This is a genomic window from Streptomyces javensis (genome assembly GCF_039525925.1).
Taxonomy (GTDB): Bacteria; Actinomycetota; Actinomycetes; order Streptomycetales; family Streptomycetaceae; genus Streptomyces; species Streptomyces asiaticus.
Genome location: NZ_BAAAIF010000024.1, coordinates 1 through 114,768, shown reverse-complemented (window position 1 = coordinate 114,768; position 114,768 = coordinate 1). Strand labels below are relative to the sequence as shown.

The following is a 114,768-nucleotide window of genomic DNA, read 5'->3' as shown; positions in this document are numbered from 1 at the left end:
GCCGCCCGCTCCGCGCTGCGCGCGCTGGGGCGCCCGACCCCAGGGGATCGGGCGCCCTCCGTGCGGACCCGGGCCCGCACCCGCCCTTTCGGGGCCTAGAAGAAGCCGAGCTTCTTCGGCGAGTACGACACCAGCAGGTTCTTCGTCTGCTGGTAGTGGTCCAGCATCATCTTGTGGGTCTCGCGGCCGATTCCGGACTGCTTGTAGCCGCCGAAGGCGGCGTGCGCCGGGTAGGCGTGGTAGCAGTTGGTCCACACCCGGCCCGCCTGGATGGCACGCCCGGCCCGGTACGCGGTCGAGCCGTCCCGGGTCCAGACTCCCGCGCCCAGCCCGTAGAGGGTGTCGTTGGCGATCCCGATCGCGTCGTCGAAGTCGCCGAACCGCGTCACCGCGACCACCGGCCCGAAGATCTCCTCCTGGAAGACCCGCATGCGGTTGTCGCCCTCGAAGATCGTGGGCTCGACGTAGTAGCCGCCCTCCAGCTCACCGCCGAGCTCGGCACGGCTGCCGCCGGTGAGGACGCGGGCGCCCTCCTGCCGGCCGATGTCCAGGTACGACAGGATCTTCTCGAGCTGGTCGTTGGACGCCTGGGCGCCGATCATGGTGTCGGTGTCCAGCGGATGGCCCTGCGTGATCTTCTCCGTACGGGCCACGGCGGCGTCCATGAACGCCTGGTAGTGGCCGCCCTGGACCAGGGCGCGCGAGGGACAGGTGCACACCTCGCCCTGGTTGAGGGCGAACATGGTGAACCCTTCCAGGGCCTTGTCCATGAAGTCGTCGTCGGTGGCCGAGACATCGTCGAAGAAGATGTTCGGGCTCTTGCCGCCGAGTTCCAGGGTGACCGGGATCAGGTTCTCGCTCGCGTACTGCATGATCAGACGGCCGGTGGTGGTCTCCCCGGTGAAGGCGACCTTGGCCACCCGGGAGTTGGACGCCAGCGGCTTGCCGGCCTCCACACCGAAGCCGTTGACGATGTTGACCACGCCCGGCGGCAGCAGATCGGCCACCAGGTTCATCCAGACGTGGACCGAGGCGGGCGTCTGTTCGGCCGGCTTCAGCACCACCGCGTTGCCCGCGGCCAGCGCCGGGGCCAGCTTCCACGTGGCCATCAGGATGGGGAAGTTCCACGGGATGATCTGGGCGACCACGCCCAGCGGCTCATGGAAGTGGTACGCGACCGTGTCGTGGTCGATCTCGGAGAGGCTGCCCTCCTGCGCCCGGATGGCCCCCGCGAAGTAGCGGAAGTGGTCGATGGCGAGCGGGATGTCGGCGGCCAGGGTCTCCCGTACCGGCTTGCCGTTCTCCCAGCTCTCGGCGACCGCGAGGGCCTCCAGGTTCTGCTCCATCCGATCGGCGATCCTCAGCAGCACCGAGGCGCGCTCGGCGGGGGCCGTACGGCCCCAGGCGGGCGCCGCCGCGTGGGCGGCGTCCAGGGCCCGCTCGACGTCCTCGGCGGTGCCCCGGGCGATCTCGGTGAAGGGCTGCCCGTTGACGGGGGTGGGGTTCTCGAAGTAGCGGCCCTGGGCCGGCGGTACGTACTCCCCGCCGATCCAGTGGTCATAGCGCGGCTGATAGGTGACGACCGAGCCCTCGGAGCCGGGGCTTGCGAAACGCGTCATGGGGCGGCCTCCCTGGTGTACGCGTGGTGGGTCCCGTTGTCGGACGCGTCGTCCGTGTGCGCGTCCAGGCTCCGCCCGCGCCGACACGGGCGGAGCCGACGGGGAGGCTAGGCCCGGCCACGTTGCGCCGACGTTGCGTCCCGGTGGCCGCCCCCTTGCCGCAGGGCTCCGTGCTCATGGCCGCCTTGGTGGCGCGAGGCGCCCTCATGGCCGCTTTGGTGGCGCGATGCTTCGCCCTCGTGGCCGCCTTGGTGGGTGCCGCCCGGCAGCCCGTACAGCTCCCGCAGCCGCCGCACCCGCGCCGCCGGCGCCGCCCGCCCCGGCGCATGCGCCGGAAGCGTGGTCAGCAGCGCCTCCGCGACCTCCAGATCGTCCTCGCCCCACGGCGTCTGCCCCCAGCGGCGCAGCAGCTCGGGGTCGCCGTGGGAGAGCACGGCGCGCCGCAGCCCGTCCTCCAGCACCCGCCGCATCCGGCACACCCCCGGCGCCTCCGACAGCGGCAGCAGCGGCCCGGTGTACGCCCGCAGCGCCGTGTAGGCGTCACCGGAGGCCAACGCCTCGGCGGCGTCCGCCAGATCGGTGCGCACGGGTGTGCAGAGCCGGTACGGGCGCGAGCCGAGCAGCGGACCCACCAGCCGGCGCAGCCGGGACAGCTCGGCCCGCAGCGTCACCGGAGAGCGGTCGTCGGCCAGTGGTCCGTACAGCTCGAGCGCGAGCCGGTCGCCCGAAAGACCCTCGGGATGGCCGGCCAGCAGCACCATGATCTCGCTGTGCCGCCGCCCGAGCCGCAGCCGCCGCCCGTCGACGACCAGCAGCGCCTCGTCCCGCCCCAGCGCCGTCAGCGAGATCCGCGGTGTGCGCGTCCGCGGCAGCTCGGCGCCCAGCTGGGCCTCGGCGGCGCGGGCGGTCGCCTGGACCAGGGCGAGGCTGTGCGGGGCGGCCAGATGGTCCCCGCCGGTGATGTCCACCGCGCCCAGCAGCCGACCGGTGTGCGGATCGTGGAGCGGGGCGGCGGCGCAGGTCCACGGCTGCACGCTGCGGTTGAAGTGTTCGGCGGCGAAGATCTGCACCGCGTGGTCGACGGTGAGCGCGGTCCCGGGCGCGTTGGTGCCCGCGTGGCGCTCGTCCCAGCGCGCTCCGGCCACGAAGTTCATCCCCTCGGCCCGGTTCCGTACCCCCGCGTGCCCCTCCACCCACAGCAGCCGGCCCTGTTCGTCGCAGACCGCGAGCAGATGGGCCCCGTCGTAGGCGATGGTGCCCAGCAACTCCCGGAACAGCGGCATCACCCGGGCCAGCGGATGGTCCGCGCGATAGGTGTCCAGCGCGTCGTCCGCCAGGTCGATCGGCGCCTTGCACTCCTGGGTGACCCGGGCGTCGGCCGAGCGCCGCCAGGACTCCGCCACCACCGGCCGTACGGCCGGACCCACCGCCCCCTCGGTCAGAAACGCCTCATGGGCGCGGCGCACATCGCGGGTGCGCTCAGCGGGGTCGGTGCCTGACGCCATCGCCAGCCAGGGATTGACCATGGTGCCTCGCTCAGCGGTACGGAGGGGGCGGAACGGGGGGTGCGGAGTCTCAGGCTTTCACGGATCGGGCGGCGGGAGGAGTCGGCAGGTCAGGTATGCGCGGGCAGGGAGGGGGCGGGCACGACCCCGGGCGGGGAGGCATAGCCGCAGGAGTGGCAGATCTTCCACCCGTCCTGGTTCACGGCGAGTTGGCCGCCACAGCTCGGGCACTGCTCGGAGCTCATGATCGTTCCTTTTGTTCACGCGCGCGGAGCGGAGCGGGCCACCCGTGCGCTCAGATTTCCTTGTGGGGCGGATGCCCCGCAATAGCCAGAACAAGCCGCGTTGAGGTACGAGCCCCGGAAGGAGCGCGTTCACGGAGGGGGTACGCGGCGTTACCGGGGGGTCTTCTCCACATACGCTCCTCGCGCCCCCTCGTGCGCCGCTTGAACGCTTGACGCCGATGGGCCGATTGTGCGCGGGCGCACACGACGAAGCGGGCGGGGAGCCGGTGATGGCTCCCCGCCCGCGTCGATCAGGGTCGTTGCTGTGGGGTCAGCTGATGGACTTGATCAGCTCACCGTTCGAGGTGTCGCCGCTGAGCTCCCAGAAGAAGGTGCCGCCCAGGCCCTGCTGCTGCTTGTAGTTCATCTTCCCGGCGATGGTGGCGGGGGTGTCATAGCTCCACCACTGGTTGCCGCAGTGCGCGTAGGCCGTGCCCGCGACCGTGCCGGTCGCCGGGCAGGAGCCCTTGAGCACCTTGTAGTCCTCGATGCCCGCCTCGTAGGTGCCGGGCGCGGCGCCGGTCGCCGTGCCACCGGGGGCGTCCTGGGTGACGCCGCTCCAGCCGCGTCCGTAGAAGCCGATGCCCAGCAGGAGCTTCGAGGCCGGGATGCCGAGGCCCTTGAGCTTTTGGATGGCGGCGTCGGTGTTGAAGCCCTGCTGCGGAATGCCGTTGTAGGAGTTGAGCGGGGAGTGCGGGGCGGTGGGGCCCTGTGCGGCCCACGCACCGAAGAAGTCGTACGTCATCGGGTTGTACCAGTCGACGTACTGCGCGGCGCCCGCGTAGTCGGCGGCCTCGATCTTGCCGCCGGAGGAGGCGTCGGCCGTGATCGCCGCGGTCACCAGGTTGGACGAACCGAACTTGGCGCGCACGGCGGACATCAGGTTCTTGAAGGCGTTCTTACCGCTGGTGTCGCAGGAGAGGCCGCAGGCGTTGGGGTACTCCCAGTCGATGTCGATGCCGTCGAAGACATCCGCCCAGCGCGGGTCCTCGACCAGGTCGTAGCAGGACTGGGCGAAGGCCGCGGGGTTCTTGGCGGCCTCGGTGAACCCGGAGGACCAGGTCCAGCCGCCGAAGGACCACAGCACCTTCAGGCCGGGGTGGAGCTTCTTGAGCTTGCGCAGCTGGTTGAAGTTGCCGCGCAGGGCGCCCGCGTCCCAGGTGTCGGCCTGGCCGTCGACGCTGCTCGCCGCGTCGTACGCCTTGTCGTAGTCGGCGTAGGAGTCACCGATGGCGCACTTGCCGCCGGTGACATTGCCGAAGGCGTAGTTGATGTGGGTGAGCTTGGCGGCCGAGCCCGAGGTCTCGACGTTCTTGACGTGGTAGTTGCGCTGGTAGATGCCCCATTCGGTGAAGTAGCCGACCACCTTGTTCCCGGCGGCCTTCGTCGTGGGGGTCTGGGCGGCCTTGGACGTGGCCTGGGGTATATCGGCGCTCCGGGGTTCACCGGCCGCTGCCGAGCCCGCGAGCAGAGTGGCGGTCAGCACCGCCGTACAGATCGCCGCGAGCGCGGCGGACAGTCTGCCTGGTCTGAGCATGGAATCTCCTCGGTGGGGGGTGAGGGGAGAGTGAACTGCCCGACGACCTGCCCATAGCTTGACATGAACGCGCAGGGCAGGGTGGGGAAAAGGTAGAAGGACTAGACCAGTGGGGTCAATGGTCTGGGCCAATTTGCTCCATGCGTGCGACGTTGGTGGGAGTGCGTGGAGGAAGGTGGTGGGTGCCCATGTGCGAATTTGGTTGAAGATCGGGCGACCGGTACCGGAAGGCTCCGGATCGGGCATACTCCAACCGCCGCGGTGCAGGTCATCACCGTTCGCGATCCGACGGGTGGACCGGCCGGCGGCAGCAACACCGGTGGCGCCGCCTCACCCCGGCGCACGCCGCCGCAGCGCCTGACCAGGGGAGAGGAGAGCGCCGCCATGACCGATCACGGCCCGCAGCCGGTGGAGCGTGAGCTGCCCACCGAAGAGGCCCGCGACCTGATCTCGCTCGTCCGCGAGCTGATCGAACGGGAGATCAAGCCCCGGGCCGCCGAGGAGGAGGCCGCCGGGCGCTTCCCCCGCGAGCTGTTCACCCTGCTGTCCGAGTCCGGGCTGCTGGGGCTGGTCCACCCCGAGGAGTTCGGCGGCGGCGACCAGCCGTACGAGGTCTACCTCCAGGTCCTCGAGGAGCTCGCCGCGGCCCGGCTGACCGTCGGCCTCGGCGTCAGCGTCCACACCCTGGCCTGCCACGCCCTCGCCGGCTACGGCAGCAAGGAGCAGCTGGCCGAGCACCTGCCCGCGATGCTGGGCGGCGGGCTGCTCGGCGCGTACTGCCTCTCCGAGCCCTCCTCCGGCTCCGACGCGGCCGGGCTCACCACCCGCGCCACCCGCGACGGGGGCACCTGGATCCTCGAGGGCACCAAGGCGTGGATCACCCACGGCGGCATCGCCGACTTCTACACCGTGCTCGCCCGCACCGGCCCCGAGCGCACCCGCGGCATCAGCGCCTTCCTCGTGCCCGCCGACGCCCCCGGGCTCTCGGCGGCCGCGCCCGAGCACAAGATGGGCATGGCCGGTTCGCCGACCGCCCAGATCCACCTCGACGGGGTGCGGGTGCCTGACGCGCGCCGCATCGGCGAGGAGGGGCAGGGGTTCGCGATCGCCCTGTCCGCCCTCGACGCGGGCCGTCTCGGCATCGCGGCCTGTGCCGTCGGCGTCGCCCAGGCGGCGCTGGACGAGGCGCTCGCGTACACCGCGCAGCGGCGGCAGTTCGGCCGGCCGATAGCCGACTTCCAGGGCTTGCGCTTCATGCTCGCCGACATGGCCACGCAGATCGAGGCCGGGCGCGCCCTGTACCTGACGGCGGCACGGCTGCGGGACGCGGGGCGGCCGTTCTCCAAGCAGGCGGCGATGGCCAAGCTGTTCTGCACGGACGCGGCGATGCGGATCACCACCGATGCCGTCCAACTGCTGGGCGGATACGGCTACACGGTGGACTTCCCGGTCGAGCGCTATATGCGCGAGGCGAAGGTCCTCCAGATCGTGGAGGGCACCAACCAGATCCAGCGGGTGGTGATCGCCCGCGCTCTCGCGGGGCCTGAGGTCGGCTGAGACCGGTGTGTCGGTAGGGGGCGCGGCCTGCGCCCCCGCCGTTTCGGGTACGCCCCGGCGAGTGAGCCGAAGGGGCGCGTCGCTGTCGAAAGGGAGAGCGCGCGCAGGCCCCGAGGAACGAGGGGCCGAGCACGGTCGACCGTCGACAGGGGGCACCTCCCGGCGGTAGCTGGGGGAGGCTGAAGCGCCCCGGAGGCGAACCGAGCCCTAGAAAAGGCGCACCGGCCGGGAGCCGGGGCCGCCGAGGTGGGAGAACGGCTGCGTCCGCCAGTCCAGGCCCGCCGGAAGCGTCAGCAGCAGCGCGGCGTCCCGCTCGAACGCGTCCAGCGACGCGTCGGCGGGCTCGGCGTCGGCCACCCGGCGACCGGTGCCGGCGCAGACCGTGAGCCCGAACGGGTCCCACGGGGACGAGCACAGCGCGTGCTCGGGAAGGACGTCCTCGTCGGCGAGGAGCGCGATGGGGCGCGCGCAGTCCGGGCAGATCACCCGGAACATCTCATAGGTGTCGTGGATCTCGTCGGTATCGATGTCGCCTGCGTCGAGGCGCTCGAGATGAGGCATGAGTTTCCCCCTCGGGTGGGCTGGCCAGGCGCGTCGGCCTCGACCACAGCAAGCATTTCCCTCGCGGCCGCATAGGTAATCGCCACATCTCATAGGACGCCCACGAGGACATGTGGCGTTCGTCACATGCCCGGTGCAGGTGCGGCGTAGCGGCGCCTATGTCCGCTGTGCCCACCCGGTGCCCACCCGTTGTGCCGGAGCCCTCCCGACCACATAAGGTGATCGGCTGTGGAGGAGTTGGACAGACAGATCGTGGAGCTGCTCGTCAAGGACGGCCGGATGAGCTACACGGACCTGGGCAAGGCCACCGGCCTGTCCACATCGGCCGTGCACCAGCGGGTTCGCCGTCTCGAACAGCGGGGCGTGATCCGCGGCTATGCCGCCGTCGTGGACCCCGAGGCCGTCGGGCTTCCCCTTACCGCGTTCATCTCGGTCAAACCCTTCGACCCCAGCGCGCCCGACGACATCTCCGAGCGGCTCGCCGAGGTGCCCGAGATCGAGGCGTGCCACAGCGTCGCGGGAGACGAGAACTACATCCTCAAGGTGCGCGTCGCGACCCCGCTGGAGCTGGAGCACCTGCTCAGCCGGATCCGCTCGCTCGCGGGTGTCTCCACCCGCACCACCGTGGTCCTCTCCACGCCCTACGAGGCGCGCCCGCCGCGCGTCTGAACGCCCTTCCGACACCCCTCACCCGATACCCGCATCGAGGCAGCCCGCCGTGAACGACCCCACCCCCGCCCAGGCCCCCGAAGGCCGTACCGTCCTGCTGCGCGGAGGTGAGGTCCACAGCCCAGCCGATCCGTTCGCGACCGCGATGGTCGCCGAGCGCGGCACCATCGCCTGGGTCGGCTCCGAAGGGGCCGCGGACGGCTTCGCGGACGGTGTGGACGAGGTCGTCCAGCTGGACGGGGCGCTGGTGACGCCCGCCTTCACCGATGCGCATGTGCACACCACCGCGACCGGGCTCGCCCTCACCGGACTCGATCTCACCGGCGCCCGTACGCTCGCCGACGCGCTGGAGCGGGTGCGCGCCCACGCCGCCGCCCACCCCGCCGACCGGGTGCTGCTCGGGCACGGCTGGGACGCCGCCCGCTGGCCCGAGGGACGACCGCCTTCCCGGGCCGAACTCGACCAGGCGACCGGCGGCCGCCCCCTCTATCTCACCCGCATCGATGTGCACTCCGCCGTCGTCACCACCGCCCTCCTCGACCTCGTGCCCGGCGTGTCGGACCTGGCCGGGTACCGCCCCGACACGCCGCTGACCGGCGCCGCCCACCACGCCGTACGCGCCGCGGCCCACGCGGTCATCACCGAGCGGCAGCGCGCCGACGCCCAGCGGGCCGCCCGCGCCCGCGCCGCCTCGCTGGGCATCGGCACCCTCCACGAGTGCGCCGGGCCCGACATCTCCTCCGAGGACGACCTCACCGGGCTGCTCCGGCTCGCCGCCGAAGAGCCGGGGCCGCGGGTGTACGGCTACTGGGCCGAGGCCGCCCGCAGCGCCTCCGACCTGGACAAGGTGCGCGAACTCGGCGCCATCGGCGCGGCGGGCGACCTCTTCGTCGACGGGGCGCTCGGCTCGCACACGGCGTGTCTCCACCAGACGTACGCCGACACGCCGCACACCGGCACCGCCTACCTGGACGCGGCGGCCGTCGCCGCCCATGTCACCGCCTGCACCGAGGCCGGGATCCAGGCCGGTTTCCACGCCATCGGCGACGCCGCGGTCACGGCCGTCGTGGAGGGCGTACGGGCCGCCGCCGAAACGGTCGGGCTCGCCCGGGTGCGCGCCGCCCGGCACCGCGTCGAACACGCCGAGATGCTCACCCCCGAGACCGTCGCGGCCTTCGCCGACCTCGGCCTCACCGCCTCCGTCCAGCCCGCCTTCGACGCCCTGTGGGGCGGCGAGGACGGCATGTACGCCCAGCGGCTCGGCCCCGAGCGGGCCCGCACCCTCAACCCCTACGCGGCGCTGCTGCGCGCCGGGGTGCCCCTGGCGCTCGGCTCCGACAGCCCCGTCACCCCGCTCGACCCCTGGGGCACCGTGCGCGCCGCCGCCTTCCACCGCACCCCGGAGCACCGGATCTCGGTCCGCGCCGCCTTCACCGCCCACACCCGCGGCGGCTGGCGGGCCATCGGACGGGACGACGCGGGCGTCCTGGCGCCCGGCGCGCCCGCCGACTACGCGATCTGGCGGACCGGTGAGCTCATCGTGCAGGTGCCCGACACGCGGGTCGCCGGGTGGTCCACCGACCCCCGTTCCGGCACCCCCGGTCTGCCCGACCTCACTCCGGGCGGTCAACTGCCCGTCTGTGTCCGCACGGTGGTGGGCGGACGCACCGTCCACCTCCGGCCGGACGAGTGACGCGCGGGCGCCCCGTACCGCCGAACGATGAGCCCCCGGCCTGTCGTGGCATCTGAACACCGTCCGTACTGACCTGGTCATTTGAGGAAACGGCGCAGGTCATGTGGCTGTTGACAGGGTGCGGTCGGTGGCCGGTAGGTTCGGGCTCGTCCACCAAAGGACGCCCGACCGGGGAATCTTCACGAAGTCGTCGAACGCCGCTGGGCCAGAGGGAGACGCGCCGCCGTGGTGCGCCACCACTGGGAGCCAGGTCCAGTGCACGGGGGCGAGGGAGGGATCGCCGGGTCGGCAGGTGCGACCCGGGAGGGGCCCGGACGCTCAGTAGACAACGGCTCTCGGTCGATCCGCAGCCAGCGGGTCCCAGGTCGGCCCGAAGGGCGTCGGGCCCCCACTCCGCACGCGCACACCGGCGGACCGCCCCCCGACGCGGGGGCGGGGCCGCCGCCGGGCGGGGAACCCCCGCCATGGCCGAAGCGTTTCTCCACCCCGAGGTCACAATCCGCACCTCGGGACCACTACCGCGCGCCCGCGTTATACGGTCACCTCACCACAGCACGACCTGTAGGAAGGCCGCACCGTGCCATCGGGTTCCGACACCACCGCCGAAGCCGCCCCCACCGGGCCGGACGCAGACCGACCGGGTCAGCGGACGACCGGCTCCGCCGCCACGCCGCCCACGGAGGGCGCCGAGGGCGCCGAGGGCGGTGACGCCGTGGGGGGCCGTAAGCCCGTCGGGGGCGGCGACGCCGCCGAGGGCCGTAAGCCCGGGGAGGGCGGTGACGCCGTGGGGGGCCCTGTCCCCGTCGAGGATCGTGACGCCGCCGAGGGCGGCGCATCCGGCGCGACCGGGGCCGCCGCGCCTGGGACTGCCGCATCCGGTGCCGCGTCTGCCGTGCCCGCGTCCGCCGCGTCCGGGGCCGCAGCCGATGCGTCCGAGACCGCCTCCGACGCCTCCGGGTCCGTGCCCGCCGCGTCCGAGACCGCCTCCGCCGCCTCCGCCGCCTCCGGATCCGCCTCCGCGCCGTCCCCGGGAGGACGGCGGCTCGGCCGGCTGCGCCACCTCGGCCCCCTCGCCCGCCGGGAGGCGCGGCGCAGCGCGCTCGCGGCGGTCAGCGGGCTCGCGCTCGGCCTCGCCTTCCCGCCGTTCGGGGTGTGGCCGCTGTCCCTGGTGGCCGTCGCCGCCCTGGCCCTGCTCACCCACGGCCGGACCGCCCGCCAGGGCGCCTGGACGGGCTTCGCCTTCGGGGTGCCGTTCTTCCTGCTGCTGCTGAAGTGGCTCAGCGTGGTGGGCTGGGACGCGGTGGTGGGCCTGTCCATCATCGAGGCGGCCTTCCTCGCCCTGATGGGGGCGGGGCTGGCCCTGGTCTCCCGGCTGCCCGTGCCGGCCCTGTGGCCGCTGTGGACGGCCTGTCTGTGGGTCGCCGAGGAGTGGGCCCGCGACCGGGTGCCCTTCGGCGGCTTCCCCTGGGGCCGGCTGGCCTTCGCCAACACCGGCTCGCCCTACACCCCGCTCGCCGCGCTCGGCGGCGCCCCGCTGGTCACCTTCGGCGTCGCCCTGACGGGCGGAGCGCTCGCCGGTGCCGCGCTCACCCTGTGGCGGCTGCGCGGCGCCGGGGGCTTCTCACCGCGCCGCGCCCTGCCCGCCGCCGGGGCCGTGGCCGTCGCGGCCGCCGTGACGGCCGCCGGATTCGCGGTGCCCGTCCCCACCGCCGCCGACGACTCGGTCGACATCGCGGTCGTCCAGGGCAATGTGCAGCAGGCCGGGATGGACTTCCTGGGCCGCCCGATGAAGATCCTCAACAACCATGTGAACGCGACCCTGGACCTGGCGAAGGACATCAGGGCGGGCCGGATCGCCAAGCCCGATCTCGTCATATGGCCGGAAAACGCCTCCGACCTCGATCCCTTCCAGTATCGGGAGGCATACGCCCGGATCGACGAGGCCGTGAAGTCGATCGGCGTTCCGGTGCTGGTCGGCGCCCTGGTCGACCATCCGACCAAACAGGGCTATGTGGAGAACCAGGGCATCGTCTGGGACCCGAAGAGCGGTCCCGGCGCCTCGTACACCAAGCAGCACCCGGTGCCCTTCGGCGAGTACGTGCCGTTCCGCCAGGAGCTCAGCAAGGTCATCACCCGGCTCCAGCGGGTGCCCCGCGACTTCTACCCCGGTGACCACACCGGTGTGCTGAACGTCGGCCCGGCCCGGCTCGGTGATGTGATCTGCTTCGAGGTCGCCTACGACGAGATCGTGCGCGACACGGTCAACGCGGGCGCCCGGGCGATCGTCGTCCAGACCAACAACGCCACCTATGGACGCAGCGGCCAGCCCGAGCAGCAGCTGGTCATGTCCAGGCTGCGGGCGATCGAACACGGTCGTCCGGTGATCACCGCGGCCACGAGCGGGATCAGCGCCGTGGTCTCCCCGGATGGCACGATCGAGCAGCGGACGAAAGAATTCACGCAAGATGTGCTCACCGCGCGCATCCCGCTGCGTGACGGCAAGACCCTGGCCGACCGCGTCGGTGCGATCCCCGAGTGGGTGCTCGCTATGGTGGGCGTTCTGTCCTGCGCGGCCGCGATCATGATCGGCCGTCGGGGACGTACGGACGAGAAGGGGCAGTAGCCGTGAGCGACGCACGCGAGGCCGAGGAGCCTGGCACCAAGGCCGACGAGCCGAGCGCGAAGGCCGGGGAGGCCGGCGCCGAGGCCGAGGAGCCGCGCCGTAGCAACGAGGGCCAGGACGACGGTGGCCGGCGGAAGTACGGTCCGCTCGGCACGACCTTGGTGATCATCCCGACCTACAACGAGGCGGAGAACATCAAGCCGATCGTCGCGCGGGTCCGGGAGTCGGTTCCGGACGCGCACATCCTCGTCGCGGACGACAACAGCCCGGACGGCACGGGCAAGGTCGCCGATGAGCTGGCTGCCGAGGACGACCACGTCAAGGTCCTGCACCGCAAGGGCAAGGAGGGCCTCGGCGCCGCCTATCTGGCCGGGTTCCGCTGGGGCATCGAGCACGGCTACGGCGTGCTGGTGGAGATGGACGCCGACGGCTCCCACCAGCCCGAGGAGCTGCCCCGGCTGCTCACCGCGCTCAAGGGCGCGGATCTGGTGATCGGCTCCCGCTGGGTGCCCGGCGGCCGCATCGTCAACTGGCCCAAGTCCCGCGAATTCATCTCCCGGGGCGGCAGCACCTACTCCCGTCTGCTCCTCGACGTCCCGATCCGCGACATGACGGCGGGCTACCGGGCGTTCCGGAAGGAGACGCTCGAGGGCATCGGCATGGACGAGGTCGCCTCCCAGGGCTACTGCTTCCAGATCGACCTGGCCTGGCGGGCCATCAAGGCGGGCTTCCACGTCATCGAGGTCCCGGTCACCTTCATCGAACGCGAGCGCGGCGAGAGCAAGATGAGCCGCGACATCGTCACGGAGGCGGCCTGGCGGGTGATGTCCTGGGGCGTGGGCTCGCGGGTCAACAAGGTGCTGGGCCGCAAGGATGCCAAGGATTCCTAGAACTCCGGGGAGTCCAGGGCCCTCCGATCCCCGGCCGCAGGGCCGCCCTCCGCGCTCGGAGTAGTCCCGCGGGCGATGTTCCGCCCCGTACCGGACACTTGAGGCGGAAGGAGGCGGACATGGCCAAAGCGACCGCCAAGAGCGGAAAGACGTCGGGGCGCCGCATGGCGGCCCGTGGGGGCGCCAAGTCGGGCGGCATGGAGACGCGGACGAAGGAGGACCTGTACCGCGAGGCCCAGAAGGCGGGCATCGAGGGCAGGTCCCAGATGTCCAAGAGCCAGTTGATCTCGGCTCTGCGCCACCGCTGACCGCTGACCCATGGGACCGGGCGCGCCCCGGTCCCGGCGGCTCAGCGGACCCCCGGGACGGTCAACACCGTGAGCAGCGCCGTCCCGGCGATCAGCCAGGCGACGTAGTCGCCGATATGCCCGGACTGCAATCGTCGTACGGGCGCGAGGAGCGCGGCCGTCCCGGTGCGTACCGGCCGCCGCACCGCCAGTGTGGCCAGGGTGATGGCGAGGGCCGCGGAGAGCAGCCCGAGCAGGATCCCGGTCAGCTGCCAGTGCGGTGGCAGATGCGCCGGGGCGGCCGCGGCGTGTCCGTCGAGGACCGTCCGGCGGTAGCCCCCGGTGTCGGTGAACAACGCCCCGGCCCGGCCCACCGCGGACCCGACGGCCGGGATCACCCCGAGGGCCAGCGACGCGGCCAGCAGCGCCGCGGGCACCGCCAGCAGCGGCACCGGGATCCGCAAGAGACGGCCACCGGTCTCGGGCTCCTCCTCGCCGGTGGTCTCCGGGCCGCCCTCCTTCCCCTCCCGGGGCCGCCGGCCCACTCCGGCGAAGATCCGCAGCCCGGCGCGCAGCACCGCGCCCCCGGTCACCGCCGACACCAGGACGTAGAGCGCGGGCAGCCATCCGGCGGTGTGCCCCGCGGCCTCCTCCGCGGCGGCCTTGCCGAGCCCGGAGCCGAACGGCGGCAGCCCGCTCAGGCCCAGCCCGCCCACCGCGAACAGCACGCCGACCGCCGGCAGTTCCCGGGCCCGGCCGAACAGCTCGTGCTCGTCCACGGTCGCGTACCGGTCCAGCAGCACCCCGGCGCAGGCGAAGAGGGCCGCCTTCACCCCTGCGTGGCCCAGTACGTACAGCGCCGTGCCGGAGATCCCCTCGGGGGTGAGCACGGCGACGCCGATCAGGAACAGCCCGGTGTGGGCCACGGTCGAGAACGCCAGCAGCCGTTTGAGATGGCGCTGCTGCCAGCACATCACCGCGCCCAGCAGCGCCGTGAGGACGCCCAGCACCAGCAGCGCGCGGGTGAAGTCGGGGTGGGAGAGCCCTCCGGGCCCGGAGAAGACCGTCCAGTAGACCCGGGCGACCCCGTAGACACCGAGCTCCACCATCACCCCGGACAGCAGCATGCACACCGGCGTCGGGGCGACCGCGTGTGCGTCGGGCAGCCAGAAGTGGAACGGCACGGCGGCCGCCTTCACCAGTAGCCCCGTGGTCACCAGGACGAACGCGGCGAGCACCAGCCCGTCCGGCCCGTCCGTGTCCAGCCGCCGCCCGATCTGGGCGAACCCCAGCTCCCCGGTGCGCGCGTACAGCAGCGTGATGCCCAGCAGGGTGACGTAGGCGCCGAGGGAGTTCACCACCCCGAAGGCCAGCGCGCCTTGCAGCGGTTTGGGCTCCTCGACGCGGAAGCCGGTCAGCGCGTAGGCGGCCACGCCCATCAGCTCGAAGAAGACGAACGCGTTGAACAGGTCGCCGGTCAGCGCGAAACCGCACATGCCCGCCTGGAACACCAGGATCAGCGCGGGGAAGGAGCCGGTGTGACGGCGCGGCGGCTCCTCGAAGTAGCGCCAGGAGTAGACCAGGACGGCGACGACGAGCAGCGAGACCAGCGCCGCGAGCCCGGCCCCCAGCGGATCGCCGACCAGCACGATGCCCACCCGCCGCCAGCCGCCCACCCACTCCACCGGATATGTCCCCGGCCCGGGGTGACCGGCCCGGAACAGCACCAGGAGCACCACCGCGGCGGTGGCGGCGGCGAAGGCGCAGCCCAGGATGTCGGAGACGAGCCGGGGCAGCCGCCGTGCGGTGGCCACCAGCACCGCCGCGCCCAGCAGCGGCACCGCCACCACCAGCGGCAGCAGCCGCGCGGTGTCCACCCGATCAGCCCTTCAGCTCGGACAGGGCGTCCGGGTCGACCGTGCCATGGCGCTTGCGGAGCTGGACGACGAGCGCGAGCAGCAGCGCGGTCACGGTCGCGCCGACCACGATGTCGGTGAGGGCGAGCGCCTGGACGACCGGATCGACCACCCGGCTGTTCGTGGGCGCGTCGGCGAAGACCGGGGCGGTGCCGCCGTTCCGGTAGCCGACGGTGAGCAGCAGCACATATGTGGAGGACTGGGTGACGGCCAGGCACCCCACGGCATGGATCAGGTCCCGGCTGGTCACCAGCCCGTACACACCGATCAGAAAGATCCATCCGGCGACCAGATACGGCAGGACCGTCACGCTCGCTCCCTCTCGTCGTCTCCGTTGCCCCCGCTGTCTCCTGTGTCCCGTGGGCTCCCGTCGTCTTCCCCGGGTTCCTCGATCTCCACCGCCTGGTCCAGGAATCGGGCCAGCAGGACCACGATCCCGCTGGTGACCTCCAGGCCGACGGCCGCGTTGAGCACCATCGCCGTGCCGCCGGAGGAGAGGGTCGCGCGGGTGCCGAAGGGCAGGACGTTGGTGAGGAACGCCGACCCCGCGAGGACGGCCGCGAGCCCGGTGATCACGTACGCCGCCTCCCCGGCGGCCTCCCCGATCTCGTAGAGGGTCAGCGGGCGGACCCGCTCCAGGGCCCGGTAGTCGGCGGCGATGTAGAGCAGATGCAGCGCGGTGGCCGCGACCACCCCGCCCTGGAAGCCGCCGCCCGGGCTGATCTGGCCGTGCGCGATCACATAGAGGCCCACCAGCAGCGCGAACGGCAGCGTCAGCAGCGCGAACCGGCGCACCTGGGGACTGACCGTGGCGGGCTCGGGATCCTTGCGGTGCTCGTCCCGGGCCTGGCGGAGCAGCACCACGGTGCCGATGACGGCCGAGAAGAGGATGGTCTCCTCGCCGAGCGTGTCGAAGGCGCGCAGATCGAAGTTGACGGACGCGATGACATTGGCCGTGTGATGGCTCAGTGCGGCGTGCACGGCCCGGGCGCCGTACGGGTGCGGGACGGTGCCGAACGCCGGGAGGTCGAAGCAGGCCGCGGCGAACAGCGCGGCGAACCCGGCGGCGCCCACCAGGAAGACCCACAGCCGGACCCGGGGGCTCATCGCTTCCGGCCCGCCGGCTTGTCCACGCCGTCCCCGCTCCCCGGGCGGCGCCGCACCTTGCGCACGGTCAGCAGGATCATCAGGGGCGTCACCGCGGAGCCGACGGCGAGCTGCGAGAGCGCGACGTCCGGCGCCTGGAGGAAGGTGAACAGCAGGGCCAGCGTCAGTCCGAGGAAGGACAGCACCAGCGCCTGCCGCACCGGGTCCCGGTTGAGCACGGCGGCGGTCGCGGCGCCCGCGACCAGCAGCAGCGCCACGACGATCAGCACATCGGTCATGCCGTGACGCCCCCCTTGCCGCCGCGGCCGCTGGTCACCACGCTGCCAGCGATCAGCAGCGCGCCGATCAGCAGCAGCTTCACCATGGCCCGGCCGGGCCCGGTCGCCACGCACAGCGGAAGCACCGTGGCGGGCACTCCGGCCAGCGCCGTCCAGCGCACCAGCCGGGAGTCGGGCAGGACGTCCAGGAAGCGGGCGTAGATCAGGGTTCCGGTGGGGCCGAGCACGCTGACCACCAGCGCCACATCGTTGTACGAGCTCCGGTGGAAGCCCTGCGCGGCCAGCAGCAGCACCAGACCGGCCAGCAGCGAGGTGAGGTTCTGGCCGATCAGCCGGTCCTTGGGCGAGCCGCAGGCGATCCGCCACAGCACCGGTACGAGCGCGAGCAGCGGCACCAGCGCCGCCGCCAGCCAGCCGTCGGAGGTGCTCACCGGTCGGCCACCGCCCGGCGCCCGGCGCGCGCGAGCACGGCGGCGGCCAGCGCGGCGGCCGACCCGACCAGGAGCTCCAGCGGGTCCACGGTGCTGATCAGCACCAGCCAGATCCCGGTCAGCGCCGCCCACCACACGAGGACCTCCAGCACAGCCGTCATTCGACACCTCCGTCGGCGGCGGGTACCCGGCCCGCCGCCGCCGATACCTCGCCCTTTCCGTGGCTTCCGCCCGGTCTCCTCCGCCGCTCCAGGACCCTCTGGGACCCCTCGTGCGTTGGAATCCATGAGATCCCCTCGATCCCCTTGGCCGTGCGACCCGCGCTCCGTATCGGTCACGGGCCCGGGCACACTTGGAGGCATGATGACCGGCGCATCGCAGCAGAGCGACCCGACCCGCCCGAAGCGCTCACGCGCCCGCACCTTCGTACCGCTGGGGATCGCCGCCTGGCTGGTGCTGGAGATCTGGCTGCTGACCCTGGTGGCGGACGCAGCCGGAGGGCTGACCGTCTTCCTGCTGCTGGTCGCGGGCGTGGTGGTGGGCGGGGCCGTGGTCAAGCGCGGCGGTCGCCGGGCGTGGCAGAGCCTGGCCGGGTCGATGCGGCCGGGCGCCGAGGAGCCCGCCGCGCGGCCGGGAAGCTCCTTCACGATGCTCGGCGGGCTGCTGCTCATGGTGCCGGGGCTGATCTCGGACGTGGCCGCGCTGGTGTGCCTGTTCCCGCCGACCCGGGCGCTGCTGCGGCGCCGCGCGGAGAGCGCGCTGTCGCGCCGGATGGGCTTCGTCCCCGGATCCCCGTCCGACCCCTTCCAGCAGGCCCGTGAGCAGTGGGAGCGCCGGGACGGGCGGGAGCGCCCGGAGCAGGGCACGGTCATCCAGGGCGAGGTGATACGGGACGGGGACGACCGGGACCGGGACGGCGACGGAGAGCCGGGACCCGGGCTGCGGCCGCGCGACCGGGGCTGAGCCACGGCTCGGCCGACGCGAAGGGGCGCAAGGGCGCACAAGGGCCGGGGCCACTGCTGAGCAGTGGCCCCGGCCCTTGTACTTCAGTTGTTACCGCAGTGCTGCCGCTCGGTTCAGGCAGACTTACGGGTGTCCCGCGGATGCACGGCGATGTTCATGGCACCGGAGCGCAGAACCGCCAGCCGCTCGGCCAGCACCTCCTCCAGCTCCTCGCGGGTGCGCCGCTCCATGAGCATGTCCCAGTGCGTGCGCGCGGGCTTGCCCTTCTTCTCCTCTGGACCGTCGCCGTCGACAAGGAGTGCCATGGCGCCGCACGCCTTGCACTCCCACTCCGGCGGGATCTCCGCCTCTACCGAGAACGGCATCTCGAATCGATGGCCGTTCTGGCATGCGTACTCCACCGCCTGGCGCGGGGCCAGATCGATGCCGCGGTCGGTCTCGTAGCTGGTCACCACGAGTCGCGTGCCGCGAAGAGCTCGCTCACTCATGAATCGTGCCTCCCGGGCTTGTCGCCCACAGGACAGGTGTCGCTGTCGTCGTCATCCGGTCAACGTCCGGTCGGCGGTGAAGATTCCCGTATAGGGACATGCGTCGCCCGTCGTGCCGCCCCGTTGTTCTACCCACAGGCGCCCGGTTTGTCACATCTGGCAGCAGATGTCACCCAGCGTTTCTGGTACTTTAGCGCGCAGTAACGGTCCGCCTGGTAGGCCAAGGGCGTACACTACCGCCCCGACGGCCCCAGCCCTAAATCAGGTCCCGGACCGGGGTCTCGGCGCCGCCGCGCGCCACGATCCCAGGGCCCGTCCCGCCGGGTGCGGGAATCGCGAAGACGCGCAGGAAGAACTGCGAAAGCGGCCCGATGGTCAGCGCGAACAGCACCGTTCCCACCCCCACCGAGCCGCCCAGCGCGAAGCCCGTGGCCAGCACCGCCAGCTCGATCCCGGTCCGCACCAGCCGGATCGACCACCCGGTGCGCCGGTGCAGCCCCGTCATCAGCCCGTCCCGCGGACCCGCCCCGAACCGCGCCGAGATGTAGAGCCCGGTGGCCGCTCCGCACAGCACGATCGCGAAGAGCAGCAGCGGAATCCGTACCGCCAGCGCCTCCGGCTCCGGTACCAGCCACAGTGTGCCGTCCATCACAGGCCCGATCACCAGCACGTTCGACACCGTGCCCAGCCCCGGTCGCTGGCGCAGCGGGATCCACAGCAGCAGCGCGGCGACGCCGACGACGACCGTCACCGTGCCGATCGACAGCGAGATGTGCTCGGAGACGCCCTGGTGGAAGGCGTCCCACGGGTCGAGACCGAGCATGGCGCGCAACTGGAGTCCCATGGACACCCCGTAGAGCACCAGCCCCACGTAGAGCTGGGCGAGACGGCGTGGAAGGCGGCGGCGTGGAAGGTCGGACAACGCGTGCTCCTGGTGTGAGTGGCCTGCGGCATGTCACTCTGTGGCCCGGAACCAGTCCAGTTCCACGGCCAATCTCCGAAAGGTGGACCGCATCCGATGAGTCCATGGACGTCCGCTGTCGGGGCACCCCAACTGGCCCGGCTGCTCGGGTCACAGCACACCCGCGACGGCGTGGCCGCCGGGGCCGCGGCCTCACTGACCGGGGGCCGCCGCGTCCCCGCCTACCGCTCGCTCGCCGACGGCGTACGGCTGCTCATCCTGGAGGGCAGGGTTCCGGTCGCGGCCCGCCTCCCCGCCGAGCGCGAACTCGCCGCGGCGCTCGCGGTCAGCCGCACCACCGTCGCCGCCGCCTACGAGGCGCTGCGCGGCGAGGGGTTCCTGGAGTCCCGGCGCGGCGCCGGGAGCTGGACCGCCATGCCCGCCGGAAGTCCGCTGCCCACCCGGGGGCTCGATCCGCTCCCGCCCGAGGCCGCGGCCTCCGTGATCGACCTCGGCTGTGCCGCGCTGCCCGCCCCCGAGCCCTGGCTCACCCGCGCGATGCGCGGCGCGCTGGACGAACTGCCGCCCTACGCCCACACCCACGGCGACTACCCCGCCGGGCTGCCCGCCCTGCGCCAGGCGCTCGCCGACCGCTACACCGCCCGTGGCATACCGACCATGCCCGAGCAGATCATGGTCACCACCGGCGCCATGGGGGCCGTCGCCGCCGCCTGCCGGCTGATGGTCCGGCCCGGGGAGCGGGTCGCCGTCGAATCGCCCAGCTACGCCAACATCCTCCAGCTGATGCGCGAGGCGGGCGCCCGGCTCGTCCCCGTCGCCATGGCCGACCGGCTGGCGGGCTGGGACATCCCGTCCTGGCGCCAGGTGCTCAGCGCCGCCGCGCCCCGGCTGGCCTACGTCATCGCCGACTTCCACAACCCCACCGGCGCCCTCGCCACCGAGGACCAGCGCCGCCAGCTCGTCGACGCCGCCCGCTCCGCCGGAACGGTCCTGATCGCCGACGAGACCATGGCCGAGCTGCGGCTGGACGACGAGGTGGAGCTGGTCCGGCCGGTCTGCGCCTTCGACCCGGCGGGCAGCACCGTGATCACCGTCGGCTCGGCGAGCAAGACCTTCTGGGCGGGGCTGCGGATCGGCTGGGTGCGCGCCGCGCCCGATGTCATCCGCAGCCTGGTCGCCGCCCGCGCCTACGCCGACCTGGGCACCCCCGTCATCGAACAGCTCGCCGTCGCCTGGCTGCTGAACACCGGCGGCTGGGAGGAGGCCATCGGGATCCGCCGGGAGCTCGCGCGCGGCAACCGGGACGCGCTCGTCGAGGCACTGCGGCGCCATCTGCCCGACTGGGAGTTCACCGTTCCGCACGGCGGGCTCACCCTCTGGGCCCGCACCGGCGGCCTCTCCGGGTCCCGCATCGCCGAGGCGGGCGCCCGGCTGGGGGTCCGGGTGCCGTCGGGGCCGCGCTTCGGGGTGGACGGCGCGTTCGAGGGGTACGTACGGCTGCCGTTCACGGTCGGGGGAGCGGTCGCGGAGAAGGCCGCCACCCGGCTGGCCTCGGCCGCCGACCTGGTGGCCACGGGTGCCACGGTCGAGGCGGAGGTGCCGCGCACGTATGTGGCCTGACCCGCCGTAAGGCGATGTGGCGGCGACCGGCCCCGGTGGCTAACCCCCGACGGGTGCCGGGGCCTGGGGCGCCGCCGGGTCCGGGGCCGGGAGCAGCCGGAGCACCGCCTGCCGCTCGGCCTCGCCGGCCGCCTCGTCGTACGGATCGGGCGTGGCCGGCACCTGGATGCGGTGCACCGGGCCCGCGCCGAGGCGGGCATAGCCACGGCCTGGGGGCACCTCGGGCGTCGGGGTGGTGTGCGGCGGCGCCCCGAGGACGGCCGTGACCTGCTCGGACGAGACCGGACCCAGTACCACCCGGGCCCGGGTGTGGCTCCGTACGGCCTCGCTCAGCGCCTCCGCGGCGTCCAGCTGATCGGCCACCACCACCCGTACGTTCGCCGCCCGTCCGTGCCGCAGCGGCACGGACAGCAGCTCCTGCGGATCGGTGCGGCCGTCCGCCGCCGCGAGATGGCTCATCACCGACGGCCGGTCCAGCAGGATCCACAGCGGGCGCCGGATGTCCTCCGGCGGCGGGTGCCGCAGCTGGCGGGCGCGGTTGGCGGCGATCAGCCGGCGCTCGGTCTCATGGCCCGCCCACTCCAGCGTGGCCAGCATCCCGGCCGGTCCGCACTCCACGGCCAGCACCCCCGTGCGTCCGCTCAGACACGCGTACTCGCCGGTGCCGCCGCCGTCCACCACCAGCACCTCGCCCTGGGACAGCGCCTGGAGCGCGATGGAGCGCAGCAGGGTCGTGGTGCCGCTTCCGGGCTGGCCGAGCGCGAGCAGATGCGGTTCGGTCGAACGGGGGCCGGTGCGCCAGACCACCGGCGGTACGTCCTGGGTCTCCGGCCCGTCCCCTGCCGCCTTCGTGAGGCCGACCTCCCTCGTGCCCTCCGCGCTCTCCTCGTCCTCCTCGTCCTCCCCGCACGTCTCCGGCCCCGCCAGCACCGGCAGCGTCCGCTGCACCGACGAGGGGTCGGTGAAGCCCAGCACGGTCTCACCGGGCGCGGTGACGAAGCGCTGGGCGTGGATCGCGGTGGACAGGGCGGGCAGCACGGTCAGGGTGAGGTTGTTCGCCTCCTCGTCCCACTCGAACAGGTATTCACGGCCGCGCCCCGACTTCGCGTACAGCAGTTGCTCGATCCGGGTGCGGGCCGCGGGCTCGCCGTCGGTGAAGTACGCCGGGTAGTGGAGGCGCAGCCGGGTGAGCCGTCCGTTCTCGTCGAAGGCGAAGGAGTCGAACGCCTCGGACCAGTCGCCGCCGTGGCTGTAGAGCGGGCTGGGGTCCTCGGAGGCGGAGAAGTACGGCACCAGCGCCTCGTAGAGCGTGCGCAGCCGCTCGGTCCCGTCGGCGGGCGTCTCGGAGGCGGCTCCGGCACGCCCCCGCCCGGCCCAGCCCGCCGCGCCGATCAGGCTGATCGCCGCCGCCAGGGGCCCGTACGGCAGCAGGTAGAGGACGAAGCCGCAGGCGACCGCGAGGGTGAACACCGGTCCGCGGCGGTCGCCCGGCAGCTCCGTCCACTTGCGCCGCCCGACGGCGGCGAGCACGCGCAATCCGCGCGAGAGCGCGACCAGCGGCTGGAGCACATCGGCGACGCCGTCGGCCGTGCTGCGGGCGAAGGCCCGGCCGCGGCCGGGCGGGACGAGCGGGGTGCCCCCGGCGCTGCCGAGGCGGAGGCGGGGGAGCGGTCTCCGTCCCACGTCAGATCTTGATCCCACCCAAGAGGCTGGCGAGGCTCGCGCCGCCCGCCTTGATGCTCGGGGCGATCGCGGTGGACGCGAGATAGAAGCCGAAGAGCGCACAGATGACCGCGTGCGACCCCTTCAGGCCGTCCTTGCGGAAGAAGATGAAGACGATGATGCCGAGCAGTACGACGCCGGAAATGGAAAGGATCATCACGGTCTCCTGGCTGATGGGGGACGGTCAGTCACCATGAGTGGTTCCAGGATCACAGCATGTATCCATCGGGCGAAAGGTGCAATTGGGTGGATTATCGGTGTAATCATCACCATGGAGGCGTGGCGCTACGGGCCGACCGCCTGCCGGGCGGGGTGCCCGCTGCCGGGCGGGGTGCCCGCCTGCCCGGGTGGGTCGTCCGCCGTCCTTAGGGTGGATGATCACATACCCAGGTAGCGAAGCCGGAGGCGACAGGCCATGACCGAATCGAACCCCGAGAGCGAGCCCGCCCACGACCCGGAGGTGCTCCAGCTGGCGGCCAAGGTCTTCGACCTGGCCCGGCAGGGTGACACCGATACGCTCGCCGCCTATGTGGACGCGGGCGTCCCGGCCAACCTCACCAACGACAAGGGCGATTCCCTGCTCATGCTCGCGGCCTACTACGGCCATCCCGCGACGGTTTCGGCCCTGCTGGAGCGCGGCGCCGACCCCAATCGGGTGAACGAGCGGGGTCAGACCCCCATCGCGGGCGCCGCGTTCAAGGGTGATGCGGAGGTGCTGAGGGTGCTGCTGGCCAAGGGTGCCGACCCGCGCGCCGGATCGCCCTCGGCCGTCGAGACGGCGCGGATGTTCGGGCGGGAGGATCTGCTGGCGCTGTTCCAGGCCCCCGGTCCGGAGCGGTGATGAACCGTGCGGCGGCATAAGACGGCGCCACTCGGCCGCCGTTGGCCGTCAACCCACCCTTGACCGTTCAAAAAGTGAAGCGCGAGACTTCATTCAGACCGTGAGTTAAGCGATGAAACCAGTCGGCGTCAAGAGCGGCCGCGTCCGGTAGGTTCGGGCAGGGGGAAGGAGCCCGATGGGTCAGATGAACCGACGGACCGTCCGCGACCTGCGGCGCGGCAACCGCTCGACGCTGCTGCGCCAGCTGTACTTCCGGGGCCCGGTGAGCCGTCAGGAACTGGGGACGCTCACCGGGCTCAGCTCCGGTTCGGTCAGCAATGTCGTCGGCGAACTGCTCGCCGACGAACTCGTGGAGGAGGCCGGGTCCGTCGAGTCCGACGGCGGCCGCCCCCGCACGCTGCTGCGGGTCGCGCCGGGCGGCGGCCATCTCATCGGCGTCGACGTCGGCGAAACCCATGTCCGCGTGGAGCTGTTCGACCTCGCGCTGACCGAACTGGCCCGGTGGGAGCACCCGCTGACGCCCGGAGGGCTGGAGCGGGACCCGGAGCCGGTCGTCGGCCACATCCTGACCGGCCTGAACGCGGTCGTCGACAAGAGCGGCGCCTCTCCGGAGGCGGTCATCGGCGTCGGGGTCGGCGTCCCCGGCGTCGTCGAACAGGGGGACGAGATCCTCGTCCACGGCCCGTCCGCCGGGCGGGACGCGGTGCCGCTCGAGCGGCTGCTGCGCACCGGCACCGATCTGCCGCTGTTCATCGACAACGGCGCCACCGCGCAGGGACAGGCCGAGATGTGGTTCGGCGCGGGGCGCGGCGCGGACAACGCGGTGATCGCGCTGATCGGCTCAGGCGTCGGCGCGGCCATCGTGACCGCCGGGGTGCCGTACCGGGGCGCGACCAGCAGCGCGGGGGAGTGGGGGCACACGGTCGTCCAGGTCGGCGGGCGCGCCTGCCGATGCGGTGCGGTCGGCTGTCTGGAGGCGTACGTCGGGGCGCAGGCGGTGCTCGACCGCTACGGGCAGGGCGGGCGCGGAGCCGGTGAGGGCGACGCGGATGGTGTGGGCGGTGGCGGTGAGGGCGACGCGGGTGGTGCCGCCGAGGACGGCGCGGACGGTGCCGGTGAGGACCAGCAGGCCGCGTTCGCCGCGATCGTGGGGGCCGCCGGGAGCGAGGCGCGGGCGCGCGAGGTGCTGGAGGAGACCGCCGCCTACCTCGGCGCGGGCATCGCCGATCTGATCAACCTCTTCAACCCCGAGCGGATCATCCTCGGCGGCTGGGCCGGACTGCTCCTCGGCGGCCGCGTCCTCCCCAGGATCCGGGCCGCCACCGCCTCCTACGCGCTGCGCAGGCCGTACGCCCGGACCGAGATCGGGCTGGCCGAACTGGGGCCCGACGCCGTGGCGCTGGGCGCGGCCACGCTTCCGCTGGCGCACTTCCTCGCCACCGGTGGAGCGCGCTGAGGGTTCGACTTCTGTCGGTTCAGGGGGAGTTGGGGTGGACCTCGCCTCAAATTCTTTGATGCAAGAAGGTCCAGACCTATTGACATGCATCGAACAGGGCTGGACATTGTGTCTCCCCGGAGGTGACCGATGACGGCCAAGGCGCGGACAGCCCAGCCCTCGCTGCGCACCACCGTGCGCGATCCGCGGCGCGGCAGCCGCTCCTCGCTGCTGTGGACGCTGTATCTGCACGCGCCGCTCAGCCGCCAGGAGCTCGTGAGCCGTACGGGGCTCGGCGCCACCACCGTGAAGACGGTCATCGGCGAACTGATCGCCGAAGGCGTCGTCACGGAAGAGGCGGAATCGCACCGGCTGCGGCCGGCCGCCGAGCACCGGTACGTCATCGGCGCCGAGGTCGCCGATACCCGGGTCCGCGTCGGGCTGTTCGACCTCGCACTCACCCAACGGGCCGGGGCCGTCCACCCGTTACCCTCCGGTCCCTCCCCCGAGCACGGCGCCGCGACCGCCGTCCGCCACATCCTGACCTTCCTGGACGCCGTCATCGAGGAAGCCGGAATTCCCCACGGGCACATCCTCGGCGTCGGCATCGGCGTTTCGGCCACCGGCTGGGACGGCGTCCCCCTGGAGCGGATGCTGCGCACCGGCACCGCGCTGCCCCTGCACATCGACAACGGCGCGGCGGCCCTGGGCCGGGCCGAGATGTGGTTCGGCGCGGGCCGCGGCGTCCAGCACGGCGTCGTCGCGCTCATCGGCTCCGGCGTCTCCGCGAGCGTCATCACCCACGGCTCCCCCTACCGGGGTGCCACCGACAGCGCGGGCGAGTGGGGCCACACCACCGTCCAGGCCGGGGGCCGCCGCTGCCGGTGCGGCGCCCGCGGCTGCCTGGAGGCGTACGTCGGGGCCGAGGCGGTCCTGGAGCGCTACCGCCAGGCCCGGCGCGGCCGTGTCACCCCCGGCGCCGACCAGGAGTCCGCGTTCGCCGCGCTGCTCTCGGCCGCCGACACCTCGTCCGCCGCACAGCGCGTCCTGGAGGAGGCGGCGGTGTACTTGGGCGCCGGAATCGCCAATCTCGTCAACCTCTTCAACCCCCAGCGGATCATCCTCGGTGGCTGGGCCGGGCTGATGTTCGGCGCCCGTATGCTGCCGCGGATCCGCGAGACGGTGGCCGCGCAAGCGCTGCGCAGACCCTATGCGCAGACCGACATCGGGCTGTGCGGGCTCGGTCCCCACGCCGTGGCACTCGGCGCCGCCGCCCTGCCCGTCCGCCACTTCCTGACCGAGGGCGCCCACCGTCCCGCCCGCCGCCCGGCCACCAACCCTCAAGGAGCGCTGACGCGCCCTCCCCCCGTCTGTGGCCCGGCCACCACCACTCCGCGAGGAGCGCTGACGCGCGCGGCCCCCACCGCCCGTATGCCCGTGCCTTAAGCCCGCGGACCCCGGCCCCCAACCGCCGGACACACACCTTCCCCCACCGGACCGGCACCCACCGGTCCCATCCCCCACACAGGAAGGCACCACCGTTCCATGAGAAGTACGTTGCGCAATACCGTGATCGGCCTGCTCTCCGCGACCGCGCTCGCCGCCACTCCCTGGCTCACCGCACCGGCCACGGCCTCCACGGACACCCCCCGGGCCAAGGCCGCCGCGGCCGAGTTCACCGACAACTTCGACGGCGCCGCGGGCAGCGCGGTCGACGGCTCCAAGTGGGGCCTGGAGACCGGCGACAACGTCAACAACCACGAGCGGCAGTACTACACCGACGGCAACAAGAACGCGGCGCTGGACGGCAACGGCAACCTCGTCATCACCGCCCGCAAGGAGAACCCGGCCAACTACAACTGTTGGTACGGCCGGTGTGAGTACACCTCCGCCCGCCTCAACACCTCCCAGAAGTTCACCACGGCCTCCGGCCACGTCGAGGCCCGGATGAAGCTGCCGCAGGGCCAGGGCATGTGGCCCGCCTTCTGGATGCTCGGCAACGACATCGGCAGCGCGGGCTGGCCCAACTGCGGCGAGATAGACATCATGGAGAACGTGGGCTTCGAGCCCAGCACCGTCCACGGCACCATCCACGGCCCCGGCTACTCCGGCTCGGGCGGCATCGGCGCCGGCTACACCCTGCCCAATGGCGGCAAGTTCTCCGACGGCTTCCACACCTTCGCCATCGACTGGTCGCCGAACAAGATCACCTGGTCCGTCGACGGCAACGTCTACCAGACCCGCACGCCCTCCGACCTGAACGGCAACCGCTGGGTCTTCGACCACCCCTTCTACATCATCCTCAACCTGGCCGTCGGCGGTTACTGGCCGGGCGACCCGGACGGCAACACCTCCTTCCCGCAGCAGCTGGTCGTCGACTACGTCAAGGTGACGGGCGGCAGCTGACGCCCGCGGCCGATGTGGAAGCCCGCTTCAGCGGTGTGCTCGCTGGTGTCATCAGCAGGGGCGGACCGCCTCCGAGACCGCCGCGACGAGGGCTTCCACATCGGCACCCCAGCGTGAGACGAGGGTGAGGTCACGGGCCGGGTCCACCCACAGGAGGTGATTGCCGCCGTTGCCCCGGGCACAGCGCCCGGTCGACGGGGCCTGTGGCCACACCACTCGGCCGTCGTTGAGCCACCACGACAGCCCGTACTCCGGTTTGACCGCACACGGTGTCCACAACGCCTCGATCCAGCGCCGTGACACGATCCGGCGCCCGGCCCACTCCCCACCGCTCAGGCAGAGTTCGCCGATACGGGCCAGGTCGAGCGCGCTGATCCACAGTCCGCCGCCCCAGTGGGCGCCGCCGGACACCACGGGAACGCGGACCCCGTCGACGTCCACGAACGAGTTGTCGTAGCCGTGCCACGACCATGAGCCGGAGGCCCCGATGGGCTCCATCACCCGGGTGCGCAGCACCTCCGGCAGCGGCCGCCGCACCAGGACGGTGAGCGCGAGCGCCGTCAGATTCACCCGCACATCGTTGTAGGCCCACCCTTCACCGGGCGGCCCACCCGCCGACTCCGTCCCCTCGCGGACGCTCTGGGCGTCCACCCCCGTCGGCTTCCCCCACAGCTCGCCCTCCCACTGGCTCGTCTGGTCCAGCAGCTGCCGCCAGCTGATCCGGCGCCCGTGCGCATCCGCGAACTGGGGCAACTCCACGGAGCCGCAGACGGGTTCGTCCAGCCGTAGCAGTCCGTCGTCGAAGGCGATGCCCGCGACGAGGGCCAGCACGCTCTTGGTCGCGCTGAAGGCCATCTCCACCCGGCCCGGATCGCCCCAGTGGGCGAGCACCTCGCCGCGCCGCACGACGACGCCACCGGGCCCGCCCCCGTCCAGCAGCGGCCCGATCACCTCGCGGTGCGAGGCATCCGCCACCTGCGCCGCGAGGTAGCTCTCCATGTCCTCGACCCCGGCCACGGGCCGTCCCGCCCGCTCCCGCACGGCCCGCTCCAGCGCGACCGTGTCGACTCCCGCCCAGGCATCACTCACCGGCCCATCGTCCAGTCGCCCTCCCGCTCGTGGCAACACACCCTCCGTCCGTCCTGTAGTGCGCAGGCACCAGGACACGTGGGTGGCTGGTCCGGGTGCACCAGGGGAAGACGGCGGCGGGAGACGATGCCCGGCGGGGCGCCGGACGGGAGTGTTGGAGGCGCGTGAATCCCGCGCATCGCGCACACATCGAGCAAGTTCACGCACTCGCTCGCCACCAACGATCTCGCTCGCAACCAACGAGGAAAAGGACGCCATGTCCCAAGCTGTGGTTTCCCCGTCCCCGCCCCGGCCCCCGGTCCGCATCGGGAGGCTGTCGATCGGTGCCCTCGGCATCCTGGCACTGGCCCTCGGCACCCTACAGACAGTGGTGGATCCCGCGCTCCCGCTGCTCCAACGTGAGCTGGGCGTCAGCTCCGGCGAAGGGGCGCTGGTCTCCAACGCGGTGCTCATCACCGGCGCCGCCGTCGCACCCGTCGCAGGCAAACTCGGCGACCGCTACGGCGGGAAGCGGGTGCTGGTCCGGCTGATGGCCGTGGTCTCGGCCGGTGGTCTGTTGGCCGCTCTGGCACCGAATCTGCCGGTGTTGTTGCTCGGTCAGGTGTTGCAGGGCGCCATGGTGGGCGCGCTGCCCCTTTCCTTCATCCTGGTGCGCAAACACCTCCCGGCAGGAGAGTCACAGCTGGGGATGGGTGTGGTCATGGCGCTGTTCACGGGCGGCGGCATGGTGGGAACGCTGACCGCCGGGCCGATCGCGGAAGGGCTCTCCTGGCATTGGATGTTCGCGCTGCCGACGATCGCGATCATCGCGATGACGTTGGCCGTGGCCCGGTTGATGCCGCATGATCCGCCGATCGAATCGGAGTACAGGTTCGACTGGCCGGGCGTGGTTCTGCTGAGCGGCACACTGCTCGCGTTCATGCTCGGGCTCGTGAGGGTGACGGGCGAGGACGGTCTGCCGCCGCTCGCGATCGGGGCTCTCGCGGTGGTCGTGGCGGCCCTCGCGACCGGATGGGTCGTCGTCGAGCGCCGGGCCGCCTCGCCGATGGTCGATCTGCGCATGCTGGCGAAGCCCGCGATGTGGCACGCGTGCATGCTCACCATCGTCATCACCACCAGTTTCGGAATGGTGAGCTTTCTGCTCCCACAGCTGTTCGGGGTGGCGGGCGACGGGTACGGCTTCGGAGCCGACACCACCGACATCGGACTGTTCCTGCTCCCCGGCGCCATCGCAGGGGCGGTGAGCGATTCGGTCGGCGGGATCACGGCGCGGCGTTTCGGGCTCCGGGCCGTGGTGATCGTGGGTGCCGTCGTCACGGCGGCCACGATGCTCGCCCTGGTGTCGCTGCACACGGCGGAATGGCAGCTCGTCCTCGCGAAGGCGCTGGCCGCGATGGCCGCGGGCGCCGGTACCACGGCGCTGCTCACCAGCGCCGTCGGCGCCGTCGAGACCAAGGACACCGGCATCGCCACCAGCGTGCTCGTGGTGACACGCGTGGTCGGCATCGCCCTGGGCGTCCAGATCGCCGCCGCGATCCTCGACGCCGGGGCCGCCCCGACGACGGGCCTGCCCGCCGAATCGGCCTTCGTCACCGGTTTCGCCGTCGCCGGTCTCGTTGCCGCGCTGTCCGTGCTCGTTGTCCGTATCACGAAGAAAGAAGCCCAGGCATGACACCTACCGGCAAAGTCCTGATCTCCGGCGCCAGCATCGCCGGACCCGCGCTGGCGTACTGGCTGCACCGGTCCGGATTCGCGGTCACAGTGGTGGAGAAGGCAGCCGCGCTGCGCGGCGGTGGCTACCCGATCGACATCCGCGGTACCGCGACGGAGGTGGTCCGGCGGATGGGGATACTGCCGCGGCTGCGGGACGCGCACGTCGACTCGCGCCGCTGCACCTTCCTCGACGCCGATGGCAGTGAAGTGGCCTCGCTCAGCCCGTCGACCGTGGCCGGCGGTGTCGAGGGACAGGACCTCGAGGTGCGGCGTGGCGACCTGGCCACGGCCCTGTACGGAAAAGTCCGCGACGACGTGGAGTTCCTGTTCGGCGACTCCATCGACACCCTCGACCAGTCAGGACACGGGGTCGACATCACGTTCCACAGCGGGCGACGGCGCACGTTCGACCTGGTGGTCGGCGCCGACGGTATGCACTCACACACCCGGGAGTCCGTGTTCGGCCCCGAAGAACGGTTCCACCGCTACCTCGGCTACTGCTTCGCCATATTCACCATGCCGAACACCTTCGGGCTCTCCCGTGAGGTGATGATGTGGAACACCCCGGGGAAGGCCGCGGCCCTCTACGCCGTCGGGGACAACGACGAGCTGCACGCCTTCCTGACCTTTCACCAACCGGAACCGCCGGGCGCTGCCCTCCGGAACCCCGACGCCCAGCGGGACCTGGTCGCCACGGTCTTCGCGGGCGCGGGGTGGGAGGTCCCCGGCATGGTCAACGCCATGCGCGACGCGAATGACCTGTTCTTCGACACGGCCGGTCAGATCCGCATGCCCCACTGGTCCAGCGGCCGCGTGGCGCTCGCCGGCGACGCCGCGTACGCACCCTCGTTCCTCACCGGACAGGGCTCGAGCCTCGCGCTGGTCGGCGCGTACATGCTCGCCAACGCCCTGGCCACGAACCGGGACCACACCGCTGCCTTCGCCGCCTACGAACGCGACGTCCGTGAGTTCGTCGCCATGAATCAGGCACTGGTCGACAACGGTGGGGCCAGGCTCTTCCCCACCACGGCGCGGGCCCTGGAGCAACGCAACACCATGCTGCGTGGCCTCGTCACCATGCCCTCCGGGACACCACGACCGGCCCACTCAGCCCTTACGCTGCCCGAGTTCGCCCCGATGCCGTGACCTGACGGGTCCATTCGGAGAGGGCGTCGGCACCGCGCTAACTGGAGGCGGTGCCGCCGCCCGGGGCGGCCTGGGCCAGACCCGTCTGGTAGGCGATGACGACGAGTTGCGCCCGGTCGCGGGCCTCCAGCTTCGTCATGGCGCGCTGCACATGGGCGCGGACGGTGAAGGGGCTGAGGAACATCTGCTCGGCGATCTCCTGGTTGGACAGGCCGGTCGCGACCAGGGCCACCATCTCGCGTTCACGCGGGGTGAGCACGGCGAGCCGTTCGGGGTGGTGCGGCGGGTCGTCCGGTGTGGCCAGGAAGCGGGCGACCAGGGAGCGGGTCGCGGCCGGGGACAGAAGGGTGTCGCCGTCGGCGATCGTACGCACGGCGTCCAGCAGGTCCTCCGCCCCGATGCCCTTGCCGATGAAGCCGCCGGCCCCCGCGCGCAGCGCCTGCGCCACGTACTCGTCGGTCTCGTACGTGGTGAGGATCAGGATGCGGCTGGCACGCAGTTCCGGGTCCGCGCAGATCTCCGACGTGGCGGTGAGACCGTCCACCTCGGGCATCCGGATGTCCATGATCACCACGTCCGGGCGCAGCTCCCGGCTGAGTCTCACCGCCTCCCTGCCGTCGGCGGCCTCACCGACCACGGTGATGTCGTCGGCGGAGTCGAGAAGCAGCCGGAAGGCCCCGCGCAGCAGGGCCTGATCGTCGGCGAGCAGCACCCGGAGCGTCATGGCGCATCCCCGGCCTCTCTGTCCTTGGCGGGCGGGAGGGGCAGCTCGGTGGAGACGAGGAAGCCGCCCTCCGGGCGTCTGCCCGCGGAGAGGTGTCCCCCGACCGCGGTGGCACGTTCACGCATTCCGATCAGACCGTAACCGGATGGACGGTCCGGCACGGTGGACGCGTTCGGTCCCGTGGCGGTCGGCGCCGTACGGGCGCCCCTTCCGTCGTCGGCGACGGTGATGGTCAAGCGATCGCGGTTCCAGGCGAGGTGCACCAGGGCGCTGCCGGTACCGGCGTGCTTGGTCACGTTGGTCAGGGCCTCCTGGATGATGCGGTAGGCGGTGAGGTCCACTCCCGGCGGCAGCGGCCTGGCCGTGCCCTCCTGTCGCACCGACACCTCCAGACCGGCGCGGCGGAACGACTCGAGGAGCGTGGGAAGCTGGGACAGCCCGGGCGCCGGTTCGGCGGGCGCGTCCGCGTCCCCGGACTGACGCAGCAGACCGACCGTGGCCCGCAGCTCGTCGAGCGCGTCGCTGGTGGTCTCGACGAGTTCCTTGAGGCTCTTGCGGGTCTGCTCCGGGCGGGCGTCGAAGAGGTGGGCGGCGACCGTGGCCTGCGCGTTGGCCAGGGTGATCTGACTGGCCACGAGGTCGTGCAGTTCCCGGGCGATGCGCACCCGTTCCTCGCCCACTCTCCGGCGCGCCTCGATGTCCCGGCTCTTCTCGGCCTGCCGGGCCCGCTCCTCCACGGCCGCCAGGTAGGCCCGTCGGTTCCGCACCGAGTGCCCGAGCACCCCGGCCGCCAGCGGGAACGCCGCCACCGCGCCCACCCTGCTCGCGTCCTTCCCCGAGAGGGCCCCGAACAAGGGGGTGGAGGCGACCAGCAGCGCCGCGGAGATGAGCGACACCGCGCCCACCGCGTGCCGTTCGGTGCGCGCGGTGAGCGAGTAGGAGTAGGCGGTGATCCCGGCGGGGGCAACGATGAGCGGGCTGAGCAGGAGGCCCAAGGGCGGCACCAGCACGCCGCTCGCGGTGGTGACCGCCATGGCGATCAGGGGCGCCCGGTGCCGCACCGGCAGCACGGCACAGGACACCACCGCGATGAAGTAGGCGGCGGCAGGCGGCGGTTGCAGCGTGCTGCCGTCGTCCCCCACCACGCCGCCGACCAGACAGAGCGCGAACGCCGTCGCCGTGAGCGCACCCTCCCGCCACCACGTGCCGCGTGATCGCGGACCACCGCCGGCCCTATGCGTCATGGCCGCCTCAGTACCGGTCGACGGGGAGCCGTGGCACCGCAGCGTCCGGCGCGGTCACGGAGGCCGGGACACGCCCGCTCAGTGCCTCACCCTCGATGTCGACGTTCGGCAGCACACGGTTCAGGATACTGGGCAGCCACCAGGCCCGGTGGCCGAGCAGCGCCAGGACCGCGGGTGCGATCGCCATCCGGACCACGAAGGCGTCGAAGGCGACGGCGGCGGCCAGGCCGACGCCCATCGTCTGGATGGTCGGGCTGCTCATCCCGATGAATCCGGCGAACACGCTGATCATGATGATCGCCGCCGCGGCCACCACACGTCCGCTGTGCCGGAAGCCGTTGACGACCGCCTCGCCGGGCGACGCGCCGTGGACATGGGCCTCCCGCACCCGGGTGAAGAGGAAGACCTCGTAATCCATGGCGAGGCCGAACACGATTCCGATGATGAGGATCGGCATCAGCGACATGACCGGTCCGGTCTGCTCGATGCCGACTAGGTCCGCCCCCCAGCCCCACTGGAAGACGGCGACGAGGACGCCGAAGGCGGCACCCACCGACAGCAGGAAGCCGAGCGCGGCCTTGACCGGGACCAGGACCGAGCGGAAGACCACCAACAGCAGGAGCACCGCCAGGCCGATGACCACGGTCAGATAGGGGATGAGGGCGTCGGACATGGCTTCGGAGATGTCGATGTTCATCGCGGTGGTGCCGGTCACCAGGATGGCGGCGCCCGTGTCGGCCTCGACGCCGGAGACCGCGCCCCGGATCGCGTGCACCAGGTCCTTGGTCTCGCCGCTGTTCGGCGCGGTCCGCGGGACCGCGGTGAGGACGGCCGTGTCCTTGGTCCGGCTGAGCACCGGGTCACCGACCGACGCGACCCCGTCCACTCCCCGTACGGTCTTGACGACCAGGTTCGTGGTGGCCCGGGTGTTCCCGGACTCCGAGGTGTCCACGACCACGGTCAACGGGCCGTTGAAGCCGGGGCCGAAGCCATCCGACAGCAGGTCATAGGCGCGGCGCTGGGTGGTCTCCACCGACTTGGACTCGTCTCCGGGCAGCCCGAGTTCGAGGCTGAGCGCCGGTAGGGCGACGGCGCCGAGACCGAGCCCGGCGGTCAGCAGCACGGCCACCGGCCGGCGCAGCACGAACCGCGCCCACCGGGTACCTATGCGCTTCGCTGGCTTTGCCGCGATGGGGTGTCGGTCGCCTGCGGGTTCGGCGTGGCTGGTCGCGCAGTTCCCCGCGCCCCTTCGGGGCGCTCCCACGGCCTTGCGCGCGGCGCGGGACAGTACCCGGCGGCCGAAGAAGCCGAACAGCGCGGGGACCAGGGTCAGCGCGACGAGTACGGCGAGGGCCACGGCGCCCGCGCCGCCCATGCCCATCTTGGTGAGTTCGGGGATTCCGACGACCCCCAGCCCGACCAGGGCGATGAAGACGGTCGCACCGGCGAAGACGACGGCGGATCCGGCCGTGCCCACCGCCCGGCCGGCGGCCTCCTCCGGCTCGCTGCCCCGGGCGCGCTCGTCGCGGAAGCGGGAGGTGATGAAGAGCGCGTAGTCGATGCCGACGGCCAGCCCCAGCATCAGCGCCAGGATGGCGACGGTGGACGTCAGACCCAGCGGCACGGCCAGCGCGGAGACCAGGCCGAAGGCGATGGCCACGCCCACGAAGGCGGTCAGCAGCGACAGTCCGGCCGCGACCAGCGACCCGAGGGCGAGGACCAGCACCACCGCGGCCACCGCCACGCCGATGATCTCCGTCGTACCGCCCGGCTCCTCTTCCGCGTCCAGGGCCGAGCCGCCGATCTCCACGGTCAGCCCGGCGTTCCGGGCCCGGCTCGCGGCGTCCTCGAGGGCGTTCTTCGTCGACTGGGTCAGATCGACGGCACCCGCCGTGTAGGTGATCGTGGAGTAGGCGATGGTGCCGTCCTCGCTGACGGCGTCGTCCTCATAGGGGTCCGCGATCGACTCGACCTGATCGCCCCCGTCCAGCGAGCGGAGCGTGTCCTCGACGGCCGCCCTGTGCTCCCCGGCCGTCACCCGCTGCCCGTCCGGGGCCTGGAACACCAAACGGGCCTCGGCCCCCTGGGAGTTGCTCTGGGGGAAGCGCTCGTCCAGCAGGTCGAACGCCTTCTGCGACTCGGTGCCGGGCATGGAGAGGTCCTCCTCCTTCCCCTCCGGCGCCATGGCGGCCGCGGCGATGGCCAGCACCAGGACGCCCAGCCACAGACCACCCACGAGTCGGCGCCGCCGGAAGGCCCACCGTCCGATCCGGTAAAGAAAAGTCGCCACCTTCTGATCACTCCAGACACCGCTAGGCAAGGGGAACGCGCGAGATTCGCGCGGCTCCAACACTTCCCTCCGGCGCCCCGCCGGGCATCGTCTCCCGCCGCCGTCTTCCCCTGGTGCGCCCGGACCAGCCACTCGGGTGTCCTGGTGCCTACGCACTACGGGCCGGCTCGGACCGGGGGTTCGCCGACCGGATCGGTTCGCCGGGCCGTACCCGAGCGCGGTGCCCCGCGTAGCCTCGGTTCATGGAGACCACTTGCGCCGGCGCGGCCGTGCGGACCTGCGACCGGATCGAGGCCGCGGACGGGGAGATCCAGGCCTTCGTGCCCGAGCCCGGGCGGCGGGAGCGGTTGGCGGGTGCGGCGCGGGCGGCGGATGAGCGGTGGGGGGAGGTGGACGGGCGGCCGCCGCTGTTCGGGGTCATGGTGGGCGTGAAGGACGTCGTGCATGTCGACGGGATGCCCACACGTGCCGGGTCGGACGTTCCCGCCGAGGTGCTGGCCGGGGCTGAGGCGTCGGTCGTCGGACGGCTGCGGGAGGCGGGGGCGTTGGTGGCGGGCAAGACCGTCACCGCCGAGTTCGCCGTGACCGCTCCCGGGCCCACCCGCAATCCGCGCCATCTGGGCCACACCCCGGGCGGCTCCAGCAGTGGTTCGGCGGCGGCCGTGGCGGCGGGGATGGTGCCGTTGGCCGTCGGGACCCAGACGATCGGTTCGATGATCCGCCCGGCGGCCTACTGCGGGGTCGTCGGCTTCAAGCCGACCCACGGGCGCATCCCCTCCGACGGTGTGATCCCCAACGCCCCGACCTTCGACACCGTGGGCCTCTTCGCTCCCGATGTGGTGACCCTCGCCCCGGCCGCGGCCGTGCTGTGCCACGGATGGCGGGCGTCCGGCGAGGGCGGGGAGACGGCGGGACGGCGGCCGGTGCTCGCCGTGCCGCTCGGGCCGTACCTCGACCGCGCCGACGCCGAGGCCAGGAGCTCCTTCGAGGAGCGGGCGGGGCACTTGGCGGCCGCCGGGTTCACGGTCCGCCGGGTGCCCTTCCCGGACGACTTCGAACGGGTGGTGGCGGAGCAGCGGGTGATCAACCGTTATGAGCTGGCGAGGTCTCACGCCGTATGGTTCCCGCGCCATGGCGAGCGGTACCGCGAGCAGACGGTCGCGGCGATCCGGGAGGGGCAGCGGATGAGCCACGACGCGTACGCCGCGGCCCTGCGCGCCCGTGCCGACTTCCGCGAGCGGCTGGTGGCGGCCATGGACCGGGACGGCATCGATCTGTGGATCACCCCGGCGGCCACCGGTCCCGCGCCGTACGGCCTGAAGAGCACCGGCAACTCCGTGATGAGCCTCCCCTGGAGCTACGCGGGAGCCCCCGCTCTGGCGCTGCCCGCGGGCCGGGCGGCCAACTCGCTGCCGCTGGGCGTGCAGTGCGTGGCCCGGCCGGGAGCGGACGAGCGGCTGCTGGGATGGGCCCCTGATGTGGAGTCGGTCCTCGTTGGGGCGTCCGCACCCGTATGATGGGTATCCACTCCCGTGTACGGAGTTGGGGACGAGATGAGTGCCACATGGTGGCTTATGCAAGGTGAGGCCGCAGTCGGCGAGTTACGCCAGTACGGGGTCGACCAGCCGGTTTTTCTGTGTCACTTCACGCCGGGCCCGGCCTGGGAGACGGTCCGGGCGCAGTTCGAGGCGTGGTCCGCGCTGCGCGGACAGGATCCCGACGGAAGCCGTACCGCCCAGGTCATCCGGTCCATCATGGACCTAGGACTGCGGCTGGTCCCCACGGACGACAGCCCGTCGATGGCGCTGTTCACCGAATGCATCCTGCGCATCGACGGCCACACCGCCCGTTTGCGCTACTGACGCCCCGCCGGGGGCGCGGCCGGTAGCGTGCCCTCATGGACATCGGTGATGTGGTCGAGGACTTCGAGCTGCCGGATGAGAGCGGCACGGTCCGTTCGCTCAGCGGGCTGCTGGCGGACGGCCCGGTGGTGCTGTTCTTCTATCCGGCGGCCTTCGCCCCCGGCTGTACCAAACAGGCGTGTCACTTCCGGGACATCGCGGCGGAGTTCAAGGAGCTCGGTGCCCAGCCGGTCGGGGTCAGCGCCGATTCGGTCGAGAAGCAGGCGGAGTTCGCCCATGCGTACTCCTTCGGCTATCCGCTGCTGTCGGATCCGGAGGGGACCGTGCGGGAGCGGTTCGGGGTGAAGCGCGGGATCGCGGCGGTGCCGACCAAGCGGGTCACCTTCGTGATCGACACCGATCGCAAGGTGCTGGAGATCGTCAAGAGCGAGTTCCGGATGGGCGTGCACGCCGACCGGGCGCTCGACGCCCTGAAGGCGCGGCACGGGTAAGTCCCGTACGACCGTCCGCGTCCGGCGGAAAACACTTGCGGGGGCTGCCTCTTGGGCGGCCCCCCGCCGACGTTCGTGCCCTCTGGCAAGCGCTTGCCGACACGGCGTATGGTCAGGCGGCCGACCGTAGCTTCCCCCGCCATCGGCGAACCTCCGTCGCCGAACTGAGCCGAGCCGAGGAGCCTCCATGAGACGCGCCGGTACCGCACTGCTGGCCGCCACCGCCTGCCTCGCCGCCCTGCCGTGCGCCCCGGCCTGGGCCGGAACCCCCGGGCCCGCCGAAGGCCCGGCCGCCGCCGGCCAGCGGCTCATCCGCTCCTTCACCGTGAACGTACGGGAGCCGGAGGGCGAGCCCACCGGGCCCACCGAGCCCATCGGGCCCATCGGCGAGCTGCGCGCCCAGCACCTCGTCCCCGCCGGGGTGCTCCGATGAGCGACCGCGCACCGGGCCCCGCACCCCACCGCGCGCCGCATCTCGCGCTGCCCCCGGAGGACCGCGACCTCAGCCCCCGCACCGGCTGGACCCGTGCCCACTGGGAGGCCGTCGCCGACGGACTGCTCGCCGCCGTCGCCCCGTACGCGACCCCCGGCGGCGCCCTCTACCCGCTCCCGGGCGACCGCCCGAGCTGGTCCGGCCCGCGCTCCGACGGCCTGGAGGGCTTCGCCCGGACGTTTCTGCTGGCCGCCTTCCGCGTCGCGGGCGCACGCGGCGCCGACCCCGGCGGGCTGCTGGAGCGGTACGCGGACGGGCTCGCGACCGGCACCGCACACCTCGGCACCGCGCGCCCCGGCACCGCGCGCCCCGGCACCGCGCGCCCCGGCGGCGACGGGCCCGAGGACTGGCCCCGGATCACCGACCGCGGCCAGCCGCTGGTCGAGTCCGCCTCCATCGCCCTCGGGCTGCGGCTCACCCGCCCCTGGCTGTGGGACCGGCTCGACGACGGCGTCCGGGAGCGCATAGGAGCCTGGCTGCTGGACGCGCTCACCGCCGAACCTGTGTCCAGCAACTGGGAGCTGTTCCCCGTCGCCGTCGGCGGCTTCCTCGCCGAGGCGGGCATCGAGCCGGAGGCCGCCCGCGCCGCCGTGGCCCGCGGGCTGGACCGCATCGAGCCCTGGTACACCGGCGACGGCTGGTACAGCGACGGCGCGGGCCGCGCCTTCGACTACTACAACGGCTGGGCCCTGCACCTCTATCCGGCGCTCGAGGCATGGCTGTCCCAGGACGCCGAGCGGCTCACCCGCTACGGGCACCGGCTGGCCACCCATCTCGCCGACTACGCCCACCTCTTCGGCGCCGACGGCGCCCCGCTGCACCAGGGCCGCTCCCTGACGTACCGCTTCGCCGCCGCCGCGCCCCTGTGGCTGGGCGCCCTCACCGGCCACACCCCGCTCGACCCCGGGACCACCCGCCGCCTCGCCTCCGGCGCCCTGCGCCACTTCCTCGACCGGGGCGCGACGACGGACCGCGGGCTGCTCCCGCTCGGCTGGTACGGCCCGTACGACGGCGTCCTCCAGCCGTACTCCGGCCCCGCCTCCCCGTACTGGGCCGCCAAGGGCTTCCTGGGGCTGCTGCTCCCGGCCGACCACGAGGTGTGGACGGCGCGCGAGGAGCCGGGGCCCGCCGAGCGCGCGGACGCGACACGCGCCGTCCCCGGCCCCAACTGGCTGCTCCAGTCGACCGCGGGCGACGGTCTGGTGCGGCTGCACAACCACGGCAGCGAACACCTGCCACCGCCCGGCGACCCCGACCAGGACGACCCCCACTACGCCCGCCTCGCCTACTCCACGGCCACCGGCCCCTTCCCGTACGGCGTCGCCCCAGACAACCACTTCGGCCTGGTCCAGGGGAGCGGCCGGATCTCCCTGCGCACCGCGCTGGAGCCGCTGGGCGCGGGCGAGGGCTGGGCCGCCTCGCGCCATCGGGCGCGACTCGCGGGGGAGGAGGGTGAGAAGGTGTGCGTCACCTCGCTGGTGCTGGTGCGTGGCGCCGTGGAGGTCCGGATCCACCTGGTGGCCGGCGCCGCGCCGGGCCGGGCCGTCCGCCAGACGGGCTGGGCGGTGCCCGATCCCCCGGCGGAGGAGGGGCCGTGGTCCGAACTGCTGCCGCTCCACGGCCTGATGAAGGACGGTGCCCTGCCCGCCGCCCCCACGGCCTTCGCCCGGCGCGCCGTCTCACCCGCGCTGGCCGGTGAGACGACGGGCCGCGCCGGCGGCGACCTCTTCCTCTGCCTCGCCCGCCTCACGGCCGACCCCGACGCGCCCCCGCTGGCCGGCCTGGTGCGCGCGGCGGCGGGCCCGGCGGACGACGGGACCCATCTGGTGACGGTCACCTGGTGGGACGGCGAGGTGCGGCGGGCGCGAGTGGGCCGCCGCGCGGTCACCGTCGGTGGTCTGGCCGAGAACGCCGGTTGACGATGGACGTCAAGCTATGAGGCGGGGGCGGGCGGCAACGTCCCGGCCAGACGGCCGGACAGGGTCTTGGTGGAGGCGAGGAGGAGCTCCCCGATCTCGGTTACGCGGCCCCGGGTGACGCGGGAGGCGGGCCCGGAGACGCTGATCGCCGTGGCGACCGCCCCGCTGTGGTCGAAGACCGGCGCGGCGACGCAGCGGATCTCCTCCTCGTTCTCCACGTCGTCGATCGCGTACCCCCGCTCCCGGACGGCCGTCAGTTCGGCGTGCAGTCGCTCGGCGGTGGTGATGGTGGCCGGGGTGCGGGGTGGCATGCCCCGCGCTATCACCTGGTCCACCAGGGCGTCGGAGGAGTGGGCGAGGAACGCCTTGCCGACGGCGGTGCAATACGCGGGCTGGCGGCTGCCGATGCGTGAATGCATGCGCACCGGCTGGGGGCTTTCGACCTTGTCGATATAAACGATCTCCGGTGGATCGAAGACCACCAAGTGGACCGTCTCCCCTATGCTTTCGACGAGTTCGTGCAGATGCGGGGCAGCGGCTTCACGGAAGTCCAGCCGCTCCAAATAGACTTGGCCGAGGAAGGCATTCTGAGGGCCCAGTCGATAGCGCCCGTTCTCGGCGTCCTGATCCACCAGGCGCAGTTCCCGCAGCGGTGCCAGCAGCCGCAGCACGGTGCTCTTGCTCAGTCCCAGGCCCTTCGCCAGGTCGGTGAGGGTCGGCCCCCGCGGATGCCCGCCGTCCTCGGCCAGGAACATCACGATGGACAGGGCGCGGCGCAGCGACGACGAGGTGTTGCGCCCAGGTACGGACCCGGCGGGCCGGTCGTCCTGGCCGCCGTGAGCGGTGTCCGGCCGAGAAGTCATGCCGGGACGGTAGCCGACCTCGATGATTTTGCATAGCAGCATCGGATGCCGGAATTCGAAACCAACCATTGACGGCCGTGACCGGCTCGATTAGCTTGTGCGCACCCATTACGGAATTCGATTCTGCATTGCAGAATTCCCAGAGCCCGACGGTCATCGTCGATCGCGGCCTCGATGATCCTTCCCGCTCTTCACCCCCGATTGGAGTCCCGCCGTGGGACGACGACGCCTTCATGTCCGCAGAATGGCCGCGATCTCCGTGAGCGCTCTCGCCGCCACCTCCCTGCTCGCCGCCTGCTCCTCCAGCCAGACCTCGGCCAACCGGGCGCAGAACTCCACCCTCCAGAAGGTGACCCGCGGCGGCACGCTGCGGGTGGCCAGCTGTCTGACGTTCCCGCCCTTCGGCTCGACGGACAAGGCCAACAAGCCCCAGGGCTTCGACGTCGATGTCGCCAAGGCCATGGCCAAGGCGCTGGGCGTCAAGGCGAAGATCGTCGACACCACCTCCGCCAACCGCATCCCCAATCTGCGCACGCACAAGGTGGACGCCGTGATCTGCAACTTCACCACCACGGCCGAGCGTGCGAAGCAGGTCGCCTTCAGTGATCCGTACATCGTCGCCGGCGAGGTACTGATGGTGAAGAAGTCCAGCGACATATCCGGCATAAAGGACCTTTCGGGCAAGAAGGTGGCGGTCACCAAGGGCTCCACCAACGGCGCCGCGGTGAAGGAGGGCAACCCGAAGGCGCAGATCCAGGAGTACGACACTTCGGCGGCGGCCGTGCTCGCGGTCAAGCAGGGCCAGGCCGACGCCATGGTCGAGGACTCCAACTTCCTCAACTCCCAGGCCAAGGCCGACCCCGCCCTCAAGGTCACCAAGGAATCGGTCGTACCGCTGGAGTACAACGCGATCGGGGTGAGCCAGGGCGACCCCGACTGGTCGCAGTGGATCAACACCTGGCTGCGGGAGTTCAACACCTCCGGCCAGAGCGCGGCCCTCTACAAGAAGTGGTTCGGCGTCAAGCCCGTCTACCCGCTCAACCCGTCCTACTGAGCCCTGCCGGGCGGCGGCACCTCGGCCGCCGCCCCCCGTGGAGGAATCCCATGTTCGCCGACTGGACCTACGCCCTCCAGGACTGGCCCACCTACCTCGGAGCGGCCTGGCTCTCCCTGAAGCTGTCCCTCGCCGCCTTCGTCCTCGCCTGTTCCCTCGGGCTGCTGGGCGCCCTGGCCCGCCGGTCGCGCCATGCCCTCGTCCGTGCCCCGGCCGCCGTGTACGTCGAGGTCATCCGCAACACCCCGGTGCTGCTCCAGATGTTCGTCGCCTACTTCGCCCTGCCCTCGGCCGGGTTGCGGCTCAGCCCCGTACAGGCGGGCATCGCGGCGCTCGGCGTCAACGTCGGCGCGTACCTCACCGAGATTTTCCGGGCCGGCATCCAGGCCGTCCCGCGCGGCCAGAGCGAGGCCTCCCGCGTGCTGGCCCTCAGCCCCTTCCGGACCTTCCTGCACGTCGTGCTCCCGCAGGCGCTGCGCAACGTCTATCCGGCCGTGATCAACCAGCTCGTCCAGATCATCCTGGGCTCGTCGCTGCTGTCGGCCATCTCCGTCCCCGAACTCACCGGCACCGCCATGGTGATCAACGCCCGCAACCTGCTCACCATCCAGGTGTTCGGCATCGCCGCCGTGCTCTACCTGGTGCTCACCAACCTGGTCGTGCTGGTGGCCGAGCTGATCGGCCGCGCGGCCTTCAAGCCGCCGCTGCGCCCGATCCGCGCCCGTCAGTCGGTCCTGGCGGGCCTGCGGACCGCGGTCCGCCGCCTCGTCCTGATCCGCAAGGAGGCGTGATGGACTGGTCCGTCCTGTGGTCCAACCGGGATCTGTACGGCTCCGGGCTGTGGTCCACCGTCGAGCTCTCCGTCGCGGCCATCGCCGCCTGCACCCTGCTCGGCCTGGTCATCGCGGCGATCCGCACCAGCCGCATCCCGGTCCTGGCCCAGCTCGCCCGCTGCTACCTGGAGGTCTTCCGGGGCACCCCGCTGCTGGTGCAGATGCTCTTCATCTACTTCGGCGCCGCCTACCTGGGCATCGGGAACATCTCCGTCTTCGGCGCCGCCCTTCTCGCGCTCACCCTCTTCCAGGGCGCCTACGTCGCGGAGATCTTCCGCTCCGGCATCGAGGCCGTCCCGCGCGGCCAGTGGGAGGCGGCGCGGGTCCTGGGCCTGACCCGCATCCAGACCTTTGGGTCCGTGATCCTGCCCCAGACCCGGGCCATCGTGCTGCCCCCGCTGGTGGGGCAGTACCTCTCGCTCGTCAAGGACACCTCGATCGCCGTCGTCATCGGCTACGCCGAACTCCTCCGCGAGGGCCAGGCCATCGTGGACCGGGACGGCCACCCGGGCATGGCGTACCTGGCCATCGCCGTCCTGTACTTCGTCATCTGTTCCCCGCTGTCGGTCGTCGTCCGGCGCATGGAGAGAAAGGCCGTGACCGCCTGATGATCACCAAGTCCCCCATGGAGCGGACCCCCGCCACCACCGCCCAAGTCGCCCTGTCAGGCGTGCACAAGCGCTTCGGCGACCTGGAGGTCCTCAAGGGCGTCGACATCGACGTCGGTGCGGGCGAGGTCGTGGTGCTCATCGGAGCCAGCGGCTCCGGCAAGAGCACTCTGCTGCGCATCATGTGCGACCTGGAACGCGCCGACCGTGGAGAGGTCTGGGTCAACGGTGTGCCCCTGCACGACCGCAAGCGCGCACCCGAGATCTTCGGCCACGTCGGCATGGTCTTCCAGCAGTTCAACCTGTTCCCGCACCGCACGGCGCTGGGCAATGTGACCCTCGCGCTGCGCAAGGTGCGGAAGACCAGCCGCAAGGAGGCCGATGAGCGCGGCCGGGAGGCGCTGGCCCGGGTCGGGCTGGCCGACAAGGCGGACGCCTACCCGGCCCAGCTGTCCGGTGGCCAGCAACAGCGGGTGGCGATCGCCCGCGCGCTGGCCATGGACCCCGCCATCATGTTCTTCGACGAACCCACCTCGGCCCTCGACCCGGAGCTGGTGGGTGAGGTCACCGGGGTCATGCGGTCCCTGGCCGACGAGGGCATGACCATGGTGGTCGTCACTCACGAGATGCGGTTCGCCCGCGACACCGCCGACCGCGTGGTCTTCATGGACGGCGGTGTCGTACTCGAACAGGGCACGCCCCAGCGGGTCTTCGGCAGCCCGGCCGAGGCCCGCACCCAGCAGTTCCTGCACCGCGTCCTGGACACCTGACGCCTGACGCATACCCCGGGCCCCGCCGGGCCGTGGTTGCGTGGCGTGGGTGCCACCGACGCCCGCACACCACGGCTCCACCGGTCATTCCAGCCGTGTGAACGTGAAGGAGAACTCGGCGGGGGCCGCGTCCAGGCGGTGCTCGTCCAGCACCCCCGGACCGCAGGACTGGCTGCCGATGCCCTGCTGGCCGTGGTCCAGGTTCACCCACACCGTCTCGTTCGACGGTTCGAGGTCCGGTGTGTGCTCGGCCGCGTCGAGCTGCTCGGTGGTCCAGCGGCGCGCGGTGAACCAGAAGGCGGGCTCGCCCTCGATCCGCACCCCCGACCCGTCCGGCGTGGTCAGCCGCACCCAGCGGACGTCGATCCGGGCGCCGTTCTCCTGCGGGCGGACGTACGGCGTCTGGAGCTCGTCCACCGACAGCGCCCACCGCCCCACGCGCGCGGCGGCCCGGGTGTCCGGGTACGCCTCGCCCGGGCCGCCGCCGAACCACTCGGCGTCGCCCAGCGCGGCCGGGACCCCGAGCCGCAGGCCCAGGCGCGGCAGCGGGAAGGTCCACTCGCCCAGCGGGGTGACGGAGACCGCCAGGCTCAGCCGTCCGTCCCCGTCGGCGGTCCAGCGGTAGACCGTCTCCAGGCCGATGTCCACGGCTGCGGGCGCGACGCGGGTACGGACGGTCAGCGCACCGTCCGGCTCCGTCTCCACCGCGTCGGTCCGGTGCCGCATCCGGTGCAGTCCGAACCGGCGCCAGATCAGGCCCCACCGCTCGTCCGGCTGCCACGACGCGCCGTTGTCGTTGTCGGTGGGCGCGCGCCAGATGTCCAGCCGGGGCGGTTCGGTGAGGGGGAGCCCGCCGAGCGAGGTCAGGGCGCCGGTGGCCGCGTCGAAGACGCCGGGGCCGAGCACGATCCGGCCGCCGTCGCGGCGCGGCGCCGCTCCCGAGGCGAGTGTGCGGGCCCGGGTGGCGGCGGGGAGCTGGGCCCAGGCGATCGGATGGCCCGCCTCGGCCCAGGCCGTCGCGGCCGCGAGCCGAGCCTCGACCGTCCACCAGGTCTCCGCCCCGGCCTCGGCCTCGGGCGGCGCCGGGAGCTTCAGTACGGCGGACTCGCCCGGGGGCAGCGGCTCCACCGCCAGCTCACCCGAGCCGATCGCCTCGCCCTCGGCCTCATAGGTCCAGGAGAAGACGAGGTGGGACAGATCGGCGAAGTCATGGCCGTTGGTGATCCGGACCGTGCCGTCGGCCCCGTCGCCCTCGATCCGCACCGGCTCGATGACCTTCTTGTACTCGATCAGGCCGGGGGAGGGGGTGCGGTCGGGGAAGAGCAGCCCGTCGCACACGAAGTTCCCGTCGTGCAGCTCCTCGCCGAAGTCCCCGCCGTACACGTGGTAGAAGCGGCCGTCGGGGGCGCGCCGGGTGAAGCCGTGGTCGATCCACTCCCAGACGAAACCGCCCTGGCAGCGCTCATGCTCCTGGAACAGCCGCTGGTACTCGCTCAGCCCGCCGGGACCGTTACCCATGGCGTGCGCGTACTCGCACTCGATGAACGGCAGCGCCCGGCGCTTCGCGTCCAGCTCCGGATCGCCCCACGGCGGCTCGGTGCGCCGGCCGATCTGGTCGACCTCCTCGTGCGGTGCGTACATCCGCGAGTAGACGTCCGTGTCGGCGCAGGACAGATCGCCCTCGTAGTGGATCACCCGGGACGGGTCGCGCTCCCGGATCCAGTCGGCCATGGCGGACAGCCCGCGCCCGGTGCCGCACTCGTTGCCCAGCGACCACATCACCACGGCCGGGTGGTTCTTGTCCCGCTCGACCATCCGCTCGGCCCGGTCGAGCAGCGCCGGGGTCCAGCGGTCGTCGTCCACCGGATTGTTCCGCCAGTCCAGGTCGACGAAGCCATGGGTCTCCAGATCGCATTCGTCGATGACCCAGAGACCCAGCTCGTCGCAGAGCCCGAGGAAGGCCGGATGCGGCGGATAGTGGCTGGTGCGCACGGCGTTGATGTTGTGCTGCTTCATCAGCACCAGATCGCGGCGCATGGTCGCGAGGTCCACCGCCCGCCCGTTCTCCGGGTGGAACTCATGGCGGTTGACGCCGCGGAAGAGCACCCGCCGGCCGTTGACCTTGAGCAGCCCGTCCTCGACCACCACGGTACGGAAGCCCACCCGCAGCGGGACGCTCTCGCCCACGGTGGTCAGCCGCGCCTCGTACAGCCGGGGCGTCTCCGCCGTCCACGGCTCGACGGGGACGCTGGCGCTCTCCCCGGTGGCCAGGTCGAGACCCAGCTCGGGCACGGTGACCCGGCCGCCGGGGTCGGCGTCGATCCGCAGTGTGCCCTCGCCCGAGGTGTGGTCGTACGAAGCGTGGACGAAGTAGTCGTCGAGCGAGCCCTCGGGGCGGTGCTCGAGCGTCACCTCACGGAAGATCCCGGGCAGCCACCACTGGTCCTGGTCCTCGAGATAGCTTCCGGAGGACCACTGGTGGACGCGTACGGCCAGTACGTTGCCCGACGGCTGGAGCAGACCGCCGACCGCGAACTCGTGCGGCAGCCGGCTGCCCTTGAAGGTGCCCAGCTCCTCACCGTTGAGCCAGACCCGGGCGCAGGACTCGACGCCCTCGAAGCGCAGGACCGCGTCCCCGCCGGCCGGCCAGTCGCCGGGCAGGTCGAAGACGCGCAGATGGTCGCCGGTCGGGTTCTCGTCGGGCACGCGCGGCGGATCCACCGGGAAGGGGTAGCGCACATTGGTGTAGATCGGTGCCCCGTGACCGTGCAGCACCCAGTGGCCGGGCACCGGGAGCTCGTCCCAGCCACGGGCGTCGTAGCCCGGGCGGGCGAAGGAGTCGTCCTCGGCGGTGGCGGTCGGCGACAGCCGGAACGACCACGTCCCGTTCAGGCTCAGCCGCGCGGCGTCGGAGGATGGGGTCCAGGGGCGGGGTGGCAGCGCTCCCGCGCCGGGGGAGACGTCCTCGTAGTAGGGCAGTGGCGTGTGCTGCGTGGAGCTCATCGTTCTCCTCGGTCAGCCCTTGATACCGGTCTGTGCGACACCTTGCACCAGCCAGCGCTGGAGGAACACGAAGACCAGGACAAGTGGCAGAATCGATACGGCCGTTGCCATGAAGATCAGGTGGATGTTGATGGTCTGTGCGGTCATATAGGAGGACAGCGCGACCTGCACGGTCCACGAGCTCTGATCCTGGCCGATGACCAGGGGCCACAGGAAGGCGTTCCAGCCGCTGATGAAGGTGATGACCGAGATCGCGGCGAAGAAGTTCAGCGAATTGGGCACCACGATGCGCCAGTACGCGCCCCAGTAGCCGAGCCCGTCCACCCGGGCCGCCTCCTCCAGCTCCTTGGGGAAGCCCAGGAAGTACTGACGGAAGAGGAACGCGGTGAATCCGCTGAACAGCCCCGGGATGATCAGACCGCGCAGCGAGGAGACCCAGCCGAGCGAGGACACCAGCACATAGCTCGGCACGAAGGTCACGGCCGCCGGGACCATCAGGGTGAACAGCACCGCGTACAGCACCTTGTTCGCGTGGGCGTACGGGATGCGGGCCAGGCCGTACCCGGCCAGGGAGCAGACCAGCAGGGTGCCCAGGGTGTGCAGCACGGCCACCACCGTGGAGTTCCACAGGGCCTTCGCGAACGGCACCGAGGGGTCGTCGAACAGCTCCTTGACGTTCCCCCACTGGAGGTCGGTGGGGAAGAACCGCCAGCTCTCGCCGGTGATGTCCGCGTCGGTGGACAGGGCGTTGCGGACGATCAGATAGAAGGGCACCAGGAACAGCACCGTCGCCACGCCGAGGGCGAGGTACAGCCCGGTGCCGCTCATGACCGAGCGCGGGGTGCGCTTGCGGGCCCCCGCGGGCCCGGGCGTCGTGACGGTCACTTCTCATCGCCCCTTCCGAAGCCGAGGAACCGGCCCTGGGCCAGGGTCACCAGGGCGATCAGCAGGGCGAGGATCAGTGCGCCCGCGCTGGCGTGGCCGTAGTCCTGGTTGGCGCCGAGGGCCTGGAGGTAGAGGTCGACCAGGGGCGGCCGGCCCCAGGTGGCCCGGCCCTCGTCGAGGATGTTGTAGAACTCGTCGAACGCCTGGTACGCCGCGATGAGCAGCAGCAGGACGACCGCGACCGAGGTGGCGCGCAGCTGCGGCAGGGTGATGTGGCGGAACGTCTGCCAGCCCGGTTTCGCGCCGTCCACGGCCGCCGCCTCGTACAGCTCACGCGGGATGTTCTGGAGCGCCGCCAGGAAGAGGATCATGTAGAAGCCGCATTGCAGCCACAGCCGGGCGGAGCAGATCACCAGCCAGTACCAGGGTGGATGCGGGGAGGCGAGCCAGGCGATGGAGTCGATACCGAACCAGCCCAGCACGGTGTTCAGCATCCCGTAGCGCAAGCCGTTGAACAGCGACATCTTCCACACCAGCGAGGCCACGACGAAGCTGCACGCGGTGGGGAGGAAGAAGACCGACCGGAAGAACGCCTTCATGAAGCGGATGCGGTGGACCAGCAGCGCGAGGGTGAGGGAGAGGGCGTAGGTGATCGGCACGATGATCGCGGCGAAGATCGTGAAGTTGACGAGACTGTCCACGAAATCGCCGTCGCCGAGCATATCGGCGTAGTTGCCGAGACCGACGAACTCGGTGGGGGTGACGGTGCCCTGGGCGTTGTGCAGGCTCAGCCAGAGGCTCCAGCCGATCGGCACATAGACGAAGACGATCAGCCCGATCAGGAACGGGCCGGTGAAGAGCCAGAAGTTGAGGGCGCGGCCGCGGGAGCCGCCGAGACCGCGCGGCCGTCGCCGGGCGGGGGCCGCTCCTCGGGGCGCTCGGCCCTTGGCGGCACTGGGGGTGGGTGTGGTGGTCGCCATGACGGTTCCGGTCGCCGGACCTATCCGAGCTTCTTCAGCGCGCGCTCGATCTTCTTGTCGGCGCTGTCGAGTTCGGCTTCGGGACTCTTGCTGTCGCGCACCGAATTGACCACCGCGTCGAGCAGGATGTTGAACATCCCCTCGGTCCAGTACGGGTCGTCGAAGACACCGTGGGTGTTGAACAGTTCGACCGCCTCGGCCGCCACTCCGCTCTTGAGCTTGTCCGCCCCGGCGGCGATGCTCCTGCGCGCCGGGATGTGGAATCCGTAGTCCAGCGCCCACTCCTGCTGGTACTTCTTCTGGTCGATCCACAGCCATTTGACGAATGCCTTGGCCGCGTCGACGTCCTTGGCCTTGGCGGACACATAGGTGGACCAGCCGCCGTTGTAGACCACTTGGCGCCCCTTGGCGCCGGACCTGGGGAAGGGGAAGATCCCGAAGTCGTCGCCGAACGCCTTCTGGATCGCCGGTATCGCCCATATGCCGCACCACTGGATGGCGCACAGACCCTGGAGGAAACTGGCCGGGTCCCAGACCTCGGTCGGGGCGCCCAGGAGCAGTGACTTGCTCCTGTAGAGCTCCCGTGCCTTGGTGAGGGTCTCCACGAGATTGTCGGTGTGGTAGGCGATTCTGTGGTCCGCGTCCAGATAGTGCGGTCCCGTCGACCACACCAGCGGTTTGCTGATGGTCTTGAGGTTCTGGCCGATGTACAGCCCCTTGACCTTGCCGCTGGTGAGTTTGTGCGCGGCGTCGATCAGCTCGTCGAAGGTGGCCGGAGGCTTGACCCCGGCCTTTTCGAAGAGGGACTTGCGGTAGAAGAAGAACTGCGGATCGTCGATCATACGGATGCCGTAGATCTTCCCGTCCACGGAATTCGCCGTGATGTCCTCCGGCAGGAAGTCGTCCTTGACATCGGCGATGATGTCGTCGAGGGGGACGATCTGCCGGGAGCGCACCAGCTGGAGATCGGGGTGGTATTCGAAGACGTCCGGTGCCCCGGAGCCCAGCAGGGTGGTCGCCAGTTTCGACTCGTATTCGCCCGGCACCCATTCGATGGTGACCTTGGCCTTGCCGTAGGCGTCGGCGAACTTCTTCGCGGCCTGCTGGGTGCCCTGCTCTCCATAGGCGTGGTACATCTGCTTGATCGACTTACCGCCGCCGCCCGAGCGGCCGGTGTTCGAACCGCAGGCGGCGAGTCCGCCGAGGGCCGCCGCCCCGCCCATCGCGCGCAGCACGCCGCGGCGGTCCCAGTCCCTGCCTCTGCTGATGTTCGACATATGACGTCCTCGTCTCCGTCGCCGCCAGGTTCCGTCACGTTCCTTGGTGCAGCGGGACGTTAGCCATAGACGAAGACTTCGGCAAGGGGTTGGACGAAGTGGGAGCGGTAAGGGAGGTGACGTCGCGTCAGGGCGGCGCCGGGTGGTTCGAGGCGTCGAACGAAAGGGGTGCGGAAGCCGCTATGGGAACGCTCCCATGGCAGACTTGCGCACCCCGCGCGGGGACGGGAATCAGCCGCGCCGACCGGGCACGAAAGTGGTGACCGCGGTCTCTCAGGGCGTGCTGCGGTTCCTCGGTGCGGTGCGGCGGTTCTTCAGGCCCACCGACGCGAGCGAGCCCTCCAGGGCGAAGGTCGCCGCGCCGAGGCTCACGGGGTTGGACGGGATCGGGCACAGCACGATCTCGGTGTTCGCCAGCGGGCGGCGCAGCGCGCGCACCGCCACCGCCTCGCGCACCTCGATGAGCAGCGGCTCACCGAGGGCGGCCGCCACCCAGCTGCTGAGCACGATCACTTCCGGGTTGAGCAGGTTGATCAGATCGGCGAGCGCGGCGCCGAGATAGCGCGCGGTGGCCTGTACGACCTTCGCGGCCACCGGATCGCCCTCCGCCAGGCCCCGGCCGAGCGCTTCGATGGTGGCCGTCTGGTCGTCCGGGTGCAGCAGCGGGCTGTCCGGGCTCAGCTCGCGCAGGTTCCGCATGATGCCGGGGGCGCCGACGTAGGTCTCCACACACCCCTGGTTGCCGCAGTGGCACTGTCGTCCGTCCAGGATGAGGGTGGTGTGCCCCCACTCCCCGGCGCTGTTGCTGACCCCTCGGTGCAGGGTGCCGCCGAGCGCCAGCCCGGCCCCCACGCCCGTACCGAGGTTGACCACCACGGCGTCGTTCCGCCCCCGCGCCGCCCCGAACCACTGCTCGGCCACCGTGCAGGCGCGCAGTGGATTGTCGAGGTGGAGGGGGTGGGGAATGTGCTCGGCCAGCAGCCGCAGCAGCGGGACGTCATGCCAGTCCCAGTTGGGGGCGAAGACCGAGACCCCGCCCTCGCGGTCCACCTGGCCCGGCATGCTGACGCCGACGCCCAGCACCCGGTCCGCGGCCACGTCCGCCTGCTCGACCACCGAGGACACGGCGGCGGCGATATGCGCCACCACCTTGGCCGGGTCGTTCTCCTCCGGGCGCAACTCCTCGTCCGCGCGGGCCAGGACGGTCAGCGCCAGGTCGAACAGCTCGACATGGATGTACGTCTCCGCCACATCCACCCCGATCAGCGCGCCGCCCGAGGAGTTGACCGCGAGCAGTCCGCGCGGCCGGCCGCCGTCGGAGTCCTCGTAGCCGACCTCCACCAGCATCCCGAGGTCGAGCAGCTCCCCGACGAGATTCGCCACGGTGGCCAGGCTCAGCTCGGTGGCGGCGGCCACCTCCTGCCGGGAGACGGGGGATTGGGCGACGATATGGCGCAGCACCCCGTAGCGGTTGGCGGTGCGGATGTCGCGGGACGTGCGCTTCACGCCAGAATCCCCTCTGCGCGGGCAGGTGCTGCTGTGTCGCGGGTGCCGCGCCAGGCTAGAGCGTGGGCCAGACCATAGACAACCCCTTCGACCAACCCTTGTACGAAGCGTCGGGGCAGCTGGGGAAATGCTGTCGACCGCACCCGTGGTGCGCCCATAGCCTTGGCGACCATGAGCGATGTGCAGACGATCCACGGTGTCCCCGTCCTGATGTGTGCCGCCGAGGGCGAGACCATCGGCGGTGAGCGCGACGCGCTGGATCTCATCGGCAACGCCGGGTACCAGGGCGCCCAGTGGGTCGTCCTCCCGGTCGAGCGGTTCGACGAGGCGTTCTTCCGGCTGAGCACGCGGGTGGCCGGGGACATCATCCAGAAGTTCGTGCAGTACGCCATGGGGCTGGTGGTCCTCGGCGACATCTCCCGTCATACGGAGGGCAGTTCGGCGCTGCGGGACTTCGTCCGCGAGTGCAATCGGGGACGGCAGACGTGGTTCCTGGCCGACGCCGAGGAGCTGCGTGAGCGGCTGAAGAGCTGAGGGGCCGGGCGTCTCAGCCCGCCTCGAGCACCGCGCGGACGACGGGCCCGGCGGCGTCCCCGCCGTGCCCGCCGCCGGTGACCACGGCGGCCGCCGCCACATCGTTCCGGTAGGCGGTGAACCAGGCGTTGGTCTTGGGCTGGCCGTCGATCTCGGCCGAACCCGTCTTGGCGCCGATGTCGCCGGTGAGCCCGGACATCGCCCGGGCGGCGGTGCCGCTGGTGGCGGTCAGCCGCATCATGGCCTTGAGCTGCGTGACGGTGGCCGGGCTGAGGCCGCGGTCGCTGGTGGCGATCTCCCGGTGGTCGACGGAGCGCGGTACGAGGACGGGCTGCTTGAAGGTGCCCGTCTGGGCCGTGGCCGCGACCGAGGCGATGGTGAGCGGATTCATCTGGACCGTGCCCTGGCCGATCATGGCCGCGGCCTTGTCGTCGCCGCTTCCGCCCGGCACCTCGCCGTCGAAGGTGGTGACCCCGACCCGCCAGTCCAGCCCGAGCCCGAACACCGCCCGCGCCTCCTGGGCCAACGCGCCATCGGGCACGGCCCCGGCGAGCGATACGAACGCGGTGTTGCAGGACGCCGCGAAGTCCTGGGCGAAGGTGGCGGCGGGGTTCTCGCTGTCCTCGACGTTGTGGAACATCATGCCTTGTGCGTACGCCGCCGTCTTCGGACACGGCACCGGGCGGCTCGGGCTGACCTTGCCCGCCTCCAGCAGAGTGGCCGCGGTGACTATCTTGAACGTGGACCCCGGCGCCGTCTGCCCCTGCAACGCGGCGTTGAACTCGGCCTGGTCGGAGTTGGCCACCGCCAGGATCTCCCCGGTGCTGGGCTTGAGCGCCACCACGGAGGCCCCGTCGCGCGTGGCCACCGCCTTCTCCGCGCTCTGCTGTGCCCCCGCGTCCAGAGTCGTGCGCAGCGTGCCCGGGGTGCCCTTCGTCACCACATGCAGCGTGGCCCCGGCGGTCCCGTCGGGCTTGACCGCGGAGACCTCCACCCGGGCCCGGCCGCCCGCGTCGGCCCCGTATCTCGCGCGCAGCGCGATCAGCACCGGGTCGAGCGAGGGATAGCGGCCCTGCCGCAGCTCCTTGCCGTCCCGGTCCAGCACCCGGACCGGCGGATTGTCCGCCAGATCCGTCCGTACGGACTGATCGGCGCCCAGCTTGGGGTGGAGGACCGAGGGCCTCCAGTCGACCAGCGGCTTCTTGGTCGTCCGGCCGCGCACCACGGTCAGCCGCGATGTGTAGGTCCAGCTGGATCGGGCCTTGCCGAAGACCACTTCGGCCTTGACGGTGAACGGGACCGTGGTGCCCCGCGCCGTGCCCGGGGTGGTCGTCACCTTCTTCACATGCCCGTCGTCGCGGTAGCCGCTGAGGGCGCCGATGGCCGACTCGGCGTCGTTGGTGAGCCCGGCGGCGAGCATGTCATTGCCGTCCGCCCACGCGTCCAGGAACTCCCGCGCGGTCTGCCGGGCCTCGTCCCCGGTCACCGGACCGTCATGGGCCGCGGTGGTGTCGCCGCCGGTGACGCCCGAGTAGAGGTTGTATCCGCCGTAACCGGCGACCCCCAGGAGCCCCACCGACAGTGCCCCTAAGACGATCTTCCCCACGGCCCGCATGGCGTCCCCCCGATGTTCACCTGTGGTCGGCCGCTCTCACCTTCGTGGGTGGCGCGGGCCGTTGCGCGCATCGCCCCCGTGCCGCTCAGGCGGCCTTTTCCACCTCGCCGCGCAACGCCCGTGTGTAGACCTTCAGCAACCGGCTGTACTCGGCCCGCTCGGAGGGCCGCAGTGCCCGGCCTGCCCGGGCCCGCAGAAAGACGCGTATCGCCTCGTTGGCCTGGTCGGTGGCGGGGCTGGTCAGTAAGGCAGGTTGGTGAGTAGGAGTCGGACGCATGACCATAAGAGTAGAGGCCCCTACCGACAATGGCATCGGCGTAAACCGCCCAACAGGGGTGTTACCGGCGGTATGTGAGGAAGACCGCATCCCCCGCGCAGGTGTTCCCCTCTATGTCCCCATGGCATATGCCCCGCCACGGCGGAGGTATGCCTCCGGGCTCCCCTGTCGATCCATCAGCTCTGACCTGCGGATTCCGGCCCGGTGAGGATCACTTCGAGGGTGCGGGGGCCATGGACGCCTTCGACGCGGTCGAGTTCGATGTCGCTGGTCGCGGACGGTCCCGAGATCCAGGTCAACGGGCGGGCCGGGTCGAGGCGTTCGAGCGCCTCGGGGACGGAGCTCACGACCTGGTCGGTGACGCGGATCACGCAGATGTGGTGGTCGGGCACCAGGGTGATGCGGCGACGGCCCTGGTCGGGCCCGGCGTCCAGGACCACGGTGCCCGTCTCGGCGATGGCCACGGCGCAGCCCGTCACCACGCTGGAGACCGCGTCCAGGTCGTGCGGGGTCAGCTCCGCCGTATCCGGAACCCGGCGCACCGAGTCGGGGACGGCGGACAGCCACGAGTCCGGGAGGCCCGCGGGTACGGCCACGCTGGTCGCGCCGCGGTCGGCGAGGAGGCGGGCGATCAGGGCCGGGAGGGAGGACGGAGTGTCGGGGGGCGACGGGGTGTCGGCGCGGTGGACGATCGCCCGGTAGTCGGCGAGGTTCTCCGCGAGGAGGTCCGCGGTCCGGTCGGCGGTGCGGTCACCGTGGACGCGGTGGTACGTGCGCTCGACCGGCACCTCGCCGGGTGTCTCGGCGCGCGGCACATCGGCCAGGGCGCGACGGATGCGGGCCATGACCAGGGCGCGCGAGTCCGGGCCCGGGGCGCCGGGGTTCTGGGTGCCAGGGTTCTGGGCGGCGGGGCTTTGGGCGGCGGGACGGTGCGCGCCGGGGTTCTGGGGGCCAGGGTTCTGGGAGCCGGAGTCTCGCGGGGTCATGTGGTGTTCTTCCTTCCCTCTGTGCGGCTCCCGGCGTCGCTCCCGCCCCGGGTGCGTTGCCACCAGTCGCGGAACGACTCCTCCGGCACCTTCGGCAGCTCCCGCGTCTCGCTCCACGCCCGCCCGGGACCGGGCAGCCGCCGCGGATGGAAGCGGCGGGTGCGGGAGGCCAGCCGCTGGCCGGTGCGCAGCAGCCGGGGGTGGTCCAGGGCCCAGCGGGCGGCGCGCATCGCGGCGCGCTCGGCGGCGTGGCCCTTGGCGGGCTTGATGACCGTACGGGTGCCGCGGACGGAGACGGGGCCGCCCTCGACCACCCGCTCGCGCAGATGGACCAGGATCTCCGGGATGTCGATCGCGACCGGGCACACCTCGTAGCACGCCCCGCACAGGGACGAGGCGTACGGGAGCGAGGCGTCCAGTTCGCTCTGGGTGCCGCGCAGTTGGGGGGTGAGGATCGCGCCGATCGGGCCCGGGTACGCCGATCCGTACGCATGGCCGCCCGCCCGCTCGTACACCGGGCACACATTGAGACACGCCGAGCACCGGATGCAGCGCAGCGCCTGCCGGCCCACGGTGTCGGCGAGGGTGTCGGTGCGGCCGTTGTCGAGCAGGACGAGGTGGAAGGTGCGCGGACCGTCGGCGTCCGTGGTGCCGGTCCAGGTGGAGGTGTACGGGTTCATCCGCTCGGCGGTCGAGGAGCGCGGCAGGAGCTGGAGGAAGACCTCCAGGTCCTGGAAGGTGGGCACCACCTTCTCGATGCCGACGACGGAGATCAGCGTCTCGGGCAGGGTCAGACACATCCGGCCGTTGCCCTCGGACTCCACGACCACGAGCGTGCCGGTCTCCGCGACCATGAAGTTGGCCCCGGAGATCCCCACCTTGGCGTTCAGGAACTTCTCGCGGAGGTGGAGCCGCGCGGCCTCGGCGAGGTCGGCGGGCGCGTCGGTCAGCCCCTCCGGGGCCGGGCGGCCCCACTGGGACATCTTCTCCGTGAAGATGTCCCGGATCTCGCCCCGGTTGCGGTGGATCGCCGGGACCAGGATGTGCGACGGGAGGTCGTCCCCGAGCTGCACGATCAGCTCGGCGAGATCGGTCTCGTACGCGGTGATCCCGGCCGTGGCGAGCGCGCCGTTCAGACCGATCTCCTGCGTGGCCATCGACTTGACCTTGACGACCTCGCGCTCGCCCGTGGCCCGCACCAGCTCGGTGACGATCCGGTTCGCCTCGTCCGCGTCCGCCGCCCAGTGGACCTGGCCGCCGGCCGCCGTGACCGCGCTCTCCAGCTGCTCCAGATAGTGGTCGAGATGGCGCAGCGTACGGTCCTTGATGGCCGCGCCCGCGGCGCGCAGCCGCGACCAGTCGTCCAGTTCCGCCACGGCCGTGGCGCGCTTGGCGCGGATGGTGTGGGTGGCGTGGCGGAGGTTGGCACGCAGCTGGGTGTTCCGGGTCGAGGCGTCGGCCGCCTGGGGGAAGGCGGGCATACCCAGGTAGGTGGCCTGGTGGGTTCCGCTCACCAGACGTCTCCTTCCGTGCTGGCCAGGATCTCGGCGAGGTGGACGGGGCGGACCGTGGAGCCCTGGCGGGCGAGTGTGCCGCCGATGTGCAGCTGGCAGGAGTTGTCGAGGGTGCACACCGCTTCGGCCCCGGTCGCCGTGATGTTGCGCGCCTTGTCCGCCCCCATGGCCGCCGAGACCGCCGCGTTCTTGACGGCGAACGTCCCGCCGAAGCCACAGCACTCCTCGGCGCCCGGCAGCTCCACCAGGTTCAGCCCCTTCACGGCGGCGAGGAGCGAGCGCGGGCGGTCGCCGAGCTTCAGCATCCGCAGGCCGTGGCAGGTGGGGTGGTAGGTCACGGTGTGCGGGTAGTAAGCGCCGACATCCGTGACCTTCAGGACATCCGTGAGGAATTCGGTGAGCTCGTAGGTCTTGGGCACGGCCTCGGCCGCCGCGTCCGCGAGCTCCTGGCCACGCCCCTCGGCGGCGGCCTTCGCGCCCATCCGGGGGTAGTTGTCCCGCACCATCGCCGCGCATGACCCCGAGGGGGTCACCACGTATTCGTAGTCGCGGAACGCCGTGGCGTAGCGGCGCATCAGCGGTTCGGTCTCGTGCCGGTAGCCGGTGTTGAACTGCGGCTGGCCGCAGCAGCTCTGCGCCTCCGGGAAGCCGACTTCCACGCCGAGGCGCCTCAGGAGCGTGACCACGGCTTGGCCGGTGCGCGGATAGAGGGTGTCGTTGACGCAGGTGATGAAGAGCGCTACGCGCACGGTTCCTCCTCGTCGCCCTGGCCGGTGGCGGCCTTTGCCCGGCCGCTGGTGGCCGTTGTGACCTGTGCGTCCCCGAGCCGGGCGGCTGCCCGGTCCCACGCCGAATGATCACCTGTGGGCTCATACTGCCTCAGTGGCTGGGTGCTGTGAAGCAGGGCGCGCAACTCGGGCAGCCCACCGGTGATCACTCCGGCCGTCCGCGCCTGGACCAGTACGTTTCCGAGGGCCGCCGCCTCGGCCGGGCCCGCGATCACGGGGAGGCCGCAGGCGTCGGCGGTGAGCTGGCACAACAGTGTGTTGTGCACACCGCCACCGACGATGTGCACGGCGCTGACCGTACGGCCGGACAGCCGGGTGGCGTCCTCGATCGCGCGGCGGTGGGCCAGGGCGAGGGAGTCCAGGACGCAGCGAGTGGTCTCGGCGGGGGTGCGGGGGACGGGCTGGCCCGTGCGGCGGCAGGCGTCGGCGATGCGGTCGGGCATGTGGTGGGGGGCGATGAAGGCGGGGTCGCCGGCGTCCACGACGGAGCGGAGGGGGGTGGCTTGGGCCGCGGCCCGGATCAGGGCGGTGAGGTCCGCGCTGGTGGCTCGGGTGGTCCGGGCGTTCTCGGTGTCCCAGGTGCGGACGCACTCCTGGAGCATCCACAGGCCCATGATGTTGCGCAGATAGCGGACCGTGCCGTCCACACCCAGCTCATTGGTGAAGTTGGCCGCGCGGCTCTCCTCGGTGAGCACCGGCGCGTCCAACTCGAGCCCGGCGAGGGACCAGGTGCCGGTGGCGATGTACGCGAAGTCGGGTGTGGTGGCCGGTACGCCGACTACGGCGGACGCGGTGTCGTGCGAGCCGACGGCGGTCACGGGGAGGGGGTGGGTGAGGCCGGTCTCGGTGAGAACGTCCTGGCGCAGGGTTCCGGCGGGGTCGCCCGGGCGGCGCAGGGGCGGGAAGAGCGACAGGTCGATGCCCAGCGCCCTTGCCACCGGGGCGGCCCAGTCGCGGGTGCGGGGGTCGATCAGCTGGGTGGTGGAGGCGTTGGTCAGTTCGGTGCCGGGCTCGCCGGTCAGCCAGTACGAGATGAGGTCGGGGATGAGGAGGAGGCGGTGGGCGGCGCTGAGGGTGGGGGTGCCCTGGGCCGCTGTGAGCTGGTAGATGGTGTTGAAGGGGAGGTGCTGGATGCCGGTGGCGGCGTACAGGGCTTGGGGCGGGAGCGCGGCAGCGACCTTTTCGGCGGCGCCGGTGGTGCGGGTGTCGCGGTAGTGGACGGGGTTGGCCAGCAGGGTGCCGTCGGCGGCGAGCAGGCCGTAGTCGACGGCCCAGGTGTCGATGCCGATGCTGGTCAGGCCGTCGCCCGTATGCACGGCAGCTGCCTTGAGGCCGTTCAGGACGCCCTGGTACAGGGACAGGACGTCCCAGTGCAGGGTGCCCAGGACGCGGGTCGGCCGGTTGGGGAAGCGGTGCGCCTCGTGGAGGGTCAGCCGTTCGGGGGTGACCTCCCCGACGATGACGCGGCCGCTGGACGCACCGAGGTCCACGGCGGCGAAGCGGTGTTCTGTGGTGGGCACGTGGACCTCGTGGTGGGTGGTGGGGTGCGTGGTGGTTGCTGTGGTTCGTACGGGGCGGGGGCCGGGGCCTCCGGACCCCGCCCCCGCACGCGCGTGTCAGCGCAGGAACGCCGCCGCGACGCCGGCGTCGACCGGGACGTGCAGACCCGTGGTGTGCGTGAGGTCGCCGCCGACGAGGGCGAAGACCGCGTTCGCCACGTGGGAGGGGAGCACTTCGCGCTTGAGCAGGGTGCGTTGGGCGTAGAACTCGCCCAGCTTCTCCTCGGGGACGCCGTACACGGCCGCCCGTTGTGCGCCCCAGCCGCCCGCGAAGATACCGGAGCCTTGGACGACGCCGTCGGGGTTCACGCCGTTGACGCGGATGCCGTGCTCGCCCAATTCCGCGGCCAGGAGCCGGACCTGGTGGGCCTGGTCGGCCTTGGTCGCGGAGTAGGCGATGTTGTTCGGGCCCGCGAACACGGCGTTCTTGGACGTGATGTACACGATGTCGCCGCCCGTGTTCTGGGCGATGAAGGTCCTCGCTGCCTCGCGGGAGGCCAGGAAGCTGCCTCGCGCCATGATGGTGTGCTGGAGGTCCCAGTCGGCGGTGGTCGTCTCGAGCAGGGGCTTGGAGATGCTGATCCCGGCGTTGTTGATGAGGATGTCCACGCCGCCGAAGTCCAGCGCCGCCTGGTGGAACGCTTCCTTGATCTGCTCTTCCGAGGTGACGTCGGCGGTGGCCGCCGTGGCCTTGTCCGGGCCGCCGAGCTCCTGGGCCACGGCCACGGCTGATTCGGCGTCGATGTCCGCGACCACGACGCACGCGCCCTCGGCCGCGAGGCGGTGGGCGATCGCCCTGCCGATGCCGGACCCCGCGCCGGTCACCAGGGCGACGCGGCTGGCGAGGGGCTTCGGCTCGGGCATGCGCTGGAGCTTGGCCTCTTCGAGCGCCCAGTACTCGATGCGGAACTTCTCCGACTCCTCGATGGGGGAGTAGGTGGAGACGGCTTCCGCGCCGCGCATGACGTTGATCGCGTTGACGTAGAACTCGCCTGCCACGCGGGCCGTTTGCTTGTCCTTGCCGTAGCTGAACATCCCGACTCCGGGGATCAGCACGATGGCGGGATCCGCGCCCCGCATGGGCGGGGAGTCGGGGGTGGCGTGGCGTTCGTAGTAGGCCGCGTAGTCGGTGCGGTACGCGGTGTGGAGTTCCTTGAGCCGGGTGATCGTGTCGTCGAGGGACGTGTCCGGGGGGAGGTCCAGGACCAGGGGGCGGACCTTGGTGCGGAGGAAGTGGTCCGGGCAGGAGGTGCCGAGGGCCGCCAGGCGGGGGTGTTCGGCGCGGGAGACGAAGTCCAGGACGGTGTCGCTGTCCGTGAAGTGGCCCACCTGGGGGCGGTCCGTGGCGGCCAGGCCCCGGATCACGGGGGCCAGGGCGGCCGCGCGGGCGCGGCGCTCGGCCTCGGGGAGGGTGGGGTGGATGACGGGGCCGAACGGGTCCGCCTTGCCGCGTGCGGTGAGGAACTCCTCGGCGGTGCGGATCATGCGGAGCGAGTTCGCCTCGCACGCGTCGGAGGTGTCGCCCCAGGCGGTGATGCCGTGGCCGCCGAGGACGCAGCCGATGGCCTGGGGGTTGGCCTTCTTGATGGCGGCGATGTCCAGACCCAGCTGGAAGCCGGGGCGGCGCCAGGGCACCCAGACGACCTGGTTGCCGAAACACTCTTTGGTGAGCGCCTCGCCGTCGGCCGCGCAGGCGAGGGCGATACCGGAGTCGGGGTGGAGGTGGTCGACGTGGGCTGCGTCCACCAGGCCGTGCATGGCGGTGTCGATGGACGGCGCGGCCCCGCCCTTGCCGTGCAGGCAGTAGTCGAACGCCGTGACCATCTCATCCTCGCGGTCCACCCCGGGGTAGACACCGGTGAGCGCACGAAGGCGGTCCAGCCGGAGCGCGGCGAGCCCGGAGTGGGTGAGAGTGCCCAGATCGCCCCCGGAGCCCTTGACCCACATCAGCTCGACGTCCTGGCCCGTGACGGGATCGGTCGCGGTGCCCTTGGCGGAGGTGTTTCCCCCCGCGTAGTTGGTATTGCGGGGGTCGGCACCGAGACGATGCGAGCGCTCCAGGAGCGCGGCCGCCTCGGGATGCGGTTCTGCGGTCATGTCTTCCTCTGGGTGTGGACCGGTCTCAGCGAATGCGGTGACGAGAAGCGGGCCCGGCGTGGGCGCGCCCGATGGGATCAGGGGCTTGCGCTGAAGCCCCGGGGCTGACGGCAGGGCCCGGGACCGAGCCTCGGGACCCCGGGCGGGCCTTGGGAGCGTGTGGCGGAGCCTCGGGGTGCCGGGACAGGACCGGGGGTCGGGGGCGGAGCCCCAGCGGGTCCGGGGCGGAGCGCCGGAGGGGGTCCGGGGGCTTGCCCCCGGGTTCGGGAAGGGGCGGGGTGGGGAAGGGCCCGCCGCAGGCGTTACGCACCCCAGCCCGCCTGCTCTCCCCCCACCCGCTCCGCCACGATCCGCTCCGCCCACCCCGAGGCCCGGTACGCCCCCATCGGGTCCGGGGCGATGCCCAGTTCCTCCCGGACCTCGGCCAGCAGCGGCCGTACGTCGGTGTTGTACGCGTCCATCAGGACCGCGTTGGCGCCGAGCACATCGCCCTCGCGCTGGGCCGTGGCGAGGGCGTCGCGGTCGACCAGGAGGGCCTTGGCCGTGGCCTCCTGGACGTTCATCACCGAGCGGATGATCGCCGGGATCTTGGGCTCGATGTTGTGGCACTGGTCGAGCATGAAGGCGACCCCCGAGGTCAGCCCGCCGCCCCGGACCACCTCGTACATGATCCGGAAGAGCTGGAAGGGGTCGGCGGCACCGACCATGAGGTCGTCGTCCGCGTAGAAGCGGGAGTTGAAGTCGAAGGCGCCGAGCTTCTTCTCGCGCAGGAGGAGCGCGACGATGAACTCGATGTTGGTGCCGGGCGCGTGGTGGCCGGTGTCCACGCAGACCTGGGCCTTGGGGCCCAGCTTGAGGCAGTGGGCGTAGGCGGTGCCCCAGTCCGGGACGTCCGTGGTGTAGAAGGCGGGCTCGAAGAACTTGTACTCCAGCAGCATCCGCTGGTCCTCGCCGAGGCGCTCGTAGACCGCGCTCAGCGCCTCGGCGAGGCGGTCCTGACGGGCCGCGATGTCGTCCTGGCCGGGGTAGTTGGTGCCGTCGGAGAACCACAGCTTGAGGTCGCGGGAGCCCGTGGCGTCCATGATGTCGACGCACTCCAGCAGGTGGCCCAGCGCCTTGCGACGGACCGCCGGGTCGGGGTGGGTGACCGAGCCCAGCTTGTAGTCGTCGTCCTGGAAGACGTTGGAGTTGATGGCGCCCAGCTTCAGGCCGCGTTCCTCCGCGTACTTGGCGAGCGCCCCGTAGTCCTCGACCCGGTCCCAGGGGATGTGCAGGGCGACCGTGGGGGCGACCCCGGTGGCGGCGTGCACCTGGGCGGCGTCGTCCAGCTTCTCCTGGGGGGTGCGCGGGACACCGGGCTGGGCGAAGACCTTGAAGCGGGTTCCGGAGTTGCCGTACGCCCATGACGGCGTCTCGACCGCCTGGCTCTTGAGGGCCGCCTTCACGGCTGGAACGTCAGACATGAATCTCCTTCATGAAACGATTCAAGAAACCTAGCCGCGCGGTCGGCCACGCGTCAAGAAGTGGTGGGTCCCCGACCCCACGGCGAACACCGCGCACCCGTCCGCCATGCGCAGCAGGCGGGCGCCGCGAGCGGTCACATCGGCCGCGCGGCGCGCCGGGACCCAGATCTGGGCCGTGGTGTTGACGGGGATGGACACCGTGAGGGTGAAGTCCCCGCCGTTGTCCCCGCCCTGCGACCAGCGGGTGGTGACCGGGCCGTGGAGGGAGTCGTAGCGGCCCTCGGCGGAGCGCACCTCGCCACCGGGGCGGGGCCGGATGAGGATCTCGCGGAAGCCGGGGGCGGCGGGGGCGATCCCGGTGATGTTCTGGTACATCCACTCGCCGACCGAGCCGTAGGCGTAGTGGTTGAACGAGTTCATCCCGACGTCCTGGAAGCTCCCGTCCGGCTTGATCGAGTCCCAGCGCTCCCACATCGTGGTCGCGCCCCGGTCGATCTGGTAGCCCCAGGAGGGGAAGGTGCGCTGGTGGAGCAGGCGGTAGGCGACGTCGGTGTGACCGGTCTCGGTGAGGGTCGGAAGCAGCCGCGGGGTGCCGAGGAAACCGGTGGACAGATGCCAGTCGCGGTCCTCGATGAGGGCGACGAGGCGATCGGCCGCGGGTGTGCGGAGGTTCGCCGGGAGCAGGTCCATGGAGAGCGCCAGGACGTACACGGTCTGGGTGTCGCCCTTGATCCTGCCGTCGGCGGAGACGTACGCGCGGTTGAAGGCCGCCTTGACGCGGGTCAGGAGGTCTTCGTACGGGGCCGGGTCCTCGCCCAGGACGTGTGCGGTGCGGGCGACGAGGTCGGTGACGTGGGCGAAGTAGGCGGTGGCGATGACGTCCTTGGGGGTGTCCGCCTCGACGCTGAGCCAGTCGCCGTAGCCCTCGGCGGGCCGCAGCAGGTCGGTGCTGTGCCGCTCCAGGTAGCTGATCCAGCGCCGCATGGCCGGCCAGTTCTCGCGCAGCACCCGGGTGTCGCCGTACGCCTGGTAGAGGTTCCAGGGCACGGTCACCCCGGCGTCGCCCCAGCCCGCCACGCCGTTGCCGACGTCGCCGAGGTGCGGTGCCACATCGGGGAAGGAGCCCTCGTCGGTCTGGCCGTCCCGCAGGTCCTGGAGCCACTTGGTGAGGAAGCGGGCGGACTCCATGGTGTACGCGGCGGTGCTGGAGAACACGTTGATGTCGCCGGTCCAGCCGAGCCGTTCGTCCCGTGCCGGGGTGTCGGTGGGGATGGACAGGAAGTTGCCGCGCAGCCCCCAGGTGATGTTGGAGTGCAGCTGGTTGAGCATCGCCGAGTCGGTGTGGAACGACAGGGTGAACGGGGCGTCGGTGTGCATCACCCGGCCGGTGATCGCGTCGCGGGAGGGCGTTCCCGGATAGCCCGTGACCTCGACGTAGCGGAAGCCGTGGAAGGTGAAGCGCGGCTCGTAGGTCTCCCGGCCGCCGCCCTTGAGGGTGTAGGTGTCGACGGGGCGGGCGGTGCGCAGATTGGCCGTGTAGGCGGTGCCATCCGGGCCCAGCACCTCGGCGTGGCGGATCCGGACCTTGTGGCCGGCCGGGCCGGAGACCGTGAGGCGGACGCTGCCGACCATGTTCTGTCCCAGGTCGAAGAGGTGGACACCGGGCGCGGGTTGGGTGACCTTGACCGGCTTGATCTCGCGTTCCACCCGGGTCGGGGCGTCGGTCTGGGCCACCACCTCGGCCGTGATGTCGGTGGCCGTGACGGCGGGCTGCCAGCCGGTGTCGTCGAAGCCCGGTGAGGTCCAGCCGGGGGTCTCCGCGCGGGCGTCGTACTCCTCGCCCATCAGCAGGTCGGCGGTGAGCAGCGGGCCGGTGGCCGCGCGCCACTGCTGGTCGGTGGTGATGCGCTCGGTGCTGCCGTCGGTGTACGTGACCTCCAGCTGGGCGAGCAGGGCGGGGTGGTCGCCGTACTGGGTCTGGCCGAACCAGGCGATGTTCCCCGCGTACCAGCCGGTGGCGAGGGTCACCCCGAGGGCGTTCGTGCCACGGCGGAGGGCGTCGGTGACGTCGTAGGTCTGGTACGCCACCCGCTTGCGGTAGTCGGTCCAGCCGGGCGCGAGCTGGTCGCGGCCGACGCGGACGCCGTTGAGGTGGGCTTCGTAGAGGCCAAGGGCCGTGGAGTAGAGCCGGGCGCGCGCCACGGGCTTGGTCAGCCGGAAGGTGCGGCGCAGCTGGGCGGGGGACTGGAGGGGGAGCACTTTGCCCCAGGGCCCGCCGCCCCAGGCCGCCAGCTCCTTGGCGGTGGCCCAGCCGCTGTCGTCGTGGTCCGGGTCCGCCCAGCCGGCGGGGGGTTCGGCGTCGGTCGTGCGCCAGGTGGCGTCCGTGTGGTGGTGGGTGGTGCCGTCCTCGGTGGTGAGCTCCAGGGTGGCGAGCAGCCCGGCCGGGCCCTTCTCGGCGTTGGTGGCCGCGACGGCGAGGGTGGCGGCGCCCTGCCTGAGGAATTCGGTGACGTCGACGGTGACCGGATGGCTCCATGCCTTGAGGACGCCCACCGCCTCGCGGGCGGCGACCTCGGTGCCGTTCACATGGGCGGTGAAGCCGTCGTCGGCCGCCACCACCAGCCGGGCGCGGCGGACGGTGCCCGGGGCGTGGACGGTGGTACGGAACCACCGGGTGGCCGCCGGGGCCTCGGTGGCCGGATCCCCCTCGGGGAACCAGATCCAGGAGGCGCCTTCCAGGGACGGCGGCGCGGTCAGCGCGGCGGGCGCGGCGACCCAACGGGCCTGCCACTGACCGGAGTTGAGCAGCCCGGTCTCCCACCAGGCGGGGGCGGACCACGCGGAGGGACGGCCGTGGCCGTCCCAGACCCGCACCGACCAGTGGTAGCGGGTGCGCGGGCGCAGGGCCGGGCCGTCGTAGGGGACCAGGACCGACTGGCGCGATGTCGTCCTGCCGCTGTCCCAGACGTCCGGCTCGCCGAGCCGGTCGGGGGAGGTGGCGACCCGGATGTGGTACGCGCTCTGGAGCTGGTCGCGGGCGTCCGAGTCGAGGATCCAGCTCAGCCGGGGGCGGGCGGTGTCGAGGCCGAGCGGGTGGGGCGCGTACTCCACCGTGGTGCTCCGGACCCGCAGCCCCGCGCCGGGGCGTTCCTCGGCGGTGGCGGACGGGGTGAGGGCGGGCAGACCCGTGAGGGCCGTACCGGTGGCGGCGGTGGTGGCGAGCAGGTGGCGTCTGCTGATCATGGGCTTCCTCCAGGGACGGCTGGATGGGAACGATCGATGAAAACGATTCAACCCAAGGCGCCTGGACCGTAGGGCCGGGGCTCGGCGCGCGTCAAGGGGGCTGGAGCGATGTGGGCATATCCCGTGCACACCCCCTTGACGGTCGCATGGGGCGCGGCTAGCTTCCCGGAATCCGGCATTGAAACATTTCATTTATTGCCCCCGCGTACGCGTCAGGAGACTCCGTGAGCCAGCCTGCTTCGACCGGTGTGCCGGTCCTCGCCCTCGAGGGGGTGAACAAATCCTTCGGCGCCGTACGGGCCCTCCGGGACGTCTCGCTCGAGCTCTTCGCCGGTGAGGCCCATGCCCTGGCCGGTGAGAACGGGGCGGGCAAGTCGACGCTCATCAAGATCCTCGCCGGGGTGCACCGGCCCGACTCCGGCCGGGTGCTGCTGGACGGCGAACCGGTGGTCTTCCACGGCCCCGCCGGCGCCCGTGACGTCGGCACCGCCGTCATCTACCAGGAGCCGACGCTCTTCCCCGATCTGTCCATCGCCGAGAACATCTTCATGGGCCGTCAGCCCCGTCGGGCCCTCGGCCGGATCGACCACAGGGCCGTACGGACCTCCACCGCCGCCCTGATGGCGCGGCTCGGCGTCGAACTCGACCCGGACCGGCCCGCCAGGGGTCTGTCCATCGCCGACCAGCAGATCGTCGAGATCGCCAAGGCGCTCTCCTTCGACGCCCGGGTGCTGATCATGGACGAGCCGACGGCGGCGCTCACCGGGAGCGAGACCGCCCGGCTCTTCTCGGTCGTCGAGACGCTGCGCGCCGAGGGCGCCGCCGTGCTGTTCATCTCCCACCGCCTGGAGGAGATCTTCGAGCTCTGCCAGCGGGTCACCACCCTGCGGGACGGCCGGTTGGTGGCCTCCGAGCCGCTGGCCGGGCTCACCCAGGACGCCCTGGTCCGCCGCATGGTCGGCCGGGACCTGGCCGAGCTCTACCCCAAGCAGGACAGCCGGGTCGGCGAGACCGCGCTGGCGGTGCGCCGGCTGACCCGTGAGGGCGTCTTCCGGGACGTCTCCTTCGAGGTGCGGCGCGGTGAGATCGTCGCGCTCGCCGGGCTGGTCGGCGCCGGGCGCACCGAGGTCGCCCAGGCCGTCTTCGGCGTGGACCGGGCGGACGCGGGCGAGGTGCGGGTCGACGGGGCGGTGCTGCGGCCCGGTTCGCCGACCGCCGCCATGGACGCCGGGCTCGCGCTCGTCCCCGAGGACCGGCGCCAGCGGGGGCTGGTGATGGAGATGTCCATCGAGCGGAACATCGGGCTGACCGGCCTGGACCGGCTGGGCCGTGCCGGGCTGGTGAAACGCGCGCTGGAGCGCGGCCGCGCGGCCGACTGGGCGGTCCGGCTCCAGCTGAAGTACGGCAGCCTCGCCGACCACGTGGGGGTGCTCTCCGGCGGCAATCAGCAGAAGGTCGTGCTCGCCAAGTGGCTGGCGACCGAGCCCACGGTGCTCATCGTGGACGAGCCCACGCGCGGGATCGACGTTGGCACCAAGGCCGAGGTGCACCGGCTGCTGTCGTCACTGGCCGCCGACGGGCTCGCGGTGCTGATGATCTCCTCCGATCTGCCCGAGGTGCTGGGCATGGCCGACCGGGTCCTGGTGATGCACGAGGGCCGGCTGGTGGCCGAGATCCCGCGCGCCGAGGCCACCGAGGAGTCCGTGATGGCCGCCGCGACCGGGCTCACGGATGGCGCCGAAGGCGCCGGTGTCGCCGGTGAGGCCGCCGCGACCGTGCTCCCCGGTGAGGCCGCCGCGACCGGATCCACCGGTGCCACGGGCGCGAGTGGGCGCACCGGCGGTACCGTCGCGGGCGGGCGCACCGATGCCACCGGCGACACCGTCGCGGGCGGGCGCACCGATGCCACCGGTGCCACGGGCGCGAGTGGGCGCACCGGCAACGACGCCGAGACCGGGCGCACCGGCGACACCGTCGCGACCGGGCGCACCGATGCCACCGGTGCCACGGGCGCGAGTGGGCGCACCGGCAACGACGCCGAGACCGGGCGCACCGGCGACACCGGCGTGAGCGGGCGCACCGATGCCACCGGTGCCACGGGCACGAGCGGGCACCCCCACGCCACCGGGCCCACCGGCGCCGACGGCGCCACCGCAGAAGGGACCCGCACGTGAGCGTGACCATCGAGAAACCCGACCAGCCCGCCGCCGCGCCGGAGACGGCACGCTCGGCCCGCTCGCTCGTCGATGCCGTCTTCCGCGCGCGGGAGATCAGCATCGCCGGGGCCCTCGTACTGCTGGTGCTGTTCACCTGGATCGCCGAACCGCGCTTCCTCGACGACCAGGGCATCAAGGACCTGCTGCTCAACGCCGCCATCCTGGTGCTGCTCGCGGTCGGGCAGTCGGTCGTGGTCATCACCCGCAACATCGATCTGTCGGTCGGCTCCGTGGTGGGCCTGTCCGCCTTCGCCTGCGGAAAGTTCGTCTCCGGCACCGACCACGGGGCGCTGACGGTCCTGGCTCTCGGCCTCCTCGTCGGCGCGGGCTGCGGCATCGTCAGCGGTGCGCTGGTGAGCTTCGGACGGGTGCCCGCGCTGGTGGTGACCCTCGGGATGCTCTACATCATCCAGGGCGTCGACTACTGGTGGGCGCAAGGCGAGCAGATCAACGCCGCCGATGTGCCGCAGTCCGTACTGGACCTCGGCAGCGGCAGCGTGCTGGGCATCCCCTACCTCCCGCTGATCGCCTTCGTGGTGCTCGCCGGGACCGCGTATGTCCTGCGCACCTACCGCGGCGGCCGTGAGCTGTACGCCATCGGCTCCAGCCCGGAGGCCGCCCGGCTGGCCGGGGTGCCGATCCGGCGGCGGGTGCTGGGCGCGTATCTGTTCTCCGGCGCCGTCTCGGGCTTCGCGGGCGCGCTGTGGCTGGCCCGCTTCGGCACCGTCGTCGCCGACAACGCCCACGGCTGGGAGCTGACCGTGGTCAGCGCCGTGGTGGTCGGTGGCGTCGCCATCGTCGGCGGCACCGGCACGGTGTGGGGCGCGGCGCTGGGCGCGCTGCTGCTCACCACCATCGGCAGCGCACTGGCCGTGCTGAAGGTCGACTCCTTCTGGCAGGACGCCATCGCCGGTGCGCTGCTGCTGGCGGCCATCAGCGTGGACCGGATCGTACGGGTGCGGATGACCCGCGCACTGAGGAAGAGGAGCGCCCGATGAAGCTCAGGTGGGACACCGCCGTCGGGGTGCTGCTGGTGGCCGTCTTCCTCACCGGCCTCGGCACCACGGACGGCTTCGCGAGCCGCGACAACCTCGCCTTCGCCTTCAACGACATCGCCGAGGTGGCGCTGATGGCGCTGCCGATGACACTGCTGGTGGTGGCCGGGCAGGTGGATCTGTCGGTGGCCTCCATGCTCGGCCTGTCCAGCGCGCTCACCGGCCAACTGTGGGACGCGGGCTGGGCGTTCGAGACCATCGTGCCGATCGTGCTGCTGGTCGGGGTGGCCGGCGGGCTGCTCAACGGCTGGCTGGTCACCCGGGTCGGGCTGCCCTCGCTGGCCGTCACCATCGGGACGCTCGCGCTCTACCGGGGGCTGGCCTCGGTGGTGCTCGGCTCAAACGCCATCACCGACTTCCCCGAGACGTACGCCAAGTGGGCCGTGGACACCACCACCGTGCCCGGCACCTTCCTCTCCTATCCGGTGACGCTGTTCATCGTGCTCGCCGCCATCGCCGCCGTGGTGCTGCACGCCACGGGCGTGGGCCGGTCGCTGTTCGCCATCGGTGCCCAGGAGGACGCCGCGTACTTCGCGGGCATCCGCGTCAAGCGCCTCAAGCTGCTGCTGTTCGTGGTCAGCGGGCTGATCTCGGCCTTCGCGGGGGTCGTGTTCACCCTGCGGTACGGCAGCGCGCGGGCCGACAACGGCCAGGGCTTCGAAATGCTCGTCATCGCCTCCGTGCTGCTGGGCGGCGTCGACTTCGACGGCGGGAAGGGCACGCTGTTCGGCGCCGTCGCCGGAGTACTGCTCATCGGCGTCCTGAAGAACCTGCTGACCCTCAACGACGTGGCCAACGAGGTCCAGGTGATCGTCACCGGGCTGCTGCTGGTGGCCTCCGTCCTCACCCCCCGCCTGATCACCACCGTGAGCGCCTGGCGTCATCGGCGCGCCGCCGCCTCGACCAGCTGATCCACCCACGCACCGCGAAAGGTCTCCTCATGATCCAGTCCTCTTCCGGACGCCGCCGCGCCGCCGCCACCGCCGCCGCGGTCTGTGCCCTGGCCGTGGCCCTGGCCGGCTGTGGCGGCACCACCAAGAAGGACAACGACAACGGCGGCGCCGCCAGGAGCGATGCCAAGGCCGACCCCGGCGCCCCTCTGAAGAAGGGCCTCAAGCTGGCCTTTCTGCCCAAGCAGATCAACAACCCCTACGAGAAGATCATCGATGAGGCGGGGATCACGGCCGCCGGGGAGTTCGGCGGCAAGGGCAAGGAGGTCGGCCCGTCCGACGCCAGCGCCTCCTCCCAGGTGTCGTACATCAACACCCTGGTCCAGCAGCGCCAGGACGCCATCCTGATCGCGGCCAACGACCCTAACGCGGTGTGCGGCCCGCTCAAGCAGGCCATGAAGAAGGACATCAAGGTGGTGGCGTACGACTCCGACACCGCCCCGGCCTGCCGCCAGCTCTTCATCAACCAGGCGAGCTCCGAGGAGATCGGCCGCAGCCAGGTCCAGCACCTCGCCAAGCAACTGGACTACAAGGGCCAGATCGCGATCCTCTCCGCCACCCAGAACGCCACCAACCAGAACACCTGGATCCGCTTCATGAAGGACGAGCTGAGCAAGCCCGCCTACAAGAACATGAAGCTGGTCAAGACGGTGTACGGGGACGACGACGACCAGAAGTCGTTCCAGGAGACCCAGGGCCTGCTCAAGGCGTACCCCAAGCTCAAGGGCATCATCGCGCCCACCACGGTCGGCATCGCCGCGGCCGCCCGCTACATCAGCGGCTCCTCGTACGAGGGCAAGGTGGTGCTGAACGGACTCGGCACGCCCAACCAGATGCGCAAGTACGTCAAGGACGGGACCGTCGAGCAGTTCGCGCTCTGGGACCCCAAGAAGCTCGGCTACCTCGGCTCGTACGCCGCGGCCGCGCTCGCCTCCGGCCAGATCACCGGGGCCGAGGGCGAGAAGTTCAAGGCCGGGAAGCTGGGCGAGTACACGGTCGGCAAGAACGGCGAGGTCATCCTCGGCCCGCCCACCGTCTTCGAGAAGTCCAACATCGACAAGTACCACTTCTGATTCCGGGGCGGTCGGCGATGCGGCGGGTGTGTTTTCTGCTGAAGGTCCGCCAGGACCGGATCGAGGAGTACCGCGAGCGGCACGCGGCCGTCTGGCCCGAGATGCGGGCGGCGCTCTCGGAGAGCGGCTGGCACAACTACTCGCTCTTCCTGCGCGAGGACGGGCTGCTCGTCGGCTATCTGGAGACCGAGGACTTCGAGGCGGCCCAGGCGGCGATGGCCGCCACCGAGGTCAACGCCCGCTGGCAGGCCGAGATGGCGCCGTTCTTCGAGGCGCTCGACGGCGCGAAACCGGACGAGGCGATGAGGCCACTCACGGAGGTCTTCCACCTCGCGTAGCCGCGGGACGCGGCGGCAGTGCCCCGGAGGGGCGCGGGGAACTGCGCGACCAGCCACGATGGCGCCGCAGTCGGCCGACGACGCATCACGGGGTCCAGGGGCGGAGCCCCTGGTCCGGGAAGGGCGGGGGTGGGGACAGAAGCTCGCTCCGCCCCCCAACAAGCGCACCAGGAAAGGAACGGACATGAGACCACTGCCCATCGCCGTCCTGGCCACCGCCCTGCTAGCCGCCGCACCCCCGGGCGCGAACGCGACCCCGGGTTCCATCGCCGCCCCCGGCCCGGCCGTCAGCAAGCTCGCCGACACCCAACTCGACCCCAAAGCCGTCTACTTCGTCTCATACGACGGCCTGGTCAACAACAACGCCTTCCAGAAGAACGGCCTGCTCACCTACAAGGGCTATCAGTACGCCGCCTGGTACACCGCCGACCGCAGCGCGGTCATCGGGCGCCGCGCCCTCACCCAGCGGAGCTGGCAGACCGTCACCCTGCCGCACCGCCTCACCGCCGACGACTCCCACAACGTCATCTCCATGGGGATCTCGCGGACCGACGGCCGGCTGCATCTGAACATGGACTCCCACAGCAGCGGCTTCTTCTATGTGAAGTCGGTGGCCGGGCTGGTGGACGACCCCGCCGGGCACCCGTGGACCACCGGCCAGTTCGGCGCCGTCCAGACCACCCTCGACGGCCTCGCGCTCACCTCACAGTTCACCTACCCCCAGTTCATCGCCACCCCCGAGGGCAGGCTTCAGCTCAGCTACCGCGTCGGCGTCTCCGGCAACGGCCGCAACGCGCTCGCCGAGTACGACGGCACCAAGTGGCGGGCCCTCGGCGAGTGGTCCTCCGCCACCGGCACCTACAGCAGCGAGCACGGCTCCAGCACCGCCCGCAATATGTACCTGCACGGCATCGACTACGGGCCCGACGGTCGGCTGCACGCCTTCTACACCTGGCGTGAGCAGAGCAACGCGGTGATGTGCGCGAGCGGCGGGCTCACCAACCACGACACCGGCTATGTCTACAGCTCCGACCGGGGCCGCACATGGCGCACCGCGGCGGGGGCCGTCACCGGCACCACCGGTGGCTCCGACACGGTGGCGGTCGGCGACGCCGGAACCGTCGTCGACCCGCTCAACCCCGACCACTCGCTGATGAACCAGGAGAGCCAGGCCACCGACTCCACCGGCGCGCCCCACGCCCTGATCAGCTATGTCCCCGGCCGCTTCGGACAGTGCACCACCGACTACGTGGCCGACCGGACGAGATACGGCCGTACCTTCCACGTCTTCAAGGACCCGGCGGGCGCCTGGAAGAAGACCGAGATCCCGGTGGCCCCCGGCTCCACCCAGCGCAGCCACCTGGTCTTCGACGCTTACGACAACGCCTACGCCGTGATGCCGTACGGCCGGATCGTGGCCGCGTCCAAGTCCTCGGGCTGGACGGACTGGAAGACCGTCTACGACGGCAGCGGCCTCAACGCCTTCGGCGAGGTCGTCGTGGACGACACCCGGCTGGCCCAGGACGGCGTCCTGTCGTTCATGTACCAGCGGAAGTCCAGCGGCACCACACCCTCCGCCCTCCGCGTCATCGACTTCACCCTCCCCTCCTGACGATGGCGCCAGGCGTGGGCATCAAGGAGGTGGCGCGCGAGGCCGGGGTCTCGGTCGGCACGGTCTCCAACGTCATCAACCGCCCGGACTCGGTGTCCGAGGAGACCCGGGCCCGGGTGCTGTCCACCATCGAGCGCCTGGGCTATGTACGCCAGGAGTCCGCGCGCCAGCTGCGGGCCGGCCACAGCCGCATCATCTCGCTGCTGGTGCTGGACATGGCGAACCCGTTCTTCGTGGACGTCGCGCGGGGCGCGGAGCGTGCGGCGCGGGAGGCGGGTCTTGGGGTGATGGTGTGCAACAGCGCGCAGAGCCCGGAGGAGGAGGCCGACTACCTCGGGCTCTTCGCCGAGCAGCGGGTGCGCGGGGTGCTGATGACCCCGGCCGATATGACCGGGCGCAACCTCGCCTCCTTCCGGCGGCAGCCCATCCCCTTCGTCCTCGTGGACCGGGTGCTGCCCAGCGCCGAGGGGTGTTCGGTCTCGGTCGACGACGTCACCGGCGGCGAGCTCGCCGCCCGCCACCTCCTGGGCCTCGGCCATCCGTCCCTCGCCTATGTGAGCGGGCCCATGCGGCTGGCCCAGTGCCGCGACCGCCGCGAGGGCGCGCTGCGCGCCCTGCGCGAGCGGGGGCTCGGCGAGCATGCGCTGCGCCATGTCGAGGTGGACCGGCTGGATGTGACCTGCGGCCGGGACGCGGGGGCCCGGCTGCTGGGCATGTCCCCGCGGCCGACGGCGGTGTTCTGCGCCAATGACCTGCTGGCGCTGGGGGTGCTCCAGTCGCTGTACGGGGCCGGGGTGTCGGTGCCGGGGGAGGTGGCGCTGGTGGGGTACGACGACATCGAGTTCGCGGCGGCGGCCGCGGTGCCGCTGACGTCGGTGCGTCAGCCGGCGTTCCGGATGGGGCGTACGGCGGCCGAGCTGCTGATCGAGGAGACGGGGGAGCGGGCCGGGGACCACAGCCACCAGCGGATCGTCCTCCAGCCCGAGCTCGTCGTCCGCGGATCGAGCCTGGTGCGCTCCCGAGGCTGAGCCGGGGCCCGGGGCTGAGCCGGGGCCGGTGCCGGGCCCGCGGCGGCCCGGTCCTGCCCGACCGGTCGAACAGCGCACTACCATGTTCCCGCGACCGCGGTGGGTCGCGGGAAGGCGGAGGCCCGGGTCGTGGGACGCATGGTGGGGATCAAGGACGTCGCGCGACAGGCGGGAGTGTCGGTCGGCACCGTCTCGAACGTGATCAACCGGCCGGAGATGGTCGCCGAGGCCACGCGCGACCGGGTGCAGGCCGTGATCGAGCGCCTGGGCTATGTACGCCAGGAGTCCGCGCGCCAGCTGCGCGCCGGGCGCAGCCGCATCATCGCGCTGCTGGTGCTGGACATGGCGAACCCGTTCTTCGTGGACGTGGCGAGCGGCGCGGAGCGTGCGGCGCGGGAGGCGGGTCTTGGGGTGATGGTGTGCAACAGCGCGCAGAGCCCGGAGGAGGAGGCCGACTACCTCGGGCTCTTCGCCGAGCACCGGGTGCGCGGGGTGCTGGTCACCCCGGCCGATGTCACCGGCGCCAACCTGGAGGGCTTCCGGCGCCACGACATCCCGTTCGTCTTCGTGGACCGCGAGGTGCCCAGCTCCGACGGCTGCTCGGTGTCGGTCGACGACATCGAGGGCGGTGCGCTCGCCGGGCGCCATCTCATCGCCCAGGGCCACCGCTCCGCGGTCTACGTCAGCGGTCCGATGCTGCTGCCGCAGTGCCAGGATCGGCGCACCGGGCTGCTCACCGCGTTCGCCGAGGAGGGGCTGTCGGAGGAGGCGATGGTGCACATCGAGGCCGAGCGGCTGGATGTGGCCTCGGGCCGGGACGCGGGCGCCCGGCTGCTGGGGATCTCACCCCGGCCGACGGCGGTGTTCTGCGCCAATGACCTGCTGGCGCTGGGGGTGCTCCAGGCCCTCTTCGCGGCCGGGGTGTCGGTGCCGGGGGAGGTGGCGCTGGTGGGGTACGACGACATCGAGTTCGCGGCGGCGGCCGCGGTGCCGCTGACGTCGGTGCGTCAGCCGGCGTTCCGGATGGGGCGTACGGCGGCCGAGCTGCTGATCGAGGAGACGGGGGACCGGGCCGCCGCCCACCAGCACCGGCGGATCGTGCTCCAGCCGGAGCTGGTGGTGCGGGACTCGACGTTCGCGTCCAGACCGGGCGCCTGACCTCGGGTTCGCTGATCCGGGCGGCCCCGGTGAAGGCGTCGGCCCAGCACGCCGACGCGGTCAGACCGGTGGTTTGACCGCGACCACGGGTACGGGGCTCTCCAGCAGCAGCCGCTGGCTCACACTGCCCAACAGCGCCTTGCCCACCGGCGATCGCCGGCGGAGGCCGATGACCAGCCGGTCGACATCGGGCCGGGCCTCGATCTCGTCCAGTACGGCGTCGACCGGGTCGCGGTCACCGGGACCGCTGCGCTCGACGACCGTGGTCCGCAGGTCATCGGGCACCCCGGAGCGGTCCAGCGCCGACAGTCGCAGATTGACCAGCACCAGATCGGTGCCCAGCAGCCGGGCCTCGGCGATTCCCGCGGTCAGCGCGTGGTCTCCCTCGCGGCCCTCGGCGATGGCGGTCAGGACGGTCATGGTGCGGAGCCTTCCTCTCGGGGCGTGGCGGGTGAGGAGTAGCGGGCGCGGAAGTCGTCCTCCAGCTCCTCCAGCGAGTGGCCCTTGGTCTCGGGCACACAGGTCGCGATGAAGAGGAGGGCCAGCACACCGAAGGCGGCGAAGGCGAAGAAGGTGTTCGAGATCCCCATGGCCTTCACGATGGGCGGGAAGCCGAGGGCCACCAGGGCGTTCGCCATCCACAGCACGAAGATGCTGATGCCGATGGCCAGGCTGCGGATCTTCAGCGGGAACATCTCGGAGAGGATCAGCCAGACCAGCGGACCGATGGTGGCCTGCATGGAGAAGACGAAGAGCACGACGAACACGAGGATGAACCACGCCTTCGCGGTGCCCTCGGGCATCAGCAGCGCGGAGAGCCCGACGAGCAGGTGGAACGTCGTGGTCAGGGCGAACCCGCCGAGCAGCATGGTGCGCCGCTTGAGCTTGTTGATGACCGACACGCCCACCGCGATGCCGAGGACGCTGAAGGCGCCGTTGAGGGTGTTCGCGATGATGGCGGAGTCGCCCGAGAACCCGGCGTCGCCGAGCAGCTGCGTACCGTAGTACATGACGGAGTTGATGCCGGTGAACTGCTGACAGAATCCGAGCCCCGCCCCGATCAGGATGAGCACGCGCACCCAACGCACCCCGAGATCCACCCTGCCCGCGGTCTTGGCGACCCGCTCCTCCTCGGCGAGCCGGTGGACCTCGGCCATCTCCGCCTGGGCCCGCTCGGGGGTGCGGACCTGGGACAGCACCGCGAGCGCCTCCTCGTCACGGCCCTGGGAGACCAGCCAGCGCGGGCTCTCCGGCAGCCGCAGCATGCCGATGAACAGCCCGATCGCCGGAAGGACGGCGACGAGCAGCATCAGCCGCCAGATGCCGTCCGTCTCGCCCCAGAGGTTGAAGATCACCGCGTTGATGACGAACGCGGCGAACTGGCCGGTCACGATCATCACCTCGTTGCGGGTGACGATGGAGCCGCGGCGTTCGACCGGGGCGATCTCGGCCAGGTAGACCGGGACCGTCGCCGAGGCGCCGCCCACGGCGAGGCCGAGGATGAAGCGGAAGAGGGCGAGCACCTGCCAGCTCGGCGACAGGACGCAGCCCAGGGTGCCGAGCATGAACACCAGGGCCAGCAGCAGGATGTTGTGGCGGCGGCCGTGCCGGTCGGAGAGGACTCCGCCGATCATGGCGCCGAAGGCGGCGCCGAAGATGAGGTTGCTGACGACGACGCCCTCGGTGAACGCGGTCAGCCCGAGGTCGTCGGTGAGTGGATCGAGGGCGCCGTTGACGACGCCGGTGTCATAGCCGAACAGCAGCCCGCCGAAGGTCACGATGACGGCGACCAGGCCGAGCCGTCGTGAGTGGGGACCCTTGGTGTCCGGCGGCAGTTCGGGGTCTTGGTGTGTGATGCCCGAGTCCTCTGAGCCGAGTCGGGTGTTCATCGTCGTGTCTCCTCGTGGAGGCAGCGGAGGTCGTGGTGGCGCCCCGACGCGTCCGGTTGTTTCCCGAGGTCGGGTGAGTGGCCGCCCAGCCAGCCACGATCGTGCGGCTGCGGAGAGCCTTTGTCTTTTTGTCAGTACAACTAGTACGTACAAGTGCCACGTACTATGAGGGTGGCGTGTGACGCATGTCAAGACATGAAGCGCGGGGAGGCAGGGATGGGGGATCCAGGGAGCACCGGCCCCTCGGCCGGGCGGGGAACCCCGGTGGGGCGTCCCAAGCGCCCCACCATGTCCGATATCGCCGCCCGCGTCGGTGTCTCGCAGGCCCTGGTGTCGCTGGTGTTCCGCAACCAGCCCGGTGCGAGTCCCGATACCCGCCGACGCGTGTTCCAGGCGGCCGAGGAACTGGGCTATCGCCCCGACACCGCCGCCCAGCTTCTGCGCCGCACGCGCAGTCGGCAGTTGGGCGTGCTGTTCACCATGCGTCAGCCGCACGACGTGGGCGTCGTCGAGGCCCTGTACCCCGCCGCCCGGAAGCACGGCTACACCCTCGTGCTGAACGCCATGGTCGACACCCGCGACGAGCGCCAGGCGATGGACGAACTGCTCGGCCTGCGCTGTGAAGCCATCATCACCATCGGCACGACGTTCGAGCGGCACCACCTGGCCACGGACGTCGGCCGCCCCTCCGTGGTGGAGATCAACCCGCTGATCCGAGCCGCCGGTACGGACGTCGTCCGGACCGCCGAGCGGAACGGGATGCGCCAAGCCGTCGACCACCTCGTCGCACAAGGACACCGCGCCATCGCGCACATCGACGGCGGCGCCATGCCCGGCGCCGAGGAGAGGCGGCGCGGATACCGCGCCGCCATGCGCCACCACGGACTGGCCGGCCACATCCGGATCCACCCCGGCGACTACACCGAGGAATCCGGCGCCCGCGCGGCCCGGGACCTGCTCGCGCGGCCCGAGTTGCCCACGGCCGTCATCGCCGGGAACGACCGCTGTGCGCACGGTCTCCTCGGCACGTTCCTGCGCGCGGGCGTCCATGTGCCCGATGACGTGTCCATCGTGGGCTACGACGACAGCCGGCTCGCCCAACTGTCCTTCATCGACCTCACCTCCGTGCGCCAGGACGCCGCCGAGGCGGCCGAAGTCGCCGTCCGGGCAGCCGCCGAACGACTCGACGAGGGCCGCACCGCCGACCGGGACATCGTCCTCGACCCCACCCTCGTGGTCCGGGGCAGCACCGGCCCGGCCCGCACCCGGTCAACGCCCGACGGCGACCTTCTCCGCTGACCGCCGGGTGTCGTCGGTGGCACCCAGCAGCTCCTGGATCTCGTGTACGGCCGCCCGGCCCGCCCGGTTGGCACCGACGGTACTGGCCGACGGCCCGTAGCCGACCAGGTGCACCCGTGGATCCCGGACCGCCCGGGTCCCCTCGACCGCGATCCCGCCGCCCCGCTCACGCAGCCGCAGCGGGGCCAGATGGTCGATCGCGGCGCGGAAACCGGTGGCCCAGAGAATCGTGTCCGCCTCGACATGGCGCCCATCGGCCCAGGCCACCCCGTCCGGGGTGATCCGCTCGAACATCGGCAGCCGGTCGAGTATCCCCTTCTCCCGGGCCCGCGCCATCGCCTCCGTCATGGGCAGCCCGGTCACGGACACCACGCTCTGCGGCGGCAGTCCCCGCCGCACCCGCTCCTCGACCAGCGCCACCGCCGCCCGCCCCTGCACCTCGCCGAACGGCCCCTCGCGGAACACCGGCGGGCGCCGGGTCACCCAGGTGGTCTCCGCCGCCACCTCCGCGATCTCCAGCAGATGCTGCACCCCGGAGGCGCCGCCCCCGACGACGATCACCCGCCGCCCCGCGAACGCCTCGGGCCCCGGGTACTGGGCGGTGTGCAGCTGCCGCCCCCGGAAGGTCTCCTGCCCGGGGTAGCGCGGCCAGAACGGCCGGTCCCAGGTCCCGGTCGCGTTGATCAGCGCCCGCGCGGACCAGGTCCCGGCCGAGGTCTCGACCAGCAGCCGGCCGTCGTCCCCGTCCCGTACGGCGTCGACGTGCACCGGGCGGACGACCCGCAGATCGAAGGCGCGCTCGTAGCGTGCGAAGTAGGCCGGGATCACCTCGGACGAGGGCCGCTCGGGATCCGCGTCGTCGCTGGTCAACCGCATGCCTGGCAGGTCGTACATCCCGTGCACCTTGCCGTACGTCAGCGACGGCCACCGGAACTGCCACGCCCCGCCGGGCGCGGGCGCGTGGTCCAGCACCACAAAGCCGGTACCGGGCTCATACCCGGCCCGCCTCAGGTGATGGGCCCCGGACAACCCCGCCTGCCCGGCACCGATGACCACGACGTCCACGCTGTTGTTCATGCTTCTACTAACCCTGCTCCGTCGCGGTCTCTTCCCCGTCCTCCAGCCGCCGCCCCCGGCTCTCGGCCACCCGCAGCGCGTCATGCAGCGCCTCGGCGAGCCGATGCCCCACGAAGCGGAGCTCGCGGGCGCTGGCCCGGTGGTCCCGGAGCAGTGGTCGCGCATGCCCGAGAAGCTCGGCGCCGGTCCGTAGCTGTACGGCTTCCATCTCGTCGGCCAGCCGGGAGAGGTAGCCGGTGCCGGTGTCGTCGGTGACGAGGAAGCAGGGCTGCCCGTTCAGTCCGGGCCAGGGCAGCAGACGGGGGCGTGATGAAGGCATGAGGGGCTCCATGGCGTTCCGAGGTTCGGCTACCGCGAGTGATGAGGCGGTGGCGGAAACAGCTTCATGGCCGAAAGAGTTGCTGTGCAAGAGCGATTGAATTTCTCGCTTGAGGTGGCATATGTGACCGAGTGGGCTGTTGTCAGAACAAAGCGGGTTTCCGGTGCCAGACTCGGAACTCGCACCACGGCATGGCAGGCTCAGCCCACCGGGAGGCATACTCGTGGCAGCACCAACGGGACCCACGGTCCGTCGCATGCAACTCGGCTGGGAGCTCAAGCGGTTGAGGGACAAGGCCGGATTCACCCTCGCGGAGGCGGTGGACGGGTTGACGTTCTCCCCTTCGAAGCTCCATCGCGTGGAGAACGGTCTGACCGGTCTCAAGACCGCTGCGGAGCTGCGAACTCTGCTGGACCGCTACGGAGTCGAGGAAGAGGACGACGTGGATTTCCTGGTCGAGATCCACCGGGACTCGCTCAACCGGGGCTGGTGGTCGCTCTATCGCAGCGTGCTGCCGTCCGGCATGGGGATGTACATCGGGCTGGAGAGCGGTGCTCGGAGCATCCGGGCTTGGCAACCGAATGTGGTCCTCGGGTTGTTGCAGACCGAGCGATACGCCCGCGAGTTGTTTCAGGCGGCGAAGTCCATCGAGGAGACGACGACTGAGTTCGTCGAGCGACACATCCAGATCCGTATGGAACGTAAGAGGGCCTTGGCCCGTAGGGAGGGCCCGCTTGAGCTGTGGGCCATCCAGGACGAAGCCGCGCTGCGCCGGGTGGTCGGGAACCCGGACGTGATGCGCGAGCAGTACGAGGAGATCATCAGGGTCGCTCAACTCGACAACGTGACCGTTCAGATCCTCCCGATGTCCACGCCCACGTACCGTCCGGGTTCCAACTTCACCCTCCTGGAGTTCGGGTCCCCGTTGCCGACGGTTGTGCAGTCTGACGTCGCCGATGGGTCCGATATCAGTGACAAAGACACCACGATCTGGTCCTTCTCTCGCAGGTTCGAGGGCTTGCGCGCAGCGGCTCTCGCCCCTGGTGAGACACCAGCATTCCTGCAACGACTAGCACGAGAGGTCTGACATGACCCACCGCATAGCGTCCGACACCGCGCCGGAAAGCGCATGGTTCAAGTCCTCCTACAGTGAGGCGAACGGCACCGCGTGCGTGGAGATCGCGCACCTGCCCCTCACCTCCCAGGTCGGCATCCGTGACTCCAAGGACAAGAACGGTCCCGCCCTGGTCGTCCCGGCCGGGGCCTGGGCGGAGTTCGTCGCCGCAGTGCGCGAGGTCTGACGGCGCTGGGGACGGGCGACCAGGCGCGGGCATCGTCTCGCGCCTTCGGCGCATGTGAGCAGCGGCGGCGGGGGGCGGGGGCACGGCGCCGTCGCCGTCCGCCGGGCCGGTGGGGCAGCCTCTCCTGGGTACGGGGTACCCCCTCGGAAAATGCTTGATCTGACGCAACTAATGTGTCAAACGCTTTCCAGGGGTACCCCCCACCGCAGTCCGGACCCATGCTCAAAGGCGCCGAAGGCGCGAACGGCGCCGCACCGACGCACGAAAACCGTTCGCTGAGCGCACCCGCCCCCAACTACCGTGCTGCGCTGTGGACATTGACGATCCCAAGGACGTGGTCAGGCGCGGTTACGACGCGCTCTCCCGCCACTACGAGCAGTCCTACGCCACCGAGACCAAGTACCAGCCCTGGCTCGGCGCCCTCCAGCAGCGCATCCCGCCCTCCGCCACCGTGCTGGACCTGGGGTGCGGCTCCGGCCTGCCGGTCGCCCGGGTGCTCAGCGCCGCAGGACACCGGGTGACCGGTGTCGACATCAGCGGGGAGCAGATCCGCCGGGCGCGGGAGCTCGTGCCGGAGGCCGAGTTCCGCCAAGCGGATGCCACGGCGGTGGAGTTCCCGGCCGCCTCCTTCGACGCCGTGGTCTCCCTCTACGCCCTGATCCACATCCCGCTGGCCGAACAACCTCCCCTCCTCGCCAGGATCGCCACCTGGCTCCGGCCCGGCGGCTGGCTCCTGGCCACCACCGGGCACACCGCCTGGACCGGCGCCGATGACAACTGGCTCGGCGGTGGCGCCACGATGTGGTGGAGCCACGCCGACGCCGCCACCTACCGGGACTGGCTCACCCGGGCCGGGTTGACCGTCGAGGAGGAGGGGTTCGTCCCCGAGGGCGACAGCGGCCACGCCCTGTTCTGGGCGCGGCGGCCGTGACGTGCCTCGGGACCTCGTCTCAGCCGATGGGTCCGTCCTTACCGGCCTTCCGCCAGGCGCAGCTGCCGAGCGTGGCCCGGCCCTTCTCGACCAGCGGGTCGGCGATCCGGGCCGGTGGCATCGTGCTGTGGCCCCGGTAGCAGATGACCGTGCGGTCCGTGTGTCCGGCGAGGTCGACGAGGATCTGGTCCCAGTGGCGGTACTGCACGTCATGGCCCGTGTCGGCATAGCTGCGCACGGCCGGATTGCCGGGCAGGTGCTGCTTCCAGGTGTCGATCGTGCTGGGCGGCACGGTCGTGTCCTTCTTCCCGCTGTAGATGGTGACGGGGGCCGTCAGCTTTGACAGATCGGGGCCGGGCCGCTGGCAGTAGAGCTTCTGCTCATGCACCTGAGCCGCGGGGTCGGCCTTCTGGCCGCGTTGGTTGTAGGTGCGGGCGCCGTCCTCGAAGGCGGTGTCGGCGAAGCCGGAAATGCGCTTGGTGGGGCTGTCGTCCGGGAGCGCCCACCAGACCCGGGGGTCGGCGATCTGCTTCTCCAGGGACTTGCCCAGCTCCTCGTCGGACATCGAGCAGTACGGAGGCTGGGCGCCGTACGGCGGCAGGGCGGCGGCCAGGTGCAGTGACGACACGCGGTCCGGGGCCAGGGACGCCAGCTCGGCGGCGTACGGGCCGCCACCCGAGATGGCGATCACACTGACCTTGCGCACCCCGATGCGGTCCAGCACCTGGAGGGCGTCCCTGGCGAAGTCGGCCTTCCCCAGGCTCTTGTCGAACTCGGTGTCCCCGAATCCGTTGCGCTCGACCGATATCAGCCGCAGCCCGAGGGACTCCGGGGTGGAGCGCAGGAAGTCCGTCATATGGGCCACCCGCGCGCTGGTGCCGGTGCCGCCGATGTAGAGCACCGGCTTGCCGTCCCGGGGGCCGTCATCGATGTAGTGGGCGGTGCGCCCCGAGTCCAGTTTCAGCGCCCGTACTTCGGGACCGAGCGAGTCGAAGTCGTCCTGGATGTGGACCCGGTGGACATCGGTGGCCTGCGGCTGACGTGGCGCGGTGGCCGTGGCGGTGGAGCTCACGGCTCCGGAGCCGGTGAGCAGGACGGTGGCGACGGCGGTGGCGGCGATCCCGGTGACGAGCGCTCTGGGCACGTGTTCTCCTGGCCGTAGGGGAGGGCGGCGTTGATCGGTTCGAACGAACGCCCCCTACCCCCTCCGACCCGGAAGACACCACGGGTCACCCGCGGACCACCCGGCTCCGCCGCGGGTGGCAGGAGCTTCACCCCTGTGGCCCGGGGTCTGGGGTGGAGCCCCAGTTGTGGGACGGGGCGGGGAGGGGAAAGCAGCCCGCCGCAGGCGCCAAGACCGGCCAGCCACCCCCTAAGCGGGGGCGATCATGAAGTCCTTTGGCCGCAAGGCCCGCTGGACGATACGCGTGTCGCCGATCCAGCCATAGAAGCCCTGCCCGAACGAGCCGTCGACGTACACCACGGTGTGGTGGCCGTCGTTGACGACCGCGACATGGGTCCACCGGCCCACCGGCAGGGCGTGGCTCCACGAGGTGGGATCGGCGTCCTGCACCTGGGGGTAGACCACGAACTGGAGGAAGCGTTCGGGGGTCACATTGAGGCTGCACGTCGGCTCGTCGGGCGACCAGCCGGTGGTCTTGCCCGCGTCGCCGTTGCGCCCCTCCCGGCTGAGGATGCCCATCCAGGCGTGGTCGCCCTCGAAGGGGTCCGGGAGCTTGAGATACGTCTCGATGGTGTAACCGCCGGTGAACTTCTCGGAGTTCAGCGGCGCCGTGGCCGAGGTGGTCAGGACCGCGCCGCGGTCGGGGGCCTTGCCGCCGTCGAAGCGCAGGCTGGCGTGGGCCGGCTGGTCGCCGTGGTGCTCACCGGACCAGGTCAGGATCTCGGGCGCGCTGTCGTGCAGCCGCGTCACCCGGAGGTCGTTGCCGTGGCCGGACAGATCGCGGATCACCGTGTCCGTACCGACGGGCGTGCCCGCGCCCGTCGCACGGGGAGCGGTTCCCGAGGCGTCGAAGCGCCAGTACGCGAGGGTGCCGCGCGGCATCACCGCGGACGCCGGGCGCGGCTTGCGCGGCACGACCGGCGCGAAGCCGGAGAAGCGGCGCTCGAAGTCGATGCTCAGGCTGAACCGGTCGGCGGGCCCGGTCAGTTCGATGGTCTCCGCCTCCAGCGGTGTGCGCTTCTGCGGATCGCGGCTGAGGAACCAGGGCGCGAAGGTCTCCACGTCGATCGCGTCGCGGACGAGGTCGAAGGCGTAGCGGCGGATCATCCCGGCGCCGCCGTAGTACCGGTCCTGGTAGTTGGTGATGTGGATGTGGACGTCATGACCCGCGTCGTTGGTCAGGACGGTGCGCCCGGGAGGCCAGTAGTGCCCGCCCAGCGCGAGGAAGATCTGGTCGTTGCCGCGGATGAGGCCGTCCCACAGTCGGCGGCCGTTGTCCGAGAGCTGTGCGGTGCCGTCGTCGTCGGCCCAGGCCAGATCGTGGGTGGTGAGGATCGCGGGCAGGGTGGGGTGCGCGCCGAGCACCTTCCGCGCCCAGCCAAGACCGGAGGCGGAGACCCGCCAGTCGAGCGCCAGGACCAGCCACTCCCGGCCGCCCGCGCGCAGCACGTGGTAGCTGTTGTAACCGTCGGCCGAGGCGCCGCCGAAGGTGGGCATGGACGAGAACCGCCGCGGGCCGAAGGCGTCGAGATACGCGCTGTCGCCGCGCTGGTCGTCGGTCCCGGAGTCGATGTCGTGGTTGCCGGCGAGCACGCTGTAGGGGACCTTGCCGTGGATGGTCCCGAACACCGTCGCGGCCAGCGAGATCTCCTCCCGCGAGCCGTGCTCCGTGACATCGCCCAGGTGCGCCATGAACGCGATGTTGGCGTCCTCGCGCTGGGACACCAGGTACCGGAAGGTCGCCCGGAGCGGTTCCGGGTCGGAGCTGTCGGCGTCGAAGAGGTACTGCGTGTCCGGCAGGATCGCGAGGCTGAACCGAGGTGACGCGGAGTCGTAGGGGTGGCCGTCCGGCTTCGGGGTGGCGGCGTGACCGGGTGTCGTCCCCGACGCGACGGCCACCGTGCCCGCGGCCGGTATCACGGCGGTGGCCCGCAACAGTGTCCGTCTGCCCAGGTGGTTGCGCTCCACCGCGTCCATTCGCTCTCCCCGCGCATCCGTTGAGGGCGGAACGTGTGAGAAGCCTGTCGCGCAAATAATCAGGGATAACCGGCCCGGCTATTGGTGACGGCTATTTTCGGACGGCCCGGCGCCGGATCCGGCGGCTCGTCCGCGAAATTAAGCCGAATTCACTTACCGAAGCAACCCCCGGGTTTTCGCGAACATGTCAATTGCCCGCACGTATACCGTTCCATGGGTCTGTAGGGCGGCATCCGGGGGGCGTGACGTGATCGTTTGTTCGGGTCGCGCTCGGCGCTTTTACATCGCTTTAACCATGCTATGTTCGGACTTTATTCGTTCATGGTGCATACCATTCCTAGGGAATTCCGGGTTTCCCGGCCTGGCATGCTGGCCTTGAAAATCCCCCCACAGGGAAAGGTTGAAGAATGCAGGATTCCTTTATCGGGGAGTTAGCCGCGCCGGGGCGCAAGGTGCCGGTGCGGGCGTGCGATCCGGAGTCGAACCCGGTGTGGCTGTTCGCCTCGATCGGTGAGTACCCGGTGTACGACGACGTCGCGTACGAAGTGATGATCAAGGACGAGCGCCGGATGAACCGGTATGTCGAGGCCGTCCGGCGCTACGCCCCCGGGCGGACGGTGCTGGACATCGGCACGGGGAAGGACGCGGTGTGGGCGCTGGCCGCCGCCCGTGCCGGGGCGCGGCATGTGTGGGCGGTGGAGGTCATCCCCGAGTCGGCGCGGATCGCGCGGGAGACCATCGGGGAGGCGGGCTTCGCCGATCGGATCACGGTGGTCGAGGGGCTGTCCACCGAGGTCGAGCTGCCCGAGCCCGTCGAGATGTGTGTCTCGGAGATCATCGGTACGCTCGGCGGCTCCGAGGGCGCGGGCTCGGTGTTGCGGGACGCGCGGAAGCGGCTGGTGAAGCCCGGCGGGGTGTTCATCCCGCACCGCAGTGTCACCACCGCCGTCGCGCTGGATCTGGGCAGCGCGGGTCGCGGTGAGCCGCTCGGCTTTCCGCCGTTCGTCTTCCGCTATGTGGAGGAGGTGTTCGCCTCGGTGGGCCGCCCCTTCGATCTGCGGGTGGTCCTGGAGGGGTTGCAGGACAACCCGGCGGTGCGGGAGCGGTCGTATCTGTCGGGCCCGGTCGAGGTGGAGCCGCTGGAGTTCAACGGCGATCTGGACCCGGAGGGCGTCGACGGCGCCGAGCTGACGTTCACCCGGCCGGGCGACTTCTCCGGGCTCGCGCTGGGCATGCGACTGTGGGTGGCCGAGGACGATGAGCCCATCGACTCGCTGGTGCAGCCGAGCAGTTGGACCCCGGTCTACGCCCCGCTGTCGGAGGAGGGCCTGCCGGTGCGGCCGGGCGACCGGTTCGAGTTCGACTTCACCACCACGCTGAGCGACGACGGCGTACACCCCGACTACGCGCTCTCCGGCGAGCTGCACCGGGCCGGTCGCCCGGCGGTGCCACTGAGCTGGCGCTCGACCCACCACGGGGACGGCTTCCGCGCGACGCCCTTCTACCGTTCGCTGTTCCCCGGGCCCGCAGGGCCCTGACGCCGCGCCACGCTCAGCCGCCCGCCGGATCGGCGGAGGCGGCGGCCTGCCGTACCCCGGCGGAGGCGGCGGCCTCCCGCACGAGCCGGGCGAACTCCTCCGGCCGCTGTTCGGGGAACGGCACACCGGCCCCGGGCACGATGTGCCCCTTCGCCGACAGCGCCCGCACCATCGGCTCGAAGCTGGGCATCGACGGGTCGTCGTCCTGTCCACAGATGACCGTGGCCGGGGCGGCGATCCGTGGCAGCCGCTCGTCCATCGCGAACAGCCGGATGGCGATATGGCCGTCCGCCACCCGGTCCAGCACCCGCAGGGCGTGGGGCGCGCTTCTCCGGGGTGATGAACGGGGTCGCGGAGAGCGTCGGGCTCCGCACCCGCGAGCCCAGGCGGGCCGCCACCTCCACCGCGATCACTGCGCCGGTGTGGTGTCCGACCAGGTGGAACGGAACTCCTTGGGTACCGTCAAGAGGCGTTCGCCCGGGACGGGGTCCTCACTCGAAGCGTTCCGTCAGGCGGTACGGATCGCTGGACGGATGCGGGTGCGCGAGGTCATTGTCACCTCGCCCGGCACGTCGCCATGCGCCCCGTTCCGTGTGACGGAACGAAAGTTGGCTCGTGATGGGCGGCGCGTCTATACCGGAGGCCACATCGGGAGCGCCGGGCCCCGGCCCCATGTTCTTCTCCAGGAGGTAGCCCGTGCCGAATGTTCCCGACCACGTCCCGACGGACTCCCTCCCCGGGGCCGTGGTCAAGGCCGCCGACGCACTCGCGAGCGCCGCCCGCGACGGGATCGCCTGCGCGCCGGTGCGCACGCTCCTGGACGACGGCGACATCGAGGCCGCCTACGCGGTGCAGCGGCTCAACCTGCGACGCGAACAGGCCGCCGGCCGCCGGATCGTCGGCCGGAAGATCGGCCTGACGTCTCCGGCCGTACAGCGCCAACTCGGCGTGGACCAACCGGACTTCGGCGCGCTGTTCGCGGACGCCGCCGTCCCGGAGGGCGGCGAGGTGCCCGTCGGGCGGCTGCTCCAGCCCAAGGTGGAGGCCGAGGTGGCGCTCGTGCTCGGCAGCGATCTGCCACACCGCCACTGCACCGTCGTGGACCTGCTGCGCGCCACCGACTTCGCGCTGCCCGCGCTGGAGATCGTCGACAGCCGGGTGCGGGACTGGGACATCTCCATCGTGGACACCGTCGCCGACAACGCCTCCTGCGGGCTGTACGTGCTCGGCGCCTCCCCGGTGCCGCTGTCCGGGCTCGACCTGCGCTCCGTACAGATGACCATGACACGCGACGGCGAGATGGCCTCCCACGGGACCGGCGCCGACTGCCTCGGCGGCCCCCTCAACGCGGCCGTCTGGCTGGCCTCGGCCCTCGCCGAGCGGGGCGACCCGCTGCGCGCGGGCGACCTCGTCCTGACCGGGGCCCTGGGGCCGATGGTCCCGGCCGCCCCGGGCGATGCGTTCCACGCCCGTATCTCGAACCTGGGCGCCGTAGGAGTCGGGTTCGCCGCGGAAGGAGACCACCGGTGAGCAGCGAGACCAACACCCGCACCAAAGTGGCGATCATCGGCTCCGGCAACATCGGCACCGACCTCCTGATCAAGGTACTGCGGCTCTCCGACACCCTGGAGATCACCGCGATGGCCGGGATCGATCCCGCCTCCGACGGTCTGGCCCGCGCCCGCCGCCTGAAGGTGGCCACCACCCACGGGGGCGTGGCCGGGCTGGTGGCGATGGACGAGTTCGCCGACGTGGACATCGTCTTCGACGCCACCTCCGCCGGTGCCCACAAGCGCCACGAGGAGGTGCTGCGCCCCCTCGGCCGCACCCTCGTCGACCTCACCCCGGCCGCCATCGGCCCCTATGTGGTGCCGCCGGTCAACGGCGACGCCCACCTCGGCGCGCCCAACGTCAACATGGTCACCTGCGGCGGCCAGGCCACGATCCCGATCGTGGCCGCCGTCGGCGCGGTCACCCCCGTCCACTACGGGGAGATCGTCGCCTCCATCTCCTCCCGCTCCGCGGGCCCCGGCACCCGCGCGAACATCGACGAGTTCACCGAGACCACCGCCGCCGCCATCGAGCGCGTCGGCGGCGCCGCCCGCGGCAAGGCCATCATCGTCCTCAACCCCGCCGAACCGCCCCTGATCATGCGCGACACCGTGCACTGCCTGGTCTCGGGCTGCGCCACCGAGGAGGTCACCGGCTCCGTGGAGGAGATGGTCGGCCGCGTGCAGGCGTATGTGCCCGGCTACCGCCTCAAGCAGAAGGTGCAGTTCGACCAGGTGGGGCCGGACGACCCGGTGCGCTCCCTGCTGCCCGCCGGGGCCGCGCACACCGACGCGGTGCGGGTCTCGGTCTTCCTCGAGGTCGAGGGGGCCGCCCACTACCTCCCGGCCTACGCCGGAAACCTCGACATCATGACCTCGGCCGCGCTGCGCACCGCGGAGCGCCTGGCCGCACATCGCTCCGGCGAGGAGGCCGCACGATGACCACGACCGACGCCGGCGCGACCGCCGGCACCCCGCCCGTGCCGCCCGCCCTGTACATCCAGGACGTGACCCTGCGGGACGGCATGCACGCCATCCGCCACCGCTACACCGTCGAGCAGGCCCGTACCATCGCCGCCGCGCTGGACGCCGCCGGAGTGGCCGCCATCGAGATCGCCCACGGCGACGGCCTGTCCGGCTCCAGCATCACCTACGGAATCGGCGCCCACACCGACTGGGACTGGATCGAGGCCGTCGTCGGGGCCACCGGCACGGCGATCCCCACCACCCTGCTGCTGCCGGGTATCGGCACGTTGCACGACCTCAAGCAGGCGCACGCCCTCGGCATCCGCTCCGTGCGCGTCGCCACCCACTGCACCGAGGCCGACATCTCCGCCCAGCACATCTCCGCCGCCCGCGAGATGGGCATGGACGTGGCCGGGTTCCTGATGATGTCGCACATGGCGGAACCGACTGAACTCGCCCGCCAGGCACGGCTGATGGAGTCCTACGGCGCCCACTGTGTGTATGTCACCGACTCCGGCGGCCGGCTCACCATGGACGGTGTCCGCGACCGTTTCCACGCCTACCGCGATGTGCTCGATCCGGACACCGAGCTCGGCATCCACGCCCACCACAACCTCGCACTCGGCGTGGCCAACACCGTGGTGGCCGTGGAGAACGGCGTCACCCGCGTCGACGCCTCGCTCGCGGGGCAGGGCGCGGGGGCGGGCAACTGTCCGCTGGAGGCGTTCATCGCGGTCGCGGACCTGATGGGCTGGAAGCACGGCTGCGATCTGTTCCCCCTGATGGACGCCGCCGACGACCTCGTACGGCCCCTCCAGGACCGCGAGGTCCGGGTCGACCGCGAGACCCTCACCCTCGGCTACGCGGGGGTGTACTCCAGCTTCCTGCGCCACGCCGAGGCCGCCGCGGTCCGCCATGGCCTGGACACCCGCGCGATCCTGGTCGAGGTGGGCCGCCGCGCGATGGTCGGCGGCCAGGAAGACATGATCACGGACATCGCGCTCGACCTGGCCGCCCGCCCGGACAGCACCTCCTGCCCGGACAACACGTCCTGATCGCCCGCCGATCGGTGGGACGGCCCGGATCTGCGACGAGGAGGACATCGACGTCCTGACGATCCGGCGGCTCGCCGCGGACCTCGGCGTGGGCGCGATGACGCGCTACGGCTACTTCCTGGCAGGCGGTCCGACCGGGACGTGGTGCGGATCTACGGTCTGATCGTGCAGTACAGCCTGGGCATCGCCAGCTGGTCGCGCCCACGCGGCTACTGCGGGAGGTGGACGACACCGCGGAGCCGTCCCGCGCTCCGGCTCCGCACCTGGCCGACGGCGATACGGCGCGGGTGCGCTGACCGCCGTACACCGTGCCGTACCGAACACCACACCAAGTCCTCAGGAGGAGACCGTGAACGAGAACAGCGGGATACGCGTCGGCGTGCGCATACCGCCGTGCGACCGGGTGGACCGGCTGGCCGGGACCGCCCGGCGGGCGGAGGAACTGGGCTTCGACCAGGTGTGGTTTCCCGACTCCCAGCTGCTGTGGCGGGATGTGTTCACGGCCCTGACCGCCGCCGCGCTGGGTACGGAACGGATCGGCCTGGGCAGCGCGGTCACCAACGTCGTCACCCGGCACCCGGCCGTCGTCGCCTCGGCCGCGCGCAGCGTCGCCGAGCTGGCCCCCGGCCGGTTCACCCTCGGCCTCGGCGTGGGCAACAGCTCGGTCGGGCCCATCGGTGTGCGCTCCAGCACCGGGGCCGAACTGCGCGCCGGGACCGCCACGCTGCGGGCGCTGCTCCAGGGGCAGGAGTGTGATTTCAACGGCGTACGGTCCCGGCTACGGGACCCGGATCCGGACGTGCCGATCCACGTGGCCGCCAGCGGTCCGCGCAATCTGCGGCTCGCCGGGGAGATCGCCGACGGTGTCATCCTGCTCAGCGGCGTCTCGCGGACGACGCTCGCCGGTGCCACCGCCCGGGTGCGGGAGGGCGCCGAGGCCGCGGGGCGCACCCCGGCGGCGATCCCACTGACGGTCTCGGCGTTCTGCGCGGTGACCGACGATGTGGAGGCCGAGGCCCGGCTGCTCAAGCCGATCTGTGCGTCGATCGCGCAGAACGGCGGAGCGCCCTTCCTCGCCCTGGCCGGGATCGAACTGGACGTCCCGGCGCGGGTGGAGGGGGTCTATCCGGACCTCGTGCACGCCGAGGACTGGGCCGCGGCCGTCGAGATCTGCTCGGCGTGGGTCAGCGATGAGACGGCCCTGCGCTTCGCCCAGGAGTTCTGCCTCTTCGGCACCGCCAAGGAGATCGCCGAACGGCTCACCGCGCTGCGCGCCGACGGGGTGGCCGATGTGTTCCTCCAGCACGTCGGTTCCTACGACCCGCCCACCGAGCTCATCGAAAGCGTCGGCTCCGGGGTGCTGCCCGCCCTGCGGCCGGAGGTCAGCCGGTGAGGGTGCCGGACCCGGAACCGCCGTCGGCCGCGACGATCAGATTGAGCACGGTGATGTGCTGACCGCAGTTCGGGCACTCATGGCCGGTGCTGAGCGGGGGCACCGGCGCCGGCGCCCGGTGGTGCGTCCGGTCCGTGGTGTCCACGGTGGCCGTGCCACGGCGGTGGGCCCGCCACCACCGGGTCTTGCATCTGGAGCCGCAGAACCTGCGCGTCGGGTTCCTGCTGGTCCAGGTGAACTCGGCGCCGCATTCGGCACACCGCCGGGCTGCGGTGTCCATGTAGCCTCCTCTGTCGGCTCGCGGTGAGACTGATTCCGGATGCATGCGCCCAGTAGACCGGTGCATGGGTTTCGGCACCGTAACGCCCTCGGCCGCCCGCGCGTCATGCGCTTCTCGGCCATGGGAACCGGCCGGGTGCGATGAAACCTCGCCGAAACCCCCCGCTGTGGAGGATGAGGCCGCCGAAGACGAGGGCAGGTGAGGTGTGCACGATGTCCATCCCCGCGAACGGGCGGACGACCACCCGGCGAACGGGATTGTCACTCCCTCCCGATCTGCCGCTGCCCGAGTGGCGCCACCTCGGCCAGCAGATCCACGTCATCGCCGACTCCTCCGCGTGGTGGCTGGGCGATTGGCTCATCTTCGGCCAGGAGCACTACCCCGACCGCTACCGCCAGGCGCTGAAGCAGACCTCGCTGGACTATCAGACCCTCCGCAACTACGCCTGGGTGGCACGCAAGTTCGAGCCCGGCAGGCGGCGGGGCAAGCTGAGTTTTCAGCACCACGCGGAAGTGGCGGCCCTCCCCGAGGCCGAGCAGGAGGAGTGGCTGACCCGGGCCGAGGAGGGCGGCTGGACCCGCAATGCGTTACGCCGTCAGATACGGATGCGGCGGCAGTCTCCGGAAGCCGCACAGGAGCCGGGCGTTGTGCAGGTGAACGTGGTCGCCGAGCGCAGAATCCGCTGGGAGCGGGCGGCGGAGACCGCCGGGCTCGGGCTCATGGACTGGATCATCCGGATGCTCGACGAGGCGGCCGACGACCCGGTCCCGCATATTCCCGGCCCGGCCGCCGACCCGCCTGCCCTGGGGGCGTAAACAGCGCTCCGTAGAACCTCTAGCCAATGCTTTCCGTCCCGCCGGCGGGACGACGGCGTGGATTCCGGAGCGGCATTCCCGCGATTCCCCAGAATTGGCGTTCCCGCATGCCCCATGAAAGCATTTCATGAGTGCTCCAGGGCTCCGGGAAAGAGCGTGCAGCACCAGATGAGGGGCTGAACGGAGCCGCATTCACCTCATGTGACGCGTCTCGTCCCGCCGGTATCAGTAGGCACCTACAGAACGCCATCGTTTCCGCTGGTGATCGCTCCATCCGGCATCCTGAGTTCTGGTTGGGCAACAGCGGCGCGCCGCGCGCGGATACGGGGTGTCAAACCGCCTGAGCGCTGTTAGAGTCTGCGTCGAAAGATTGAACGGCCTTTCGCGATTTCGCGAAGTGGAGCAACGGGGGGTGGTCGATATTGATCGGCCACGATTGGCGATCTTCGAAGTGGTGTCCAAAGCGTTCCTGCCACCCCCCGGATGGAAATTCCTTTCGAGGCGAGCTCGCCTTGGAGCGGGGGGTTGGCGATGTTCGAGCAGCAGCTTGAGGAAGTGGTCGTCGAAGTCGACATCGCGTCGATTTCGACGGCGGAATCACCGCGAAGTTCAGGGGAGGACCCGGAGCACATCCAAGCGCTGGCGGAGACGGAAGTCACGTTACCGCCCATCATCGTTCACCGGTCCACGATGCGGGTGGTCGACGGCGCCCACCGGCTACGGGCCGCGGAGCTCCGCGGCGACGAGAAGATCGAGGTCAAGTTCTTCGACGGCAGCAAGGCCGACGCGTTCGTCCTGGCCGTCGGCTCCAACATCACTCATGGCCTGCCGCTGTCGATGACGGACCGCAAGTCCGCGGCCGCGCGCATCATCGTGTCGCATCCCCAGTGGTCGGACCGCATGATCGCGTCGGTCTCGGGCATCTCGGCGGGCACCGTCGCGGAGATCCGGCGGCGGACGTCGGCCGAGGACGCTGCCAGTGGCAGCCGTATCGGTCAGGACGGCCGGGTCCGTCCCATCAACAGCGCCGCCGGGCGCGAGCTGGCGAGCAGGCTGATCACGGCGAACCCGGGTCTGTCGCTGCGCCAGATCGCCCGGGCCGCGGGGATCTCCCCGGAGACCGCACGGGATGTCAGGAACCGTATGAGCAGGGGCGAGGACCCCCTGCCGAAGTCGCGTGGCGCGGCGAAGGCCGGGGGCCGGCGGACCGAGGCGCTGAGCCGGTCCACGGCGGGCGCGGCCACCGCCGAGGTGGTCCCGATGGCCGATCGCCTCGCGGCCGTGCACCGTCTCACCTCGGACCCCGCCCTGCGGTTCAGCGAGACGGGCCGCAGGCTGCTCCGGCTGCTCAACATCAACATGCTCAGCACGGAGGAGTGGCAGGAAATCATCGCGAACGTGCCGCCGCATTGCAGCGGCATCGTGGCCAGCCTCGCCCGTGAATGCGCGGGGATGTGGGACGAGATCGCGGTCCGGGTGGACCTCCAGCTCGCGTAGTCCGTCCGGACACTCTGCCGGGCCGTCCAACCAGCGGGAATCGCTGGTTGGACAGCTCCGGCCCCACCCATGGCGACAAAAGGGCTCCGGCCAGGACGAGGGAGACCGTCCTGGCCGGTTCGTCCGTGCTCACCGCACGGTGCGCAGGCTCCGGGCCTCGGTGACATCGACGCAGCCCGCCAGCCCCAGGGACGACCGCAGTTCGGCGGTCAGGAGTTCGAACACCCGCCGCACACCCGCCTCACCGGCCGCGGCCAGCCCCCAGATCACCGGCCGTCCCACCAGCACCCCGGCCGCGCCGAGGGCCAGGGCCCTGAGGATGTCCGTACCGCTGCGGACACCGCCGTCGAGCAGCAGCTCGCAGCGGCCGCCGAGCACGGGCGCCAGCTCGGCCAGCGCGTCCAGGCTCGGCACGGCGCCGTCGAGCTGACGGCCGCCGTGGTTGGAGACCACCAGCGCGTCGACGCCCGACTCGGCGGCGCGCAGCGCGTCCTCCCGCGCCAGGACGCCCTTGAGCACCAGCGGCAGCCGTGTGTGCTCCCGCAGCCGGTCCACCATGGCCCAGGTCAGCCCCGGGGAGAACGCCTCGCTGGTGTGCGCGGCCACGGCCGAGGCACCGGACGGCCGGATGTGCGCCGTCCCGCCCGCGTCGATGTTGGCGGCCCGCACCTCGGCCGGGAGCGTGAACCGATTGCGGATGTCCCGCAGCCGGCGGCCCATCCACGGTACGTCGACGGTGAGCATGAGCGCCTCGCAGCCCGCGTCCTCCGCCCGGCGGGCGAGCTCCAGCGTCCGGGCGCCGTCACGCAGCCAGTACAGCTGGAACCAGACCGACCCGCCGACCGCCGTGATCTCCTCCACCGGCACACTGCTCAGCGTGGAGACCGCGAACGGCACCCCCGCGGCCTTCGCCGCTCGGGCGGTGGCCAGTTCACCGTCCTCGCTCACCAGTCGGTGATACGCCACCGGGGCCACCGCCAGCGGCAACGCCGCCGGGCGGCCGAGCAGCGTGACGTCGGTCGCGCACCGCGAGACGTCCCGCAGCACCCGGGGCACGAGGAAGGTGCGGTCGAACGCCGCGCGGTTGGCGGCGAGCGTCAGCTCCGCACCGCTGCCGCCCGCCACGAAGTCCCGCACGTCGGGCGGCAGGACGGTGGCGGCGGCGCGCTCGAGGTCGGCCAGACACTCGGCGTCCGCCAGGCTCCCGACATCGTCGACGGCGTCCGCATCCGCCCCGGCCGCACCGCGAACGGCACGGTCAGCGCCGGAAGTCACGCTGCCCGGTCCTCTCCAGCTCCACGGCCTCGTACAGCGCCTTGATGTTCGCGCTGCCGAAGGTCTGGGCGCCCTGCCGCTCGATGACCTCGTAGAAGAGGGTGTGCCGCGGGTGGGTCGAGGCCGTGAAGATCTGGAACAGCTGTCCGTCGTGGTCCTCGTCCGCGAGCACCCCGGTGGCGCGCAGATCGGCCAGGCGCCGCGGGCTGAGGTCGATCCGCTCACCCAGCAGGTCGTAGTAGGCGTCGGGCGTGGTGAGGAAGGTGACGCCGCGGTCGGAGAGGGCGCGCACGGAGCCGACGGCGTCGTGCGAGGAGAAGGCCAGGTGCTGCACGCCCGCGCCCTGGTGGCTCTTCAGGAACTCGTCGATCTGCCCCGGCAGGGCCGTGTCGTCTGGCTCGATGAGCGTGAGCGTGACGGTGCCGGACGGGCTCTGCACCACCTTCGAGTGCATCGCCTGGGCGCCGACGACGATGTGCTCCGCGAAGACGTCCCGGAAGCCCAGTGCCCGCTGGTAGTACGCGACGGCCGGGCCGAGGTCGCCGGTGCCGAGACAGACCGCGATGTGGTCGATGCCGAGCAGACCCACCCCGTCCGGGCCCGCCGCGGCGCCCGGCCCGTCGGGCCGCTCCTGGCCGTCCGTCGGCACGAAACCCGCGGGCAGCCCGGGGCCCGCGTCCGGCGCGCGCTGGACCAGGGTGTGGACCACGTCCCCGAAGCCGTGCACCGCGGCGGTGACGGCCGGGCCGTCACCGGTGTGCCGGACCGGTCGCCGGTGGACACCGGCGCCGTTCGCCACCGCCGCCTCGAAGGCCGCCCGCACATCGGCGGTGCGCAGCGCGATGTCCGCCACGCCGTCGCCGTGGCTGAGTACGTACGCCGAGGCGGGGTGGCGGTCGGAGGTCGCCTGGGTGAGTACCAGCGTGATCTGCCCGTGCCGCAGCGCCAGGCTGCGGTAGTCCGCCGAACCGCCGCTGCCGATGATGGCGAACGCATACCGGTCGACCCACTGGAACGCGCTCGAATCCAGGTTCTCCACATACAACTCGACATAGTCGATGGCGAGATCCGCGAGCGGCTCCGCGGCTTTTGATGAATTCCTCATATTGGCCCCCAGATGCGGAAGAAAACCGGGCCCGCAGAACTCTAGGCGGCCATGGGCGCGTCCAGCCAACGATGCCATTCCGGCGGTTGGCGGAACTCGTGGACGCCGGGCCTTCTTCATAAGCTGTGCCGCGTTTTGTGTTTCCGGGTCGCGGTCGTCTTGGACGGGTGATGTCTTGTGATGCGCACGATGGCCGTCATCGGCACCGGCCTCATCGGTACGTCGGTCGCGCTCGCCGCCACCGCTCAGGGCGTATCGGTGTATCTCTCCGACCGGAACCGGGCCGCCGCCAGGATCGCCGCCGCACTCGGCGCGGGCCGGGCGGAGGACCCGCCGGTCCCGGTCGACCTGGCCGTGCTGGCGGTGCCGCCGAGCCGGATCGCCGAGGTGCTGATCGAGGCCCAGGCGCGCGGTCTGGCCCGCGCCTACACCGATGTGGCGAGCGTGAAGGCGGGCCCGGAGCGGGCCGTGCTCGCCCGCGCCCCCGAACCCTCCCGCTACGTCGGCGGCCATCCGCTGGCCGGCCGGGAGCGGTCGGGGCCGCTGGCGGCGCGGGCCGAGCTGTTCCGGGGCCGCCCCTGGGCGCTGACGCCGCACCGGCTGACCTCGCGCGCCGCCCTCGACCGGGGCCTGGAACTCGCGGAGTTGTGCGGCGCCGCGCCGGTGGTGATGCGCGGCCGGGAGCATGACGAGGTGGTGGCGCTGACCTCGCATGTTCCGCATCTGCTGGCCAGCGTGATGGCCGCCCGGCTGCGCGACGGCCCGGCCGGGGTGCCGCTGCTGGCCGGGCAGGGGCTGCGCGATGTGACCCGGATCGCCGCCGGGGACCCCCTGCTGTGGAGCGACATCCTGCGGTCCAACGCGGCCGCCATGGCCGGGGTGGTGAAGGAGCTGCGGGCCGATCTGGCCCAGGTGGCGGCGGCGCTGGACGTGCTCGCCGAGGACGGTGACGGAGACTACGGCCAGGGCGTACGGACCCTGGAGGACCTGCTGGCCCGGGGCGTGGCCGGGCTCGCCGGGCTGCCGCGCCCCGGCGCCGGTCCGCCCGTGGCCGAGGCGGGCCTTCGGATCCTGGTCCCGGACCGCCCGGGGGAGCTGGCCCGGCTGCTGGGCGCCGTCGCGGCGCTCGGCATCGCCGTGGACGACGTCGCCGTGGAGGCCGCGGAGGAGAGCGGGCTGCGGGTGCGCGTGCCCGTTCCCACGGCCGACGCCGAGCGGATCGGGGCCAAGCTGGGCGCCGACGGATGGAACCGGGCCCCGGCCGAATCGATGCCCGCGGGATAGCGCTCCACAGGGCCGCCGACAAGCCCGTCCAAGTGCCCGGTTCGAGCAATTGGACGGCGTTGTCGAAAGGCCGACGGGCGTGTGATGCTGAAGCATCCGAGCCGCGCTCATTCAGCCGCTCTCATTCATCCGGCCTCAGTCAAGTCGCTCGCATCCGAGCCGCCCTCACCCATTTTCCGCCCGGGGGAATTCATGGCAGGAACCACCGTCGCCGCGCAGACCCGTCAACGGGAATACCTCGAAATGGCAGAGCTGCACGGCAGCGTTTCCGAGCCGGTGCTGGACACGATGAACTTCCTCAACGAGGTGACCCATCGCCATCCGGACGCGATCTCCTTCGCCCCGGGCCGGCCGTACGACGGCTTCTTCGACACCGAGCAGGTCTTCACCCATATCCGCCGCTATCTGGACCACCTGGCCGAGCGGGGGAGTTCACCGGCGGACATCCGTACCGCGCTGTACCAGTACGGGCCCACCGCCGGGCAGATCCGCCAGATCATCGCCGACTCGCTGCGCGTGGACGAGGACACCGATGTGCCGCCCGAGTCCATCGTGGTGACCGTCGGTGCCCAGGAGGCCATGCTGCTGGTGCTGCGCGCGCTCTTCGCGGGCCCCGAGGACGTCCTGCTCGTCTCCAGCCCCTGCTACGTGGGCATCACCGGCGCGGCCAGGCTGCTGGACGTGGCCGTGCGCCCGGTGGAGGAGCGCGAGGACGGCTTCCACGCCGCCGACCTGGAGGCCGCGGTGCTCGCGGAGCGGGCGCGCGGCCGCCGCCCCCGCGCGTTCTACGTGGTGCCCGACCACTCCAACCCGTCCGGGAACACCATGGGCCCGAAGGCCCGGGAGGAGCTGCTGGAGCTGGCCGAGCGCCATGACTTCCTGGTGCTGGAGGACAGCCCGTACCGGCAGGTGAGCCCCGGCACCCCGCTGCCGACGCTGAAGTCCCGGGACCGGGCCCGCCGCGTGGTGCACCTGGGTTCGTACTCCAAGACCGTCTTCCCCGGCGCCCGGGTCGGGTTCGTCGTGGCCGACCAGAAGGTCCGGGACGCCATGGGCGGTGAACGGCCGCTGGCGGACGAACTCGCCAAGATCAAGAGCATGGTGACGGTCAACACCTCGTCACTCAGCCAAGCCGCCGTGGCGGGCGCGCTGCTCGGCGCCCGGGGCCGCCTGTCGGAGCTGAACGCGGAGGCGGCCGCGTACTACGGCGAGGCGATGCGGGAGACGCTGCGGCGGCTGGACGCCCGGCTGCCCGCCGCCCGCCGGGAGGCGCTCGGGGTGCGCTGGAACGAGCCTAGCGGTGGCTTCTTCCTCACCATGCGGGTCCCGTTCCGGGTGGACAACACCGTACTGACCGCATCCGCACAGGACTTCGGCGTGATCTGGACGCCGATGACGCACTTCTACCCCGGCACCGGCGGCCACCACGGCATCCGGCTGTCCATCAGCTATCTGACGCCCGCCGAGATCGACGAGGGCACGGCGAGGCTCGCGCGCTTCATCGAGGCGTACAGCGCGCCGCACAACGCGTCCGGCGCCTCGCACAACGCGCCGCACAACGCGTCACACAGCACCAGCGGATCCCAGTGAGAAAGGTGAGGCAACGTGTCCGGACTGAGTCGCAGTCGCCGGCCCCGGAGCAAGCCGCGTATGTGGGGGTGGACCTTCCGATGACCCTGGCAGCCGAGCTACGGCCCCGCGCCCTCGGCGTGGGGACGGCGGTGACATCCACGTCGTACACCCAGCAGGAGGTGCTCGACGCCTTCCAGATCACCGACCCCAAGATCCGTTCGGTCTTCCTCAACAGCGCCATCGACCGCCGCCATCTGACGCTCCCGCCGCCGGACGGCAAGGGCGGCCGCGTCCCCGAACCACAGGGCGACCTGCTCGACAAGCACAAGGCCAAGGCCATCGAGATGGGCGCCGAGGCGCTGCGCGCCTGCCTCAAGCGGGCCGGTGCCGAGCTGGCCGAGCTGCGCCACCTGTGCTGTGTGACCTCCACCGGACTGCTCACCCCGGGGCTGAGCGCCCTGCTCATCAAGGAGCTCGGCATCGACCGGCACTGTAGCCGCTCCGACATCGTGGGCATGGGCTGCAACGCCGGGCTGAACGCCCTGGGCGTGGTCGCGGGCTGGGCCGCCGCCCACCCCGGCGAACTCGCCGTCGTGCTCTGCGCCGAAGCCTGCTCCGCCGCGTACGCGATCGACTCCACGATGCGCACCGCCGTCGTCAACAGCCTCTTCGGGGACGGCGCGAGCGCGATCGCGCTCCGCTCAGGACCGGACGGCGTGGCCGACCCCGAGGGGCCGCGCATCCTCAAGTTCGCCAGCCGCATCATCCCGGACGCCTCCGACGCCATGCGCTACGACTGGGACCGCGAGCAGGGCCGCTACAGCTTCTACCTGGACCCGCGGATCCCCTATGTGGTCGGTGCCCACGCCGAACCGGTCGTGGACCGGCTGCTGGCCGACACCGGGCTGCGCCGCAGCGACATCTCCCACTGGCTGGTGCACTCGGGCGGCAAGAAGGTCATCGACGCCGTCGTCGTCAACCTGGGGCTCACCCGGTACGACGTCCGGCACACCGTCGGTGTGCTGCGCGACTACGGCAACGTGTCCAGCGGCTCGTTCCTGTTCTCCTACGAACGGCTCCTGGACGAGGGAGTCGCCAAACCGGGTGAGTACGGCGTGCTGATGACCATGGGGCCCGGCTCCACGATCGAGACGGCGCTGGTCCAGTGGTGAGCGCGGAGGGTGTCATGGAAGAACTGCTGACCGTGACGGTCGACGGGGCCGAGCCGCCGACCGCCGCGACCGTCAACGCCGTACAGGCCGTGTGCGACAAGGCCGAGGACCGCCCCGGCTGCGGAGTCGTCGCCGTACGGGTCGGCGGGGCCCCGGCGGCGGGCTGGACCGGCGACCTCGATGTGATGCGCGTCAGCAAGTGGGAGCGGACACTGCGCCGCCTGGAGCGGCTGCCCCGGGCCACCGTCGCGGTGGCCTCGGGGGACTGCGGTGGCGCGGCCCTGGACGCCTTCCTCGTCTGCGACGTCCGGGTGGTCACCCCGGGCACCCGGCTGCTCGTCCACGGCGACGCCACGGCGACCTGGCCCGGGATGGCCGGCTACCGGCTCGTCCAGCTGGCCGGACCCGCGCGGGTCCGCCGGGCGCTGCTGTTCGGCGTGCCCATCGAGGCCCCCGAGGCGCTCGCGCTCGGCGTGGCCGATGAGCTGGCCGACGACCCGGCCGGTGCGGTCGCGGCCACCGCCGGGCTGGTCAGCGGGCTGGCCGGGAAGGAGGTCGCGATCCGCCGACAGTTGCTCTTCGACGCCGCGACGACCAGCTTCGAGGACGCGCTCGGCCCCCATCTGGCCGCCTGTGACCGGGTGTTGCGGCGGCCCGCGGTGGAGGCGTCATGACCGTCCCGCTCTGGCCGGAGCTGCGGCAGGCGGCCCATCGCGTCGACGAACTGGTGGCGAAACTGCCCGAACCCGGCGCCCGGGGAGCCGCGGAGCGGGCCGAGCTCGCCGCGGCCAAGGACACCGCCCGGGCGCTGCGGACGCGCTATCTGCACACCCACGCCGACGCCGTGTACGACCACCTCACCAGCGGCGGCGCCGACGAGCTCCGCATCGCCGAACTCGTCGGCGCCGCCGCGGACGCCTTCCCCGCGCTGCTGCCCACGGCCGGGCAGCTCGCGGCCGACCGCGCCCGGCGGCAGGCGGACAAGGAGGGGTACGAGATCGATCAGGGCATCTTCCTGCGCGCCGTGCTGGGCTCGCCCCGGTCCGGGCCGCATCTGCTCGACGCGATGCTCCGGCCGACACCACGGGCGCTGCGGCTGCTGCCGGAGTTCACCAGGACCGGTGTCCTCGAGACGACGTCGGTGCGGTTGGAGCGGCGCGGCGCCGCGGCGTATCTGACGATGTGCCGGGACGACTGCCTGAACGCCGAGGACGAGCAGCAGGTCGACGACATGGAGACCGCCGTCGACCTCGCGCTGCTCGACCCGGAGGTGCGGGTCGGGGTGGTGCGCGGCGGCCCGATGAGCCACCCCCGCTACCGGGGCCGGCGGGTGTTCAGCGCGGGCATCAACCTCAAGAGCCTGCACGCCGGGTCCATTTCGCTGGTCGGCTTTCTGCTCCGCCGCGAGCTGGGCTATCTCCACAAGCTGGTCAGGGGAGTGCGCACCGACACCGCGCCCTGGCACTCCCCGACGGTCGAAAAGCCGTGGGTCGCGGCGGTCGAGACGTTCGCCATCGGCGGCGGCACCCAGCTGCTGCTCGTCTTCGACCATGTGCTCGCCGCGTCGGACGCCTGTCTCAGCCTGCCCGCGGCCCGGGAGGGCATCGTGCCGGGGGCGGCGAACTTCCGGCTCGGCCGGCACACCGGACCGCGGATCTCCCGGCAGGTCATCCTTCAGGGCCGCCGGATCCGGGCCACCGAACCCGACGCCCGGCTGCTGATCGACGAGGTGGTCGAGCCGGAGGAGATGGACGCGGCCGTGGCCGGCGCCGTGGAGCGGCTGGGCGGCCCGGCGGTCGTGCCCAACCGGCGGATGCTGGGCGGGGCCGAGGAGCCGGTCGAGGAGTTCCGCCGCTATATGGCCGAGTTCGCGCTCCAGCAGGCGCTGCGCCTGTACGGCGAGGACGTCATCGGCAAGGTCGGCCGGTTCGCGCGGCAGGGGCGGGGCGCGTGACCGCGGCCGCGCCCGGCGCGCTACGAGAAGAGCAACGACGCCTGGAGGGGGAAGCAATGATGAGTGAGGGTCGTCAGGAGCAGGGGTACGACGTCGTGGTGGTCGGGGGCGGTCCGGGTGGGTCGACGCTGGCCGCGCTCGTCGCCATGCGGGGCCACCGGGTCCTGATTCTGGAGAAGGAGACGTTTCCGCGGTATCAGATCGGCGAGTCGCTGCTGCCGTCCACGATCCACGGCGTCTGCCGGATGACCGGGGTGGCGGAGAAGCTGGCCGCGGCCGGGTTCACCCCGAAGAAGGGCGGCACGTTCCGCTGGGGTGCCAACAGCGAGCCGTGGACGTTCTCCTTCTCGGTGTCCCCGAAGATCGCGGGGGCCACCTCGCACGCGTACCAGGTCGAGCGTTCGAAGTTCGACAACATCCTGCTGGAACACGCGGTGGAGAAGGGCGCCGAGGTCCGCTTCCGGGTGTCGGTCACCGATGTGATCGAGGACGGCGAGCGGGTCACCGGCGTGCGGTACACCGACGCGGACGGCACCGAACACGAGGTGCGCGCCACGTACGTCGTGGACGCGTCCGGCAACGGCAGCCGGCTGCACAAGCGGGTGGGCGGCACCCGGGAGTACTCGCAGTTCTTCCGCAGCCTCGCGCTGTTCGGCTACTTCGAGGGCGGCAAGCGGCTGCCCGCCCCCAACTCGGGCAACATCCTGTCCGTGGCGTTCGAGAGCGGCTGGTTCTGGTACATCCCGCTCACCCCGGACCTCACCAGCGTCGGCGCGGTCGTCCGCCGGGAGAACGCCGACAAGATCCAGGGCGATCCGGAGCGGGCCCTCATGGCGCTCATCGACGAATGCCCGCTGATCAAGGAGTACCTGTCGGACGCCACCCGGGTGACGGAGGGCCAGTACGGCCAGCTGCGGGTGCGCAAGGACTACTCGTACCACCAGACCACGTTCTGGCGGCCCGGCCTCGTGCTCATCGGCGACGCCGCCTGCTTCGTCGACCCGGTCTTCTCCTCCGGCGTCCACCTGGCCACCTACAGCGCCCTGCTGGCGGCCCGCTCGATCAGCAGCAGCCTGGCCGGGATCGTCTCCGAGGAGGCGGCGTTCACCGAGTTCGAGGCCCGCTACCGCCGGGAGTACGGAGTCTTCTACGAGTTCCTGATGTCCTTCTACGACATGCACGTCGACGAGAACTCCTACTTCTGGTCGGCCAAGAAGGTCACCCGCAACCAGCACACCGAGCTGGAGTCGTTCGTCGAGCTGGTGGCGGGCGTGTCGTCCTCGGAGTTCGACCTCGACGGGGCCGAGTCCGCCGCGCTGCGCATGAAGTCCAAGTCGGCGGAGTTCGTCTCCGCCATCGACGAGATGTCCGCCGACGCGGAGGGGAACATGACGCCGCTGTTCCGCTCCTCCGCGGTGCGCCAGGCGATGCAGGAGGGCGCTCAGGTGCAGAGCCGCGCCTTCCTCGGCGAGGACCTCGGCCCCGATGTGCCGATGTTCCCCGGCGGGCTCATCACCTCCGACGACGGCATGCTCTGGCAGCCGGGACCGGCCTGACGATGCCTGTCGTCCGGATCAACGGGATCCAGCTGAACTACGAGGAGCACGGAGCGGGGGACCCGGTCGTCATGGTGACCGGCACCGGGGCCCCCGGCCGGATGTGGCGCACCCACCAGGTGCCCGCGCTCAAGGCGGCCGGCTTCAAGGTGATCACCGTGGACAACCGCGGGATCCCGCCGAGCGATCCCTGCGCCGAGGGCTTCACCCTCGACGACATGGCGGCGGACATCGCGGGCCTCATCGAGCACCTCGGCGCGGGCCCGTGCCGGGTCGTGGGCTTCTCCCTGGGCGGCATCATCGTCCAGGAGCTGATCCTGGCCCGGCCCGAACTCGTCCGGTCGGCCGTGCTGATGGCGACCAGCGGTAGGGCCGACACCTTCGCCACCGCGCAGGCGATCGCGGAGATGGACCTGGCGGACAGCGGGGTGAAGCTGCCGCCGCGCTACGCCGCCTACGTCAACGCGTTGCAGAGCCTGTCCCCGCAGACCCTGGCCGATGAGCAACGGCTGCGCGACTGGCTGGACATCTTCGAGATCTCCGCCGTCGACCTGGCCTCGGTCCGCGGCCAGCTCGGCCTCCAGCTGATCCCCAACCGGCTGCCCGCGTACGCGGCCATCCGCTGCCCGTGCCTGGTGCTGGGCTTCGAGCACGACCTGATCGTACGGCCGCAGCTCACCCGGGAGGTCGCCGACGCCATCCCGGGCGCCCGCTACACCGAGATCCCCGGCTGCGGACACTACGGCTATCTGGAGAAGCCGGCCGCGGTGAACGCCGCGCTCGTCGACTTCTTCACCGCTCCTCTCGCCGCTGCGGTGGCGGTCCGGGGCGGTGAGCGGGTGAGGGTTCCTGCTGGTGGCCCGGTGGCGGTCCCGGTCGGTGGACCGGCGGGTGCGGAAAGCCGATCGTGAAGACGAGGCCCCCCTCCGGGCGGGCCTCCACGGCGAGCGTGGCGTCATGCGCCACCGCGATGGCCTGCACGATCGACAGCCCCAGGCCCAGACCGTCCTTGTTGGTCCGCGGGTCGCCGAGCCGCTGGAACGGCTGGAACATCTGGTCCAGCGCGCCCGGTGGCACCACCGGACCGGAGTTGGCCACGGTCAGGACGGCCCGACCGGGCTCGTCCGCCGTGGCCACCTCCACCCAGCCGTACGGCTCGTTGTGCCGCAGCGCGTTGTCCACCAGGTTGATGACGAGCCGTTCGGCCAGCGGCCGGTGGCCCGCCGCGACCGTCGCCGCCGGCGCACAGCGCAGCGTGACCCGCCGCTGCTCCGCATCCGTCCGGCGGGCCGCCACCACCTCCCGCGCCAGCCGGTCCAGGTCGAACGGCCTGCGCACCTCGATCCCCGCGTGGCTACGGGCCAGGGTCAGCAGCGCCTCGATCATGCGCTCCTGCTGGGCGCCCGCGGCCAGGATCCGCTCATGCGCCGCGCGCAGCGACGCCACGTCCGCGTCGGGATCCGACAGGGCCAGCTGCCCCAGCGTCCGCTGCCGGGCGAGGGGAGTGCGCAGCTCATGCGAGGCATTGGCGACGAACCGCCGCTGTGCCTCGAACGATGTCTCCAACCGGCCGAGCAGACCGTCGAACGTGTCGCCCAGCTCCTTGAGTTCATCGCTCGGGCCATCGAGCGCGAGACGCTGGTGGAGGCTGGTCGCCGAGATCTCCCGGGCGGCGCCGATGACCGTGCGCAGCGGGCGCAGTATCCGCCCCGAGACCACCCAGCCCAGCGCGATCGAGATGACCGACATCAGCCCGAGCGCGATCGCCGACTGCACCAGCAGGTCGTGCAGTACGGCGTCCCGCTGGAGTTCCATGATCTCCCGCGCCGCGGCCGGCAGGACATCGCGGGTGCTCTCCCCGATGCGCCCCTGCGGAGGCGGCACCGGCGGGGAGTGGCCGCCGGTCCCGCCCGTCCGCGGCCCACCGCCGTCCGGCGCGGGCTGCCCGCCGGACAGCGAACCGCCATTGGAGCCCAGCACCAGCAGATACGTGATCGTCAGCAGCGCCGCCCCCGAGAGCAGGAACAGCGCCCCGTACAGCAGCGTCAGCTTCAGCCTGACCGTACGCCGGGGCAGTGGTGAGTGCGCGAGCCGGGCGGTGAGCCGGGACAGCGGAGACAACAGCCGCGACAGCGAAGGCATCGGCGGCCTCAGATCCGGTAGCCGCGCTTGGCGACGGTCTCGATCACCGGCGGTTCGCCCAGCTTGGCCCGGAGCCTGCTGATGGTGATCTTCACGGCGCTGGTGAACGGATCGGCCGCCTCGTCCCACACCCGCTCCAGCAGCTCCTCCGCCGAGACCGCCCGCCCCTTGGCCGACAGCAGCAGCTCCAGCACGCCGAACTCCTTGGGCGCCAGCTCCAGCGGCCGGCCCGCCCGCGCGGCCTTGCGGCGCGCGGTGTCCACCACCAGGTCGCCGTGGTGCACCACCGGCGGCACGGCCGGATGCGCCCGCCGGGCCAGGGCGCCGATCCGGGCGATCAGCACCGGGAAGTCGAACGGCTTCGCCAGATAGTCATCGGCACCCAGATTGAGCCCGTCCACCAGATCCTCCGCCGACGCCGCCGCGGTCAGCATCAACACCCTGCTGCGGCAGCCGGACGCGATCAGCTCGGAGCAGATCTCGTCGCCGTGCATCCCGGGCAGATCCCGGTCCAGCACGATCACGTCGTAGTCACTGAGCAGCGCCCGCTCGAGGCCGCTCTCCCCGTCGAACGCCACATCGACGGCCATCTGCGCCCGCCGTAAGCCGACGGCCACCGCCTGCGCCATTTCCTGGTCGTCCTCCACCACGAGCACGCGCACCCGCGCCCCCTCCTCGGTCTGTCCAACCGGCCTGCCCGGCCCTGCCCCCTGGACAACGGGATCCAGAATGCCCCGGCTCCGGTTTCCGCGGGGTTTCACCCGTTGTCCAAGTGCAGAGAATACGCGGTTGGACGCCACTTCAATAGTCGACCTTGCCGCTCCCGATGGGCCCTCGTTACCTTGAATTCCGGCCCGCTCCGGGGAAGTTGGAAGGAGTGAAGATGACCAATCCGTTCGACGACGAAAACGGTTCCTTTCTGGTCCTGCTGAACGACGAGGGCCAGTATTCGCTGTGGCCCGCCTTCGCCGAGGTACCGGCCGGCTGGCGCGTCGTATTCGGCGAGGACACCCGCAAGAACTGCCTGGACCACATCGAGGAGAACTGGCGCGACATGCGCCCCAAGAGCCTCATCGACCAGCTCACATAGGTCGGAACGACCCAAGCCGAGGAGAGCGTCGTGTCCATAGGCGGCCCAGGGCCGATGATGATTCGCGCGGTGGGCCCCGACCCATCCGTGACCAAGCAGAAAATAAAAGCCGGGACCGCGAAACGGATAGTTCCGTATACCCGGCCGTACCGCGTCAGCATCTGTCTGCTGCTGCTCATGACCGTGGCGAACGCCGCCATTGTGGTGGCCGTCCCCATCCTCTTCAAATACCTCATCGACAATGGCATCGCCGAACATGATTCCGATGTCGTCGTGGGTATCGCCGTGGCGGTCGGCGGACTGGCGGTCCTCGGCGCGCTGCTGGGGTTCGGCGAGGCATGGTACTCGGCCCGGGTCAGTGAAGGACTCGTCTACGAGCTGCGCACCAAGGTCTTCGACCATGTGCAGCGCCAGCCGCTGGCGTTCTTCACCCGGGCCCAGACCGGCGCCCTGGTCAGCCGGCTCAACGCGGACGTGGTCGGTGCCCAGCAGGCCCTGACCTCACTGCTGTCCACGGTCGTCTCGGCCGCGCTCACCCTGCTGTTCGTCCTCATCACGATGTTCTACCTGTCCTGGGTGATCACCCTGATCTCCCTGGTGGTGCTGCCCTTCTTCATCCTCCCCGGCAAGGTCGTCGGGCGCCGGCTACAGCGGCTCATGCGCTCCCAGATGGAGCAGAACGCCGAAATGGGCGCGCTGATGAACGAGCGGTTCAACGTGACCGGCGCGCTGCTGGCCAAGCTGTACGGCCGGCCCAGCCGGGAGCTGCGCCAGTTCACCAGGCTGGCCGGGAAGGTCCGCGACCTCGGCGTCCTGACCGCCGTCAACGGCAAGCTGCTCTTCCTGTCGATGGTCCTCCTCAGCGCGCTCGCCACCGCCGTGGTCTACGGCGTCGGCGGCCGCCTCGTCATCGACGACGCCTTCGAGATCGGCACCCTGGTGGCCCTGGCCACGCTGCTCACCCGGCTCTTCGGCCCGATCAACCAGCTCTCCAGCGCCCAGGCCAACGTGGTCACCGCGCTCGTCAGCTTCGACCGGCTCTTCGAGATCCTCGACCTCAAACCGCTCATCTCCGAGAAGCCCGACGCGATCGCCCTGCCCCGCGACGGCGCGCCCGAAATCGTCTTCGACGGCGTCTCGTTCTCGTACCCGGCCGCCGCGGACGTCTCGCTCGCCTCCCTCGAATCGATCGCCCTCCCGCGGTCGGAGCGCACCAGGAACGACTGGACCCTGCGCGAGCTGAGCTTCCGGCTGCCCGCCGGGAAGCTCACCGCCCTCGTCGGCCCCTCAGGCGCCGGAAAGACCACCATCACCCATCTCGTACCCCGGCTGTACGACCCCGGCGAGGGCACCGTCAGCATCGACGGACACGACCTCCGGGACCTCACGCTGGAGTCCCTCTACGACACCATCGGCGTCGTCACCCAGGACGCCTACCTCTTCCACGCCACCATCGGCGACAACCTCCGCTACGCCCGCCCGGAGGCCACCGAGCAGGAGATGATCGACGCCTGTAAGGCCGCCCAGATCTGGGGCCTGATCGAGTCCCTGCCCGACGGCTTCGACACCGTCGTCGGCGACCGCGGCTACCGGCTCTCCGGCGGCGAGAAACAGCGCATCGCCATGGCCCGGCTGCTGCTCAAGGCCCCACCGGTCGTCGTCCTCGACGAGGCCACCGCACACCTCGACTCCGAGTCCGAGGCCGCGCTGCAACGGGCCCTGGAGACCGCACTCGCGGGGCGCACCTCGCTGGTGATCGCCCACCGGCTCTCCACGATCCGCGACGCCGACCAGATCCTCGTGGTCGACGGCGGCCGGGTGCGGGAAAGCGGCACCCACGAGGAACTCCTCGCCCTGGGTGGGCTTTACGCCGAGCTGTACCGCACGCAGTTCGCGGGGCGTGGTGGGCCGGGTGGGCAGGCGGCGTCGCCCAACGGGCGTGGGCCGGTGCCGCCTCCTCATGGCCATGGGCCGATGGGCAATGGGCCGATGGGCAATGGGCCGATGGGCAATGGGCATGGGCCGGGGCCTCATGGCGACGTGCCGATGCCCCATGGTCATGCGCCCTTTCCGGGGCCGGGACCTCATCCGGGCATGCGGGCGATGCCCGGCGGCCCGCCGCCCGGACAGGGCTGAGCACGGAGCTCCGATCACCGCCATCGCGTACCGCAGCAGAGGGAGACATCCATGCATGGCACGACCGAATCCTGGCGACCGCTGGGCGAGTTGTTCGACGCCCAGGTGGCCGAGTCGCCGGACGCGGTGGCGGTGATCGGGGCGGACGGTCTGGAGTGGTCGTACGCGGAGCTGGGGGCGCGGGCGGACCGAGTCGCCGGGGCGCTGGCCGCGCACGGGGTCCGGCGCGGTGACCTCGTGGCGGTGGTGCTGGACCGGTCCGCCGAACTGGTGGCGGTGTGGCTGGGGGTGGCGAAGGCCGGGGCGGGGTTCGTCCCGGTCGACCCGGCGTATCCGGCCGAGCGGATCGGATGGATGGTCGAGGACGCCGAGCCGGTGCTGGCGGTGTGCTCGGAGGAGACGCGGGCGTTGGTTCCGGCCGGGGTGGAGTGCCTGGTCCGGGATCCGGCCGCGGAGGGTGAATCCGCGCCCCCGGTGTCCGTGGACGCCGATGACGTCGCGTATGTGATCTACACGTCGGGCTCGACGGGCCGTCCCAAGGGCGTGCTCGTGACCCATCGCGGCATCGGCAACCTGGCGGCCGCGCAGATCGACCGGTTCGCGGTGGGGGCCGATGCCCGGGTGCTCCAACTGGCGTCGTTGAGCTTCGACGCCGCGGTGTCCGAGATCTGCATGGCGTTGCTTTCGGGCGCCGCGTTGGTGATGGCGGACGCGGACAGGTTGCCGCCGCAGGGGTCGTTGAGCGAGACGGTGGCCGAGTACGGCGTCACGCATGCGACCGTGCCGCCATCGGTGCTGGCGACGGTGGAGGAGCTGCCGGAGAGCCTGCGGACGCTGGTGGTGGCGGGTGAGGTGTGCCCGCCGGGGCTGGTCGAGCGGTGGGCGCCGGGGCGGCGGATGATCAATGCGTACGGCCCGACCGAGGTCACCGTGTGCGCGACGATGAGCGCGCCCCTGGAGCCGTCCGGACCGGTGCCGATCGGTGGGCCCATCGCCAACACACGGGTGTTTGTGCTGGATGAACGGCTGCGGCCGGTCCCCGAGGGGGTGCTGGGCGAGCTGTACGTCGCGGGACCGGGGCTCGCACGGGGCTATCTGCGCCGCCCGGGGCTGACGGCGGAACGGTTCGTGGCCTGCCCCTTCACCGGCGGGCGGATGTATCGCACGGGCGACCTCGCCCGGCGGACGGCCGACGGTGAGCTGGCCTTCGGCGGCCGGGCCGATGAGCAGGTGAAGGTGCGTGGCTTCCGGGTGGAGCCGGGGGAGATCGAGGCCGTTCTCGCCGGGCATCGAAGCGTCGGCCACGTCGCCGTGGTCGTACGGGAGGACCGCCCCGGGGACCGGCGGCTCGTCGCCTACGTCGTCCCTGACGAGGATGTGGACACCGGCGGGCTGCGGGAGTACGTGGCCGAGCGGCTGCCGGAATACATGGTGCCCACCGCGGTCGTCGCCCTGGCCGCGCTCCCGATCACGGTGAACGGCAAGCTGGACCGCGCCGCCCTCCCCGCCCCCGACTTCACCGACGCCGCCGAGGGCCGTGGCCCGCGGACACCCACCGAAGAGCTGCTGTGCCGGCTCTATGGCGAGATCCTCGGCCTGGAACGGGTCAGCGCGGAGGCATCCTTCTTCGAGCTCGGCGGCGATTCGATTCTGACCATGCTGCTGGTGTCGGTGGCCCGGCGCGCCGGGCTGGTGATCGCCCCGTACCAGGTGTTCGAGCTCGCCACCCCGGCCCGCCTCGCCGACGTCGCCGAACCGCTGGATGAGGGTGCCGCGACGGGTGACCGGGCGCGGGGCGCCGGACATCTGCCGCTCTCCCCGGCCATGCACGAACTGCTGGACCACGAAGGACTTCAGGGGCCCGCGAGACACGACGTGGCCGCGGAATTCAGGTCGGCCGTGCTGGACGTCCCGGCCGGGCGCGACCTGGATGACATCGTTCGTGCCGTGCGGGCCGTCGTCGACCGCCACGACATGCTGCGGGCCCGGCTGGAGATCACACCGGAGCGGCGACTGACCGTACCCCCGGCGGGCTCGGTACCCGTCCGCCCGTGGGCGCGGCGGGTGGCGACGGCAGGCATGGACGCCGATCGACTCCAGCGGCTGCTCGCCGCCGAGTCGGCCGAGGCCGGACGGCGGCTGGACCGGCGGGCCGGGGTGATGGCCCAGGCCGTGTGGTGCGACAGCGGGCCGGACGCGCCGGGGCGGCTGCTCGTCGTCGCGGACCGGCTGGTGGTCGACGCGAAGTCCTGGCGGATCCTGCTGGAGGACATGGCGGCGGCGGTCGTGGGGCGGGAGATCGCGTCGGTCCCGACGTCGTTCCGCCACTGGACACGGGCACTGGCCACGCAGGCCGACAGCGCGCGGCGGCGTGCGGAGCTGCCCGCGTGGACCGAACTCCTCGCCGCCGGTGACCCGTTGCTCACCACCCGGCCCGTCGACCCGGCCCGCGACGCGAACGCTCCCGTGCGGCGCGCCTCCGTACGCCTCCCGGCCGAGGCCACGGCGGCGGTGCTGACCGCCCTGCCGGACGCGTTCCACACCGGCGCCGAGACCGTCCTGCTGACCGGGCTGACCGCGGCCCTCGCCGCCTGGCGCGACGGCCAGGACCGGACCCGTGGCTTCCTCGTGGACGTGGCGGTGCCGGACCACGGACGGGGCGCGCTGGAAAGTGGCGCCGGTCTCTCCCGCACCGTGGGCTCGTTCGCCCACCGCCACCCCGTACGGCTCGACACCGGGGCCCTCGACCTCGCGGGGATCCGCCGCGGCGGGCCTGCCGCGGGCCGGGCCGTGAAGCGGATCAAGGAGCAGCTGCGGGCCGTCCCCGGCGATGGACTCGGCTACGGACTGCTGCGCCACCTCAACCCCGACACCGCCGCGACGCTCGCCGCCCTGCCCACCCCGCAGCTCGGCTTCACCGCCCCGGGCGACGACGACCGACCGCCCACGCATCCGCTCGAGGCGGCGGCCCGGGTCGAGGGAGCCGAACTGGTCCTCAGCCTGGACTGGCCGGAGCTCCATCTCACCGAACCGGCCGCCCGGCGCCTGCTCGAAGCATGGGCGGAGACGCTGTCCGGCCTCGCCGCACACACCGGCGGTGGCCATACGCCGTCCGACTTCCCGCTGACGGCACTCGACCAGGCCCAGATCGAGGAGCTCGAGGCCGAGGTGGTGGGCGGCGTGGTCGACGTACTGCCGCTGTCACCCCTCCAGGAGGGCCTGCTCTTCCACGCGGTGTTCGATGAGCGGGAGCGGGACATCTACGTGGAACAGAAGGTCCTGGCGCTCGAAGGCCCCCTGGATGTACGGAAGTTGCGCGTCACCTGGCAGGCGCTCGTCGAGCGGCACGGCAGTCTGCGCACCGGCTTCCGCCGTCTGGTCGGCGCGGACGAACCCGTCCAGGTGATCGCCCGCCACGTCACCCTGCCCTGGCGCGAGGTGGACCTGTCACACCTCGACGCCGAGGCGGCGCGAGACCGGGCGGACCGGTTGGAGAGCGCGGAACGGGCCCGCCGCTTCGACCTCGCCGCCCCGCCCCTGGCACGGATCCTGCTGGTGAAGACCGGCCCCGACCGCCACCGCATGGTCGTGACCCTGCACCACATCGTGCTCGACGGCTGGTCGCTGCGCATCCTCATCCGCGAGCTGTGGGCCGCCTACGCGGCCGGCGGCGACACCCGCGCACTGGCGCCGACCACGCCCTACGGCGAGTACCTGGCCTGGTTGCGCCACCAGGACCGGGAGGCAGCGCGCGCCGCCTGGCAGCGGGCGCTGGATGGCGTGTCCGAGCCCACGACGGTCGCCGCGCTCGATCCGAACGCCGAACCCGTCCTCACCCACAAGGTGCTCGCCGAGACCGGCGACCATCTGGCCGGTGCGCTGCGGGAGCTCGCCCGTGCCCACGGCGTCACGCTGAACACCGTCCTCCAGGTGGCCTGGGCCCAGGTCGTCGGCAAGCTCACCGGTCGCGGCGATGTGGTGTTCGGCGCCGCGGTGGCCGGCCGCCCGCCGGAGCTGGCGGGGATGGCGGACATGCTGGGGCTCTTCATCAACACGATCCCCGTACGGGTCCGACTGCGCCCAGCCGACTCGATCGCCCACTTGCTCACGGTGGTGCAGGCCCAGCAGTCGGCGCTGCTCGACCATCAGCACCTCGGCCTCAAGGAGATCCAGCGCCTGGCCGGACCCGGCGCCACCTTCGACACCCTGATGGCCTTCGAGAACTTCCACGCGGGCGAGACCGGACCGGCCGCCCCTCTGCGACTGTCGGACAGCACGACCCGGATGGCCACCACCTTCCCGCTGACGCTGGGGGTGGACCCGGCGGACGAGCTGAAGTTCTGGCTGGATTACCGCCCGGACGCGTTCGACGAGGACACCGCCCGGGGCGTGGTACGGCGGCTGGTGCGGGTGCTGGAGCAGATGGCGGCGGATCCGGCGGCTCGGGTGAGCGAGATGGAGCTGCTGGGGTGTGGGGAGCGGGCGCGGGTGGTGGAGGAGTGGAATGCCACTGGCCGGGTTGTGCGGGTGGGGGCGTTGGGGGAGTTGTTCGATGAGCGGGCGGCCGTCTCCCCGGATGCGGTGGCGGTGGTGGGTGCGGGTGGTGGGGAGTGGTCGTACGCGGAGCTGCGGGATCGGTCGGATGGGGTGGCGGGGGTGTTGGCCGCGCGGGGTGTGGGGCGCGGTGATCTGGTTGCTGTGGTGTTGGAGCGGTCGGTGGATGTGGTGGCGGTGTTGTTGGGGGTGGTGAAGGCGGGGGCGGGGTTTGTGCCGGTGGATCCGGCGTATCCGGTGGAGCGGGT

99 protein-coding genes and 1 pseudogene (1 of these 100 only partly in view) are annotated in these 114,768 nt (G+C 71.6%); 54 read left to right on the top strand and 46 right to left on the bottom strand.

What is annotated here, in order from left to right; genetic code table 11:
- Positions 1-99 carry the 3' end of a phytoene desaturase family protein gene (locus ABD329_RS22460; RefSeq protein WP_198278006.1) on the top strand. The gene continues 1,398 nt to the left of window position 1, outside the view, so only the last 99 of its 1,497 coding nucleotides appear in the window; the start codon falls outside the window, past its left edge; its stop codon occupies positions 97-99.
- Here ABD329_RS22460 and adh read toward each other — a convergent pair.
- The 4 genes from adh to ABD329_RS22440 form a co-directional block, all read right to left on the bottom strand.
- Positions 96-1,619 carry an aldehyde dehydrogenase gene (adh, locus tag ABD329_RS22455; RefSeq protein ID WP_198278004.1) on the bottom strand — a complete coding sequence of 508 codons (1,524 nt, stop codon included), beginning with the start codon at positions 1,617-1,619 and terminating at the stop codon, positions 96-98. The genes ABD329_RS22460 and adh overlap by 4 nt on opposite strands.
- 107 nt (positions 1,620-1,726) lie before the next feature.
- Positions 1,727-3,145, bottom strand: coding sequence for a GAF domain-containing protein (locus ABD329_RS22450; protein ID WP_198278005.1), 1,419 nt, complete (start codon positions 3,143-3,145; stop codon positions 1,727-1,729).
- Between the two features lie 89 nt (positions 3,146-3,234).
- A complete protein-coding gene (locus tag ABD329_RS22445; RefSeq protein WP_262704163.1) occupies positions 3,235-3,369 on the bottom strand; it encodes a hypothetical protein in 135 nt (44 codons plus the stop codon).
- Positions 3,370-3,679: 310 nt separating this feature from the next.
- On the bottom strand, positions 3,680-4,945 hold the full coding sequence (locus ABD329_RS22440; RefSeq protein WP_198281719.1) for a glycoside hydrolase family 18 protein: 1,266 nt from the start codon (positions 4,943-4,945) through the stop codon (positions 3,680-3,682).
- Between the two features lie 384 nt (positions 4,946-5,329).
- On the opposite strand from ABD329_RS22440, the gene ABD329_RS22435 reads away from it, so the two are divergent.
- Entirely contained in the window at positions 5,330-6,502 is a 1,173-nt protein-coding gene (locus tag ABD329_RS22435) for an acyl-CoA dehydrogenase family protein (RefSeq protein ID WP_198281720.1), read from the top strand.
- 207 nt (positions 6,503-6,709) lie between these two features.
- On the opposite strand, the gene ABD329_RS22430 is transcribed toward ABD329_RS22435, so the two are convergent.
- A complete protein-coding gene (locus ABD329_RS22430; RefSeq protein ID WP_198281721.1) occupies positions 6,710-7,063 on the bottom strand; it encodes a hypothetical protein in 354 nt (117 codons plus the stop codon).
- A 228-nt stretch (positions 7,064-7,291) separates the two neighbouring features.
- Here ABD329_RS22430 and ABD329_RS22425 point away from each other — a divergent pair, with 228 nt between their 5' ends.
- The 5 genes from ABD329_RS22425 to ABD329_RS22405 all read left to right on the top strand — a co-directional run bounded on the left by ABD329_RS22425 (position 7,292) and on the right by ABD329_RS22405 (position 13,246).
- Entirely contained in the window at positions 7,292-7,732 is a 441-nt protein-coding gene (locus ABD329_RS22425; RefSeq protein ID WP_020866923.1) for an Lrp/AsnC family transcriptional regulator, read from the top strand.
- Positions 7,733-7,877: 145 nt separating this feature from the next.
- Entirely contained in the window at positions 7,878-9,425 is a 1,548-nt protein-coding gene (locus ABD329_RS22420; RefSeq protein WP_344316813.1) for an amidohydrolase, read from the top strand.
- A 577-nt stretch (positions 9,426-10,002) separates the two neighbouring features.
- Positions 10,003-12,048: an apolipoprotein N-acyltransferase gene (gene lnt / locus ABD329_RS22415; protein WP_344316807.1), complete on the top strand. Its 2,046-nt coding sequence runs from the start codon at positions 10,003-10,005 to the stop codon at positions 12,046-12,048.
- 158 nt (positions 12,049-12,206) lie between these two features.
- Positions 12,207-12,938 (top strand): polyprenol monophosphomannose synthase, encoded by a 732-nt coding sequence (locus ABD329_RS22410; RefSeq protein ID WP_166483121.1) that lies wholly within the window; start codon positions 12,207-12,209, stop codon positions 12,936-12,938.
- A 119-nt stretch (positions 12,939-13,057) separates the two neighbouring features.
- A complete protein-coding gene (locus ABD329_RS22405; protein WP_020866919.1) occupies positions 13,058-13,246 on the top strand; it encodes a Rho termination factor N-terminal domain-containing protein in 189 nt (62 codons plus the stop codon).
- A 41-nt stretch (positions 13,247-13,287) separates the two neighbouring features.
- Here ABD329_RS22405 and ABD329_RS22400 read toward each other — a convergent pair whose 3' ends face one another.
- Genes ABD329_RS22400 through ABD329_RS22375 form a run of 6 tightly spaced genes read right to left on the bottom strand, consistent with a single transcriptional unit; the run spans position 13,288 to position 17,118 of the window.
- Entirely contained in the window at positions 13,288-15,102 is a 1,815-nt protein-coding gene (locus ABD329_RS22400; protein ID WP_344316804.1) for a complex I subunit 5 family protein, read from the bottom strand.
- Positions 15,103-15,106: 4 nt separating this feature from the next.
- Positions 15,107-15,451 carry a sodium:proton antiporter gene (locus ABD329_RS22395; protein ID WP_198280543.1) on the bottom strand — a complete coding sequence of 115 codons (345 nt, stop codon included), beginning with the start codon at positions 15,449-15,451 and terminating at the stop codon, positions 15,107-15,109.
- Complete coding sequence (locus tag ABD329_RS22390) at positions 15,448-16,248, bottom strand: Na(+)/H(+) antiporter subunit B (RefSeq protein ID WP_198280544.1); 801 nt, start codon at positions 16,246-16,248, stop codon at positions 15,448-15,450. The genes ABD329_RS22395 and ABD329_RS22390 overlap by 4 nt, the downstream gene beginning before the upstream one ends.
- Entirely contained in the window at positions 16,245-16,526 is a 282-nt protein-coding gene (locus ABD329_RS22385) for a Na(+)/H(+) antiporter subunit B (protein WP_198280545.1), read from the bottom strand. Before ABD329_RS22385 ends, ABD329_RS22390 begins: the two co-directional genes overlap by 4 nt.
- Positions 16,523-16,957: an MrpF/PhaF family protein gene (locus ABD329_RS22380; RefSeq protein WP_198280546.1), complete on the bottom strand. Its 435-nt coding sequence runs from the start codon at positions 16,955-16,957 to the stop codon at positions 16,523-16,525. The genes ABD329_RS22385 and ABD329_RS22380 overlap by 4 nt, the downstream gene beginning before the upstream one ends.
- The gene (locus ABD329_RS22375; protein ID WP_198280547.1) at positions 16,954-17,118 is read right to left on the bottom strand and encodes a hypothetical protein; all 165 of its coding nucleotides are present in this window, start codon (positions 17,116-17,118) and stop codon (positions 16,954-16,956) included. Before ABD329_RS22375 ends, ABD329_RS22380 begins: the two co-directional genes overlap by 4 nt.
- A gap of 199 nt (positions 17,119-17,317) precedes the next feature.
- On the opposite strand from ABD329_RS22375, the gene fxsA reads away from it, so the two are divergent.
- Positions 17,318-17,920: an FxsA family membrane protein gene (gene fxsA / locus ABD329_RS22370; protein ID WP_425574366.1), complete on the top strand. Its 603-nt coding sequence runs from the start codon at positions 17,318-17,320 to the stop codon at positions 17,918-17,920.
- A 113-nt stretch (positions 17,921-18,033) separates the two neighbouring features.
- Here the strand turns inward: fxsA and ABD329_RS22365 are convergent, their stop codons facing one another.
- Complete coding sequence (locus ABD329_RS22365; protein ID WP_014056358.1) at positions 18,034-18,408, bottom strand: RNA polymerase-binding protein RbpA; 375 nt, start codon at positions 18,406-18,408, stop codon at positions 18,034-18,036.
- 256 nt (positions 18,409-18,664) lie between these two features.
- A complete protein-coding gene (gene yczE, locus ABD329_RS22360) occupies positions 18,665-19,330 on the bottom strand; it encodes a membrane protein YczE (protein WP_198280548.1) in 666 nt (221 codons plus the stop codon).
- A gap of 96 nt (positions 19,331-19,426) precedes the next feature.
- On the opposite strand from yczE, the gene ABD329_RS22355 reads away from it, so the two are divergent.
- On the top strand, positions 19,427-20,950 hold the full coding sequence (locus ABD329_RS22355; RefSeq protein ID WP_198280549.1) for an SCO1417 family PLP biosynthesis transcription factor: 1,524 nt from the start codon (positions 19,427-19,429) through the stop codon (positions 20,948-20,950).
- A gap of 39 nt (positions 20,951-20,989) precedes the next feature.
- Here the strand turns inward: ABD329_RS22355 and ABD329_RS22350 are convergent, their stop codons facing one another.
- A complete protein-coding gene (locus ABD329_RS22350) occupies positions 20,990-22,633 on the bottom strand; it encodes a hypothetical protein (protein WP_344316801.1) in 1,644 nt (547 codons plus the stop codon).
- Position 22,634: 1 nt separating this feature from the next.
- Positions 22,635-22,829, bottom strand: coding sequence for a hypothetical protein (locus ABD329_RS22345; protein ID WP_020866907.1), 195 nt, complete (start codon positions 22,827-22,829; stop codon positions 22,635-22,637).
- Positions 22,830-23,087: 258 nt separating this feature from the next.
- Here ABD329_RS22345 and ABD329_RS22340 point away from each other — a divergent pair, with 258 nt between their 5' ends.
- The 4 genes from ABD329_RS22340 (at position 23,088) to ABD329_RS22325 (ending at position 27,354) form a co-directional block, all read left to right on the top strand.
- Complete coding sequence (locus ABD329_RS22340; RefSeq protein WP_198281746.1) at positions 23,088-23,513, top strand: ankyrin repeat domain-containing protein; 426 nt, start codon at positions 23,088-23,090, stop codon at positions 23,511-23,513.
- 175 nt (positions 23,514-23,688) lie between these two features.
- Positions 23,689-24,969 (top strand): ROK family transcriptional regulator, encoded by a 1,281-nt coding sequence (locus tag ABD329_RS22335; protein WP_198281745.1) that lies wholly within the window; start codon positions 23,689-23,691, stop codon positions 24,967-24,969.
- Positions 24,970-25,098: 129 nt separating this feature from the next.
- Positions 25,099-26,394 carry an ROK family protein gene (locus ABD329_RS22330; protein ID WP_344316798.1) on the top strand — a complete coding sequence of 432 codons (1,296 nt, stop codon included), beginning with the start codon at positions 25,099-25,101 and terminating at the stop codon, positions 26,392-26,394.
- A gap of 99 nt (positions 26,395-26,493) precedes the next feature.
- A complete protein-coding gene (locus ABD329_RS22325; RefSeq protein WP_198279967.1) occupies positions 26,494-27,354 on the top strand; it encodes a glycoside hydrolase family 16 protein in 861 nt (286 codons plus the stop codon).
- Between the two features lie 51 nt (positions 27,355-27,405).
- Here the strand turns inward: ABD329_RS22325 and ABD329_RS22320 are convergent, their stop codons facing one another.
- Positions 27,406-28,443, bottom strand: coding sequence for a serine hydrolase domain-containing protein (locus tag ABD329_RS22320; RefSeq protein WP_344316797.1), 1,038 nt, complete (start codon positions 28,441-28,443; stop codon positions 27,406-27,408).
- A 256-nt stretch (positions 28,444-28,699) separates the two neighbouring features.
- On the opposite strand from ABD329_RS22320, the gene ABD329_RS22315 reads away from it, so the two are divergent.
- Positions 28,700-30,115 carry an MFS transporter gene (locus ABD329_RS22315; protein ID WP_344316796.1) on the top strand — a complete coding sequence of 472 codons (1,416 nt, stop codon included), beginning with the start codon at positions 28,700-28,702 and terminating at the stop codon, positions 30,113-30,115.
- Positions 30,112-31,302 (top strand): FAD-dependent monooxygenase, encoded by a 1,191-nt coding sequence (locus ABD329_RS22310; protein ID WP_198279963.1) that lies wholly within the window; start codon positions 30,112-30,114, stop codon positions 31,300-31,302. The genes ABD329_RS22315 and ABD329_RS22310 overlap by 4 nt, the downstream gene beginning before the upstream one ends.
- A 37-nt stretch (positions 31,303-31,339) precedes the next feature.
- Here the strand turns inward: ABD329_RS22310 and ABD329_RS22305 are convergent, their stop codons facing one another.
- The 3 genes from ABD329_RS22305 to ABD329_RS22295 are packed head-to-tail and all read right to left on the bottom strand — an operon-like array spanning position 31,340 to position 35,560.
- Positions 31,340-32,026, bottom strand: coding sequence for a response regulator transcription factor (locus ABD329_RS22305; protein WP_198279964.1), 687 nt, complete (start codon positions 32,024-32,026; stop codon positions 31,340-31,342).
- Positions 32,023-33,270 carry a sensor histidine kinase gene (locus ABD329_RS22300; RefSeq protein ID WP_198279965.1) on the bottom strand — a complete coding sequence of 416 codons (1,248 nt, stop codon included), beginning with the start codon at positions 33,268-33,270 and terminating at the stop codon, positions 32,023-32,025. The genes ABD329_RS22305 and ABD329_RS22300 overlap by 4 nt, the downstream gene beginning before the upstream one ends.
- Before the next feature lie 7 nt (positions 33,271-33,277).
- Positions 33,278-35,560, bottom strand: coding sequence for an MMPL family transporter (locus ABD329_RS22295; protein WP_198279966.1), 2,283 nt, complete (start codon positions 35,558-35,560; stop codon positions 33,278-33,280).
- A gap of 242 nt (positions 35,561-35,802) precedes the next feature.
- Here ABD329_RS22295 and ABD329_RS22290 point away from each other — a divergent pair, with 242 nt between their 5' ends.
- The 5 genes from ABD329_RS22290 to ABD329_RS22270 all read left to right on the top strand — a co-directional run bounded on the left by ABD329_RS22290 (position 35,803) and on the right by ABD329_RS22270 (position 40,325).
- Positions 35,803-37,077, top strand: a complete 1,275-nt coding sequence (locus ABD329_RS22290) for an amidase (protein WP_344316794.1) — start codon at positions 35,803-35,805, stop codon at positions 37,075-37,077.
- 36 nt (positions 37,078-37,113) lie between these two features.
- Entirely contained in the window at positions 37,114-37,422 is a 309-nt protein-coding gene (locus tag ABD329_RS22285; RefSeq protein WP_044581063.1) for a hypothetical protein, read from the top strand.
- Between the two features lie 35 nt (positions 37,423-37,457).
- Entirely contained in the window at positions 37,458-37,913 is a 456-nt protein-coding gene (locus ABD329_RS22280; protein WP_198277370.1) for a peroxiredoxin, read from the top strand.
- A 187-nt stretch (positions 37,914-38,100) separates the two neighbouring features.
- Positions 38,101-38,346 carry a hypothetical protein gene (locus ABD329_RS22275; protein WP_198277383.1) on the top strand — a complete coding sequence of 82 codons (246 nt, stop codon included), beginning with the start codon at positions 38,101-38,103 and terminating at the stop codon, positions 38,344-38,346.
- A complete protein-coding gene (locus ABD329_RS22270; RefSeq protein WP_198277371.1) occupies positions 38,343-40,325 on the top strand; it encodes a DUF2264 domain-containing protein in 1,983 nt (660 codons plus the stop codon). The genes ABD329_RS22275 and ABD329_RS22270 overlap by 4 nt, the downstream gene beginning before the upstream one ends.
- Positions 40,326-40,339: 14 nt before the next feature.
- Here the strand turns inward: ABD329_RS22270 and ABD329_RS22265 are convergent, their stop codons facing one another.
- Positions 40,340-41,188 (bottom strand): IclR family transcriptional regulator, encoded by an 849-nt coding sequence (locus tag ABD329_RS22265; RefSeq protein ID WP_246618475.1) that lies wholly within the window; start codon positions 41,186-41,188, stop codon positions 40,340-40,342.
- 259 nt (positions 41,189-41,447) lie between these two features.
- Here ABD329_RS22265 and ABD329_RS22260 point away from each other — a divergent pair, with 259 nt between their 5' ends.
- From ABD329_RS22260 to ABD329_RS22245, 4 genes are read left to right on the top strand one after another with little or no spacing between them, the layout of a single operon-like run.
- Positions 41,448-42,242 carry an ABC transporter substrate-binding protein gene (locus ABD329_RS22260; protein ID WP_309142726.1) on the top strand — a complete coding sequence of 265 codons (795 nt, stop codon included), beginning with the start codon at positions 41,448-41,450 and terminating at the stop codon, positions 42,240-42,242.
- A 50-nt stretch (positions 42,243-42,292) separates the two neighbouring features.
- Positions 42,293-43,033 (top strand): amino acid ABC transporter permease, encoded by a 741-nt coding sequence (locus tag ABD329_RS22255; protein WP_037965082.1) that lies wholly within the window; start codon positions 42,293-42,295, stop codon positions 43,031-43,033.
- On the top strand, positions 43,033-43,683 hold the full coding sequence (locus ABD329_RS22250; RefSeq protein WP_037965080.1) for an amino acid ABC transporter permease: 651 nt from the start codon (positions 43,033-43,035) through the stop codon (positions 43,681-43,683). Before ABD329_RS22255 ends, ABD329_RS22250 begins: the two co-directional genes overlap by 1 nt.
- Positions 43,683-44,453 carry an amino acid ABC transporter ATP-binding protein gene (locus tag ABD329_RS22245; protein ID WP_276328623.1) on the top strand — a complete coding sequence of 257 codons (771 nt, stop codon included), beginning with the start codon at positions 43,683-43,685 and terminating at the stop codon, positions 44,451-44,453. Before ABD329_RS22250 ends, ABD329_RS22245 begins: the two co-directional genes overlap by 1 nt.
- Positions 44,454-44,537: 84 nt before the next feature.
- Here the strand turns inward: ABD329_RS22245 and ABD329_RS22240 are convergent, their stop codons facing one another.
- The 5 genes from ABD329_RS22240 to ABD329_RS22220 all read right to left on the bottom strand — a co-directional run bounded on the left by ABD329_RS22240 (position 44,538) and on the right by ABD329_RS22220 (position 52,104).
- Positions 44,538-47,456 (bottom strand): glycoside hydrolase family 2 TIM barrel-domain containing protein, encoded by a 2,919-nt coding sequence (locus ABD329_RS22240; RefSeq protein WP_198277375.1) that lies wholly within the window; start codon positions 47,454-47,456, stop codon positions 44,538-44,540.
- A 12-nt stretch (positions 47,457-47,468) separates the two neighbouring features.
- Positions 47,469-48,284 carry a carbohydrate ABC transporter permease gene (locus ABD329_RS22235; protein WP_198277381.1) on the bottom strand — a complete coding sequence of 272 codons (816 nt, stop codon included), beginning with the start codon at positions 48,282-48,284 and terminating at the stop codon, positions 47,469-47,471.
- Between the two features lie 53 nt (positions 48,285-48,337).
- Positions 48,338-49,321, bottom strand: coding sequence for a carbohydrate ABC transporter permease (locus tag ABD329_RS22230; RefSeq protein ID WP_198277376.1), 984 nt, complete (start codon positions 49,319-49,321; stop codon positions 48,338-48,340).
- 20 nt (positions 49,322-49,341) lie between these two features.
- Positions 49,342-50,598 carry an ABC transporter substrate-binding protein gene (locus ABD329_RS22225; RefSeq protein ID WP_198277377.1) on the bottom strand — a complete coding sequence of 419 codons (1,257 nt, stop codon included), beginning with the start codon at positions 50,596-50,598 and terminating at the stop codon, positions 49,342-49,344.
- 273 nt (positions 50,599-50,871) lie between these two features.
- Positions 50,872-52,104, bottom strand: a complete 1,233-nt coding sequence (locus ABD329_RS22220; protein ID WP_198277378.1) for an ROK family transcriptional regulator — start codon at positions 52,102-52,104, stop codon at positions 50,872-50,874.
- 171 nt (positions 52,105-52,275) lie between these two features.
- Between ABD329_RS22220 and ABD329_RS22215 the strand changes: the two genes are divergently transcribed.
- Positions 52,276-52,638, top strand: coding sequence for a DUF4180 domain-containing protein (locus ABD329_RS22215; RefSeq protein ID WP_198277379.1), 363 nt, complete (start codon positions 52,276-52,278; stop codon positions 52,636-52,638).
- Positions 52,639-52,651: 13 nt separating this feature from the next.
- Here the strand turns inward: ABD329_RS22215 and ABD329_RS22210 are convergent, their stop codons facing one another.
- The 9 genes from ABD329_RS22210 to ABD329_RS22170 all read right to left on the bottom strand — a co-directional run bounded on the left by ABD329_RS22210 (position 52,652) and on the right by ABD329_RS22170 (position 66,180).
- Entirely contained in the window at positions 52,652-54,253 is a 1,602-nt protein-coding gene (locus tag ABD329_RS22210; RefSeq protein WP_198277380.1) for a penicillin-binding transpeptidase domain-containing protein, read from the bottom strand.
- Positions 54,254-54,338: 85 nt separating this feature from the next.
- Entirely contained in the window at positions 54,339-54,530 is a 192-nt protein-coding gene (locus tag ABD329_RS22205) for a hypothetical protein (RefSeq protein ID WP_078559756.1), read from the bottom strand.
- Positions 54,531-54,706: 176 nt separating this feature from the next.
- The gene (locus tag ABD329_RS22200; RefSeq protein WP_198277382.1) at positions 54,707-55,375 is read right to left on the bottom strand and encodes a LutC/YkgG family protein; all 669 of its coding nucleotides are present in this window, start codon (positions 55,373-55,375) and stop codon (positions 54,707-54,709) included.
- 137 nt (positions 55,376-55,512) lie between these two features.
- Positions 55,513-56,997: a lactate utilization protein B gene (locus ABD329_RS22195; RefSeq protein ID WP_198282051.1), complete on the bottom strand. Its 1,485-nt coding sequence runs from the start codon at positions 56,995-56,997 to the stop codon at positions 55,513-55,515.
- Positions 56,998-57,026: 29 nt separating this feature from the next.
- A complete protein-coding gene (locus tag ABD329_RS22190; protein WP_198282050.1) occupies positions 57,027-57,779 on the bottom strand; it encodes a (Fe-S)-binding protein in 753 nt (250 codons plus the stop codon).
- Positions 57,770-59,338 (bottom strand): rhamnulokinase, encoded by a 1,569-nt coding sequence (locus tag ABD329_RS22185; RefSeq protein WP_344316792.1) that lies wholly within the window; start codon positions 59,336-59,338, stop codon positions 57,770-57,772. The genes ABD329_RS22190 and ABD329_RS22185 overlap by 10 nt, the downstream gene beginning before the upstream one ends.
- A gap of 96 nt (positions 59,339-59,434) precedes the next feature.
- Positions 59,435-61,474 carry a bifunctional aldolase/short-chain dehydrogenase gene (locus ABD329_RS22180; protein ID WP_344316791.1) on the bottom strand — a complete coding sequence of 680 codons (2,040 nt, stop codon included), beginning with the start codon at positions 61,472-61,474 and terminating at the stop codon, positions 59,435-59,437.
- Positions 61,475-61,776: 302 nt separating this feature from the next.
- On the bottom strand, positions 61,777-62,937 hold the full coding sequence (gene rhaI / locus ABD329_RS22175; protein WP_344316790.1) for an L-rhamnose isomerase: 1,161 nt from the start codon (positions 62,935-62,937) through the stop codon (positions 61,777-61,779).
- Positions 62,938-62,967: 30 nt separating this feature from the next.
- Complete coding sequence (locus ABD329_RS22170) at positions 62,968-66,180, bottom strand: alpha-L-rhamnosidase (protein ID WP_344316789.1); 3,213 nt, start codon at positions 66,178-66,180, stop codon at positions 62,968-62,970.
- 224 nt (positions 66,181-66,404) lie between these two features.
- Here ABD329_RS22170 and ABD329_RS22165 point away from each other — a divergent pair.
- The 8 genes and pseudogenes from ABD329_RS22165 to ABD329_RS22130 all read left to right on the top strand — a co-directional run.
- Positions 66,405-67,904 (top strand): annotated as a pseudogene (locus ABD329_RS22165) (sugar ABC transporter ATP-binding protein); the annotation flags it as partial.
- Between the two features lie 452 nt (positions 67,905-68,356).
- Positions 68,357-69,394 carry an ABC transporter permease gene (locus tag ABD329_RS22160; protein WP_425574367.1) on the top strand — a complete coding sequence of 346 codons (1,038 nt, stop codon included), beginning with the start codon at positions 68,357-68,359 and terminating at the stop codon, positions 69,392-69,394.
- Positions 69,391-70,362 (top strand): ABC transporter permease, encoded by a 972-nt coding sequence (locus ABD329_RS22155; RefSeq protein ID WP_198281025.1) that lies wholly within the window; start codon positions 69,391-69,393, stop codon positions 70,360-70,362. Before ABD329_RS22160 ends, ABD329_RS22155 begins: the two co-directional genes overlap by 4 nt.
- Before the next feature lie 29 nt (positions 70,363-70,391).
- Positions 70,392-71,474, top strand: a complete 1,083-nt coding sequence (rhaS, locus tag ABD329_RS22150) for a rhamnose ABC transporter substrate-binding protein (RefSeq protein ID WP_198281024.1) — start codon at positions 70,392-70,394, stop codon at positions 71,472-71,474.
- 17 nt (positions 71,475-71,491) lie between these two features.
- Complete coding sequence (locus ABD329_RS22145) at positions 71,492-71,812, top strand: L-rhamnose mutarotase (protein WP_198281023.1); 321 nt, start codon at positions 71,492-71,494, stop codon at positions 71,810-71,812.
- A 184-nt stretch (positions 71,813-71,996) separates the two neighbouring features.
- Positions 71,997-73,424 (top strand): BNR repeat-containing protein, encoded by a 1,428-nt coding sequence (locus ABD329_RS22140; RefSeq protein ID WP_198282193.1) that lies wholly within the window; start codon positions 71,997-71,999, stop codon positions 73,422-73,424.
- A 2-nt stretch (positions 73,425-73,426) separates the two neighbouring features.
- Complete coding sequence (locus ABD329_RS22135) at positions 73,427-74,452, top strand: LacI family DNA-binding transcriptional regulator (protein ID WP_344316788.1); 1,026 nt, start codon at positions 73,427-73,429, stop codon at positions 74,450-74,452.
- A gap of 138 nt (positions 74,453-74,590) precedes the next feature.
- Positions 74,591-75,610: a LacI family DNA-binding transcriptional regulator gene (locus ABD329_RS22130; RefSeq protein WP_344316812.1), complete on the top strand. Its 1,020-nt coding sequence runs from the start codon at positions 74,591-74,593 to the stop codon at positions 75,608-75,610.
- A 60-nt stretch (positions 75,611-75,670) separates the two neighbouring features.
- Here ABD329_RS22130 and ABD329_RS22125 read toward each other — a convergent pair whose 3' ends face one another.
- A complete protein-coding gene (locus ABD329_RS22125) occupies positions 75,671-76,030 on the bottom strand; it encodes a universal stress protein (protein WP_198281518.1) in 360 nt (119 codons plus the stop codon).
- Positions 76,027-77,499 carry a sugar porter family MFS transporter gene (locus ABD329_RS22120; protein WP_198281517.1) on the bottom strand — a complete coding sequence of 491 codons (1,473 nt, stop codon included), beginning with the start codon at positions 77,497-77,499 and terminating at the stop codon, positions 76,027-76,029. The genes ABD329_RS22125 and ABD329_RS22120 overlap by 4 nt, the downstream gene beginning before the upstream one ends.
- A 264-nt stretch (positions 77,500-77,763) precedes the next feature.
- Between ABD329_RS22120 and ABD329_RS22115 the strand changes: the two genes are divergently transcribed.
- Complete coding sequence (locus ABD329_RS22115; protein ID WP_309142938.1) at positions 77,764-78,798, top strand: LacI family DNA-binding transcriptional regulator; 1,035 nt, start codon at positions 77,764-77,766, stop codon at positions 78,796-78,798.
- Here the strand turns inward: ABD329_RS22115 and ABD329_RS22110 are convergent.
- Entirely contained in the window at positions 78,769-79,875 is a 1,107-nt protein-coding gene (locus ABD329_RS22110) for an NAD(P)-binding domain-containing protein (protein WP_344316786.1), read from the bottom strand. The two genes, ABD329_RS22115 and ABD329_RS22110, sit on opposite strands and share 30 nt — an antisense overlap.
- 7 nt (positions 79,876-79,882) lie before the next feature.
- A complete protein-coding gene (locus ABD329_RS22105; protein ID WP_198282213.1) occupies positions 79,883-80,194 on the bottom strand; it encodes a hypothetical protein in 312 nt (103 codons plus the stop codon).
- A 256-nt stretch (positions 80,195-80,450) separates the two neighbouring features.
- Between ABD329_RS22105 and ABD329_RS22100 the strand changes: the two genes are divergently transcribed.
- The 3 genes from ABD329_RS22100 (at position 80,451) to ABD329_RS22090 (ending at position 82,426) form a co-directional block, all read left to right on the top strand.
- Positions 80,451-81,281 carry a helix-turn-helix domain-containing protein gene (locus ABD329_RS22100; RefSeq protein ID WP_214665810.1) on the top strand — a complete coding sequence of 277 codons (831 nt, stop codon included), beginning with the start codon at positions 80,451-80,453 and terminating at the stop codon, positions 81,279-81,281.
- Position 81,282: 1 nt separating this feature from the next.
- Positions 81,283-81,495: a DUF397 domain-containing protein gene (locus ABD329_RS22095; protein ID WP_198282215.1), complete on the top strand. Its 213-nt coding sequence runs from the start codon at positions 81,283-81,285 to the stop codon at positions 81,493-81,495.
- A 310-nt stretch (positions 81,496-81,805) separates the two neighbouring features.
- Positions 81,806-82,426: a class I SAM-dependent methyltransferase gene (locus ABD329_RS22090; protein ID WP_198282246.1), complete on the top strand. Its 621-nt coding sequence runs from the start codon at positions 81,806-81,808 to the stop codon at positions 82,424-82,426.
- A 19-nt stretch (positions 82,427-82,445) separates the two neighbouring features.
- Here ABD329_RS22090 and ABD329_RS22085 read toward each other — a convergent pair whose 3' ends face one another.
- Positions 82,446-83,570 carry an alpha/beta fold hydrolase gene (locus ABD329_RS22085; RefSeq protein WP_198282245.1) on the bottom strand — a complete coding sequence of 375 codons (1,125 nt, stop codon included), beginning with the start codon at positions 83,568-83,570 and terminating at the stop codon, positions 82,446-82,448.
- Positions 83,571-83,798: 228 nt separating this feature from the next.
- Positions 83,799-85,586 (bottom strand): LamG-like jellyroll fold domain-containing protein, encoded by a 1,788-nt coding sequence (locus ABD329_RS22080; RefSeq protein WP_198277396.1) that lies wholly within the window; start codon positions 85,584-85,586, stop codon positions 83,799-83,801.
- 407 nt (positions 85,587-85,993) lie between these two features.
- On the opposite strand from ABD329_RS22080, the gene ABD329_RS22075 reads away from it, so the two are divergent.
- A complete protein-coding gene (locus tag ABD329_RS22075) occupies positions 85,994-87,124 on the top strand; it encodes a 50S ribosomal protein L11 methyltransferase (protein ID WP_198277395.1) in 1,131 nt (376 codons plus the stop codon).
- Between the two features lie 13 nt (positions 87,125-87,137).
- Here the strand turns inward: ABD329_RS22075 and ABD329_RS22070 are convergent, their stop codons facing one another.
- Positions 87,138-87,431, bottom strand: coding sequence for an alpha/beta fold hydrolase (locus tag ABD329_RS22070; RefSeq protein ID WP_198277394.1), 294 nt, complete (start codon positions 87,429-87,431; stop codon positions 87,138-87,140).
- A gap of 389 nt (positions 87,432-87,820) precedes the next feature.
- Here ABD329_RS22070 and mhpD point away from each other — a divergent pair, with 389 nt between their 5' ends.
- The 4 genes from mhpD to ABD329_RS22050 all read left to right on the top strand — a co-directional run bounded on the left by mhpD (position 87,821) and on the right by ABD329_RS22050 (position 92,088).
- On the top strand, positions 87,821-88,654 hold the full coding sequence (gene mhpD / locus ABD329_RS22065; protein ID WP_198277393.1) for a 2-keto-4-pentenoate hydratase: 834 nt from the start codon (positions 87,821-87,823) through the stop codon (positions 88,652-88,654).
- The gene (locus ABD329_RS22060; RefSeq protein WP_198277392.1) at positions 88,651-89,616 is read left to right on the top strand and encodes an acetaldehyde dehydrogenase (acetylating); all 966 of its coding nucleotides are present in this window, start codon (positions 88,651-88,653) and stop codon (positions 89,614-89,616) included. Before mhpD ends, ABD329_RS22060 begins: the two co-directional genes overlap by 4 nt.
- A complete protein-coding gene (dmpG, locus tag ABD329_RS22055; protein WP_198277391.1) occupies positions 89,613-90,695 on the top strand; it encodes a 4-hydroxy-2-oxovalerate aldolase in 1,083 nt (360 codons plus the stop codon). Before ABD329_RS22060 ends, dmpG begins: the two co-directional genes overlap by 4 nt.
- A 349-nt stretch (positions 90,696-91,044) precedes the next feature.
- A complete protein-coding gene (locus ABD329_RS22050; RefSeq protein WP_309142727.1) occupies positions 91,045-92,088 on the top strand; it encodes an LLM class flavin-dependent oxidoreductase in 1,044 nt (347 codons plus the stop codon).
- Here the strand turns inward: ABD329_RS22050 and ABD329_RS22045 are convergent.
- On the bottom strand, positions 92,078-92,368 hold the full coding sequence (locus tag ABD329_RS22045; protein WP_198277390.1) for a DNA gyrase inhibitor YacG: 291 nt from the start codon (positions 92,366-92,368) through the stop codon (positions 92,078-92,080). The genes ABD329_RS22050 and ABD329_RS22045 overlap by 11 nt on opposite strands.
- Before the next feature lie 212 nt (positions 92,369-92,580).
- On the opposite strand from ABD329_RS22045, the gene ABD329_RS22040 reads away from it, so the two are divergent.
- Both ABD329_RS22040 and ABD329_RS22035 read left to right on the top strand, forming a co-directional pair.
- Positions 92,581-93,183 (top strand): LmbU family transcriptional regulator, encoded by a 603-nt coding sequence (locus ABD329_RS22040; RefSeq protein ID WP_246618480.1) that lies wholly within the window; start codon positions 92,581-92,583, stop codon positions 93,181-93,183.
- Positions 93,184-93,666: 483 nt separating this feature from the next.
- Positions 93,667-94,680 carry a ParB/RepB/Spo0J family partition protein gene (locus ABD329_RS22035; RefSeq protein ID WP_246618479.1) on the top strand — a complete coding sequence of 338 codons (1,014 nt, stop codon included), beginning with the start codon at positions 93,667-93,669 and terminating at the stop codon, positions 94,678-94,680.
- Positions 94,681-94,809: 129 nt separating this feature from the next.
- On the opposite strand, the gene ABD329_RS22030 is transcribed toward ABD329_RS22035, so the two are convergent.
- Together ABD329_RS22030 and hppD are read right to left on the bottom strand one after the other, a co-directional pair.
- On the bottom strand, positions 94,810-95,880 hold the full coding sequence (locus tag ABD329_RS22030) for an alpha-hydroxy acid oxidase (RefSeq protein WP_198277399.1): 1,071 nt from the start codon (positions 95,878-95,880) through the stop codon (positions 94,810-94,812).
- A 58-nt stretch (positions 95,881-95,938) separates the two neighbouring features.
- A complete protein-coding gene (gene hppD, locus ABD329_RS22025) occupies positions 95,939-97,060 on the bottom strand; it encodes a 4-hydroxyphenylpyruvate dioxygenase (protein WP_198277387.1) in 1,122 nt (373 codons plus the stop codon).
- 180 nt (positions 97,061-97,240) lie between these two features.
- Between hppD and ABD329_RS22020 the strand changes: the two genes are divergently transcribed.
- The 7 genes from ABD329_RS22020 (at position 97,241) to ABD329_RS21990 (ending at position 105,509) form a co-directional block, all read left to right on the top strand.
- Positions 97,241-98,344: a prephenate dehydrogenase gene (locus ABD329_RS22020; protein ID WP_246618478.1), complete on the top strand. Its 1,104-nt coding sequence runs from the start codon at positions 97,241-97,243 to the stop codon at positions 98,342-98,344.
- A gap of 192 nt (positions 98,345-98,536) precedes the next feature.
- Positions 98,537-99,934: an aminotransferase-like domain-containing protein gene (locus ABD329_RS22015; protein ID WP_246618477.1), complete on the top strand. Its 1,398-nt coding sequence runs from the start codon at positions 98,537-98,539 to the stop codon at positions 99,932-99,934.
- 80 nt (positions 99,935-100,014) lie between these two features.
- Positions 100,015-101,088, top strand: a complete 1,074-nt coding sequence (dpgA, locus tag ABD329_RS22010) for a 3,5-dihydroxyphenylacetyl-CoA synthase DpgA (protein ID WP_198277386.1) — start codon at positions 100,015-100,017, stop codon at positions 101,086-101,088.
- Between the two features lie 14 nt (positions 101,089-101,102).
- A complete protein-coding gene (gene dpgB, locus ABD329_RS22005) occupies positions 101,103-101,762 on the top strand; it encodes an enoyl-CoA-hydratase DpgB (protein ID WP_198277385.1) in 660 nt (219 codons plus the stop codon).
- Positions 101,759-103,042, top strand: a complete 1,284-nt coding sequence (dpgC, locus tag ABD329_RS22000) for a (3,5-dihydroxyphenyl)acetyl-CoA 1,2-dioxygenase DpgC (protein ID WP_198277384.1) — start codon at positions 101,759-101,761, stop codon at positions 103,040-103,042. Before dpgB ends, dpgC begins: the two co-directional genes overlap by 4 nt.
- A gap of 59 nt (positions 103,043-103,101) precedes the next feature.
- Positions 103,102-104,598, top strand: a complete 1,497-nt coding sequence (locus ABD329_RS21995) for an FAD-dependent oxidoreductase (protein ID WP_344316783.1) — start codon at positions 103,102-103,104, stop codon at positions 104,596-104,598.
- A 2-nt stretch (positions 104,599-104,600) separates the two neighbouring features.
- Positions 104,601-105,509, top strand: coding sequence for an alpha/beta fold hydrolase (locus tag ABD329_RS21990; RefSeq protein ID WP_198280678.1), 909 nt, complete (start codon positions 104,601-104,603; stop codon positions 105,507-105,509).
- Here ABD329_RS21990 and ABD329_RS21985 read toward each other — a convergent pair.
- Both ABD329_RS21985 and ABD329_RS21980 read right to left on the bottom strand, forming a co-directional pair.
- Positions 105,391-106,740: a sensor histidine kinase gene (locus ABD329_RS21985; RefSeq protein WP_198280679.1), complete on the bottom strand. Its 1,350-nt coding sequence runs from the start codon at positions 106,738-106,740 to the stop codon at positions 105,391-105,393. The genes ABD329_RS21990 and ABD329_RS21985 overlap by 119 nt on opposite strands.
- Before the next feature lie 8 nt (positions 106,741-106,748).
- Positions 106,749-107,402 (bottom strand): response regulator transcription factor, encoded by a 654-nt coding sequence (locus ABD329_RS21980; protein ID WP_198280680.1) that lies wholly within the window; start codon positions 107,400-107,402, stop codon positions 106,749-106,751.
- A gap of 221 nt (positions 107,403-107,623) precedes the next feature.
- On the opposite strand from ABD329_RS21980, the gene ABD329_RS21975 reads away from it, so the two are divergent.
- The 3 genes from ABD329_RS21975 to ABD329_RS21965 form a co-directional block, all read left to right on the top strand.
- Positions 107,624-107,830 carry an MbtH family protein gene (locus ABD329_RS21975; RefSeq protein WP_198280681.1) on the top strand — a complete coding sequence of 69 codons (207 nt, stop codon included), beginning with the start codon at positions 107,624-107,626 and terminating at the stop codon, positions 107,828-107,830.
- 54 nt (positions 107,831-107,884) lie between these two features.
- Positions 107,885-109,966 carry an ABC transporter transmembrane domain-containing protein gene (locus tag ABD329_RS21970; RefSeq protein ID WP_198280683.1) on the top strand — a complete coding sequence of 694 codons (2,082 nt, stop codon included), beginning with the start codon at positions 107,885-107,887 and terminating at the stop codon, positions 109,964-109,966.
- A gap of 51 nt (positions 109,967-110,017) precedes the next feature.
- Positions 110,018-114,768, top strand: a 4,751-nt coding sequence (locus ABD329_RS21965) for an amino acid adenylation domain-containing protein (RefSeq protein ID WP_344316782.1), incomplete at its 3' end; no start/stop codon positions are given.

Coding starts and splice junctions, on each gene's coding strand:
- ABD329_RS22445 (WP_262704163.1), bottom strand. CDS start 3,369: ATGAGCTCCGAGCAGTGCCCGAGCTGTGGCGGCCAACTCGCCGTGAAC.
- ABD329_RS22140 (WP_198282193.1), top strand. CDS start 71,997: ATGAGACCACTGCCCATCGCCGTCCTGGCCACCGCCCTGCTAGCCGCC.
- ABD329_RS22215 (WP_198277379.1), top strand. CDS start 52,276: ATGAGCGATGTGCAGACGATCCACGGTGTCCCCGTCCTGATGTGTGCC.
- ABD329_RS22125 (WP_198281518.1), bottom strand. CDS start 76,030: ATGACCGTCCTGACCGCCATCGCCGAGGGCCGCGAGGGAGACCACGCG.
- ABD329_RS22340 (WP_198281746.1), top strand. CDS start 23,088: ATGACCGAATCGAACCCCGAGAGCGAGCCCGCCCACGACCCGGAGGTG.
- ABD329_RS22110 (WP_344316786.1), bottom strand. CDS start 79,875: ATGAACAACAGCGTGGACGTCGTGGTCATCGGTGCCGGGCAGGCGGGG.
- ABD329_RS22275 (WP_198277383.1), top strand. CDS start 38,101: ATGAGACGCGCCGGTACCGCACTGCTGGCCGCCACCGCCTGCCTCGCC.
- ABD329_RS21970 (WP_198280683.1), top strand. CDS start 107,885: ATGATGATTCGCGCGGTGGGCCCCGACCCATCCGTGACCAAGCAGAAA.
- ABD329_RS22015 (WP_246618477.1), top strand. CDS start 98,537: ATGGCAGGAACCACCGTCGCCGCGCAGACCCGTCAACGGGAATACCTC.
- ABD329_RS22330 (WP_344316798.1), top strand. CDS start 25,099: ATGACGGCCAAGGCGCGGACAGCCCAGCCCTCGCTGCGCACCACCGTG.
- ABD329_RS22345 (WP_020866907.1), bottom strand. CDS start 22,829: ATGATCCTTTCCATTTCCGGCGTCGTACTGCTCGGCATCATCGTCTTC.
- ABD329_RS22390 (WP_198280544.1), bottom strand. CDS start 16,248: ATGAGCCCCCGGGTCCGGCTGTGGGTCTTCCTGGTGGGCGCCGCCGGG.
- ABD329_RS22245 (WP_276328623.1), top strand. CDS start 43,683: ATGATCACCAAGTCCCCCATGGAGCGGACCCCCGCCACCACCGCCCAA.
- ABD329_RS22130 (WP_344316812.1), top strand. CDS start 74,591: ATGGTGGGGATCAAGGACGTCGCGCGACAGGCGGGAGTGTCGGTCGGC.
- ABD329_RS21990 (WP_198280678.1), top strand. CDS start 104,601: ATGCCTGTCGTCCGGATCAACGGGATCCAGCTGAACTACGAGGAGCAC.
- rhaS (WP_198281024.1), top strand. CDS start 70,392: ATGATCCAGTCCTCTTCCGGACGCCGCCGCGCCGCCGCCACCGCCGCC.
- ABD329_RS22225 (WP_198277377.1), bottom strand. CDS start 50,598: ATGTCGAACATCAGCAGAGGCAGGGACTGGGACCGCCGCGGCGTGCTG.
- hppD (WP_198277387.1), bottom strand. CDS start 97,060: ATGAGGAATTCATCAAAAGCCGCGGAGCCGCTCGCGGATCTCGCCATC.
- ABD329_RS22405 (WP_020866919.1), top strand. CDS start 13,058: ATGGCCAAAGCGACCGCCAAGAGCGGAAAGACGTCGGGGCGCCGCATG.
- ABD329_RS22420 (WP_344316813.1), top strand. CDS start 7,878: ATGGTCGCCGAGCGCGGCACCATCGCCTGGGTCGGCTCCGAAGGGGCC.
- ABD329_RS22045 (WP_198277390.1), bottom strand. CDS start 92,368: ATGGACACCGCAGCCCGGCGGTGTGCCGAATGCGGCGCCGAGTTCACC.
- adh (WP_198278004.1), bottom strand. CDS start 1,619: ATGACGCGTTTCGCAAGCCCCGGCTCCGAGGGCTCGGTCGTCACCTAT.
- ABD329_RS22250 (WP_037965080.1), top strand. CDS start 43,033: ATGGACTGGTCCGTCCTGTGGTCCAACCGGGATCTGTACGGCTCCGGG.
- ABD329_RS22145 (WP_198281023.1), top strand. CDS start 71,492: ATGCGGCGGGTGTGTTTTCTGCTGAAGGTCCGCCAGGACCGGATCGAG.
- ABD329_RS21985 (WP_198280679.1), bottom strand. CDS start 106,740: ATGCCTTCGCTGTCGCGGCTGTTGTCTCCGCTGTCCCGGCTCACCGCC.
- ABD329_RS22195 (WP_198282051.1), bottom strand. CDS start 56,997: ATGCCCGCCTTCCCCCAGGCGGCCGACGCCTCGACCCGGAACACCCAG.
- ABD329_RS22020 (WP_246618478.1), top strand. CDS start 97,241: ATGCGCACGATGGCCGTCATCGGCACCGGCCTCATCGGTACGTCGGTC.
- ABD329_RS22440 (WP_198281719.1), bottom strand. CDS start 4,945: ATGCTCAGACCAGGCAGACTGTCCGCCGCGCTCGCGGCGATCTGTACG.
- ABD329_RS22325 (WP_198279967.1), top strand. CDS start 26,494: ATGAGAAGTACGTTGCGCAATACCGTGATCGGCCTGCTCTCCGCGACC.
- ABD329_RS22385 (WP_198280545.1), bottom strand. CDS start 16,526: ATGACCGATGTGCTGATCGTCGTGGCGCTGCTGCTGGTCGCGGGCGCC.
- ABD329_RS22105 (WP_198282213.1), bottom strand. CDS start 80,194: ATGCCTTCATCACGCCCCCGTCTGCTGCCCTGGCCCGGACTGAACGGG.
- ABD329_RS22280 (WP_198277370.1), top strand. CDS start 37,458: ATGGACATCGGTGATGTGGTCGAGGACTTCGAGCTGCCGGATGAGAGC.
- ABD329_RS22435 (WP_198281720.1), top strand. CDS start 5,330: ATGACCGATCACGGCCCGCAGCCGGTGGAGCGTGAGCTGCCCACCGAA.
- ABD329_RS22200 (WP_198277382.1), bottom strand. CDS start 55,375: ATGGCCCGCATCCGTCGCGCCCTGGCCGATGTGCCGCGCGCCGAGACA.
- dpgA (WP_198277386.1), top strand. CDS start 100,015: ATGACCCTGGCAGCCGAGCTACGGCCCCGCGCCCTCGGCGTGGGGACG.
- fxsA (WP_425574366.1), top strand. CDS start 17,318: ATGATGACCGGCGCATCGCAGCAGAGCGACCCGACCCGCCCGAAGCGC.
- ABD329_RS21995 (WP_344316783.1), top strand. CDS start 103,102: ATGAGTGAGGGTCGTCAGGAGCAGGGGTACGACGTCGTGGTGGTCGGG.
- ABD329_RS22310 (WP_198279963.1), top strand. CDS start 30,112: ATGACACCTACCGGCAAAGTCCTGATCTCCGGCGCCAGCATCGCCGGA.
- dmpG (WP_198277391.1), top strand. CDS start 89,613: ATGACCACGACCGACGCCGGCGCGACCGCCGGCACCCCGCCCGTGCCG.
- dpgB (WP_198277385.1), top strand. CDS start 101,103: ATGGAAGAACTGCTGACCGTGACGGTCGACGGGGCCGAGCCGCCGACC.
- ABD329_RS22255 (WP_037965082.1), top strand. CDS start 42,293: ATGTTCGCCGACTGGACCTACGCCCTCCAGGACTGGCCCACCTACCTC.
- ABD329_RS22040 (WP_246618480.1), top strand. CDS start 92,581: ATGTCCATCCCCGCGAACGGGCGGACGACCACCCGGCGAACGGGATTG.
- ABD329_RS22155 (WP_198281025.1), top strand. CDS start 69,391: ATGAAGCTCAGGTGGGACACCGCCGTCGGGGTGCTGCTGGTGGCCGTC.
- ABD329_RS22170 (WP_344316789.1), bottom strand. CDS start 66,180: ATGATCAGCAGACGCCACCTGCTCGCCACCACCGCCGCCACCGGTACG.
- ABD329_RS22365 (WP_014056358.1), bottom strand. CDS start 18,408: ATGAGTGAGCGAGCTCTTCGCGGCACGCGACTCGTGGTGACCAGCTAC.
- ABD329_RS22075 (WP_198277395.1), top strand. CDS start 85,994: ATGCAGGATTCCTTTATCGGGGAGTTAGCCGCGCCGGGGCGCAAGGTG.
- ABD329_RS22080 (WP_198277396.1), bottom strand. CDS start 85,586: ATGGACGCGGTGGAGCGCAACCACCTGGGCAGACGGACACTGTTGCGG.
- ABD329_RS22210 (WP_198277380.1), bottom strand. CDS start 54,253: ATGCGGGCCGTGGGGAAGATCGTCTTAGGGGCACTGTCGGTGGGGCTC.
- ABD329_RS22135 (WP_344316788.1), top strand. CDS start 73,427: ATGGCGCCAGGCGTGGGCATCAAGGAGGTGGCGCGCGAGGCCGGGGTC.
- ABD329_RS22335 (WP_198281745.1), top strand. CDS start 23,689: ATGGGTCAGATGAACCGACGGACCGTCCGCGACCTGCGGCGCGGCAAC.
- ABD329_RS22290 (WP_344316794.1), top strand. CDS start 35,803: ATGGAGACCACTTGCGCCGGCGCGGCCGTGCGGACCTGCGACCGGATC.
- rhaI (WP_344316790.1), bottom strand. CDS start 62,937: ATGTCTGACGTTCCAGCCGTGAAGGCGGCCCTCAAGAGCCAGGCGGTC.
- ABD329_RS22270 (WP_198277371.1), top strand. CDS start 38,343: ATGAGCGACCGCGCACCGGGCCCCGCACCCCACCGCGCGCCGCATCTC.
- ABD329_RS22100 (WP_214665810.1), top strand. CDS start 80,451: ATGCAACTCGGCTGGGAGCTCAAGCGGTTGAGGGACAAGGCCGGATTC.
- ABD329_RS22305 (WP_198279964.1), bottom strand. CDS start 32,026: ATGACGCTCCGGGTGCTGCTCGCCGACGATCAGGCCCTGCTGCGCGGG.
- ABD329_RS21975 (WP_198280681.1), top strand. CDS start 107,624: ATGACCAATCCGTTCGACGACGAAAACGGTTCCTTTCTGGTCCTGCTG.
- ABD329_RS22240 (WP_198277375.1), bottom strand. CDS start 47,456: ATGAGCTCCACGCAGCACACGCCACTGCCCTACTACGAGGACGTCTCC.
- ABD329_RS22265 (WP_246618475.1), bottom strand. CDS start 41,188: ATGACTTCTCGGCCGGACACCGCTCACGGCGGCCAGGACGACCGGCCC.
- ABD329_RS22285 (WP_044581063.1), top strand. CDS start 37,114: ATGAGTGCCACATGGTGGCTTATGCAAGGTGAGGCCGCAGTCGGCGAG.
- ABD329_RS22235 (WP_198277381.1), bottom strand. CDS start 48,284: ATGAGCGGCACCGGGCTGTACCTCGCCCTCGGCGTGGCGACGGTGCTG.
- ABD329_RS22205 (WP_078559756.1), bottom strand. CDS start 54,530: ATGCGTCCGACTCCTACTCACCAACCTGCCTTACTGACCAGCCCCGCC.
- dpgC (WP_198277384.1), top strand. CDS start 101,759: ATGACCGTCCCGCTCTGGCCGGAGCTGCGGCAGGCGGCCCATCGCGTC.
- ABD329_RS22035 (WP_246618479.1), top strand. CDS start 93,667: ATGGAAATTCCTTTCGAGGCGAGCTCGCCTTGGAGCGGGGGGTTGGCG.
- ABD329_RS22375 (WP_198280547.1), bottom strand. CDS start 17,118: ATGACGGCTGTGCTGGAGGTCCTCGTGTGGTGGGCGGCGCTGACCGGG.
- ABD329_RS22180 (WP_344316791.1), bottom strand. CDS start 61,474: ATGACCGCAGAACCGCATCCCGAGGCGGCCGCGCTCCTGGAGCGCTCG.
- ABD329_RS22095 (WP_198282215.1), top strand. CDS start 81,283: ATGACCCACCGCATAGCGTCCGACACCGCGCCGGAAAGCGCATGGTTC.
- ABD329_RS22355 (WP_198280549.1), top strand. CDS start 19,427: ATGAGTCCATGGACGTCCGCTGTCGGGGCACCCCAACTGGCCCGGCTG.
- ABD329_RS22120 (WP_198281517.1), bottom strand. CDS start 77,499: ATGAACACCCGACTCGGCTCAGAGGACTCGGGCATCACACACCAAGAC.
- ABD329_RS22300 (WP_198279965.1), bottom strand. CDS start 33,270: ATGACGCATAGGGCCGGCGGTGGTCCGCGATCACGCGGCACGTGGTGG.
- ABD329_RS22450 (WP_198278005.1), bottom strand. CDS start 3,145: ATGGTCAATCCCTGGCTGGCGATGGCGTCAGGCACCGACCCCGCTGAG.
- ABD329_RS22430 (WP_198281721.1), bottom strand. CDS start 7,063: ATGCCTCATCTCGAGCGCCTCGACGCAGGCGACATCGATACCGACGAG.
- ABD329_RS22230 (WP_198277376.1), bottom strand. CDS start 49,321: ATGGCGACCACCACACCCACCCCCAGTGCCGCCAAGGGCCGAGCGCCC.
- ABD329_RS22315 (WP_344316796.1), top strand. CDS start 28,700: ATGTCCCAAGCTGTGGTTTCCCCGTCCCCGCCCCGGCCCCCGGTCCGC.